Annotated in this window: 92 protein-coding genes, 3 tRNA genes, 2 other RNA genes and 2 pseudogenes (2 of these 99 cut by a window edge); 72 read left to right on the top strand and 27 right to left on the bottom strand. The window is 60.5% G+C overall.

Annotated elements, in window-relative coordinates:
• Positions 1-1,575 carry the 3' portion of a penicillin-binding protein 1C gene (pbpC, locus tag AC1RQI_RS06030; protein ID WP_481904046.1) on the top strand. It extends 765 nt beyond the left edge of the window, so 1,575 of the gene's 2,340 nt are visible here — the last part of the coding sequence; the start codon falls outside the window, past its left edge; it ends in the stop codon at positions 1,573-1,575.
• A gap of 13 nt (positions 1,576-1,588) precedes the next feature.
• Here pbpC and AC1RQI_RS06025 read toward each other — a convergent pair whose 3' ends face one another.
• Together AC1RQI_RS06025 and AC1RQI_RS06020 are read right to left on the bottom strand one after the other, a co-directional pair.
• Positions 1,589-2,047, bottom strand: coding sequence for an ATPase (locus AC1RQI_RS06025; RefSeq protein ID WP_481904045.1), 459 nt, complete (start codon positions 2,045-2,047; stop codon positions 1,589-1,591).
• Between the two features lie 160 nt (positions 2,048-2,207).
• Positions 2,208-3,740 (bottom strand): BCCT family transporter, encoded by a 1,533-nt coding sequence (locus tag AC1RQI_RS06020; RefSeq protein WP_416634698.1) that lies wholly within the window; start codon positions 3,738-3,740, stop codon positions 2,208-2,210.
• 237 nt (positions 3,741-3,977) lie between these two features.
• Between AC1RQI_RS06020 and queA the strand changes: the two genes are divergently transcribed.
• Genes queA through secF form a run of 5 tightly spaced genes read left to right on the top strand, consistent with a single transcriptional unit; the run spans position 3,978 to position 9,355 of the window.
• Entirely contained in the window at positions 3,978-5,033 is a 1,056-nt protein-coding gene (gene queA, locus AC1RQI_RS06015; RefSeq protein WP_481904044.1) for a tRNA preQ1(34) S-adenosylmethionine ribosyltransferase-isomerase QueA, read from the top strand.
• A 14-nt stretch (positions 5,034-5,047) separates the two neighbouring features.
• On the top strand, positions 5,048-6,151 hold the full coding sequence (tgt, locus tag AC1RQI_RS06010) for a tRNA guanosine(34) transglycosylase Tgt (protein ID WP_481904053.1): 1,104 nt from the start codon (positions 5,048-5,050) through the stop codon (positions 6,149-6,151).
• Positions 6,151-6,507: a preprotein translocase subunit YajC gene (yajC, locus tag AC1RQI_RS06005; RefSeq protein WP_416635604.1), complete on the top strand. Its 357-nt coding sequence runs from the start codon at positions 6,151-6,153 to the stop codon at positions 6,505-6,507. The genes tgt and yajC overlap by 1 nt, the downstream gene beginning before the upstream one ends.
• Positions 6,508-6,534: 27 nt before the next feature.
• On the top strand, positions 6,535-8,388 hold the full coding sequence (gene secD, locus AC1RQI_RS06000) for a protein translocase subunit SecD (protein WP_481904043.1): 1,854 nt from the start codon (positions 6,535-6,537) through the stop codon (positions 8,386-8,388).
• A 10-nt stretch (positions 8,389-8,398) separates the two neighbouring features.
• The gene (gene secF, locus AC1RQI_RS05995) at positions 8,399-9,355 is read left to right on the top strand and encodes a protein translocase subunit SecF (protein ID WP_481904042.1); all 957 of its coding nucleotides are present in this window, start codon (positions 8,399-8,401) and stop codon (positions 9,353-9,355) included.
• Between the two features lie 13 nt (positions 9,356-9,368).
• Here secF and AC1RQI_RS05990 read toward each other — a convergent pair whose 3' ends face one another.
• On the bottom strand, positions 9,369-10,172 hold the full coding sequence (locus AC1RQI_RS05990) for an inositol monophosphatase family protein (RefSeq protein ID WP_481904041.1): 804 nt from the start codon (positions 10,170-10,172) through the stop codon (positions 9,369-9,371).
• Positions 10,173-10,355: 183 nt separating this feature from the next.
• Between AC1RQI_RS05990 and trmJ the strand changes: the two genes are divergently transcribed.
• From trmJ to der, 13 genes are all read left to right on the top strand, one after another.
• Positions 10,356-11,150 carry a tRNA (cytosine(32)/uridine(32)-2'-O)-methyltransferase TrmJ gene (gene trmJ, locus AC1RQI_RS05985; protein WP_481904040.1) on the top strand — a complete coding sequence of 265 codons (795 nt, stop codon included), beginning with the start codon at positions 10,356-10,358 and terminating at the stop codon, positions 11,148-11,150.
• The gene (cysE, locus tag AC1RQI_RS05980) at positions 11,143-11,949 is read left to right on the top strand and encodes a serine O-acetyltransferase (RefSeq protein ID WP_416634692.1); all 807 of its coding nucleotides are present in this window, start codon (positions 11,143-11,145) and stop codon (positions 11,947-11,949) included. Before trmJ ends, cysE begins: the two co-directional genes overlap by 8 nt.
• Positions 11,950-12,009: 60 nt before the next feature.
• Positions 12,010-12,495 (top strand): Rrf2 family transcriptional regulator, encoded by a 486-nt coding sequence (locus tag AC1RQI_RS05975; protein WP_481904039.1) that lies wholly within the window; start codon positions 12,010-12,012, stop codon positions 12,493-12,495.
• Between the two features lie 41 nt (positions 12,496-12,536).
• On the top strand, positions 12,537-13,712 hold the full coding sequence (locus AC1RQI_RS05970) for an aminotransferase class V-fold PLP-dependent enzyme (RefSeq protein ID WP_481904038.1): 1,176 nt from the start codon (positions 12,537-12,539) through the stop codon (positions 13,710-13,712).
• A 68-nt stretch (positions 13,713-13,780) separates the two neighbouring features.
• Positions 13,781-14,212, top strand: coding sequence for a nucleoside-diphosphate kinase (ndk, locus tag AC1RQI_RS05965; RefSeq protein WP_481904037.1), 432 nt, complete (start codon positions 13,781-13,783; stop codon positions 14,210-14,212).
• Between the two features lie 32 nt (positions 14,213-14,244).
• Positions 14,245-15,372, top strand: coding sequence for a dual-specificity RNA methyltransferase RlmN (gene rlmN, locus AC1RQI_RS05960; RefSeq protein WP_416634688.1), 1,128 nt, complete (start codon positions 14,245-14,247; stop codon positions 15,370-15,372).
• Between the two features lie 56 nt (positions 15,373-15,428).
• Positions 15,429-16,202, top strand: coding sequence for a type IV pilus biogenesis/stability protein PilW (pilW, locus tag AC1RQI_RS05955; RefSeq protein WP_481904036.1), 774 nt, complete (start codon positions 15,429-15,431; stop codon positions 16,200-16,202).
• Positions 16,195-17,160, top strand: coding sequence for a RodZ domain-containing protein (locus AC1RQI_RS05950; protein WP_481904035.1), 966 nt, complete (start codon positions 16,195-16,197; stop codon positions 17,158-17,160). Before pilW ends, AC1RQI_RS05950 begins: the two co-directional genes overlap by 8 nt.
• 41 nt (positions 17,161-17,201) lie before the next feature.
• Positions 17,202-18,320: a flavodoxin-dependent (E)-4-hydroxy-3-methylbut-2-enyl-diphosphate synthase gene (gene ispG / locus AC1RQI_RS05945; RefSeq protein WP_481904034.1), complete on the top strand. Its 1,119-nt coding sequence runs from the start codon at positions 17,202-17,204 to the stop codon at positions 18,318-18,320.
• Positions 18,321-18,359: 39 nt separating this feature from the next.
• Positions 18,360-19,658 carry a histidine--tRNA ligase gene (hisS, locus tag AC1RQI_RS05940; protein ID WP_481904033.1) on the top strand — a complete coding sequence of 433 codons (1,299 nt, stop codon included), beginning with the start codon at positions 18,360-18,362 and terminating at the stop codon, positions 19,656-19,658.
• Positions 19,659-19,661: 3 nt separating this feature from the next.
• Positions 19,662-20,309, top strand: coding sequence for a YfgM family protein (locus tag AC1RQI_RS05935; RefSeq protein WP_416634683.1), 648 nt, complete (start codon positions 19,662-19,664; stop codon positions 20,307-20,309).
• Positions 20,309-21,472: an outer membrane protein assembly factor BamB gene (bamB, locus tag AC1RQI_RS05930; protein ID WP_481904032.1), complete on the top strand. Its 1,164-nt coding sequence runs from the start codon at positions 20,309-20,311 to the stop codon at positions 21,470-21,472. Before AC1RQI_RS05935 ends, bamB begins: the two co-directional genes overlap by 1 nt.
• A gap of 5 nt (positions 21,473-21,477) precedes the next feature.
• Positions 21,478-22,905, top strand: a complete 1,428-nt coding sequence (der, locus tag AC1RQI_RS05925) for a ribosome biogenesis GTPase Der (protein WP_481904031.1) — start codon at positions 21,478-21,480, stop codon at positions 22,903-22,905.
• Positions 22,906-22,911: 6 nt separating this feature from the next.
• Here the strand turns inward: der and pta are convergent, their stop codons facing one another.
• The 6 genes from pta to AC1RQI_RS05895 form a co-directional block, all read right to left on the bottom strand.
• A complete protein-coding gene (gene pta, locus AC1RQI_RS05920; RefSeq protein WP_481904030.1) occupies positions 22,912-25,047 on the bottom strand; it encodes a phosphate acetyltransferase in 2,136 nt (711 codons plus the stop codon).
• Complete coding sequence (locus AC1RQI_RS05915) at positions 25,047-26,249, bottom strand: acetate/propionate family kinase (RefSeq protein WP_481904029.1); 1,203 nt, start codon at positions 26,247-26,249, stop codon at positions 25,047-25,049. Before AC1RQI_RS05915 ends, pta begins: the two co-directional genes overlap by 1 nt.
• Positions 26,250-26,258: 9 nt before the next feature.
• Positions 26,259-28,661: a bifunctional diguanylate cyclase/phosphodiesterase gene (locus AC1RQI_RS05910; protein ID WP_481904028.1), complete on the bottom strand. Its 2,403-nt coding sequence runs from the start codon at positions 28,659-28,661 to the stop codon at positions 26,259-26,261.
• A gap of 153 nt (positions 28,662-28,814) precedes the next feature.
• Positions 28,815-28,890, bottom strand: a tRNA-Glu gene (locus AC1RQI_RS05905).
• Between the two features lie 51 nt (positions 28,891-28,941).
• A complete protein-coding gene (locus AC1RQI_RS05900) occupies positions 28,942-29,544 on the bottom strand; it encodes a hypothetical protein (protein ID WP_416634677.1) in 603 nt (200 codons plus the stop codon).
• Entirely contained in the window at positions 29,541-30,440 is a 900-nt protein-coding gene (locus AC1RQI_RS05895; protein WP_481904027.1) for a TIGR01777 family oxidoreductase, read from the bottom strand. The genes AC1RQI_RS05900 and AC1RQI_RS05895 overlap by 4 nt, the downstream gene beginning before the upstream one ends.
• Before the next feature lie 129 nt (positions 30,441-30,569).
• Between AC1RQI_RS05895 and AC1RQI_RS05890 the strand changes: the two genes are divergently transcribed.
• From AC1RQI_RS05890 to AC1RQI_RS05865, 6 genes and pseudogenes are all read left to right on the top strand, one after another.
• The gene (locus AC1RQI_RS05890) at positions 30,570-31,175 is read left to right on the top strand and encodes a DUF924 family protein (RefSeq protein ID WP_481904026.1); all 606 of its coding nucleotides are present in this window, start codon (positions 30,570-30,572) and stop codon (positions 31,173-31,175) included.
• A gap of 137 nt (positions 31,176-31,312) precedes the next feature.
• A tRNA-Gly gene (locus tag AC1RQI_RS05885) sits at positions 31,313-31,388 on the top strand.
• Between the two features lie 108 nt (positions 31,389-31,496).
• The gene (locus tag AC1RQI_RS05880) at positions 31,497-32,429 is read left to right on the top strand and encodes a chemotaxis protein CheV (RefSeq protein ID WP_481904025.1); all 933 of its coding nucleotides are present in this window, start codon (positions 31,497-31,499) and stop codon (positions 32,427-32,429) included.
• A pseudogene (locus AC1RQI_RS05875) lies at positions 32,426-33,304 on the top strand (ATP-binding cassette domain-containing protein); the annotation flags it as partial. The gene AC1RQI_RS05880 and the pseudogene AC1RQI_RS05875, both read left to right, overlap by 4 nt.
• A pseudogene (locus tag AC1RQI_RS05870) lies at positions 33,290-33,817 on the top strand (ATP-binding cassette domain-containing protein); the annotation flags it as partial. The pseudogenes AC1RQI_RS05875 and AC1RQI_RS05870, both read left to right, overlap by 15 nt.
• Positions 33,809-34,363, top strand: coding sequence for a hypothetical protein (locus tag AC1RQI_RS05865; RefSeq protein ID WP_481904052.1), 555 nt, complete (start codon positions 33,809-33,811; stop codon positions 34,361-34,363). The pseudogene AC1RQI_RS05870 and the gene AC1RQI_RS05865, both read left to right, overlap by 9 nt.
• Here AC1RQI_RS05865 and AC1RQI_RS05860 read toward each other — a convergent pair whose 3' ends face one another.
• Both AC1RQI_RS05860 and AC1RQI_RS05855 read right to left on the bottom strand, forming a co-directional pair.
• Complete coding sequence (locus tag AC1RQI_RS05860) at positions 34,364-34,798, bottom strand: universal stress protein (protein ID WP_481904024.1); 435 nt, start codon at positions 34,796-34,798, stop codon at positions 34,364-34,366.
• Between the two features lie 20 nt (positions 34,799-34,818).
• Positions 34,819-35,745 (bottom strand): hypothetical protein, encoded by a 927-nt coding sequence (locus tag AC1RQI_RS05855; protein WP_481904023.1) that lies wholly within the window; start codon positions 35,743-35,745, stop codon positions 34,819-34,821.
• A gap of 268 nt (positions 35,746-36,013) precedes the next feature.
• Here AC1RQI_RS05855 and fadB point away from each other — a divergent pair, with 268 nt between their 5' ends.
• The 3 genes from fadB to topA all read left to right on the top strand — a co-directional run bounded on the left by fadB (position 36,014) and on the right by topA (position 42,213).
• Complete coding sequence (gene fadB, locus AC1RQI_RS05850) at positions 36,014-38,161, top strand: fatty acid oxidation complex subunit alpha FadB (protein WP_481904022.1); 2,148 nt, start codon at positions 36,014-36,016, stop codon at positions 38,159-38,161.
• 33 nt (positions 38,162-38,194) lie between these two features.
• A complete protein-coding gene (gene fadA, locus AC1RQI_RS05845) occupies positions 38,195-39,370 on the top strand; it encodes an acetyl-CoA C-acyltransferase FadA (RefSeq protein ID WP_416634670.1) in 1,176 nt (391 codons plus the stop codon).
• A gap of 149 nt (positions 39,371-39,519) precedes the next feature.
• A complete protein-coding gene (gene topA / locus AC1RQI_RS05840) occupies positions 39,520-42,213 on the top strand; it encodes a type I DNA topoisomerase (protein WP_481904021.1) in 2,694 nt (897 codons plus the stop codon).
• 78 nt (positions 42,214-42,291) lie between these two features.
• Here the strand turns inward: topA and AC1RQI_RS05835 are convergent, their stop codons facing one another.
• Both AC1RQI_RS05835 and gltA read right to left on the bottom strand, forming a co-directional pair.
• On the bottom strand, positions 42,292-43,164 hold the full coding sequence (locus AC1RQI_RS05835) for an NAD(P)-dependent oxidoreductase (RefSeq protein WP_481904020.1): 873 nt from the start codon (positions 43,162-43,164) through the stop codon (positions 42,292-42,294).
• Positions 43,165-43,230: 66 nt separating this feature from the next.
• Positions 43,231-44,505, bottom strand: a complete 1,275-nt coding sequence (gltA, locus tag AC1RQI_RS05830; protein WP_416634667.1) for a citrate synthase — start codon at positions 44,503-44,505, stop codon at positions 43,231-43,233.
• Positions 44,506-44,889: 384 nt separating this feature from the next.
• Here gltA and sdhC point away from each other — a divergent pair, with 384 nt between their 5' ends.
• From sdhC to rluB, 13 genes are all read left to right on the top strand, one after another.
• A complete protein-coding gene (sdhC, locus tag AC1RQI_RS05825) occupies positions 44,890-45,264 on the top strand; it encodes a succinate dehydrogenase, cytochrome b556 subunit (protein WP_416634666.1) in 375 nt (124 codons plus the stop codon).
• Entirely contained in the window at positions 45,258-45,605 is a 348-nt protein-coding gene (sdhD, locus tag AC1RQI_RS05820; protein ID WP_416634665.1) for a succinate dehydrogenase, hydrophobic membrane anchor protein, read from the top strand. The genes sdhC and sdhD overlap by 7 nt, the downstream gene beginning before the upstream one ends.
• Positions 45,606-45,608: 3 nt before the next feature.
• Positions 45,609-47,381 carry a succinate dehydrogenase flavoprotein subunit gene (gene sdhA, locus AC1RQI_RS05815; RefSeq protein ID WP_416634664.1) on the top strand — a complete coding sequence of 591 codons (1,773 nt, stop codon included), beginning with the start codon at positions 45,609-45,611 and terminating at the stop codon, positions 47,379-47,381.
• A gap of 15 nt (positions 47,382-47,396) precedes the next feature.
• A complete protein-coding gene (locus AC1RQI_RS05810) occupies positions 47,397-48,101 on the top strand; it encodes a succinate dehydrogenase iron-sulfur subunit (protein ID WP_416634663.1) in 705 nt (234 codons plus the stop codon).
• A 157-nt stretch (positions 48,102-48,258) separates the two neighbouring features.
• Complete coding sequence (locus AC1RQI_RS05805) at positions 48,259-51,096, top strand: 2-oxoglutarate dehydrogenase E1 component (RefSeq protein WP_481904019.1); 2,838 nt, start codon at positions 48,259-48,261, stop codon at positions 51,094-51,096.
• A 44-nt stretch (positions 51,097-51,140) separates the two neighbouring features.
• Positions 51,141-52,430 carry a 2-oxoglutarate dehydrogenase complex dihydrolipoyllysine-residue succinyltransferase gene (gene odhB / locus AC1RQI_RS05800; RefSeq protein ID WP_416634661.1) on the top strand — a complete coding sequence of 430 codons (1,290 nt, stop codon included), beginning with the start codon at positions 51,141-51,143 and terminating at the stop codon, positions 52,428-52,430.
• A gap of 29 nt (positions 52,431-52,459) precedes the next feature.
• A complete protein-coding gene (gene lpdA, locus AC1RQI_RS05795) occupies positions 52,460-53,902 on the top strand; it encodes a dihydrolipoyl dehydrogenase (RefSeq protein ID WP_481904018.1) in 1,443 nt (480 codons plus the stop codon).
• A gap of 34 nt (positions 53,903-53,936) precedes the next feature.
• Positions 53,937-55,106: an ADP-forming succinate--CoA ligase subunit beta gene (gene sucC, locus AC1RQI_RS05790; protein ID WP_416634659.1), complete on the top strand. Its 1,170-nt coding sequence runs from the start codon at positions 53,937-53,939 to the stop codon at positions 55,104-55,106.
• Positions 55,103-55,975 (top strand): succinate--CoA ligase subunit alpha, encoded by an 873-nt coding sequence (gene sucD / locus AC1RQI_RS05785; protein ID WP_416634658.1) that lies wholly within the window; start codon positions 55,103-55,105, stop codon positions 55,973-55,975. Before sucC ends, sucD begins: the two co-directional genes overlap by 4 nt.
• A 119-nt stretch (positions 55,976-56,094) precedes the next feature.
• Complete coding sequence (locus AC1RQI_RS05780) at positions 56,095-57,312, top strand: tryptophan--tRNA ligase (RefSeq protein WP_416634657.1); 1,218 nt, start codon at positions 56,095-56,097, stop codon at positions 57,310-57,312.
• On the top strand, positions 57,309-58,136 hold the full coding sequence (locus AC1RQI_RS05775) for a segregation and condensation protein A (RefSeq protein ID WP_481904017.1): 828 nt from the start codon (positions 57,309-57,311) through the stop codon (positions 58,134-58,136). The genes AC1RQI_RS05780 and AC1RQI_RS05775 overlap by 4 nt, the downstream gene beginning before the upstream one ends.
• On the top strand, positions 58,133-58,768 hold the full coding sequence (scpB, locus tag AC1RQI_RS05770) for an SMC-Scp complex subunit ScpB (RefSeq protein ID WP_481904016.1): 636 nt from the start codon (positions 58,133-58,135) through the stop codon (positions 58,766-58,768). Before AC1RQI_RS05775 ends, scpB begins: the two co-directional genes overlap by 4 nt.
• On the top strand, positions 58,765-59,694 hold the full coding sequence (gene rluB, locus AC1RQI_RS05765; protein ID WP_481904015.1) for a 23S rRNA pseudouridine(2605) synthase RluB: 930 nt from the start codon (positions 58,765-58,767) through the stop codon (positions 59,692-59,694). Before scpB ends, rluB begins: the two co-directional genes overlap by 4 nt.
• On the opposite strand, the gene AC1RQI_RS05760 is transcribed toward rluB, so the two are convergent.
• Positions 59,684-60,646, bottom strand: coding sequence for a GGDEF domain-containing protein (locus AC1RQI_RS05760; RefSeq protein WP_481904014.1), 963 nt, complete (start codon positions 60,644-60,646; stop codon positions 59,684-59,686). The two genes, rluB and AC1RQI_RS05760, sit on opposite strands and share 11 nt — an antisense overlap.
• A gap of 222 nt (positions 60,647-60,868) precedes the next feature.
• On the opposite strand from AC1RQI_RS05760, the gene AC1RQI_RS05755 reads away from it, so the two are divergent.
• From AC1RQI_RS05755 to AC1RQI_RS05735, 5 genes are all read left to right on the top strand, one after another.
• Positions 60,869-61,558: a GntR family transcriptional regulator gene (locus tag AC1RQI_RS05755; RefSeq protein ID WP_416634652.1), complete on the top strand. Its 690-nt coding sequence runs from the start codon at positions 60,869-60,871 to the stop codon at positions 61,556-61,558.
• Positions 61,559-61,569: 11 nt separating this feature from the next.
• Positions 61,570-65,067: a chromosome segregation protein SMC gene (gene smc / locus AC1RQI_RS05750; protein ID WP_481904013.1), complete on the top strand. Its 3,498-nt coding sequence runs from the start codon at positions 61,570-61,572 to the stop codon at positions 65,065-65,067.
• Between the two features lie 114 nt (positions 65,068-65,181).
• Positions 65,182-66,276, top strand: a complete 1,095-nt coding sequence (gene zipA / locus AC1RQI_RS05745) for a cell division protein ZipA (RefSeq protein ID WP_481904012.1) — start codon at positions 65,182-65,184, stop codon at positions 66,274-66,276.
• A 15-nt stretch (positions 66,277-66,291) separates the two neighbouring features.
• Positions 66,292-68,313: an NAD-dependent DNA ligase LigA gene (ligA, locus tag AC1RQI_RS05740; protein ID WP_481904011.1), complete on the top strand. Its 2,022-nt coding sequence runs from the start codon at positions 66,292-66,294 to the stop codon at positions 68,311-68,313.
• Positions 68,314-68,470: 157 nt separating this feature from the next.
• A complete protein-coding gene (locus tag AC1RQI_RS05735; RefSeq protein WP_481904010.1) occupies positions 68,471-71,161 on the top strand; it encodes a hypothetical protein in 2,691 nt (896 codons plus the stop codon).
• Between the two features lie 12 nt (positions 71,162-71,173).
• Here the strand turns inward: AC1RQI_RS05735 and AC1RQI_RS05730 are convergent, their stop codons facing one another.
• Positions 71,174-71,800 carry a CBS domain-containing protein gene (locus AC1RQI_RS05730; RefSeq protein ID WP_481904009.1) on the bottom strand — a complete coding sequence of 209 codons (627 nt, stop codon included), beginning with the start codon at positions 71,798-71,800 and terminating at the stop codon, positions 71,174-71,176.
• Positions 71,801-71,867: 67 nt separating this feature from the next.
• Entirely contained in the window at positions 71,868-72,983 is a 1,116-nt protein-coding gene (gene mnmC1 / locus AC1RQI_RS05725) for an FAD-dependent 5-carboxymethylaminomethyl-2-thiouridine(34) oxidoreductase MnmC1 (protein WP_481904008.1), read from the bottom strand.
• A 104-nt stretch (positions 72,984-73,087) separates the two neighbouring features.
• Between mnmC1 and AC1RQI_RS05720 the strand changes: the two genes are divergently transcribed.
• Positions 73,088-73,828, top strand: coding sequence for a cyclic di-GMP-binding domain-containing protein, MshE-related (locus AC1RQI_RS05720; RefSeq protein ID WP_481904007.1), 741 nt, complete (start codon positions 73,088-73,090; stop codon positions 73,826-73,828).
• Positions 73,829-73,833: 5 nt separating this feature from the next.
• Here the strand turns inward: AC1RQI_RS05720 and AC1RQI_RS05715 are convergent, their stop codons facing one another.
• From AC1RQI_RS05715 to flgA, 3 genes are all read right to left on the bottom strand, one after another.
• Positions 73,834-74,325, bottom strand: a complete 492-nt coding sequence (locus AC1RQI_RS05715) for a flagella synthesis protein FlgN (RefSeq protein ID WP_481904006.1) — start codon at positions 74,323-74,325, stop codon at positions 73,834-73,836.
• Between the two features lie 6 nt (positions 74,326-74,331).
• Entirely contained in the window at positions 74,332-74,655 is a 324-nt protein-coding gene (gene flgM / locus AC1RQI_RS05710; protein ID WP_416634643.1) for a flagellar biosynthesis anti-sigma factor FlgM, read from the bottom strand.
• Between the two features lie 134 nt (positions 74,656-74,789).
• A complete protein-coding gene (gene flgA, locus AC1RQI_RS05705) occupies positions 74,790-75,464 on the bottom strand; it encodes a flagellar basal body P-ring formation chaperone FlgA (RefSeq protein ID WP_481904051.1) in 675 nt (224 codons plus the stop codon).
• A gap of 208 nt (positions 75,465-75,672) precedes the next feature.
• Between flgA and AC1RQI_RS05700 the strand changes: the two genes are divergently transcribed.
• The 4 genes from AC1RQI_RS05700 to AC1RQI_RS05685 all read left to right on the top strand — a co-directional run bounded on the left by AC1RQI_RS05700 (position 75,673) and on the right by AC1RQI_RS05685 (position 77,805).
• Positions 75,673-76,614: a chemotaxis protein CheV gene (locus AC1RQI_RS05700; RefSeq protein WP_481904005.1), complete on the top strand. Its 942-nt coding sequence runs from the start codon at positions 75,673-75,675 to the stop codon at positions 76,612-76,614.
• An 18-nt stretch (positions 76,615-76,632) separates the two neighbouring features.
• Positions 76,633-77,463, top strand: coding sequence for a CheR family methyltransferase (locus AC1RQI_RS05695; RefSeq protein WP_416634641.1), 831 nt, complete (start codon positions 76,633-76,635; stop codon positions 77,461-77,463).
• An 80-nt stretch (positions 77,464-77,543) separates the two neighbouring features.
• Positions 77,544-77,632: transfer RNA gene (locus AC1RQI_RS05690), tRNA-Ser, on the top strand.
• Positions 77,633-77,661: 29 nt separating this feature from the next.
• Positions 77,662-77,805, top strand: a non-coding RNA gene (locus AC1RQI_RS05685) — RtT sRNA.
• Between the two features lie 54 nt (positions 77,806-77,859).
• On the opposite strand, the gene AC1RQI_RS05680 is transcribed toward AC1RQI_RS05685, so the two are convergent.
• From AC1RQI_RS05680 to AC1RQI_RS05670, 3 genes are read right to left on the bottom strand one after another with little or no spacing between them, the layout of a single operon-like run.
• A complete protein-coding gene (locus tag AC1RQI_RS05680) occupies positions 77,860-78,804 on the bottom strand; it encodes an alpha-L-glutamate ligase-like protein (protein WP_416634640.1) in 945 nt (314 codons plus the stop codon).
• A complete protein-coding gene (locus AC1RQI_RS05675) occupies positions 78,804-80,327 on the bottom strand; it encodes an inactive transglutaminase family protein (protein ID WP_481904004.1) in 1,524 nt (507 codons plus the stop codon). The genes AC1RQI_RS05680 and AC1RQI_RS05675 overlap by 1 nt, the downstream gene beginning before the upstream one ends.
• Positions 80,324-81,139: an ATP-dependent zinc protease family protein gene (locus AC1RQI_RS05670; RefSeq protein ID WP_481904003.1), complete on the bottom strand. Its 816-nt coding sequence runs from the start codon at positions 81,137-81,139 to the stop codon at positions 80,324-80,326. Before AC1RQI_RS05670 ends, AC1RQI_RS05675 begins: the two co-directional genes overlap by 4 nt.
• Before the next feature lie 164 nt (positions 81,140-81,303).
• Between AC1RQI_RS05670 and ffs the strand changes: the two genes are divergently transcribed.
• The 13 genes from ffs to AC1RQI_RS05605 all read left to right on the top strand — a co-directional run bounded on the left by ffs (position 81,304) and on the right by AC1RQI_RS05605 (position 97,854).
• An RNA gene (gene ffs, locus AC1RQI_RS05665) (signal recognition particle sRNA small type) lies at positions 81,304-81,400 on the top strand.
• A 109-nt stretch (positions 81,401-81,509) separates the two neighbouring features.
• Positions 81,510-83,315 carry a DNA polymerase III subunit gamma/tau gene (dnaX, locus tag AC1RQI_RS05660; RefSeq protein WP_481904002.1) on the top strand — a complete coding sequence of 602 codons (1,806 nt, stop codon included), beginning with the start codon at positions 81,510-81,512 and terminating at the stop codon, positions 83,313-83,315.
• Positions 83,312-83,635 (top strand): YbaB/EbfC family nucleoid-associated protein, encoded by a 324-nt coding sequence (locus AC1RQI_RS05655; RefSeq protein WP_416634636.1) that lies wholly within the window; start codon positions 83,312-83,314, stop codon positions 83,633-83,635. Before dnaX ends, AC1RQI_RS05655 begins: the two co-directional genes overlap by 4 nt.
• 13 nt (positions 83,636-83,648) lie before the next feature.
• The gene (gene recR, locus AC1RQI_RS05650) at positions 83,649-84,263 is read left to right on the top strand and encodes a recombination mediator RecR (protein WP_416634635.1); all 615 of its coding nucleotides are present in this window, start codon (positions 83,649-83,651) and stop codon (positions 84,261-84,263) included.
• Positions 84,263-85,399 carry a ribonuclease D gene (locus AC1RQI_RS05645; RefSeq protein WP_481904001.1) on the top strand — a complete coding sequence of 379 codons (1,137 nt, stop codon included), beginning with the start codon at positions 84,263-84,265 and terminating at the stop codon, positions 85,397-85,399. Before recR ends, AC1RQI_RS05645 begins: the two co-directional genes overlap by 1 nt.
• On the top strand, positions 85,392-85,652 hold the full coding sequence (locus AC1RQI_RS05640) for a YcgL domain-containing protein (protein WP_416634633.1): 261 nt from the start codon (positions 85,392-85,394) through the stop codon (positions 85,650-85,652). Before AC1RQI_RS05645 ends, AC1RQI_RS05640 begins: the two co-directional genes overlap by 8 nt.
• Before the next feature lie 4 nt (positions 85,653-85,656).
• A complete protein-coding gene (locus AC1RQI_RS05635) occupies positions 85,657-86,001 on the top strand; it encodes a hypothetical protein (RefSeq protein WP_416634632.1) in 345 nt (114 codons plus the stop codon).
• A 97-nt stretch (positions 86,002-86,098) separates the two neighbouring features.
• The gene (locus AC1RQI_RS05630; protein WP_481904000.1) at positions 86,099-88,648 is read left to right on the top strand and encodes a VWA domain-containing protein; all 2,550 of its coding nucleotides are present in this window, start codon (positions 86,099-86,101) and stop codon (positions 88,646-88,648) included.
• Positions 88,649-88,786: 138 nt separating this feature from the next.
• Complete coding sequence (locus AC1RQI_RS05625) at positions 88,787-89,629, top strand: AAA family ATPase (protein ID WP_481903999.1); 843 nt, start codon at positions 88,787-88,789, stop codon at positions 89,627-89,629.
• A gap of 41 nt (positions 89,630-89,670) precedes the next feature.
• Positions 89,671-90,849 (top strand): vWA domain-containing protein, encoded by a 1,179-nt coding sequence (locus AC1RQI_RS05620; RefSeq protein WP_416634629.1) that lies wholly within the window; start codon positions 89,671-89,673, stop codon positions 90,847-90,849.
• Positions 90,850-90,952: 103 nt separating this feature from the next.
• Positions 90,953-92,611 carry an AMP-binding protein gene (locus tag AC1RQI_RS05615; RefSeq protein ID WP_481904050.1) on the top strand — a complete coding sequence of 553 codons (1,659 nt, stop codon included), beginning with the start codon at positions 90,953-90,955 and terminating at the stop codon, positions 92,609-92,611.
• A 126-nt stretch (positions 92,612-92,737) separates the two neighbouring features.
• The gene (gene hrpA, locus AC1RQI_RS05610; RefSeq protein ID WP_481903998.1) at positions 92,738-96,637 is read left to right on the top strand and encodes an ATP-dependent RNA helicase HrpA; all 3,900 of its coding nucleotides are present in this window, start codon (positions 92,738-92,740) and stop codon (positions 96,635-96,637) included.
• 95 nt (positions 96,638-96,732) lie between these two features.
• Positions 96,733-97,854, top strand: coding sequence for a beta-ketoacyl-ACP synthase III (locus AC1RQI_RS05605; RefSeq protein WP_481903997.1), 1,122 nt, complete (start codon positions 96,733-96,735; stop codon positions 97,852-97,854).
• Positions 97,855-97,860: 6 nt separating this feature from the next.
• Here AC1RQI_RS05605 and AC1RQI_RS05600 read toward each other — a convergent pair whose 3' ends face one another.
• Positions 97,861-98,286, bottom strand: coding sequence for an acyl-CoA thioesterase (locus tag AC1RQI_RS05600; RefSeq protein ID WP_481903996.1), 426 nt, complete (start codon positions 98,284-98,286; stop codon positions 97,861-97,863).
• A gap of 84 nt (positions 98,287-98,370) precedes the next feature.
• Between AC1RQI_RS05600 and AC1RQI_RS05595 the strand changes: the two genes are divergently transcribed.
• The 3 genes from AC1RQI_RS05595 to dinG all read left to right on the top strand — a co-directional run bounded on the left by AC1RQI_RS05595 (position 98,371) and on the right by dinG (position 102,901).
• On the top strand, positions 98,371-99,159 hold the full coding sequence (locus AC1RQI_RS05595) for an MlaA family lipoprotein (RefSeq protein ID WP_481903995.1): 789 nt from the start codon (positions 98,371-98,373) through the stop codon (positions 99,157-99,159).
• 54 nt (positions 99,160-99,213) lie between these two features.
• The gene (locus AC1RQI_RS05590) at positions 99,214-100,677 is read left to right on the top strand and encodes a DUF3336 domain-containing protein (RefSeq protein WP_416634624.1); all 1,464 of its coding nucleotides are present in this window, start codon (positions 99,214-99,216) and stop codon (positions 100,675-100,677) included.
• A 67-nt stretch (positions 100,678-100,744) separates the two neighbouring features.
• The gene (gene dinG, locus AC1RQI_RS05585; protein WP_481903994.1) at positions 100,745-102,901 is read left to right on the top strand and encodes an ATP-dependent DNA helicase DinG; all 2,157 of its coding nucleotides are present in this window, start codon (positions 100,745-100,747) and stop codon (positions 102,899-102,901) included.
• A gap of 7 nt (positions 102,902-102,908) precedes the next feature.
• Here dinG and AC1RQI_RS05580 read toward each other — a convergent pair whose 3' ends face one another.
• Both AC1RQI_RS05580 and AC1RQI_RS05575 read right to left on the bottom strand, forming a co-directional pair.
• Positions 102,909-104,501, bottom strand: coding sequence for a BCCT family transporter (locus AC1RQI_RS05580; RefSeq protein ID WP_416634622.1), 1,593 nt, complete (start codon positions 104,499-104,501; stop codon positions 102,909-102,911).
• 298 nt (positions 104,502-104,799) lie between these two features.
• Positions 104,800-107,496 (bottom strand): winged helix-turn-helix domain-containing protein, encoded by a 2,697-nt coding sequence (locus tag AC1RQI_RS05575; RefSeq protein ID WP_481903993.1) that lies wholly within the window; start codon positions 107,494-107,496, stop codon positions 104,800-104,802.
• 180 nt (positions 107,497-107,676) lie between these two features.
• Here AC1RQI_RS05575 and cysB point away from each other — a divergent pair, with 180 nt between their 5' ends.
• On the top strand, positions 107,677-108,651 hold the full coding sequence (cysB, locus tag AC1RQI_RS05570; RefSeq protein WP_416634620.1) for an HTH-type transcriptional regulator CysB: 975 nt from the start codon (positions 107,677-107,679) through the stop codon (positions 108,649-108,651).
• Here the strand turns inward: cysB and AC1RQI_RS05565 are convergent.
• Positions 108,645-109,385: a phosphoadenylyl-sulfate reductase gene (locus AC1RQI_RS05565; RefSeq protein ID WP_481903992.1), complete on the bottom strand. Its 741-nt coding sequence runs from the start codon at positions 109,383-109,385 to the stop codon at positions 108,645-108,647. The two genes, cysB and AC1RQI_RS05565, sit on opposite strands and share 7 nt — an antisense overlap.
• Positions 109,386-109,535: 150 nt before the next feature.
• On the opposite strand from AC1RQI_RS05565, the gene thrH reads away from it, so the two are divergent.
• Positions 109,536-110,150 carry a bifunctional phosphoserine phosphatase/homoserine phosphotransferase ThrH gene (thrH, locus tag AC1RQI_RS05560; RefSeq protein ID WP_416634618.1) on the top strand — a complete coding sequence of 205 codons (615 nt, stop codon included), beginning with the start codon at positions 109,536-109,538 and terminating at the stop codon, positions 110,148-110,150.
• 54 nt (positions 110,151-110,204) lie between these two features.
• Here thrH and pabB read toward each other — a convergent pair whose 3' ends face one another.
• Positions 110,205-111,509 carry an aminodeoxychorismate synthase component I gene (gene pabB, locus AC1RQI_RS05555; protein ID WP_481903991.1) on the bottom strand — a complete coding sequence of 435 codons (1,305 nt, stop codon included), beginning with the start codon at positions 111,507-111,509 and terminating at the stop codon, positions 110,205-110,207.
• Positions 111,510-111,639: 130 nt separating this feature from the next.
• Between pabB and AC1RQI_RS05550 the strand changes: the two genes are divergently transcribed.
• The 3 genes from AC1RQI_RS05550 to AC1RQI_RS05540 form a co-directional block, all read left to right on the top strand.
• A complete protein-coding gene (locus AC1RQI_RS05550) occupies positions 111,640-112,299 on the top strand; it encodes a hypothetical protein (protein ID WP_416634616.1) in 660 nt (219 codons plus the stop codon).
• 246 nt (positions 112,300-112,545) lie between these two features.
• Positions 112,546-113,538, top strand: coding sequence for a DUF6160 family protein (locus AC1RQI_RS05545; RefSeq protein WP_481903990.1), 993 nt, complete (start codon positions 112,546-112,548; stop codon positions 113,536-113,538).
• A 248-nt stretch (positions 113,539-113,786) separates the two neighbouring features.
• Positions 113,787-115,343: the 5' portion of an acylphosphatase gene (locus tag AC1RQI_RS05540; protein ID WP_481903989.1), read on the top strand. Its footprint extends 324 nt past the window's final position; the window shows 1,557 of its 1,881 coding nt (coding positions 1-1,557); its start codon is at positions 113,787-113,789; its stop codon lies off the right edge, out of view.

Genomic DNA, 115,343 nt, shown 5'->3' with positions numbered 1-115,343 from the left:
CCACACTTCGTGGATCGTTTGCTGGAACAAGGGCAATCGGAAGGGCGCCTGCATACCACCCTGGACCCGGCGCTTCAGAAGCGCGCGAGCAATGCCGTCGACGACCATCTGGCCGCGAACCGGGACGAAGGGCTCAACAATGCCGCCGTCATGGTGGTGGACTCCCGGAACGTCTCGGTGCGCGCCCTGGTGGGCTCGGCGGACTGGTTCAACGACGCCATTGCCGGCCAGGTGAACGGCACGGCGGCGCGGCGGTCACCGGGATCGGCGCTGAAGCCCTTCATCTACGCGCTGGCGCTGGATCAGGGGCTGATTCACCCCATGACCCTGATGGAGGATGCACCGGTCCGCTATGGGGCCTATACACCGGAAAATTTTGACCGTGGTTTCACCGGTCCGGTGCTCGCCCGGGACGCCCTGATCTACAGCCGCAATGTGCCCGCCCTGCATCTGGCGTCGAAGCTGCAAGAGCCGGATTTCTACCGCTTTCTTAAACAGGCGGGCATCGGCAACATGAAGCCCCGCGGCTTCTATGGTCTGGCCATTGCGCTTGGCGGCATTGAAGTCACGATGGAGGAGGTTGTTCGCCTTTATGCGGCCCTGGCCAATCGGGGCCGCCAGCACGAGCTGGCCTTTCTCCAGGACAACGCCAAACTCCGGCCCGGACAGCGGCTGTTCAGTGGGGAAGCGGCCTTTATCACACGGGCCATGCTCGCCGACAACCCGCGTCCCGGCCGCCGTGAATGGTCCGGTCGCGACAACCGTATTGGCATTCCCTGGAAAACCGGCACCTCCTACGCCTTCCGCGATGCCTGGTCCGTGGGGCTGGTGGGCCCCTATGTGGTGGCCGTCTGGGTGGGGCATTTCGACGGCGCGAGCAATCCATCCCTGGTGGGGCGTAAGGCGGCGGCGCCGCTGTTTTTCCGTCTCGTGGATGCGTTGCGAGCACGGGGTGTAGACGCCACGCCGCCGTCGCCTGAGGGATTGAATGTCCGTCGTGTACCGGTATGCGAACCCACCGGGGATCTGCCCGGACAACACTGCCCGCAAACCACCCGGGCCTGGTTTATTCCGGGCGTATCGCCGATCCGGGTTTCCAATGTCTACCGTGAAGTCCGCATTGATCCGGATACCGGTCGCCGGGCCTGTCCGGGCCAGCGCGGCGATGATCTGGAGAAGCGCGTTTATGAGTTCTGGCCCTCCAACCTGCTGGCGCTTTTTCGCCAGGCGGGCCTGCCCCGGCGCACACCGCCCCCGTTCCAGGAGGAATGCTCGCTTGCTGACACGGCCGCAACCGGCGACAAGCCCAGCATCCTGACGCCTCAATCAACGGTCACCTACGCGCTGCGCCCTGACCGCCTGGGCCAGGAAAAGATTCCGCTGCAAGCCAGCGCGGATGCGGATGCGCGCGCCTTATTCTGGTTTGTCGGCGACCAGTTCCTGGGACGGTCGGAACCGGACGAGCCGCTGTTCTGGCGACCGCGACCGGGGCGGTTCGAGTTGCGCGTTGTGGATGATCTGGGCCGTAGTGACCGCATCCCGCTGCGCGTGGAGCTGATTACGGCGGGACCCTGAGCCCGCCCTGTTGCTAAACGTCCTGCATGCGTCCTACCTCACGGGCAATCCGCATGGCTTCGTGGCGCTCCAGGTTCAGCAGGTTGTTCACCAGTTCCCGTGTTTCCGGGATTTCGGCTTTCTCTTCCAGGTACTGGTAGAGGCTGATCACCTGGTCGTGAAAATCGAAGATTTCACGACTGATGCCATCAAAATCCAGCTTCGTATAGGGGCGATCGCAAGTTCGGTGGGTCTGGATAGGGTGATTGCCCAACAGGTCATAGACGTAGGTTTGGAGTGCCTTACGGTCGCCGTTCGACTCGAAACCTTCCACGATTTTTTCCAGTTCCGCCTCATGGGTGGCGAGGTAGTCCAGCAGGGAGCGGGCGCGTGTCTCTTCATGTTCGGTGGCGCTTTCGGCGAGGCAGCGCGCCAGGTGGCCATGGAGGTTACGGGTCCAGTCTATGAGGTCCTCAAAGGTTTTGATTTCCATTGTCCGGTTCTCCTGTAGTGACACTTATCGGCAACGTAACACGACAGTGTGCCTTCTTATGCCCGGTCGCTGTATTGATCATGCTCATCAGTTTTGAGGTTTGGGGCCGAGAAACGGGAGGCGCGGGCATCGTAGAGGCGCCTCCCGTGTCTGCGCTGTTTCAGGACTGGTCAGGGCCCGCTTGGTCCCGGGGAATGCGGACGTGGGTCCGCTGGTCCACATAGGGTTTTCTCAGGGCAATGAGAAGCGCTGGAATGAACGTCAGCAGGAGGAGCCCGAACGGCAGGCCGCTGGCAATTGTGGCGGATTGCAGGGCATTCAGGCCGCCTGCTCGCAGCAGTACTGCTGTTACCAGCCCAATGGTCGTCATCCAGAAAAGCCGTTGTTGCCAGCTTGGGTCGCGACCGTTGGACGTCAGCGTTGCCACCACCAGGGACCCGGAATCGGCGGAGGTGACAAAGAATACCAGGACCACCAGGATCGCGATGCCGGTAGTTGCGGTGCTTAACGGCATAAAGTCCAGGAAGTTATACAGGCTGGCATTAGGGGCGTTTGTCACCGTATTGACAAAGTCGGCGTTCTGGAAAAGCTCCAGATGCAGCGCATTGGCGCCGAAAACGGTCATCCATACAAAGTTGAAGAACGAGGGCACCAGCAGGACACCCAGAAGGTATTCACGGATGGTGCGCCCCCGCGATACACGGGCAATGAACATGCCCACAAAGGGCGACCAGGAGATCCACCAGCTCCAGTAGAAAACCGTCCATGACGACTGCCAGTCGGTGCCTTCGTAGGTTTCATTCCAGGTGGATAGTGTCAGCAGGTCGTTGAAATAGCCTCCGATATGCTGCCCCAGTGCCTTGAGAACGAACACCGTTTCACCGGCAATAAGCACGAACAGCATCAGGCCGCCGGCCAGCAGGAGGTTGAGTTTACTCAGTCGGCGGACCCCGCTGCTGAGCCCGGTGAGTACCGACACCAGGGCCACGCCACAGACAATCGCAATGAGCAGCATCTGCAGCCAGAGGCCGGATTCATAGCCGGTGATGTGAGCAATACCGGCGGAGGCCTGGCTGGTACCCAGCCCCAGCGAGGTACAGACACCGAAAACCGTGCCGGTAACGGCTGCGAAGTTTGCCACGGCTCCAATGCGCTGGGCCCGCTTGCGGCTGAACAGCTCCTTGAGTGGGGCGTCAAAGCTCAGGGCGTGATTGGCGTTAAAGTGGAAATAAGCCAGAGTCAGCCCAACCAGGGCATAGATGGCCCAGGGATGCAGCCCCCAGTGCAGGAACGTGGTTTCCATGGCGAGCTGGGCGGTGTCGGCGTTGTTGCCAACAAAGGGCCTGAAGGTTTCATAGTGCTGGAGGGGTTCGGAAACGCTGTAGAACAGCAGGCCAATGCCCATGCCCGCGGCGAAGAGCATGCCGAACCAGTCCAGGCGGCTGAACTCGGGCCTGGCATCCTTGCCACCGAGACGGATGTGCGCCAGGGGGCTGAACACCAGATAGATGGCGAACAGGAGCGCGGCGTTCATGATGAAGATCAGCAGCCAGCCGGTGTTGTGGGAGAACCAGTCCTGTAAGCCTTTGAACACCGTGCGCGCGAGCTCCTGCTGCAGGGTCGCGAATGCAAGCAGTGCGATGATCGCGGTTGCGGAGACGATGAAAAGGGCCATCCGGCGCAGTTGATGCAAAGTGAGGTAGCCTCCATTGACGGTTGGCTGAACGCTGCATGGTAGCATTCCAGGGAAGCGGGTGCGTGCGGGAATGCGCGTACGTTTCCCCAGGGCAAGCACTGGCCAGGAAAGGCCATGCGGGGATCCGCTGCCGGCGCGCGCGGGTTGCCGGTGCAACCCCGTCAATGCTTCCCCGGCGCTATCGCCTCCGGTACCATTTCGCGCTCAGACATCGCCTGATGGATAGCCCGTTTGATGAAGCGCTCCGATTTCCACTTTGACCTTCCTGATGAACTGATTGCGCGCTACCCGTTGCCCGAACGGGAAGCCAGCCGTCTGCTGCGGCTTGATGGGTCGCAGGAGGCGGTATCCCACCATGGGTTCCGGGAGTTGCCCGAGCTACTGGCGCCCGGCGATCTGTTGGTTTTCAATGACACACGGGTGATTCCGGCACGGGTTTACGGCCAGAAAGCCTCGGGTGGCAAGGTGGAGATGCTGGTTGAAAGGGTGCTGGCGTCCCATGAGGCACTGGTGCACCTGAAAGTCTCGCGGACGCCGGGGCCCGGAACCGGGATCACCCTTGAAGGGGGCTATTGCCTGGTGGTGGACGAGCACACACCAGAGGGGCTGTTCCGGGTGCGCTTTGTGGACGAGGCCGTGATGACGGTGCTGGAGGCGGTTGGCCATATGCCCCTGCCCCCCTACATTGACCGGCCTGATGAGATGACGGATGAGGCGCGTTACCAGACGGTCTTCGGCGAGAAACCTGGCGCGGTAGCGGCGCCGACAGCGGGCCTGCACTTCACCGACGGGATCATGGAAGCGCTGGCCAGGCGGGGGATCGAGCGCACCTTCGTAACCCTCCACGTGGGCGCGGGCACTTTCCAGCCGGTGCGCAGTGAGGATATCCGTGACCATTCGATGCACCAGGAATGGCTGGCCGTGGACCAGGACACAGTGGATGCCGTGAGGCGCACGCGCGAGCGCGGTGGTCGCGTGGTGGCCGTGGGCACAACGGCCGTCCGGGCACTGGAATCCGCGTCCCATGAAGGCCACATTGAGCCGTTTGCAGGCGAAACCCGGATATTCATCTACCCGGGATACCGGTTCCAGAGCGTTGATGCCATGGTGACCAATTTCCACCTTCCCGAATCCACGCTCATTATGCTGGTGAGCGCCTTTGCCGGGCGCAAGCAGGTCCTGAATGCCTATCAGGCGGCGATCAGGGAACGCTACCGCTTCTTCAGCTATGGCGATGCCATGCTGGTATTTCCTCATCCCGATGCGGTTACGGCGGAGGCGTGCGAATGACTGGCCGTTCTTTCATGGATTTTGAGCACCTGGCCAATGACGGGGCAGCACGGCGTGGCCGGCTGAGCTTTCCCCGCGGCACCGTCGAAACCCCGGCCTTTATGCCCGTGGGGACCTACGGTACCGTCAAGGGCATGCTGCCGCGGGACCTGGAGGCGACCGGCGCGGAGATCATACTGGGCAACACCTTTCACCTGATGCTGCGCCCGGGCACGGAGGTGATCGAAGCGCATGGCGACCTGCACGATTTTGCCGGCTGGCAGCGTCCGATGCTCACCGATTCCGGCGGCTTTCAGGTATTCAGTCTCTCCGAAATGACGAAGACCACCGAAGCCGGTGTCACCTTCAAATCCCCGATTGATGGCTCGAAGGTGGAGCTTACCCCCGAGAAGTCCATGCAGGTCCAGCGAGCGTTGGGCTCGGACATCGTCATGATCTTCGACGAATGCACGCCTTACCCTGCCACGGAAGAGGAGGCCCGGCGCTCCATGAACCTGTCCCTGCGGTGGGCCCAGCGCAGCCGGGAAGCCCATGGGGATAGCCGCTCCGCACTTTTCGGTATTGTTCAGGGGGGCATGTACGAAACCCTGAGGCGGGAGTCGCTGGCAGGGCTCAAGGCCATTGGTTTTGAAGGCTATGCCATTGGCGGGCTCTCCGTGGGCGAGCCACGCGAGGAGATGCACCGGATTCTTGAGGCTCTGGAACCGGAGATGCCGGCGGATGCCCCGCGCTACCTGATGGGGGTGGGGCGCCCGGAGGACATTGTGGAGGCGGTCAGCCGCGGCGTGGATATGTTCGATTGCGTGATGCCGACCCGCAATGCGCGCAATGGCCACCTGTTTACCCATGAGGGGGTGGTCCGCATCCGCAACGCGCGTCACCGGCATGATACCGGCCCGCTTGATCCGATGTGCGACTGCACCACCTGCCGCCATTTTTCCCGCGGCTACCTGCACCATCTTGACCGCTGCGGCGAGATGCTGGGGGCGCAGCTCGCCTCCATTCACAACCTGCATTACTACCAGGCGCTGATGGCTGGATTGCGTGAGGCTATCCAAGCAGGTACATTGGCGACCTTCATTGACAGGTTCTATCAGTTACGCGGAGTAGCCCGATGATGTTCAGCGTTCGTTCGCTCATGGTTCTTCTGCTGGCTTTGATGCCGGCGGTTGCCGTTGCCGCGCCCCAGGGTGGGCCAGGCGTGATTTCCCAGGTCGTGCTTTTCGGCGGCTTCATCCTGATTTTCTATTTCCTGATCTGGCGTCCGCAATCCAAGCGTGCCAAGGAACACAAAGCGCTGGTTGAAGGTCTCGACAAGGGCGACGAAGTCGTGGCGGGCGGCGGTATTGCCGGTCGTATTGCACGAATGACCGACGATTACCTTGTTCTGGAGGTTGCCGATGGTGTTGAGCTCAAAGTACAGCGCCAGGCCGTGACCCAGGCCCTGCCCAAGGGAACGCTCAAGGACATCTGATCTCCCGGTTCCGCACAAGGATCACCGATGCTTAATAGATACCCCCTCTGGAAGAACCTCCTGGTCTCGGTGGTGGTTCTTCTTGGAATCATTTACGCGCTCCCCAATCTGTTTCCCGACGATTACGCTGTTCAGATCAGTGGTTCCAGCGCCTCCGTTAGTGTTGATGACGCATTGATGGATAAGGCTGAGCAGGCCCTGAAGGAGGCGGAAGTCGAATACCGGGATCCGGTTGTGGATGATGGCTCGGCCATGCTGCGCTTTGACTCCAGTGACGCTCAGCTGCGTGGACGCTCGGTACTCCAGGAGACGCTGGGCTCCGATTATGTGGCTGCGTTGAGTCTCGCCGCGACGACGCCTGACTGGCTGCGGGCCATTGGGGCGACGCCCATGAACCTGGGGCTGGACCTGCGTGGTGGTGTCCACTTCCTGATGGAAGTGGACATGGAAGCGGCGGTGGATCGCCGTCTGGATGTCTTTGCCAGCGAGATCAAGCGTAAGCTTCGGGAGAAGGGCGTGCGGTATCGTGGCGGTGAGGCCAAGGAGGGGCAGCTTCGGCTCGTTTTTCCGCGTGAATCAGCGCGGGAGGAGGCGGCGTCCCTGGTCAGCTCCGAGTACGAGCAGTTCCGCGAGAGTTACCGGACTGAGGGTGACGATTTTCTGCTGGAACTGACGCTGAATCAGCAGTCGGCCAGCGAAATCCGCAAACATGCGCTTGATCAGAACCTGACCACTCTGCGCAACCGGGTGAATGAGCTGGGTGTTGCGGAGCCGCTGATACAGCAGCAGGGAAGCGACCGGATTGTGGTTCAGCTTCCCGGTGTGCAGGACACCGCCGAAGCCAAACGGGTTCTGGGCTCCACCGCGAACCTGGAGTTCCGTCTTGAAGCTCGTTCCGACGCTTCGACCGCGCGTACCAAAACCTTTTCCTTCCGGAATAACCCGAACCGCACGGCGGAACTGGAGCGCGAGGTCATCATCACGGGTGACAACGTTGCGGAGGCAAATCAGTCCTTTGACCAGAACGGTCAGCCCCAGGTCAACATCACCCTGGATGGACCCGGTGGCGCCAGGATGCAGGATGTGACCCGGGATGCGGTCGGGCGTCAGCTCGGGGTCCTGTTCATCGAGCACAGCAGTGAGGAGGTCGAGCGCCAGGTGGACGGAAAGACCGTTACCGAACGTGTGCGTGAGACCGATCGCAGTATCATCAGCCTGGCCACGATCCGCAGCACGCTGGGGAGTAACTTCCGGGTCACCGGCCTGGAGAGTGTGGCGGAAGCGTCCGAGTTGGCGTTGCTGCTGCGCGCGGGGTCGCTGGCCGCGCCGATGTACTTTGTGGAGGAACGCACGATCGGGCCGAGCCTCGGCCAGCAGAATATTGAATCGGGCATCAATTCGGTGATTCTCGGCTTCGTGCTGGTGGCGCTGATGATTCTGGCGATCTATAAGGCCTTTGGTCTGCTCGCCAACATCGCGCTGGTCGTCAACCTGACGTTGCTGGTGGCTGCTATGTCAATGTTGGGTGCAACTCTCACACTGCCCGGAATCGCGGGGATTGTGCTGACGGTTGGCATGGCGGTGGACGCCAATGTGCTGATCTTCGAGCGCATCAAGGAAGAGTTGCGTGAAGGGCTCCCGATCCAGTCCGCGATCAATGCGGGCTTTAACAGGGCCTTCGTATCCATCTTTGATGCGAACGTCACCACATTTCTCGTCGCCGGCATTCTCTTTGCCGTGGGAACCGGTCCGGTCAAAGGTTTCGCCGTCACGTTGCTGATCGGCATACTGACATCCATGTTCACGGCCCTCATGGTCAGCCGCGCCATCGTCAATGCGAGCATTGGCGGACGCAGCGACCTCAAGGCTCTATCCATCTGAGGGTGATCGAATGAGTGAAGATAAAAAGATCCGTATCGATTTCATGGGCTTCCGGCGGGTTGCCGCCGCGCTCTCGATCATTCTTGTTCTTGGCGCTGTGGTAAGCCTTGGTGTGAAGGGGCTGGCTCTGGGGCTGGACTTTACCGGCGGCAGCCTGGTGGAGCTGGAATACGCTGAGGCGCCGGCGTTGCCAGAGGTGCGCGGCCAGCTGGCGTCTGCAGGCTATGAAAACGCCATGGTTCAGAACTTTGGCTCGGACACCTCGGTGCTGATCCGGCTGCCTGCGGCCTTTGATGAATCGGTGGGCGAAGAGGTGGTTTCCGCGCTTAACGGCAATGCCGGGATCACGCTTGAGCGTTCCGAGTATGTGGGTGGTCAAGTGGGCAAGGAACTCCGCGAGAAGGGCGGTATTGCGTTGCTTCTGGCGTTTTTCGTAGTGCTCATCTATGTGGCGATGCGGTTCCAGTTGAAGTTCGGTCTCGCTTCCGTGGTTCCGCTTGTACATGATGTGGTGGTCGTTCTCGGGATCTTCTCGGTCTTCCAGCTCACCTTTGATCTGACGGTCCTGGCAGCCCTCCTGGCTGTGATTGGCTACTCGCTTAACGATACCATCATCGTATCGGACCGGATCCGCGAGAATTTCCGCCGGATCCTCAAGGGGGAGTCGGAAGAGATCATCAATGTGTCACTGAATCAGGTGCTTCTGCGCACGCTGGTGACATCCGGGACCACCCTGGTGGTGCTGGTATCACTGTTGATCTTTGGCGGGGAGATGATCCGCAACTTCGCGCTGGCGCTGTTCATAGGCGTTCTGGTGGGGACCTATTCCTCGATCTATGTGGCCGCAAACCTGCTGGTGGCCCTGAAGGTCAACCGGGATGATCTTTATGTGCCGAAGAAAGAGGGAGCGGAGGGCAGTCAGCCGGAAGAAGAAGAGCCGCCCGAGTGGCTCAAGCGCATGGAGTGAGGATGGGGCGCCTTCAGGCGCTCCCCATGCGTTGCCGGTAAGCCTTGCTCTGCTGCAGGATTTCGCGGAACAGCATGTTATTGGCCACCACCAGTTCCCCGGCTTTACGTCCGAGGGGGTTGCCTTTGAGGTCGCCCCCCACGGCTCCGGCTTCCTGGCTGATCAGACTCGCCATCACCTGCTCATGCCGCTGGTCGGTCGCCAGAACGGTTGCGTCCAGGTAACCACCCGCAACTCTTGCTATATCCAGTACACTGCAGCCGTTGTACTGCAGGTCCGCACCTTCACTCACCAATGAGCCGGCCACATCCATCCACACTCCGCTGTCCTCGCCTTTGTTCCGACGATTGAACAGGTTGCAACTGATCAAGGTATCGGTCAGGTGCTGGCTGCTCCGGGCTCGGATGCGCTGGCTGTTCAGAACCGCCCCGTAGCCACGGCTGAAAGCGTATTCTTCGCCCGTGAGGGGGCAGAGGACAACCAGGTTTTCCGGCCGGTCATTGATCTTCTGCAACAGAGCCGTCGCGAACTCCGGGAGACCGCGGGCAAAGTTGCGCTCTCCCAGGATGGGGAAAACGTGCCAGCTCTGGGACCATTCACCCGCCTCCACCTCGCCGGCGGGGGCGATCCAGTGGTCCTTGTAGGAGCGTTTCAGCAGGTCATCGGTGCGTTCATGAACGCGGTGTTCGATGGCATGCACCGTGCGAACCACTGCCTCTGGAGCCTTGCTATCGGCATCCAGGCGGGCTTGTTGATCCTTGAGAAAATCGCTGTTTTGCCTTGCCGCACGCAAGGCCATTTTGATTGCTGGCTGCATCAGGTTACCAGTCGGGTCCGATTTGAGATGGGCGGTGGACTATACCAGAAAACGCCATTTAAGACGATTGATCGGCATCGGTGAACGTCAGGGAAACCCGTGAGCCATCTGCCGCCGAGGGAGTGCTCATGCTAGGATGCGTCCCTTATTTGGCAATGCATACCCGGGCGGGTGGAAGGTGACATGTCGGAGTATCCGGTTATTGAAGGCCTCAAGGTTGTGCTCGTTGAGCCCTCACACCCCGGTAATATCGGTGCTGTAGCCCGGGCCATGAAAAACATGGGGGTGGCGGAGCTGGTGTTGGTGTCACCAGCTTCCTTTCCTGATGAAGAGGCTCGGGTTCGTGCTTCCGGCGCTGACGACGTCCTTGAGCGTGCACGGGTCGTTGAAGGGCTGGGGGAAGCCATCGCTGACTGTGTGGAGGTGATCGGCACCAGTGCCCGCTCGCGCAGCCTGACCTGGCCCATTCTTAATCCCAGGGACTGCGGTGCCCGGGTCCTGTCGCAAGGGCGTGCGGGGCCGGTCGCTCTGGTGTTTGGGCGTGAAGATAACGGGCTGTCGAACGAGGAGTTGTGGCGCTGCCATTACCACGTTCAGATTCCAGCGGATCCGCAATTCAGCTCCCTGAACCTGGCGATGGCGGTGCAGGTTATGCTTTACGAAGTGCGGATGCAGAGCCTGTTCGATGCACCCGGCGCTACCGACCCCCACTGGCAGAGCACCGAATCACCAGCGGATGCCGGCTGGGATGAGCTGCCCGCGACAGCCGAGGACATGGAGCGGCTGATGGGGCATCTGGAGCAGACGCTGACGACCACCGGTTTTCATGATCCGGAGCGTCCGCGACAATTGATGGTAAGAATGCGTCGGTTGTTTCAGAGAGCTCACCCGGACCGCATGGAAATGAACATACTCAGGGGAATCCTGACCAGCGTTGATAAGCTGGCCCGGTCCCAAGATAGGGGCAATCATGTTTGATCGTCTGCGCGAGGATATCCAGAGCGTCTTTCACCGCGATCCGGCGGCGCGTAACGCGTTTGAGGTTCTGACCAACTATCCGGGGTTGCACGCGCTGCTTTTCCATCGAATGAATCACCGGCTGTGGCAGTGGGGCTTCAAGTGGCTCGCACGCACCCTCTCCACCTTTGCTCGCTGGCTGACAGGGGTGGAAATCCATCCCGGTGCGACCATTGGGCGACGGTTTTTCATTGACCATGGCATGGGCGTGGTCATTGGTGAAACAACCGTGATCGGCGACGACGTGACGCTGTACCAGGGGGTCACGCTGGGCGGTACCAGCTGGAACCATGGCAAGCGCCATCCAACACTGGGCGACGGCGTTGTGGTCGGGGCAGGCGCCAAGATTCTGGGCCCCTTCATGATTGGCGATGAGGCCAAGGTCGGCTCCAATGCCGTGGTGACCAAGGAGGTGCCGGACGGTGCTACTGTCGTTGGCATTCCGGGCCGCATCGTCACGCGCAAGGAAGAGCCCGAAGACGGGCGGCGCAAGGCCATGGAACAGAAGATTGGGTTCGATGCCTACGGCCTGAGCGAGGACATGCCGGATCCCATCGCACGCTCCATTCGCAGCATGCTGGATCATATGCATGTGGTGGATGAGCGCATTGAATCCATGTGCCAGGCTCTGAAGCAGATGGACAGTTATCGTGGCTCTACCGAGATGCCACCATTGCCGCTGGATTTCGATTGTGGCGATGTGCCCTCGGAAGGGCGTGACCAGGCGGCGGACGGGGAGAGCTCCCGGTCAAATACTTGACTGTTTTACTTGGGTAATTGATAATCAAGACCAAACAGTCAGCGCAACCGGACTCCGATCATGAAGCTGACCACCAAGGGACGCTACGCTGTTACCGCGATGCTGGATCTGGCGCTCCATGCTGGGAGTGGGCCTGTGTCCCTTGCGGACATCTCTCAGCGCCAGGGCATATCGCTGTCCTATCTGGAACAGCTTTTCTCCCGGTTGCGCAGGAGCAACCTCGTCACGAGCGTGCGGGGCCCGGGCGGCGGCTACCGTCTGATGGCCCCGGAAGACGCGATATTCGTGGCGGATGTTGTGGATGCGGTAAACGAGTCGCTGGATACCACACGATGCAATCGGGCTGCTGACTGCCAGAATGGCGAGATGTGCCTGACGCATTACCTGTGGGCGGATCTCGGGGATGAGATCCATCGTTTTCTCAGCAGCATCAGTCTTGCCGAGCTCCGTGACAAACCGGAAATCCAGGCGGTGGCCCAGCGTCAGGACGAACGCCAGCGCGAAACCGCCGTGATCGCGGGCGATGCCCGTCCAGCCGGGGTCTGAGCGGTTTCCGCTCGGACGGTCCTCAACAGCGAAACGATCCCATGACACAGACCATCTATCTTGACTACGCTGCCACCACGCCCGTTGATCCGCGTGTGGCGGAAACCCTTCAGCAATACCTGACACCGGACGGCATTTTCGGCAATCCAGCGTCCCGGTCCCATGCCATAGGGTGGCAGGCCGAGGCGGCGGTGGAGCAGGCCCGAGCCAGGGTGGCCGAGCTCATCGGCGCGGACAGTCGGGAGCTGGTCTGGACCTCAGGGGCTACGGAATCCGACAACCTGGCCATCAAGGGTGCGGCCATGGCCAACCAGGCTTTGGGCAAGCATGTCATAACCTCGTCTATTGAGCATAAGGCGGTGGTGGATTGCTTTCAGTGGCTGGAAGAGCGTGGGTTCGAGGTTACATGGCTGGAGCCGGACGTTACCGGCTGTATTGCCGCGGAACAGGTCGAGGCGGCGCTTCGGGAAGACACGGTTCTCGTCTCGCTGATGGCGGTGAACAATGAGCTGGGCAGCATCAACCCTATTGCCAGTATTGGTTCCCTGCTGCGCGAGCGTGGGGTGTTGTTCCATGTGGATGCAGCTCAGGCAGCGGGCAAGATGGTGCTGGATGTAAGCCGGATGCCGGTGGACCTGATGGCGCTTTCGGCCCATAAGGTCTATGGACCCAAAGGGGTTGGTGCCCTGTATGTGCGCCGCTCTCCTGAGGTGGTGATCGAGGCCCAGATGCATGGTGGCGGCCATGAGCGCGGCTTGCGCTCCGGCACCCTGCCAACGCACCAGATTGCGGCCATGGGGCATGCCTTTGGGCTGGCGTTGGAGGAGGGCGAAAGCGAAGCGGAGTGGTTGGAGGGGCTGCGTAGCCGTTTTGTGAGCGCGCTTGACGGGCTGGAGGGTGTCCATGTTCACGGTCCGGATCAGGCGCGTGTTCCCGGTATCATCAACATTGCCTTTGAGGGCGTGGATGGCGAGTCCCTGTTGTTGGCGTTGCGGGGCATTGCCGTGTCATCCGGCTCTGCCTGTGCATCCGCAACCACCGAGCCCTCCTATGTGCTTCAGGGCATAGGGCTTTCTCCAGAGATGGCTCAGGCGTCCCTGCGGTTTTCCCTGGGCCGGTTCAGCACTGAGTCCCAGATTGATACAGCTGCCGAGCGTATTACGGAGGCCGTGGTTCGGCTTCGCGAGCGGGGCGCCGCGCGTCGCACGACGGTGTGACTTTGCGCGTGAGGTGCGTATAATTCCGCCCGGATTCCACCGATTACCCATAACAGGAGTTTCATTACATGGCTACTGAGCGCACCCTGTCGATCATCAAGCCGGATGCTGTATCCCGCAATCTGATCGGCGAGATTGAAAGCCGCTTTGAGAATGCGGGACTGCGGATCGTGGCTGCCCGGATGATCCATATGACCCAGGAGCAGGCGGAAGGGTTCTACGCGGAACACCGTGAGCGCTCCTTCTTTCCGGACCTGGTCGGCTTCATGACCTCCGGTCCGGTGATCGTCCAGGTTCTGGAAGGTGAGAATGCGATTGATCGCAACCGGGAACTGATGGGCGCGACCAACCCCAAGGAAGCTGAATCAGGCACCATTCGCGCCGACTATGCGGATTCCATCGACGCCAACGCGGTGCACGGATCCGACTCCCAGGCATCCGCCGAGCGCGAGATTGCCTATTTCTTTAACGACAGCGAGATCTGTCCGCGCACCCTTTAAGACCGGCGCGGGGGCAAAGAAGGTACCCGACCATGAGCAACACAGGCGATCCCAGCTCAGCCGAGAAGGTCAATCTACTTGGCCTGCCACGGCACAAAATGGAACAGTTCTTCGTCGATATCGGCGAAAAGAAATTCCGTGCCGGCCAGGTGATGAAGTGGATCCACCATTATGGGGTGGACGACTTTGAGTCCATGACCAACGTCAGTAAGACACTGCGTGCCCGGCTTGCCGAGATCGCCGAGATCCGGGGGCCAGAGGTGCTGCTGGATGAAACCTCCAGTGATGGCACGCGCAAGTGGGTCATGCGCATGGCCGAGGGTAACAGCATCGAGGCGGTGCTTATCCCGGACGGCGAGCGTGGCACCCTGTGCGTGTCCTCCCAGGTTGGATGCAGCCTGGACTGCAGCTTCTGCTCCACCGGCAAGCGCGGGTTCAACCGCAACCTGTCGTCGGCCGAGATTATCGGCCAAGTGTGGGCGGCGCTGCGCACCTTCATGCCGTTTGATCGAACCAAGGAACGGCCCATTACCAATGTGGTGATGATGGGTATGGGCGAACCGTTGCTGAATTTTGACAACGTTGTTGATGCCATGGACCTGATGATGGATGACTGGGCCTATGGCATCTCCAAGCGCAGGGTCACCGTGAGTACCTCCGGGGTGATTCCGGCTCTGGAGAAACTGGGCGAGGTTTCTGACGTGTCACTTGCCATTTCACTCCATGCCCCCAATGATGAGCTGCGGAACGAGCTTGTGCCGCTGAACCGCAAGTACCCGATTGAACGGCTTCTGTCGGCGACCAAACAGTACCTGTCCGGGCTTGGGGACAGGCGTCGGGCAACGATTGAGTACACCCTCATAGAAGGAGTCAATGATCAGCCTGAGCACGCCCAGCAGCTGGCTGAGCTTCTGGTGGATGTGCCCTGCAAGATCAACCTGATCCCGTTCAATCCGTTTCCCGAAAGTGATTACCGGCGCCCCAGCGGCAATGCGGTTAAACGGTTTCAGGACATCATGAACCAGGCAGGCTATATTACAACCGTGCGGACGACGCGTGGCGATGATATCGACGCCGCCTGTGGTCAGCTTGTTGGCCAGTTTGAGGATCGTACACGCCGCAGCGAGCGCTATATTCCGGTTCACCAGGAGGTGAGCTGAACAGGAACAACCGGAGGATGACTGACTCCATGCCAGGGCGATTCATAGCAGACGCGATGCGAGTTTCCGCAGTGCTGATTCTGTGCATGGTCATAGCGGGCTGTGTCTCGCAGCGCCAGGGCGCGTTTGCCTCCGGGGATCCGGAGGAGGCGGAGCGGGACTATGTCCGGCTGGGCCTCGCCTACATCCAGAATGAGGACTTTGGCCGTGCCCGCCACCACCTGGATCGCGCGCTTGAGATCAACAGTGAGAGTGCTCCCGCCATTGCCGCCAAGGGCCTGATCAGCCAGGAGCAGGGCGAACTGGAGCTGGCGGAGGAACGCTTCCAGCGGGCACTTGAGCTGGACCCTGATTACACTCGAGGCCGGAGCCACTACGGCGTTTTTCTGTATAACCAGAACCGATATCAAGAAGCGCTGAAGCAGTTTCGGAAAGCATCCAAGGATACCGAGTTCGATGGTCGGGCCGGGATTTTCACCAATCTTGCGCGTACCGCGAGCCAACTCGATCGGCATGAGGAAGCGGCCAACGCCTACCAACGGGCCATGCAGCTGCAGCGTGGCAATGTCACAGCCCACATTGGCGCGGTGACATCCCTGATTGAAGCCGGGCACTATTCGCAAGCCCGTTCGCTGTACCGCCGGCTGACCATGCGTATTGAACGCTCCAATGGGGTCTCGCATACTCCGGAATCGTTGCTTGCCGGGATTCGACTGGCGCGCGAGGCTGGAGATGACGACAAAGCATCCGAGTTTGCGCGCCAGCTGCGTGAGCGTTTCCCGGATTCCGAGGCACACCAGCAATACAGGACCATGGTCACAGATGACTGAAGAGGGCAGTGCGCACAACGGTGAAACGACCCCCCAGCCAGTGGGCGAACAGCTGCGGGCCGCCCGTGAACGGCATGGAATGGAGCGGCAGGATGTGGCGGATCAGCTGCATCTGAGGCCATCAATCATTCAGGCCATTGAGGAAAGCGACTACGAAGACATGCCCGTGGACCTTTTCCTCAAAGGGTATGTTCGTTCCTATGCGCGGCTGACGGATCAGGATGGTGACGACCTGGTCGCACGGCTGGACAGGGAGCTTGAGCCCTATCGTCAGCGCGAGGAGCATAAGGAGCTCAGTCCCACGGAAATCATACATCAGCGGAAAGTGCGCAGGCGTCGTATAGGTGTTGCGCTCATTACGACGATCACGGTGCTCGTCCTGGGATGGCTGGTCTATCAGTATGGGCCCTGGGTTTTTGATTCAGCCGGCGACGTTGTGGATACGACCTCGGAAGCGGGAGAGACATCAACGGCAACGGAAAGCAGTGATGAACTGGGGGCCGAGTCGACTTCCGAACCCGATACGGCGTCAGCTGAGCAGGCTGGAACAGATGGGGTGGCCGCTGACCAGGAAGCAACTGCCGGGACCGCTACGGAGGCGCAGCCAGGGCTTTCCGGGCCGATTGAAACGGTGGACACGCCGGCCACAGAGGCAGGCGTGACTGAGAGCCGATCGGATACAACGCCTGCCCCCAATAACGGTGAGGCATCACTGCTCATTACCTTCGATGGCGCTTGCTGGGTTGAGGTGGTCGATGGTAACGGCGAACGGGTCGTGGTCACGCTTGCCCAGAAAGGCGACAGAGTGGATTATGAGGGCCCTGAGCCGTTCGAGGTACTGCTGGGGAACGTGGATGCGGTTGCCGGGGTCCGTTTCAGGGGGGATCCGGTGGATCTTGACCAGTACCCCGTCAGCGGGGGGCGTACCCAGTTTGTACTTGAAACAGCCAATGGCTGAGCCCTGCCGGGGCAGCCGCAGAGAGTGGCAGGATCACAACGATGCTTAAGAACGAAGAGTCTCCCATCAAGCGCAGGCCATCCCGCCAGATCCATGTGGGGTCGGTTCCGGTAGGAGGGGATGCGCCCATTGCCGTTCAGAGCATGACGAATACGGATACGCTCGACGTCGAGGGTACAGTGGCGCAGATCCAGGGCCTGGAGGAAGTCGGTGCTGATATTGTACGGGTCTCGGTCCCGGACATGGAGTCGGCGGAAGCCTTTGCCAAGATCCGCGCTGCAGTGAATGTGCCGCTGGTGGCGGATATTCATTTTGACTACAAGATCGCGCTGCGGGTGGCAGAGCTGGGAGTTGACTGTTTGCGGATCAATCCCGGCAATATCGGCAAGGAAGAACGCGTGAGTGCCGTGATCAATGCGGCCAAGGACCACGGTATCCCGATCCGTATTGGTGTCAATGCCGGCTCGCTGGAGAAGGATCTGCAGCGCAAATACGGCGAGCCCACCTCTGAGGCGATGGTGGAGTCGGCCATGCGCCATATCGAGATTCTGGAACGGTATGACTTCAAGGACTTTAAGGTCAGTCTGAAGGCCTCCGATGTCATCATGGCCGTTCAGGCCTACCGGTTGATCGCGGATAAGATTGAACAGCCCCTGCACCTGGGCATCACCGAAGCCGGTGGCCTGCGTTCCGGGGCGGTGAAGTCTTCCGTTGGGCTTGGGATGCTGCTGGCGGAAGGGATTGGTGATACCATCCGCATTTCGCTGGCTGCGGACCCGGTTGAGGAGATCAAGGTTGGCTTTGACATCCTCAAGAGTCTGCGGCTGCGCACGCGCGGGATCAACTTCATCGCCTGCCCGAGTTGCTCGCGCCAGAACTTTGATGTGATCGGCACTATGAACGAGCTGGAATCCCGGCTGGAGGACGTGAATACCTCCATGGATGTGGCCGTGATCGGCTGCGTCGTGAATGGGCCTGGTGAGGCGAAAGAAGCGGATATCGGCATCACCGGCGGTACCCCCCAGCACCTGATGTATCAGGACGGGGACAAGGATCGCAAGATCGACAAAGAGAATCTGGTCGATGACCTGGAGCGTGAAATCCGGGAACGGGTGGAACGCAAGAAAGCGCAAGAAGACGCCATCATCGCCAAGGGCTGATCGCGGGCGGGCAACCACGCGACCGAACAGGGGAGAACCTTGGCCAGAATACAGGCAATTCGTGGAATGAACGACATACTGCCGGATCAATCGCCGATCTGGCAGTACGTGGAGCGCATCCTGGAGAATGTGCTCAATGGTTACGGGTATCGCGAGATCCGGATGCCCATTGTGGAGAAAACCGAGCTGTTCAGTCGGTCCATCGGTGAGGTCACCGACATCGTCGAAAAGGAGATGTACACCTTTGAGGACCGAAACGGCGACAGTCTGACTCTCAGGCCGGAAGGCACTGCTGGCTGCGTACGTGCCGCGGAGCAACACGGGTTGTTGTTCAACCAACAGCAACGCCTCTGGTACATCGGCCCCATGTTCCGCCATGAACGCCCCCAGAAAGGGCGCTATCGCCAGTTTCACCAGATTGGCGTGGAAGCGTTTGGTATGGAGGGCCCCGACATTGATGCCGAGCTGCTGTTGATGACAGCGCGGTTCTGGCGGACCCTCGGGCTTGCCGACCGGGTCCACCTGGAGATCAATTCGCTGGGCACGGCCGAGGATCGCCAGCGCTATCGCGAAGCGCTCACAGCCTATCTCGAGAATTATCGGGAGCAGCTGGACGAGGACAGCCAGCGTCGCATTACCACCAATCCCTTGCGGATCCTGGATTCGAAGGTCCCCGAGACCCAGCGTATTCTGGAGCAAGCGCCGGCCCTGGCCGATTACATCGGGACGGAAAGCCGCGATCATTTCCAGGGACTGTGCGAGCGTCTGGATGCGGCCGGTATTACCTACAGCATCAACACGGGGCTGGTTCGAGGGCTGGACTATTACGGGAAAACCGTGTTCGAGTGGACCACCGATGCGCTCGGCGCCCAGGGCACGGTCTGTGCCGGTGGCCGGTACGATGGCCTCGTTGAACAGCTGGGCGGACGCGCCACCCCCGCTATCGGTTTCGCCATGGGCCTGGAACGATTGATCCTGCTCCTTGAGACCCAGGAGCTGATCCCGGACTGGGTTAATGGGGAGGCCGACATCTATGTATTGGGCATGGACGACAGTCTGTCCGGTCAGGCGTTCAGCCTGGCAGAGCGCCTGAGGGATGCGTTGCCATCCCGCCGGGTGGTCACCCACTGCGGTGGTGGCGGCTTCAAGAGCCGCATGAAGAAGGCGGATGCCTCCGGTGCCAGGTTGGCGGTGATCCTGGGGGCGGAAGAAGCAGCGGCGGGTGAGGTCAGTGTCAAGGACCTTGCGAACACGGAACAGCAGCGATTCATGCAATCCGAACTGGTGGCGGCCTGCGAGGCGCGCCTCGGTCAGAGAACGGACGAACAGGGAGCATAGACAGTGGCCGAAGAAGACGAACAGTGGGAAGCGTTCAAGCGTTGGTGGAAGCAGAATGGGTCCAGCGTTGTGATGGGCATCGCCATCGTCGTTCTGGGTTTCGCCGGCTGGAAGTACTGGGAAGCCCGCGAGGCGGCGGCCCGTGCGGAAGCTCGCCAGGGATTTGACAGCGTGATCAGTGCGCTTCAGTCCGAGAAAGAAACCGACAAGCGGCTTTCCTCCATGGAGTACGCACTGGACAACCTCAAGGACAGTCAGCCGGACAGTCCTTACGCGGTGTTTTCCGCGATGGTGGCGGCCAGTATCTATATGCAGGAGTCTCGTCCCGGGGAAGCGGTGGACGAGCTGTCCTGGGCCCTGGAGCAGGCACAAGGCGACCCCCTGCCACGCGTGATCCGTCTGCGTCTGGCTCGCGCCCAGCTGGCCAGCGACGATCGTGAAGGCGCACTGTCGACGCTTGAAGGCATTGAAGAGGCGGGGGAGTTTGCACCGCTGGTTCACGAGCTCAAGGGCGATGCGCATCACGCGTTGGGTAATGACAAGGCTGCCGTTCAAGCCTATCAGGCAGCGCGTGAGGCTCAGGGGGATGACGTGAATGACCGCTTGCTCGAATTCAAGCTGAACGACCTTGCCGTAGTGGAGGAGGGTTGATGCGGACACCTACCGCGGCCTGGCGCTGCGTCGTTTTCTGTGTGCTGGCTGGGTTCCTGGTTGCCGGATGCAGCAGTTCAGACACGCGTGAGCAGCCAGCACCGGAGCCGGAGGCGTCGGGTGATGTGGCGGTTCAGGAAATCTGGAGCCGGCGTGTTGCCGATGGCATGGATGGCGAGTATCTCTTTCTGTCGCCTGGAGTCCATGACGGCACCGTCTACGCGGCTACCGAGAACGGTTATCTCACCGCTTATAATGCACGCAACGGGCGTCGGGATTGGTGGGAAAAACTGGATAAAAACCTTGTCGCCGGTGTCGGTGTGGACAAGGACCACCTCTATGTGGTGAGCCGCAATGGTGAGCTGATTGCTCTATCCCGTGAAGGGGAGGAACAGTGGCGCACCTCGTTGCCCAACGAATCCCTGGTGCCGCCCCAGAGCAATGGGCGCTATGTGGTCGTGCAGACCATTGACGGAGAGCTTCTGGCGTTTGATCAGGCCAGTGGTGCTCGGCGCTGGCAGTACGACAGCAACATGCCGGTGCTGAGCTTCCGCGGTAATGCCACGCCCTGGCTGGATGGCAGTCGTGTGATTGCTGGTTTTGACAATGGTCGTGTTGTGGCACTGGATGCAAGCAGCGGCGCTGTCCAGTGGGAGCAACGACTGGCGAAGCCGGCGGGGAGAACGGAGTTGGAGCGACTCGTGGACGTGGATGCCTCACCTCATGTTGTGGACGACACCGTTTACGTGGGGGCTTACCAAGGGACGCTTTCAGCCTTGTCGTTGCGTTCCGGGGAAGAGCTCTGGAGCCGGGAACTGTCCAGTCTCAAGGCACCCGCTGTCTTTGGCGGGCAAGTGATTGCCGCTGGCGCGGACGGGACGCTGGTGGGTTTTGACCGTGGCTCGCGCAGTGAGCTGTGGCGCCACCGTAAGCTGGCCTGGCGTCAGCCAACGGCCCCGGTGGCATTGGGTCATTACGCAATGGTGGGCGATTTCGAAGGGTATCTGTACGCCGTAAATACCGGGGACGGGAGCATTGACGGGCGTGTGCGGGTCGATGACGAAGGCTTGCGCTCGAATCCTGTCCGTTTCCGTGATCGTGTGATTGTCTTTGGTAACGGAGGCTGGCTGGCTTCCTACCACATACGGGAAAGTGAGCACTGAACGCCATGATACCCGTTATCGCCGTTGTCGGCCGCCCCAATGTGGGCAAGTCCACCCTGTTCAATCAGCTTACACGCAGCCGGGATGCCCTGGTTGCTGACTTTTCGGGGCTAACCCGTGATCGCCAGTATGGTGAGGGTCGACACCATGGTCGTCGCTTCATCGCCATTGATACCGGTGGTCTTGCCAGTAACGAGGACGGCGTTGACCAGTTAATGGCAGACCAGGCTGAGGCTGCCATTGAGGAGGCCGATGCGGTGCTCTTTGTGGTCGATGGCCGTGCCGGCCTTACACCTGGTGATCAGGATATTATGGACCAACTCCGCCACCAGGGTGTTGCCGCCCATCTGGTGGTGAACAAAACGGACGGCCAGGACGAGGACCAGGCTGCTGCCGAGTTCTATGGCCTCGGCTTTGATCCCCTTCATTGTGTCTCCGCTGCTCATAACCGGGGGCTCCGGCAGTTGCTGGATGCCGTGCTCGGCGACGAGGATTTGCCGGAGGAAGAACCGGAGGAGGAAGAGCAAGGGCGCATTCAGGTGGGCATTATAGGCCGGCCGAATGTGGGCAAATCAACGCTGGTTAACCGTATCCTCGGCGAGGAGCGGGTAGTGGTCTATGATGAGCCCGGAACCACCCGTGACAGCATACGGATCCCCTTCAGTCGCCGGGATCGCGACTATACCCTGATTGATACCGCTGGTGTGCGCCGGCGGCGCCAGGTGAAGGAGAAGGTCGAGAAGTTCTCGGTGGTCAAGACGCTCCAGTCCATTGAACACGCCCATGTGGTGCTGGTCATGATTGACGCCCGTGAGGGGCTTGTCGACCAGGATATGCATCTGATCGGCTTCGCCCTGGACGCAGGGCGTGCCGTGGTGGTGGCGGTCAACAAATGGGACGGTATGGACCCTGAAGATCGCCGGTGGCTGAAGGAACACCTGAAGTGGCGGCTGGGGTTTCTTGATTACGCCCGTATGTACTTTATTTCGGCCCTTCATGGCACTGGTGTGGGCGATCTTTATGAGGCCATTGATGCGGGTTACGACTCGGCCATGGCCAAGTGGTCAACCAATCACCTGACCCGCATCCTGCAGGACGCGGTGACCCAGCACCCGCCGCCCATTGTGCGGGGGCACCGCATCAAGCTGCGTTATGCGCACCAGGGCGGGTCCTGCCCCCCGCGAATCGTGGTCCATGGTACCCAGGCGGATGCCGTGCCCAAGGATTACCAGCGTTATCTGGAGAACACCTACCGTCGGGTCCTTAAGGTTGAAGCAACGCCGATTCGGTTCGAGTTCCGTTCCCCGGAGAATCCTTTTGAGGGGCGCAAGAACACCCTCAACAAGCGCCAGAAACAGAAAAAGGCGCGCCTGATGGAGCACGTCAAGAAAAAGGAAAAGCAGACCAAGCGCCGCCGCAAGAAGCGCGCCTGAGGCGTTTCAGGCCAGCCCCTGATCCGCCACCTGCTTCGCCTGGATGGCCGTCAGCCCAATGGTGAAGATGATATCTTCCACCAGGGCGCCCCTTGAAAGATCGTTCACCGGCTTGCGCAGGCCCTGCAGCATGGGGCCGATGCTGACCACGTTGGCGCTGCGCTGGACGGCCTTGTAAGTGGTGTTGCCGGTGTTGAGGTCCGGGAACACAAAGACGGTGGCCCGTCCGGCAATGGGGCTGTCCGGTGCCTTGCTTTGGGCCACGCTTTCAATGGCGGCGGCATCGTACTGGAGTGGCCCGTCGATCAACAGGTCGGGGCGACGCTCGCAGGCGATGGCGGTGGCTCTGCGCACCTTTTCCACTTCTTCGCCGCTGCCGGAACTCCCCGTGCTGTAGCTGATCATGGCCACCCTTGGGGTGATTCCAAAGGTTTCGGCTGAGTCCGCACTCTGGATGGCAATATCCGCCAGTTCCTCGGCATCCGGGTCCGGGTTTACGGCGCAGTCACCGTAGACGCGCACCTGGTCCGGAAGGCACATGAAGAAGATCGAGGAGACAATCCGCGCGGCCTGATGGGTCTTGATCAGCTGCAGCGCGGGCCGAATGGTGTTGGCGGTTGTGTGGACGGCACCGGAGACCAGACCATCCATTTCATCCAGGGCAACCATGAGTGTCGCCAGCATGACGTTGTCTTCCAGCAGCGCGCGGGCCATATCCGGCTTCATGCCCTTGTGCCGGCGCAGTTCAACCATGCTGTCCACGTAGCTGTCCCGTACGGTCTCTGGGTCAATGATCTGGAGGTTCTCAGGCAGGAAGATGTCCCGCGAATGGGCGACTGAGTGGATTTGCTCGGGCTGGCCCACCAGTACGCAGTCGGCGATGCCTTTTTCCTGGCAGCGGGCGGCTGCCTGCAGCGTTCTCGGCTCATCGCCCTCCGGCAGGATGATGCGTTTGCCGGCCTCGCGCGCACGGCGCGTGAGAAGGTACCGGAAAGCCGGCGGCGAGAGCCTGGGCTCGCGGTCCACGGCCAGCTGGTCGCGCAGCCATTCAGCGTCGATGGCTTCGGCGGTGGTTTCCATGACTTTCTCGATGCGCTCCGTGTCGTCAACCGGCACGGCAATGGCCATGGAGGCCAGGCAGTGGGTGGTGTGGTAGGTGTCCATGGTGGAGGTCATGATCGGCAACCCGGTCTCCAGCGCTGAACGGCAGAAGTTGAGGGTCTGCTCGCTGGGTCTGAGCCCGCCAGTGAGTACGAGCCCGGCCAGGGGAATGCCTGAAAGCACTGCCAGCGCGGAGGCGACGATGATGTCTTCACGGTCCCCGGGCGTAACGACCAGCGTGCCCGGCCTGAGGGTTGCCACCATGTTGGGTATGGTGCGGGAAGCGATGCTGAAGCGCCGCACGCGGCGGCTGTCCATGTCGCCGCTGTGGAGGCGTTCCGCGTCCAGCTCCCGGGCGATGTCACTGACCCTTGGCTCAACCAGCTCCGGGCGCCATGGAATGGCGCCTATCAGCTTCAGGGTGTCGTCCTGCAACGGCGGGCATTCGCTGGTCCAGTCGGGCGTCGGGTCCGGTTCGGTATCATCGGCCGCCAGCGGCAGGGTGTGCCCTGTTGGTTCGCCAAGGCGGTTGAGTATGGCGCCAATCACGGGGGTTTCGCCGGATTCGGAGAAAATCCGGCTGGTGAAGGTCAGGCGCTCGCCCAGTTCGGCGGGGGTACGCTCGCCGGGAGCGCTCACGAGGATGACCTGAGCGTCCAGATTCCGGGCCATCTCCACATTCAGTCTCTGGGTGTAGCTTTCCTGGCTGTCCGGCACCAAGCCTTCGACGATGACAACGTCACAGTCCTCACAGGTCTCGTGGTAACGGCTTACAATCTCTTCCATAAGGTCGCCGGAACGCCCTTCGTTGACCCGTTGCTGGGCCTCGCGCAGGGCCAATGGCGCAGCGGGTTCCAGGTTTGTGCGGGCGCGTATGAAGTGGATGGAAGCGTCGGATTCGTCGTCCATGGCACTCTGAGCCACCGGCTTGAAGAAGCCCACACGCAGTCCGAGGCGATCGAGCGCCCGAACCAGGCCCAGACAGACAGAGGTGAGCCCGGAATGGAGGTCAGTCGGGGCAATGAACAGGTTCTGGGCCATCAGGTGGTGCTCCCGGCGTTGGTCAGGCGTTGTGTATCCAGCGCAATCATCTGTTCCTCATCCGTGGGGATGACCAGTACGGGCGGCGTTCCTTGCTTCTGGAGGGCGGTCGTTGCCTCCGTTCCCGCCTTGCTGTTGGCCGTTTCATCCAGCGCCAGGCCGAAAATTCCCAGATGGGCCAGAGTCCGCTGCCGGACCAGGGGACTGTTCTCGCCAATTCCACCGGTGAATACGAGTGCGTCCAGCTGGTCAAGCGATGCCATCATGGCCCCAATGTAGCGTGCGAGCCGGAAGCAGAACACGTTTATGGCAAGATCCGCCTGCTGATGGCCGTCTTCGGCGGCTTCAGTGAGGGTCCGCATGTCATGGCTGATGCCCGAGAGCCCCAGAAGCCCACTTTCGCGGTTGAGCATGGTATGGATGGTTTCGGCGCTGTAGCCGCGGCGCAGCAGGAAATCGAACAGCCCTGGGTCAACGTCGCCGCTGCGGGTTCCCATGACCAGCCCCTCCAGGGGGGTCAGGCCCATGCTGGTGTCCACGCTGCGTCCGTCGCGCACGGCCGTGACGCTGCAGCCGTTGCCCAGGTGCGCGGAGATGATACTGGTTTGCGCGGGTTCGCGATCCAGCCAATGGGCAGCCTGTTGCAGGATCCAGCGGTGACTCGTGCCATGGAAACCGTAGCGGCGCACGCCGTGTTCCTCGTAAAGGCTGTGAGGAATGGCGTAATGATAGGCTGCTTCAGGCAGTGACTGGTGGAAAGCTGTGTCAAATACCGCCACCTGGGGACATTCCGGGTAGAGGCTCTGTATGGCCCGGATGCCTGCAAGGTTGGCCGGGTTATGCAGGGGCGCCAGTGGGCTGCAGGCGTCGATGGCGGCTGTAACCCGTTCGTCGATCCGGGCCGAGTCCGCAAACGCTTCGCCGCCATGGACGACTCGGTGACCCACGGCGTCCGGTTCGCGTGTGAGCAGCCCCTGCTCGTTCAAGCGGGCCAGACAGGCCTCAAGAGCCTGTTGATGCGTGCTTGCGCTTGTCAGCGATGTGCTGGTGCTCTGTGGTGCCTTCTGGTGCAGTTTCGGGGTATCGGTTTCCAGCTGCTCGGCCAGAAAGGCGGCAAGAACCTGGTAATCGGGCAGTGCCGCCAGCGTGAGCTTGAGCGAGGAACTGCCGGCGTTGATGATGAGTACGTGCTGTTGATCCATAACGGCATCCTAACCGTGCGTGTGGTCACTGCACCAGAGCAGGAATTCGTGTTCATTGAGTGGGTGGGTGAAAAGGAACCCCTGCGCTTGGTCGCAGCGCTCTGCATTGAGAAACTCAATCTGGTCCTGGTGTTCCACTCCTTCTGCCACGACCTGAAGCCCCAGGCTGTGCGCCATGTGGATGATGGCGCGCACCAGGGCAGTGTCGTCAGAGTCGCGATTCAGATCGCCCACGAAGGACTTGTCGATCTTGAGCGTGTCGAAGGGATAGTTCTTGAGATAGCCCAGCGCGGAGTAGCCGGTGCCAAAGTCGTCCACGGACAGGCGCACGCCAATGGCGTCAAGTTCGCGTAGAACCCGGTCCGTTTCGACATTATTGTCCAGAATCAGGCTTTCGGTAATCTCCAGTTCCAGGTATTGGCCTTCCAGCCCGGTTTCGTCGAGCGCTGCGCTGACGGTTTCAACAAAATGTGGATCCCTGAACTGTCGGGGGGAGACATTGACCGCCATGACCACGGGTTCACCCGTTTGCTTCTGCCAGCGGCTGACCGTCTGGCAGGCCTCGCGAATCACCCAGCGACCGATAGGGATGATGAGGCCGGTTTCCTCCGCCAGTGGAATGAATCGTTCCGGAGGCACCATGCCCAGGGTCGGGTTGTGCCAGCGAAGAAGCGCTTCTGCTCCCATGACGCGACTGTCGCCCAGCCGCAGTATGGGCTGGAAGCGCAGCTCGAACTCCTGCATCTCAAGGGCGCGCCGGAGCAGGCTTTCCGTCTGGAGTCGCTCCCGGGAAACCTGCTTCATCTCTGGTGAGAAGCGCTGGAAGGCGCTCTTGCCCCGGTTCTTGGCTTCGTACATAGCGGCATCGGAGTTCTGCAGCAGGTTGGTGCTGTTCTCGCCGTCGCCGGGATAGATGGCGATACCAATACTGGTGCTCACGAACACTTCCTGCCCAGCCAGGTGAAACGGTGGTATGAATGTCTGGAGGATGCGGTCGGCGACCTGTTCTGTTGCCTCTGGGGAGGTCAGCGAAGGCAGGATAACGAGAAACTCATCGCCACCAAGGCGGGCGACGGTGCTGGTGCCCCGCAGGCAGGCGGAGACCCGGCGCGAGGCCTCGATCAGCATGTTGTCGCCAGCGTCGTGACCCATGGTGTCGTTCACATGCTTGAAGTTGTCCAGGTCCAGAAACATGACCCCGACCATGGTCTGATCCCGGCGGGCCTGTGCAAGAGCGAGCTTGAGCCGGTCGAGGGCCAGCATTCGGTTGGGCAGGCCGGTCAGGATGTCGTAGTTGGCCTGGCGCAAAAGCTGTTGCTCGTAGCGTTTGCGGATGCTGATGTCCTCTCCCAAGATCAAGTAATGGGAGGGGTGTTCGTTCTCGTTGCGGATGGGGGTGACGACCACCTGCTCCCAGAACCGTTCGCCGTTGTCCCGTGTGCGCTGCATCTCCCCTTGCCAGACGCCGACACGCTGAACCTGGAGCCGGACGTTGTTCCACAGCTCACGGTTCTCCTCCTCGCTTAAGGTGTCGGCGGTAAGGAAGGCAGGGTGATGACCCACCACGTCCTCGCGGTGGTAACCGGTGAGCTGCAGGAACTTGTTGTTGGCGTATTCGATGCGCCAGCTGGGGTCACAGATGAGCACTGACGAGGGGCTCTGCTCCAGTGCGAGGGACAGCTTACGGATTTCCGCTTCATCCGCTTTCTGGCGTTCCAGATCCTGTCGCAGGCGTTGGCGCATGTTATTGATGGCATCGGACACCTGGTCCAGTTCGTCCTGGCGTCGGAGTGGATGGGAGCGGCGATCGAGCGTCAGGGGCTCATCCAGGTTGCGCAATGAGAAGCGGCGCGCGTAGTTGGCCATGGACGTGAGGTGGCGGGCCACGAAATAGTGGAAAATCCACAACAAGAGAAGCGACAGGAAGAAAGTGCGTAGGGCCTGGGTGGTCAGGATAACGCGGATGTTGCGCTTGAGGTTGTCCCAGGCTCCTCTCAGGCTTGCTGTCACGGTTACATGGCCCAGCGTTTCGCCGTCGTGGTTGAGGTTGAAATCATGAGTGGCAGTGCGGGCGTCCTGAGGCAGGGCGCCGGCGCGGATGCCGCCTGTGGGCTCGATTTCGAGCTGGGCATGGGCGATGTCGGGAAGGCTGGTGATGCCTTCCAGCTGTGCTTGGATAAGGTCACGGTCGATGGCCCAGGCGCTGTTGGTCAGGCTCTGGCGGTAGCCGGCTTCGATGACGGTGAGCCGTTTCTCGATGCTGGCAACATCCGAGCGGTAGGTTACCCAGACCTGGGTTGCCGCGGTGACGAGGGTAAAGATCGAACTGCACAGCACGATCAAGCCCAGTAACCGCAGAGACAAAGGCGAACGGATGATGGAACTGCGTGACCAGAACAGCGGGTTACCCATTAGGCGGCGACTCAAGTCCAGTGTCGTCGGGGTTGGATTACAGATCCGTCACACTATAGCAGCAAGGACCTGGCTCGTCGCATGAGTCTGTCGTTCACATGACAGCTTAATGGGCGGCTGAGATCACAGAAGGAGAACTTCGGGAAGGAAAAATGGCGTCCCGTAGGGGATTCGAACCCCTGTTACCGCCGTGAAAGGGCGGTGTCCTAAACCACTAGACGAACGGGACGCGACGCCTTGCGTTAGAGATTGCGCACTTTAGGGGAGCGCCCGCCGGATGTCAACCATTTTCTTTGCCTGAGGGCTCCGCCGGTTCCCTGAGGCAGGCTTTAAAGGTTGTGCCGATCTCACGTAATACCGTGGCCGCGCCTGTTTTCTGGTAGCGCTGGAACAGGGCTTCCGCAATCGGTTTGTGTCGGGGTGACAGCTGTCCTTGCACCTCATCAAGCTCACCGCCGGCAAACGCGGCGAGAGCAATCTCGTAACGAATCTTGTTCTCGCCAGCGCAGCGGTAGAACAGGTACTCCCGTGTTCCAGGGTCGGGCTCACCGTTCTGGTCATGGACGCTTTGCGCGCAACGGGCAAAGCGGGCGTGGATATGGGAGTAGGTCGCGGTCGCGCCGCTTTCCTCGAGTGCTCTGTGGAGCTGGTCGATACGTTGCGCGCCGGCTTCGCTCAACCCAGGGAGTGTATCCTGCAGTATGGCCGGGGAAAGGCCCTGCTGCATCAGCTGGACGGACGTCAGGTACTGACTGGCGATCAGTCCGCAGGCCTGATAGCTGGCTCCCTTGAAAGCCTTGTCGTTGCTTGTGGCGTGCGTGGCCGCCGCCATTGCCAGCAAGGGGATTGCTCCCAGCACTGCAAGCGTACGGCAGCGGGTCATCCCACGGCCTCGTCCAGTGCCTGTTCTACTCTCGGATACTGGAAGCTGAAGCCGGAGGCCAGCAGCCGCTCTGGGCGTGCCTTCTGGCCCGTAAGAAGGAGTCGAGCCATTTCGCCAAGTGTCAGCTTCAGGGCCAATGGCGGCACCGGCAGCCAGGCGGGGCGGCCGAGGGCCTGGGCCAGTGCCTTGGTGAATTCCGCATTGGTCACCGGTTCAGGAGCCGTGAGGTTGAACGGACCACTGAGTTCGGGGGAGTCCAGAAGATGGATCAGTCCCTGGACCATGTCGTGGCGATGAATCCACGGCATGTATTGTTCGCCATTGCCCAGGCGCCCGCCCAGCCCAAGCCTGAAGAGTGGCAGCATTTGCTGCAGGAATCCGCCGTCCCGACCGATAACAAGCCCGGTACGTGAGAGGCAGACACGGGTTTGATCAGCAAGACGGTTGGCCGAGGCTTCCCAGGCGGCACACAGGCGGTGGGTAAACTCATCATGCGGTTCCGTGGTTTCGGTCACGTCCCGCTTGCCCTGATCCCCGTAGTAGCCCACGGCGGATCCAGAGACCATTACGTCGGGGAGGGTCTCGCGGCTTTTGAGCTGGCTGACCAGTTCCTCCGTAAAGGTTATACGGCTGTCCCACAGCTCTTGCTTCCGGCGTTGTGTCCAGCGTTTCTCGGCGATGCCTTCCCCGGCAAGATTGATGACCGCGTCGATGGCGGGAAGCCCGGGCACCTCTTTCAAATCGTGGATGACACGTACGCGGCCACAAAGGCTATGGACCTTGGCTTCACTGCGGCGACTCAGCACGGTCAGGCTGCGGCCTTCGCTCTGGAACTGGTGACACAGGAGTTGGCCAATAAAACCGGTGCCGCCTGTGATCAAGATATGCTGGCTCATAAAGGCTCCCGTAGCGGTTCAATCCGGACCGGATCATGGCCCATAGTGGCATGAGGCGGGGAGGCCGGCCAGGAAACCGTTCACGGATCCCGGATGGCTGCGCCTGCAGTGCCCTGATATTCTACCCTTATGTTCGAATGGCCCTACATTCTGGATTTCTGGTTTGGCCCCCTGGATGACGACGGGGTCCCCGGAAAATCGTATCGTGAGCAGTGGTTCACCGAGAGTCGCCGTTTTGATCGCGCCATGCGTCGACGCTTTTCCTCCATGGTCCTGCTGGCCTCGGAAGAGGGGCTGGAAGACTGGCGCCGCAAACCCGGAGGGGCTCTGGCCGAGATCCTGCTGCTGGATCAGTTTTCCCGCAACATCTACCGGCGTACCGCCATGGCGTTCCGTAATGATCCGTTGGCCCAGCGTCTGGCACGTGAAGGCGTGGACCAAGGGCGTGACGTGACACTGCCCGCGATCCAGAGAGCATTTTTCTACATGCCCTTTCAGCATGCCGAGAATCGCCAGCTCCAACGTGAGGGCGTGGCACTCTACGAGCAGCTTGAACGGACCGCGGAAGGGCGCCTTCGGGATGTGCTGAGTCAGTTTCATCGCAGTGCGCGCGATCATGCCGCGATCATCGAACGTTTCGGTCGCTTTCCTCACCGGAACCGGACTTTGGGCCGCCACACGACGAGTGCGGAGGCCGTCTTTCTGGAAGAAGAGGGACTCACTTTTGGTCAGTAGAGGGTGGTGCAGTTCCCTGTGGTGACCTGACTCATAAGACGGTAAGGCTAGAGTGCAATCTGATGGTTGACGACGCTCAGCTGATCAGTAAAATACGCACCTGTCGATGAGGGCAAAGCCAGTCCCATCACAAAAAAGCGGGAATAGCTCAGCTGGTAGAGCACCACCTTGCCAAGGTGGATGTCGCGAGTTCGAATCTCGTTTCCCGCTCCAGATTTCAAACAAAAGCCCGGCCTCGAGCCGGGCTTTTGTTTTCCTGCCCCTTAACGGTGTTACTCAGCTACACTGTGCTAACAACCATGCCTTTCTGGAGGCCACCCCATGGCGGGACTGCTTGATAACGTGGATCAGCGCACACGTCTGGTCGGGCGTAACCGGCTGGAGCTTCTCCTGTTCCGGCTGCATGGCCGGCAACTGTTTGCGATCAACGTGTTCAAGGTGCGTGAGGTTATGCCCATGCCGAAACTCACGGCCATTCCCAAGCGCCACCCGGTGGTGGTGGGTGTGACCCATATCCGGGGCATGACAGTGCCGGTGATCAACCTGAGTCAGGCCATTGGTATGAAGCCCCAGGAGGTGACGGAGGATGCCAGCCTGATCATTACCGAGTACAACCGGACCATGCAGGCGTTCTTGATTGGGGGAGTTGAGCGCATCCTCAATATGAACTGGGAAGAGATTGAGTCGCCGCCGAAGACCACTGGCAGAGGGCATTACCTGACCGCAATCACCCGTCATGAGCAACAGCTGGTTGAAATCATTGATGTGGAGAAGGTGCTGGCTGAAATCGTCCCCTATACCACCTCTCTTCCAGAAGGGCTGATTGATGAGAACGTTGTGGCTGCGGTTCAGGGCAAGCGGATTCTGGTGGTGGATGATTCTCCGGTGGCGCTGAACCAGGCCCGTGATACCATCGAGCAACTGGGTCTCGAAGTGATCACCGCCAATAATGGCGCGGCGGGGCTTGAAAAGCTCAAAAGCATGGCGGCGAACGGTGAGCTGGATGAGTTGCTGATGGTCATCACCGATGCCGAAATGCCCGAAATGGACGGTTATCGCCTGACCACCGAGATCCGTGAGAATCCACAGCTGAAGCACTTGTACGTGGCACTGCACACCTCCTTGAGCGGGGAGTTCAATCAGGCCATGGTGGAGCGCGTCGGCTGTGACGACTTTCTATCCAAGTTCCGTCCGGACGAATTGGCGGAGCTTGTCCAGAACTATCTGCGCAGGGTGTCTGACAGCGATTCATGAGTACGGTTCTGACTCTGGACTCGATCCAGCTTGCTTTTGGTATGCATCCCCTTCTAGACGGCGCCAGCCTGCGCATTGAGCGCGGCGAACGCGTGGCGTTGCTTGGCCGTAATGGCGAAGGGAAATCCACATTGTTGCGTCTGGTTACCGGTGCTATTGAGCCGGATGCCGGGGAAGTCGCCGTTCCGGACGGTATGCGGGTAGCTGAGCTACCCCAGGAACTCCCCGAGAGGCGGGATCTGACGGCCTATCAGGTGGTGGCGCAGGCGTTTCCGGAAACGGGGCGCCTGCTGGAGCGGTTCAATGAACTCTCCATGACGGCCAGTGACGAGGACGATCTCCGGCAGATGCAGCAGGTTCAGGAGCGTCTGGAGGCGCTGGATGGCTGGCTTTACGACCAGCGTATCAGGACGGTTCTTGAGCAGTATCGAATCAATCCGGACGCGCGCCTGGATACCCTTTCAGGTGGCTGGCAGCGACGGGTGCTGTTGGCGAAGGCGATGGTGACTGACCCCGACCTCCTGTTACTGGACGAGCCCACGAACCATCTGGATGTGCCCGCGATCCGGTGGCTCGAGGAGGCGTTGGCGCAATTTTCCGGGGCAGTGCTGTTCGTGAGTCACGACCGGGCCTTTATCCGGGCCATGGCCACACGGATCATTGAACTCGATCGCGGTGCTCTGACGTCCTGGCCCGGCAATTACGAACAGTACCTGGAGGCCAAGGAGAAGGCACTGGCGGATGAGGAACGCCAGCGGGCAGAGTTTGATCGCAAGTTGGCCCAGGAGGAGCGCTGGGTCCGGCAGGGAGTGAAAGCGCGGCGAACCCGTAACCAGGGACGCGTGAAAAACCTGGAGGCCATGCGCGCCGAACGCCGGCAGCGTCGTGAACGCTCCGGCAAGGCGAAGATTGAAGTGGAGGACGCCGGACGGTCCGGCAAGCTGATTGCGGAGGCGCAGGAAGCAGGTTTTGCCTGGGAACCCAGTCAGCCGCTGATTCAGGACCTTGATTTCATGCTGCTGCGTGGCGACAAGATCGGGGTGGTGGGTGAGAATGGTTCGGGGAAGACAACCCTGCTGAAACTCCTTCTGGGGGACCTGGAACCCACACAGGGGCAGATAAGGCGCGGCACCCGGCAGGAAGTGGCTTATTTTGATCAGCTGCGGGGCAAGCTGGACCCGGAAAGGACGGCATTCGAAAACCTCAGTGAAGGACGGGAAACCATCGAGGTGAACGGCCGCAGCCGGCATGTGATGGGGTATCTTCAGGACTTTCTGTTTACCCCTGAAAGGGCGCGCACCCAGGTGCGAATGCTGTCCGGCGGCGAGCGGGCGCGCCTACTCCTGGCCAAGCTGTTCAGCCAGCCCGCCAATATCCTCGTGCTCGACGAGCCGACCAATGATCTGGATGTGGATACGCTGGAACTTCTGGAGGCGCAGCTTGTCGAGTTCACGGGAACCGTGATCGTGATCAGCCACGACCGGGAGTTCCTGGATCATGTGGCCGGCAGCGTGCTGTTTCTGGATGGTGAGGGGGGTGTCCACGAGACCATCGGTGGTTTCAGTGACTGGCGTCGTGAAGGGGGCCAGTTTCCTGCGGAGAAAGCGGCTTCCGGCGGCGGTAGTGGTCGGCGGAGCGGTTCGGAGACGGGAAGGGCCCGCTCATCCGGCAACCAGAGCGCTCCGTCTTCCGGCAATGGCTCGGGCAACAAGCTGAGCTACAAGTACAAGCTGGAACTTGAGCAATTGCCCCAGCGTATCCGGGATTTGGAGGCCGAAATCGCCGGGTTGCACGAGCAGGTATCGGACCCCGCCTTCTATCAGCAGGCCAATGAGACCGTAGAGAAAACGCTGGGCGAACTCTCAGCCCGGGAATCCGAGCTTGAGTCCGCCATGGAGCGTTGGATGGAGCTCGAGGAAATGGCCAGCGGCTGATCAGCCGCCAATCCGAACCGCCAGCACATCGCAGGGCGCGCCATGCAGGACGGCATTGGCGGTGGAACCCAGCAACAACTGGATGCCGTGGCGACCGTGGCTGCCGATCACGATGAGGTCGGCACCGCGCTCTTCTGCCTGCTTGCGGATCTCTGATCCGGGCCGGCCTACGATCAGGTACTGGTTGTTGGAATCGATGCCGTGCTGGTTGCCATAGTCGGCCAGCTTGTTGCGCGCATTATCCTCCAGCTGTTGCTGAAGGTCACTGAGATCCAGTGGCAGATCACCACCGTAGGCGTAGCCCACGGGCTCCACCACATGCAGCAGCTCCAGTGTTGCGCCGTTGCTTTCCGCCAGATGTCTGGCCTTGAGCAGTACCTCTGGCGCCTCCTCGGTGAGGTCAATGGCAACCAGGATGCGTTGATAGTCACTCATGGGGGTTCCTCCGTGGCCCTTCAAGCTGATTTGAGGCGCTCAATGGTCTTTTCCAGGCCCTGAATGATGCTGTTGGAATAACGGTTGATCACGAACGCCACATTCTCCTCATCATAGTTGATGTAGGAGCCGCGAATGAAGCGCCATTTGTTGTTCACGTCCGACAGCGTGGCGGCAATCTGCTGATCGTTGGCGAGCCGGGCACGGAGCTTTTCAAGATTGTTCTCGAAGTCCTTCGAAAGCTCGTCCAGCGACTTTTCCATGTCAGCACCCTGGAACACCTGGGCTACGGAAGAGGAGGAGCGTGCGGAATAGCGGGTGACCATCACGGCCATGGTGATGGCGGCCTCACGGGCCAGCTCCAGGTTGGTCTGGGTTGGGGTGCTTTCCTGCCCGGCCACCTTTCTGTAGATCTTGCCGGAGAGCTTGCTCAGGGTCTGGGCCTGGTTGGCCATGTCCGACAGCAGTCGCAGGTCTGGATAGCCGGAGCTGCGCACGTCCTCGATGTTGGTATCCATCTGCTTGGCGAAGTTCTCGTAGGTTTTCTTCAGCTCGTTGAGCTGGGAATCACTCAACGACTCGCCGGACTGGCTCTCGATCTTGCCGAGCAGTTGACGGGATTGATCCATGTTGTCGGTGATTCGGGAGACCAGTTCTTCGTCCGGATCCGTCGTGTAGTTGTAATAGTCGTTCAGGGCCATGAAGTTGCGCAGCCGGAACCGGTGAACGCTGTCCAGCAGCTTTTCGGCCATGGGGTCCAGCTGGGTCTCCGTTGCAGCCTGGTCGCCAGCGGGGGTCTCCTGTTCAGCGCTTTCGGGGCCAAAGCCCGTGCCAGGAGCCCCCTTTCCCTTGGAGCTTTCCTGCGCGGTCGCCGGAGTAAGCAGGGAAAGGGCGAGCAGTAGGGCCGCTCCAATGCTGAAAGGGGTGCGGAAATTCTGTCGCGTCATGGGGAATCGTCTCCACCGGTTGTCGGATTTACTGTGTGCTGGCCAGTTCTGGCACTGATACGGTCATCCTGTACAGTGTAGCAAGCTTGGGCATTCCTTCGAATGCCGACGGAGCAGGGATGTTAGCCTTTCACACCGGGTCTTGGCGAATAAACAAATTGACAAACGCTCGGTTTTTTTTCATCGTTAGCGTCGCATTCAAACGACTGTATGAATTTGGATCGCGTTACGGCCAGCGACGTACCAATCACAACCTGGAGAACAGTTGATGATTTACGAAGGTAAAGCCATCACGGTTAAAGAGATCGAAGGCAGTTTTGCACAGCTCGACTTCGATCTGAAGGGTGAGTCTGTCAATAAATTCAACCAGCTCACCATCGGAGAACTCGGCGAAGCGGCCGAGGCCCTTGAAAAACAGACGCAGCTCAAGGGGCTGGTGGTTACCAGCTCCAAGGATACCTTCATTGTGGGTGCCGACATTACAGAGTTTACGGACCTGTTTGCCGGCCCCGAAGAGGAACTCGTCAACAACAACCTGAAGGCGAACCGGATCTTCAACAGCATTGAAGACCTCCCGTTCCCGACGGTCACAGCCATCAATGGCCAGGCTCTGGGTGGTGGTTTCGAGATGTGCCTGTCCACTGACTTCCGGGTCATGGACGACAAGGCCAAGGTAGGGTTGCCGGAAGTCAAGCTGGGCATCTTCCCCGGCTTTGGTGGCACCGTGCGCCTGAGCCGCCTGATCGGCGCTGACAACGCCATTGAATGGATCTGCATGGGCAGCGAGCACAAGGCTGACAAGGCGCTGAAGGCCCATGCGGTGGACGCAGTGGTCAAGTCCGACCAGCTGGTTGACGCCGCCATCGACATGCTCAAGGAAGCCAACAACGGCAAGCTTGACTTCAAGGCGCGTCGTGAGGAGAAGACCGGTAAGCTCAAGCTCAACTCCATGGAAAGCATGATGGTGTTCGAGACGTCCAAGGGCTATGTTGCCGGTCAATCCGGCCCGAATTACCCGTCGCCGGTGGAAGCGGTCAAGGTCATGCAGAAGCATGCCGGGATGACCCGCGACAAGGCGATCGAGGTGGAAGCCAACGGTTTCGCCAAGATGGCCAAGACCGGCACTGCTTCTTCGCTGGTCCAGATCTTCCTGAACGACCAGGACCTCAAGAAGAAGGGGAAAGATTACGAGAAGCAGGCTAACCAGGTGCAGATGGCCGCTGTACTGGGCGCCGGCATCATGGGCGGTGGTATCGCCTATCAGAGCGCGCTCAAGGGCACGCCCATCATGATGAAGGACATCAACCGCGATGGCATTCAGCTGGGCCTGGACGAGGCCAAGAAGCAGCTGAGCAAGCGCGTCGACAAGGGCAAGATGAGCGCGGACCAGATGGGCGACGTGCTCAACAACATCCATCCGACCCTGAACTACGGCGACTTCGGCGACGTGGACCTGGTGGTTGAGGCGGTTGTCGAGAATCCGAAGGTGAAAGACTCGGTTCTTCGGGAAACCGAGGACGTGATTGGCGAGGACAAGATCCTCACCACCAACACCTCCACCATTTCCATCAATCGCCTGGCGGAGAACCTCAAGCGTCCGGAGAATTTCTGCGGCATGCACTTTTTCAACCCGGTACACATGATGCCGCTGGTTGAGGTGATCCGCGGTGAGAAGACCAGTGACAAGGCCGTTGCGACGACCGTGGCCTACGCCCGCGCCATGGGCAAGAGCCCGATCGTGGTCAACGACTGCCCCGGTTTCCTGGTCAACCGGATCCTGTTCCCGTACTTCGGTGGCTTTGCGCGACTGGTTCGTGACGGTGCCGACTTCCAGAAAGTCGACAAGGTCATGGAGAAGTTCGGCTGGCCCATGGGCCCGGCCTACCTGCTGGACGTTGTGGGCATGGACACCGCGAAGCACGCCAACGAAGTCATGGCCGAAGGCTTCCCGGACCGCATGAAGGACGAGCACAAGAGTGCCATTGATGTGATGTTCGAGAAGGATCGGCTGGGTCAGAAGTCCGACATCGGCTTCTACCAGTATGAACTGGACAAGAAGGGCAAGCAGAAGAAGGTGGTGGACGAGACCACTTACGATCTGCTCAAGCCGGTTGTCCATAACAACCAGGAGTTCACCGACGACGAGATCATCGAGCGCATGATGATCCCGCTGTGCATCGAGACCGTGCGGTGCCTGGAAGACAATATCGTGGGTACGGCCGCCGAGGCGGACATGGGGCTGGTATACGGCATCGGCTTCCCGCCCTTCCGCGGTGGCGCGCTGCGCTATATCGACGACATTGGCCTGGATGAGTTCTGCAAGATGGCAGACAAGTACAAGGACCTGGGGCCGCTCTATCACCCGACCGAGGGCATGCGTGAGATGGCCAAGGCCGGCAAGAAGTTCCATGGCTAATCGTTGAACGAGATTTCCGAACGGAGAAGATCTATGAGCCTTAATCCGAGAGACGTTGTCATAGTCGATTGCGTGCGGACGCCGATGGGCCGTGCCAAAAATGGCTGTTTCCGCAATGTGCGCGCCGAGGATCTGTCCGCGGCGCTGGTTGAAGCGCTGTTTGATCGCAATCCCAAGATCGATCCCAAAGAGGTTGAGGATGTGATATGGGGCTGTGTGAACCAGTTTGGCGAGCAGGGCCTGAACGTGGCCCGCCAGATGTCGTTGATGACCCGTATTCCGCACGAGTCGGGCGGGCAGACGGTGAACCGCCTGTGCGGTTCCTCCATGAGTGCCCTGCAGACGGCGGCCCAGGGGATCCAGACCGGCAACGGTGATGTTTTTGTGATCGGTGGCGTTGAGCACATGGGCCACATCCCCATGGAATCCGGCTTCGACCACAACCCGGCCTCATCCAAGTACTCCGCCAAAGCCTCCAACATGATGGGGATGACGGCGGAAATGCTGGCGAAGATGCACGGCATCACACGGCAGCAGCAGGATGAGTTTGGTGCGCGTTCCCACCATCGTGCTGCACAGGCGCGGGACAACGGCCACTTTGACAATGAGATCGTGCCGGTCGAAGGGCATGACGAGAACGGCTTCCGGAAGCTGATTGAGCAGGATGAAACCATCCGCCCGGATACGACTGTGGAAGGCCTGTCCCAGCTCAAGCCGGCTTTTGATCCGAAGGATGGCACGGTCACTGCTGGTACCTCCTCCCAGCTGACCGACGGTGCCTCCAGTATGCTTGTGATGTCCGCCGAGAAGGCCGAATCACTGGGCCTCAAGCCGGTGGCGAAAGTCCGTGCGACCGCCGTTGCGGGCGTGGATCCCGCCATCATGGGCTATGGTCCGGTTCCGGCCACCAAGAAGGCCCTCAAGCGTGCCGGCCTCAAGGTTGAGGACATCGATTACTGGGAGCTGAATGAAGCCTTTGCCGGGCAGTCCCTACCGGTACTGAAGGATCTGAAGCTTTTGGATGAGATGGACAGCAAGGTCAACATCCACGGGGGCGCAATTGCCCTGGGGCATCCACTGGGCTGCTCCGGCTCCCGGATCGCCACCACGTTGCTGAACGTCATGCAGCAGAATCAGGGAACCCTGGGTGTAGCCACCATGTGTGTTGGCCTGGGGCAGGGGACGGCCACCGTCTTCGAGCGGCTCTGAGCCGTTTTCAAGTCCCGATCAGCCCGGCCTCGTGCCGGGCTTTTTGTTTGCTGTGACTTGACCCGCCATGACCGAATCCCTATATATTGTCGCCACGTCCATGGTCGGCCCCATGGTCACTACACTGTTCTGAGGATGTTTTCGCCGTTATGGGTAAAAGTCTGGTAATCGTGGAGTCTCCCGCCAAGGCCAAAACCATCAACAAGTACCTTGGTGATGACTACATCGTGAAGTCCAGCGTGGGCCACATCCGGGACCTTCCGGTGAGCGGCTCCGGTGGCACCAAAGTGGACCCCAAGGAGCGGGCCCGCCAAGCCGCCCAGACCCGCAAGATGGATCCGGAAACCAAGGCCCGCTATCAGAAGCAGAAGGCCCATGATCAACTGATACGGCGTATGGGCGTGGACCCGGAAAATGACTGGGAAGCCCAGTATGAGATCCTTCCCGGTAAGGAAAAGGTGGTCAGTGAGCTGCAGCGCCTGGCCAATAACGCGGACGCGGTCTATCTGGCAACGGACCTTGACCGGGAGGGGGAGGCGATTGCTTGGCATCTGAAGGAAGCCATTGGCGGCGAGGACGACAAATACCGTCGTGTGGTGTTCAACGAAATCACCAAGCGTGCCATTCAGGAGGCATTTTCAGAGCCCACGGAAGTGGATACCAATCGCGTCAAGGCGCAGCAGGCGCGCCGGTTCCTGGATCGGGTGGTGGGTTACATGGTATCGCCACTGTTGTGGAGCAAGATCGCCCGTGGACTTTCAGCAGGCCGGGTGCAGTCAGTTGCGGTTCGTCTTATTGTTGAGCGCGAGCGCGAGATCCGCGCCTTTGTGCCCGAGGAATACTGGGAGCTGGATGCGTTACTCACGCCTCCCCAGCATAAGAACGTTGGCATTCCGTTCTGGGTGGCGAAATACGGTGACAAGCCCTATAGGCCCACCAATGAGCAACAAAGTAGCGAGCACGTTGAACGCCTGAGGGCGCTGGCGGACGACGACCAGGCGTTTCGCGTCACCAAGCGCGAGGACAAGCCCACCAAGTCCCGGCCCTCAGCGCCGTTTATCACCTCCACGCTGCAGCAGGCGGCAAGCAATCGTCTCGGGTTCAGCGTCAAGAAAACCATGACTTTGGCCCAGCGTCTGTATGAGGCGGGTTACATTACCTATATGCGGACGGATTCGACCAACCTCAGCCAGGATGCCATCCAGTCCGCGCGCGGCTATATCCAGGCCAGCTTTGGGGAAGACTACCTGCCTGAGAAGCCACGCTATTACACGTCCCGTGAGGGCGCACAGGAAGCGCACGAGGCGATCCGACCCTCGGACGTGAAAAAGCGCGCCCAGGACATCAGTGGCCTCGAGAAGGATGCGGAGCGCCTCTACGATCTGATCTGGCGCCAGTTCGTGGCCTGCCAGATGACAGACGCGGAATTCCTGAGTACATCGGTGATCGTTACAGCGGGGGATTACCAGCTCAAGACGCGTGGCCGCATCATCCGGTTTGATGGTTTCCAGAAAGTGCTGCCGCCCTCCGGCAATAAGGATCAGGACGTGGAACTGCCGGATATATCGGAAGGCGACCGCATGAGCCTGAGCGAGCTGACGCCGAGCCAGCACTTCACCAAGCCGACGCCCCGTTACACGGAAGCCTCTCTGGTCAAGGAGCTTGAAAAGCGCGGTATCGGTCGCCCGTCAACCTATGCCTCCATTATCTCGACCATCCAGGAACGCGGTTATGTGCGCCTTGAGAACCGGCGCTTCTACGCCGAAAAACTGGGTGACATTGTCACGGACCGGTTGCATGAGTCGTTTACCAACCTTCTGGATTACGACTTCACGGCGCGCATGGAGGAAGAACTCGACGAAATCGCGGAGGGTAATGAAGACTGGAAGCAGGTGCTCAATGAGTTCTATGAGCGGTTCTCGGAGCAGTTGCGGCAAGCGGAATCTCCAGAGAACGGGATGCGTTCGAACACACCGATTGATACCGACATTGAATGCCCGGACTGCGGGCGGGCGATGCAGATCCGGATTGCGAGTACAGGGGTCTTCCTGGGGTGTTCGGGCTATTCCCTGCCGCCGAAGGAGCGCTGCAAGAAGACCATCAACCTGATACCCGGAGACGAGGCGGTCAGCTCGGACGAGGACGATGACGGCGAGGGTGAATCGCGCCTGCTGCGGGAGAAGCACCGGTGCCCGAAATGCGGCACCGCTATGGATAGCTACCTGATTGATGAGACCCGCAAGCTGCATGTCTGTGGCAACAGTCCGGACTGCGACGGACAGGAGCTTGAATACGGCAGCTTCCGCATCAAGGGCTATGAAGGGCCCACACTGGAGTGCGACAAGTGCGGCAGCGAGATGCAGCTCAAGAGCGGGCGCTTTGGCAAATACTTCGACTGCACCAACTCGGAGTGCAAGAACACCCGGAAACTGCTGCGTAACGGCGAGCCGGCACCCCCCAAGATGGACCCGATTCCGATGCCCGAACTCCAGTGCCAGAAGGTGGATGACACCTATGTGCTGCGTGATGGTGCCTCAGGCCTGTTTCTTGCAGCCAGCCAGTTTCCCAAGAACCGGGAGACACGGCCGCCCCTGGTGAGCGAGATCAAGCCTCATGCTGCCGAGCTGGATCCCAAGTACGCCTATATACTGGATGCGCCCGAGCGTGACCCCGAGGGGAACCCGACCACGGTGCGCTACAGCCGCAAGACAAAAGAGCAGTATGTCGCGTCGGAAAAGGACGGTAAGGCAACCGGCTGGCAGGCTTACTACCGCAATGGACGGTGGGAGCCCCATGAGAAGAAGAAATCCGGGGGCCAGGGCGGTAAACGCAAGGCCAGTTGACCATCCTGCAGGAGCCTGCCTCGCAGGCGATCAGGCGTATCGCGAGCGGGGCTCGCTCCTGCAGGGGGTGATCGGGACTCAGGAATTCGCCCGCAAACGCTCCAGTAGCGCTGAGGTGTCCCACCGCCCGCCGCCCAGGTTCTGCACATCGGAGTAGAACTGGTCCACCAATGCGGTGACGGGCAGGCTGGCGCCGTTGTTCCGTGCTTCCGCCATGCAGATGCCGAGATCCTTGCGCATCCAATCCACTGCGAAGCCATGATTGTATTCACCCTCGATCATGGTCTGCCCCCGGTTATCCATCTGCCAGGACTGTGCTGCTCCACCACTGATGGCCTGCACAACCGAAGCGGGATCCAGCCCAGCAGTTTCCGCAAAGTGGAGCCCCTCGGAGAGCCCTTGCAGTAGCCCGGCGACGGTGATCTGGTTGACCATCTTGGTCAGCTGGCCGTGACCTGCTTCCCCCATGTAGTGCACCGCCTTGCCATAGCAATTCAGCAGGGGCAGGGCGCGGTCAAAGGCGCTGCGCTCCCCACCGCACATGATCGTCAGCTGGCCGTTTTCCGCGCCTTGCTGGCCACCGGAGACCGGCGCGTCGACCCAGCTCTGGCCCGAGTCCGCGGCCTGTTGGGCCAGTTCCCGGGTGACGCTGGCGGACGCCGTGGTGTGGTCGATCAGAAGCGCGCCCTTGGGGGCGTTAGCGATAATGCCGCTGTCGCTGGTGTAAAGCTCTCTTAGGTCCGGGTCCGCCCCAACGCAGGTTATGACGGCATCCGCTCCCGTTACGGCGTCTGCAATACGCTCCCTGGATTCTCCCGGATACGCTCGGGTCCAGGCCTGTGCCTTGTCGGGGGAACGGTTGTAGACCTTTACGGACAAACCATCATCCTCGGCCAGATGACCGGCCATGGGAAAGCCCATGACCCCGAGACCAATGAACGCAATCTGCATGTTTGCCTCCCTAGCTGTCCCAGAAATGAGAAAACCCGCCTTAAAGCGGGTTTTCTCTGGTGGCGGTCACTTGCTCGGATAGTCGCGCTGGGTATAGCCACTATAGAGCTGGCGCGGCCGACCGATACGGTAATTGCCGCTGGCCATCTCATTCCAGTGGGAAAACCAGCCGATGGTGCGCGAGAGTGCGAAGATCACGGTGAACATGGAGGTCGGGATGCCGATCGCCTTGAGAATGATCCCGGAGTAGAAATCGACGTTGGGATAGAGCTTGCGCTCAATGAAGTACTCGTCTTCCAGGGCAATCTGCTCAAGACGCTGGGCAATCCGCAGCAGCGGGTCGTTCTCCAGACCGAGCTCCTGCAGGACCTCATGGGCCGTGTCGCGCATTACCCGCGCCCGCGGGTCAAAGTTCTTGTACACCCGGTGGCCGAAGCCCATGAGACGGAAGGGGTCGTCCTTGTCCTTGGCACGCTCGACGCATTCTTCAACGCGTGACTCGTCACCAATCTCATTGAGCATGTTGAGTACGGCCTCGTTAGCGCCCCCGTGCGCGGGGCCCCAGAGCGCAGCTATGCCGGAGGCGATTACGGCGAAGGGGTTGGCGCCAGTGGAGCCGGCAAGGCGGACCGTGGACGTAGAGGCATTCTGCTCATGGTCGGCGTGGAGGATGAAGATCTTATCCATGGCCTTAGCCAATACCGGATTGACCTTATATTCCTCACAAGGAACACCGAACATCATATACAGGAAGTTCTCGGCGTATCCCAGGTCGTTGCGCGGGTACATGAAGGGCTGGCCGATTGAGTACTTATAGCACATAGCGGCGATGGTCGGCATCTTGGCAATGAGCCGATGGGCTGCCACCTCGCGCTCGTGCTCTTCCGTCAGATCCATTGTGTCGTGATAGAACGCCGAAAGGGCGCCCACGACGCCGACCATGATCGCCATCGGGTGCGCGTCACGACGGAACCCGTTGAAAAGGTGGCTCATCTGGTCGTGGATCATGGTGTGGTTGTTGACGGTGCGGCGGAAGCGTTCATTCTCTTCCGGGGTGGGCAGTTCCCCGTGAAGCAGCAGATAGCAGACTTCAAGGTAGTCGGCGTTCTGCGCAAGCTGCTCGATGGGGTAGCCGCGATGCAGGAGAACCCCGTTCGCCCCGTCGATGAAGGTGATCTTCGACTCGCACGCGGCCGTGGAAACAAATCCCGGGTCAAAAGTGAACCAGCCTTCCTGGACCAGGTTCCTCACATCAATGACATCAGGGCCCTGTGTACCGGAATAGACCGGTAGTTCCAGGGTTCGGCCTCCGACCGAAAGCGTTGCTTTCTCGTTGGACATGGTGTTCTCCTGTCAGTTCAGCAAACCAGTGCTGGAGATGACGCACAGCGGACCCAAGTATCGCAGAAGATTGACCCGGACGTCACGAATCTACAGTCGGGTGGGCCAGTCGGCGGGTCGCCAGGTAACGCCTTCGCGGTCCGCGAAAATATAGGGCGGTGTTACCAATTGTCAATCGAGTGTTGGTCATTGAAAGGGTTGAGCTTCTTGCCGGTTTGTAATCAATAGGGGCAGCCTCTATAATTCGAAGCCCGTAGACGGGAGCCCGCCAGAGTCGGCGGTTTATACCCGCCCGCTGATCAAAGCTAGGATCCACCAACACACTGTGTCCGGCTGTCGGAGCCAACCGACTCTGCCCGGCGCACCAGACAGGGGTCAGGAGCCGTGACGACCAAACGACCGGTTAATCTTGAAATCAGCACCATCCATTTTCCCATTCCCGCTATTGCGTCGATTCTGCACCGCATCAGCGGCATCGTGGCGTTCGTGGGAATCGCTTTTCTTCTTTATGGTCTCGATCGATCACTGGCCAGCGAGGCCGGGTTCGCGTCCGTGGCAGCGCTGATGGCACACCCACTGAGTAAACTCGTGGTGTGGGGAACGCTGTCAGCGCTTGCCTATCACCTGGTGGCCGGGATCCGGCACCTGATCATGGATATGGGAGTGGGCGAAACGCTGGAAGGCGGTCGCCTCAGCACCAAGATCACCTTCGTGGTTGCTGCTGTATTGATTGTTCTGCTGGGAGTCTGGATATGGTAAAGAGTGTCACCAACCTCGGGCGCACCGGTGCCTATGACTGGCTGATGCAGCGCGTGTCAGCCGTTGTTCTGGCGCTGTATACCCTGTTTCTGGTGGGGTTTGTGCTGGGCTCGTCCAATCTCGATTACGCGCAATGGGCCGGCCTGTTTGATCAGATGTGGATGCGCATCTTCAGCCTTCTGGCGCTGATCTCACTTGGTATCCATTCGTGGGTCGGCCTGTGGACGGTTACCACTGATTACATCAAGCCCACGGCGCTGCGATTTCTCATCCAGGCCGCCTGCGGGCTGATCATGTTTGTCTACCTCGTATGGGGTGTCGAGATTCTCTGGGGGCTCTGAATCATGTCCAATCTTAGAACCATGTCGTTTGATGCACTCGTGATCGGCGGAGGCGGTTCCGGTTTGCGGGCCGCGCAGCAGCTGACCCAGTCCGGCATCGACACGGCGTGTATCTCCAAGGTCTTTCCCACCCGGTCGCATACCGTATCCGCCCAGGGTGGTATAACCTGCGCCATTGCCAGCGCGGATCCGAATGATGACTGGCGATGGCACATGTATGACACCGTTAAGGGGTCGGATTACATTGGTGACCAGGAAGCCATTGAATACATGTGTTCCGTAGGCCCACGAGCCGTTTATGAGCTGGAGCACATGGGGCTGCCTTTCTCCCGTTTTGAAAACGGCCGGATCTATCAGCGGCCGTTTGGTGGCCAGTCCAAGGAGTACGGCAAGGGTGGCCAGGCGGCGCGCACCTGTGCGGCTGCGGACCGTACCGGCCATGCGTTGCTCCACACGCTCTATCAAGCCAACCTTCAGGGCGGCACTACGTTTCTGAATGAGTGGTATGCGGTTGATCTGGTCAAGAATCAGGACGGCCAGGTGGTTGGTGTTATCGCCATTGAGATCGAGAGTGGCGAAGTGGTCTACATCAAATCCAAGGCCACTGTCCTGGCAACCGGTGGGGCGGGGCGCATCTATGCCTCCACCACGAACGCCCTGATCAATACCGGTGACGGCGTTGGCATGGCCCTGCGGGCCGGTATTCCGGTGCAGGACATGGAAATGTGGCAGTTCCATCCCACCGGCATCCATGGCGCCGGCACCCTTGTGACCGAGGGCTGCCGGGGTGAGGGCGGCTATCTGGTGAACTCCGAGGGTGAACGCTTCATGGAGCGCTATGCCCCGAACGCGAAAGACCTGGCTGGCCGCGACGTAGTCGCGCGGGCCATGGTGCTGGAGATTCTGGAAGGCCGTGGCTGTGGCCCCAACAAGGACCATGTTTACCTCAAGCTGGACCATCTTGGTGAGGAAACGCTGAATCTGCGTCTGCCTGGCATCCTGGAGCTCTCCCGGACCTTCGCGCACGCGGATCCGGTGAAAGAGCCAATCCCCGTGGTACCAACCTGTCACTACATGATGGGCGGCCTTCCCACCGACATTGGTGGTCAGGTCATGACTCAGGACGCGAATGGTGATGACCAGCCCATTGAAGGGTTGTTCGCCTGTGGCGAAGCGGCTTCGGTGTCGGTGCACGGGGCGAACCGGCTTGGGGGTAACTCCCTTCTGGATCTGGTGGTTTTCGGTCGGGCGGCTGGTCTTCAGATCGAGAAACAGCTGCGGGAAGGCGGCGACAGCATGGAAGCCAGCGAGAGTGACATCCAACAGGCCATGGCGCGCCTTGACCGGCTCAATAGCGGCGAGGGGACCGAGCGCGTTTATGATGTCAAGAAGGAACTCCAGGATACTATGCAGCTTTACTTCGGGGTTTTCCGTGATGGCGAACCCATGGAGAAAGGTCTTAAGATCCTGGATGAGCTCGGTGAAAAGATCCGCAATACCAAGCTTGAGGACACCAGCAACGCTTTCAATACCGCCCGTGTTGAAGCGCTGGAACTGGAAAACCTCTACGAAGTGGCGTACGCAACGGCGGTTTCAGCCATTGAGCGTCGCGAAAGCCGTGGGGCTCATGCCCGCAACGACTATACCGATCGCGATGACGAACACTGGCTGAAGCATTCCATCTATTTCCCGCTTGAGAAGCGGTTGGGTCAGCGCGAGGTCAACTTCGCGCCGCGCTCGATGGATGCGTTTCCGCCGACAGTCCGGAAGTACTAAATAAGAGGTGGTCTAATGCTGGTGAGTCTCTATCGGTACAACCCTGAAACGGACAATGTTCCGTACATGCAGGATGTCGAGGTTGAGCTTCCGGAAGGTAAGGACCTGATGGTTCTTGACGTTCTGCACATGATCAAAGAACAGGATGCGAGCGTTGCGTTCCGGCGCTCGTGCCGTGAGGGGGTCTGCGGTTCCGACGGCATGAACATTAATGGGACCAACCGGCTGGCGTGCGTGACGCCGGTGTCGGAAGTGGTCAAGAAGAACAAGCTGGTACTGCGTCCACTGCCGGGGCTGCCCGTTATCCGGGACCTGGTAGTCGATATGTCGATCTTCTATCAGCAATACGAGAAGATCCAGCCGTACCTGATCAATGACAATCCGGAGCCCGCCATTGAGCGCCTGCAGTCCCCCGAGGACCGGGAAAAGCTCGACGGGCTCTACGAGTGCATTCTATGCGCCTGTTGCTCCTCGTCGTGCCCCTCGTTCTGGTGGAATCCGGACAAATTCGTGGGGCCGGCGGGGCTGCTCCAGGCGTACCGTTTTCTGGCGGATAGCCGTGACACGGCGACCGCGGAACGTCTTGATAATCTGGATGACCCGTTCAGCGTTTTCCGCTGCCGCGGGATCATGAACTGCGTGAGTGTCTGTCCCAAGGGACTGAATCCGACACGTGCAATCGGCCATATCCGTACTATGCTGATGCAGCGCACAACCTGATTATTGCGACACAGTTCACGCCAGAAGACGCTCAGGGCGGCCTACAGGCCGCCCTTGCTTGATGCGCGTTACGGCAAATCCATGTCGCGCAGAGGAGCGTGGCCGGTGCCCAAAAGGCTAAGGCCGCGTGAAGTCCAGTCAGAGGCGAGCGAGTGCCATGCATGAAAGCGTAATGGAGCAGCTGTGGCGGACCTCCCACCTACAGGGTGGGAATCTGGCTTACGTTGAGGATCTGTTTGAAACCTACCTGAAAGATCCCAACGGCGTTCCGGAGGAATGGCGGCGTTATTTCGACCAGATTCCGGGAACACCAGGCGACCACAGACCCGATGTCCCACATCGAGATATCCGAGAGCAGTTTCGATATATTTCCCAGAACCAGCGCCGTCACTCTCCCGCCCAGGGCGCTCCCTCTTCCATCTCCAAGGCTGAAGAAAAGCAGGTTCGCGTTCTCCAGCTGATCAATGCCTATCGGTTCCGTGGCCATCAGAATGCGGACCTGGATCCACTTGGGCTGTTGAACAGGCCGAAGATCAAGGATCTCGATTACCGGTACCATGAGCTGGACGATGATGACCTGGATGTTGAATACCAGACCGGGTCCCTGTTCTTCGGCTCCGAGCGCATGAAGTTGCGTGACATCATCGATGGGCTTGAGCGGACCTATTGCAGCACCGTGGGCGCTGAGTACATGCACATCGTGGATACCACGGTGAAGCGCTGGTTCCAGCAACGGCTGGAAAGCGTCAAGTCCCATCCCAACTACGAGGCCAAGACGCGCCTGAACCTGTTGGAGCGGCTCAACGCCTCTGAAGGACTGGAAAAGTATCTGGGTTCCAAGTATCCGGGGACCAAGCGTTTTGGTCTTGAAGGGGCGGAATCGCTGACCCCTTGTGTCAGTGAGTTGATCCAGCGCGCCGGTTCCTACGGCGCCCGCGAGATTGTGATTGGGATGGCCCACCGGGGTCGGCTCAATATTCTGGTCAACACTCTGGGCAAGAACCCCAAGGAATTGTTCGATGAGTTCGATGGTAAGGTGACCATGGAGCAGGGCTCCGGTGACGTGAAATACCATCAGGGCTTCTCTTCCAACGTCATGACGCCAGGCGGCGAGGTGCATCTGGCGCTGGCGTTCAATCCCTCACACCTGGAGATCGTGACGCCTGTTGTGGGCGGTTCCGTACGGGCGCGTCAGGCGCGGCGTGAGGATGACAACGGTAACCAGGTGGTGCCGATTGCGATCCATGGGGACGCGGCCTTTGCCGGCCAGGGCGTGGTCATGGAAAGCCTTCAGATGTCGCTGACCCGGGGTTATGGCATCGGCGGGACGGTGCATATCGTGGTGAACAACCAGATTGGCTTTACCACCAGTCACCGCTATGACGCCCGATCAACGGAATACTGCACGGATGTGGCCAAGATGGTGCAGGCGCCTATACTGCACGTGAACGGGGACGATCCCGAGGCCGTTCTGTATGTTACCCAGCTGGCGATGGATTATCGCAATGAGTTCGGTCAGGACGTGGTGATCGATCTGGTGTGCTACCGGCGGCGCGGTCACAACGAAGCGGATGAGCCTTCCGCGACCCAGCCGCGGATGTACGAAAAGATCCGCAACCATCCCACCACCCGTGACCTCTACGTGAAGCAGCTTGTCAGCGAAGGCTTTATTCAGGATCAGGATGCCAAAAAGCTGTTTGAGGAATACCGCGACAAGCTCGATAACGGTGACCACGTGGTGGATGCTCTGGTGAAGGAGCCCAACACGGATCTGTACGTGGACTGGACGCCTTACATCGGTCATGAGTGGACCGCGCGCTGTAAGACAAGCGTGCCCATGAAGACGCTGCAGGAACTTGGGCGCAAGATTTCGACGATCCCGGAAGGTTTTACCATCCAGCGTCAGGTCAAGAAGATCATGGAGGATCGGGGCAAGATGACCCAGGGGGCATTGCCGCTCAATTGGGGTTATGCGGAAACCATGGCCTACGCATCGCTGATCCATGAAGGGCATCCCATCCGTTTTACGGGCCAGGATTCGCGTCGGGGCACCTTCTCGCACCGTCACGCGGTTCTGCACAACCAGAAGGATGGCTCGGAGTACGTGCCCCTGGAGCATATCCGGGAGGATCAGCCGCGTTTCGAGATTTACGATTCGCTCCTTTCGGAAGAGGCAGCAGTGGCGTTCGAGTACGGCTATGCCACGACCACCCCGACGACTCTCACCATCTGGGAAGCGCAGTTTGGCGACTTCGTCAACGGCGCGCAGGTGGTGATCGACCAGTTCATTACCAGTGGTGAGCACAAGTGGGCGCGCCTGTGTGGGCTGACAATGCTGCTGCCACACGGTTACGAGGGGCAGGGTCCGGAGCACTCATCGGCTCGACTGGAACGTTTCCTGCAGCTGTGTGCCGAGCACAACATTCAGGTCTGTGTGCCCACCACGCCGTCCCAGGTTTTCCATATGCTGCGCCGCCAGGTGAAGCGGCCGTTGCGCAAGCCCTTGATCGCGTTGACGCCCAAGAGCCTGCTGCGCCACAAGGAAGCGGTCTCCTCACTGGATGATCTTTGCGAAGGCACCTTCCGGACGGTGTTGCCGCCCAAGGAAATGCCGGATCCCCGCAAGGTCAAGCGGCTCATACTGTGCAGCGGCAAGGTCTATTACGACCTGCTCGATAAACAGAAGACGGATGGACGGGATGACACGCTGATCGTGAGGATTGAACAGCTCTATCCCTTCCCGCACGAAGATCTTGCTGCGGTGTTGGCACCTTACACTCACATCGAGAAGGCGATCTGGTGTCAGGAAGAGCCCATGAACCAGGGCGCGTGGTACTGCAGTCAGCATCATATGCGCCAGGCCCTGGAGCGTGTTCCCAAAAGGCCCCGGCTTGAATACGCGGGCCGTAAGGCCTCGGCGGCGCCGGCTTCCGGCTATCCCAGTGTTCACGCTCAGGAACAGAAACAGCTCGTGGAAGACGCGTTCACCGTCTGACGAGTCCCGACAAGAAAGCGAGTCCCGACAAGAAAGGAAGGGTAATGACAACAGATATCCAAGCTCCGGTATTCCCCGAATCCGTTGCGGAAGGCACGATCGCAACCTGGCACAAGAAACCCGGCGACCAGTGTGAGCGGGATGAGCTGATCGTCGATATCGAGACCGACAAAGTGGTGCTCGAGGTCGTGGCGCCGGGTGACGGCGTCATCAAGGAAGTCATCAAGGATGAGGGTGACACCGTTGAAAGCGGCGAAGTCATCGGTCGATTTGCTGAAGGCGAAGCCGGAGCCGCGGGCGGTGGTGAAGCGAAGGAAGAGGCCCAGGCAGACAGTGGGGGCTCGGAAGGCGGTGCGGACGCCAAGGCCTCGGAGCCCGCGCCCTCCGAAGAGGGTGGCGCCAGTGGCGAGGAGCCGTTGGTGAGCCCGGCAGCGCGCAAGCTGGCCGAGGAGCAAGGGATCGACCTGGCGAAGGTTGAGGCCACCGGCAAGGGCGGTCGTGTCCTGAAGGAAGACGTTCAGCGCGCCGCCGAACAGAAAGGAGCGGAGCAGCCCGCCTCAAGCCCAGCCAGCGGTGGTTCCGAAAGCCGTTCCGCAGCGCCCCAGGCCCCGGCCGGCAGCATGCCGGAAGGCGAGCGTCCGCAGAAGCGGGTGCCGATGACGCGCATGCGTTCCAGCATCGCCAAGCGGCTGGTGGAGGTCCAGCAGACGACCGCCATGCTCACCACCTTCAATGAGGTGAACATGCAGCCGATCATGGACATTCGCCAGCAGTACAAGGATACCTTTGAGAAGCGTCATGGCGTGAAGCTCGGCTTCATGGGCTTCTTCGTGAAAGCGGCGGTGGAAGCGCTCAAGCGTTTCCCGGCCGTGAATGCCTCGATTGATGGCAACGAGATCGTCTATCACGGCTTCCAGGACGTTGGTATCGCCGTTTCCACTGAAAGGGGGCTGGTGGTGCCGGTGCTGCGTGATGCGGATGCACTGTCCGTGGCCGACGTGGAGCAGGGCATTAACGAATTCGGCCAGAAAGCGCGGGATGGCAAGCTCACCATGGAGGAGATGACCGGTGGTACCTTCTCCATCACCAATGGCGGGATTTTCGGCTCCCTGCTCTCCACGCCGATCCTGAACCCGCCGCAGACAGCGATCCTTGGCATGCACAAGATCCAGGAACGCCCCATGGCCGTCAATGGCGAGGTCAAGGTGTTGCCGATGATGTATCTGGCGCTGTCCTACGACCATCGTATGATTGACGGCAAAGAAGCTGTGCAGTTTCTTGTGACGATCAAGGAACTGCTCGAGGATCCGGCGCGGATTCTTCTGGACGTCTGACAACGAATCACTGACAAGCAGGAAACATTATGTCCCAAGACTATGACGTCATCGTTATCGGCTCCGGCCCCGGCGGCTATGTCGCCGCCATTCGCGCCGGGCAACAGGGAATGAGCGTCGCCTGTGTCGAAAGCTGGAAGGACGACAAGGGCGATCAGGTGCTGGGCGGCACCTGCCTTAACGTGGGCTGTATTCCGTCCAAGTCACTGCTCGAGACCTCCCATAAGTTTGAGGAGGCCAAACACGACTTCGAGAAACAGGGCCTCAAGGTCAAGGACATCGATGTCGATATCGAGCAGATGATGAAGAACAAGAACGAGATCGTCGGTAATCTAACCGGCGGTATCGCGGGACTGTTCAAGTCCAATGGGGTTACGTCCATCCACGGCTGGGGCCGGGTGCTCAACAGCAAACAGGTGGAGGTAACCGATCCCGAGGGCAACAAGAGCACTTACGGGGCCAAGAACATCATCATCGCCACCGGTTCCCGCCCGATCGAGATCCCGCCGGCTCCGATGAAGGAAGACAGGATTGTCGATAGCGAAGGGGCTCTGGAGTTTGACGAGGTGCCCAAGCGCGTTGGCGTGATCGGTGCGGGCGTGATTGGCCTTGAGCTGGGCAGCGTGTGGAATCGGCTCGGGTCCGAGGTCACCATGCTGGAAGCTCAGGATACCTTCCTGGCTGGCGTGGACCAGGCCATTGCCAAGGATGCCCAGAAGAGCTTCAAGAAACAGGGTCTGGATATCCGTCTCAAGTGCCGCGTGACCAAGACCGAGGTGAAGGACGACCTGGTTCACGTGACCTATGAGGACGGTGAAGGCAATCAGGACCAGATCCAGTGCGACAAGCTCATCGTTGCCGTGGGCCGGACACCGAACACGGAAAAGCTGTTTTCCTCCGATTCGGGCGTGGATCTGGACGAGCGTGGTTTCGTGGCCGTGGACGACGAGTGCCAGACCAATGTGCCCGGTATCTACGCCATTGGTGATGTTGTGCGCGGTCCGATGCTCGCGCATAAGGCCTCGGAGGAGGGCATCATGGTGGTGGACCGCATCGCCGGCTATGCCACCGAGGTCAATTATGACTGCATTCCCAACGTGATCTACACCCACCCTGAGCTCGCCTGGGTCGGCAAGACCGAGGAAGAGCTCAAGGCCGAGGGTGAGCCCTACAAGGTCGGCGCCTTCCCGTTTGCGGCGAATGGCCGGGCCATGGCCGCGAATGCAACCGAAGGCCAGGTTCGCATCCTCGCTCATGAGGAGACCGACCGGATACTGGGTATGCACGTTGTGGGGCCGCAGGCCTCGGAGATCATCGCCCAGGGCGTGATCGCAATGGAGTTCGGCTCCAGTGCCGAGGACCTGGCCCTGACCTGCTTTGCGCATCCGACGCTGTCCGAATCCGTCCATGAGGCGGCACTGGGTGTGGACGGCATGGCGATTCACAAGGCGAACCGGCGCCGGAAGAAGTAACCGGCGCAACCTCCAACACAACAGGTTATGATCTATGAATCTGCACGAGTATCAGAGCAAACAGCTCTTTGGGGAGTACGGCCTGCCCGTCTCCGAGGGCGTGGCCTGTGCCACCGCGGATGAAGCGGTGGCTGCTGCCGACAAGATCGGTGGCGAGGGCTGGGTCGTTAAGGCCCAGGTGCACGCTGGTGGCCGGGGTAAGGCTGGCGGCGTGAAGCTGGCCAAATCGAAGGATGAGATCCGGGCCTTTGCCGATCAGTGGCTGGGTGAGCGTCTGGTCACCTTCCAGACGGATGACAAGGGGCAGCCGGTTAACCGGATCCTTGTTGAGTCCCTGACCGACATCAATCAGGAACTCTATCTGGGCGCGGTCGTGGATCGCGGTTCCCGTCGGGTGGTTTTCATGGCCTCCACCGAAGGCGGTGTCGAGATTGAGAAGGTGGCCGAGGAAACGCCGGAAAAGATCCTCAAGGCCACCGTGGATCCGCTGGTTGGGGCACAGCCCTATCAGGCGCGTGAACTGGCGTTCGGCCTGGGCCTTCAGGGCGACCAGATCAAGCAGTTCACCAAGATTTTCCTGGGGCTGGCTAAGCTTTTTGAGGACAAGGACCTGGCACTGATTGAGATCAACCCGTTGGTGATCACCGACCAGGGGAATCTTCACTGCCTGGATGCCAAGGTGGGCGCGGACGATAACGCGCTGTACCGCCAGAAGCAGCTGGCGGAGATGCGTGACCTCTCCCAGGAAGATGAGCGTGAGGCGCACGCGGCCGAGTGGGACCTGAACTACGTCGCGCTGGACGGCAACATCGGCTGTATGGTCAATGGCGCCGGTCTGGCCATGGGTACGATGGACATCATCAAGCACCATGGCGGCCAGCCGGCCAACTTCCTGGATGTTGGCGGTGGCGCGACCAAGGAGCGCGTTGCCGAGGCGTTCAAGATCATCCTCTCCGATGACACCGTCAAGGCCGTTCTGGTCAACATCTTTGGTGGCATCGTGCGGTGCGACATGATTGCTGAAGGCATCATGGGCGCCGTCGAAGAAGTGGGTGTGACCGTTCCCGTTGTCGTCCGTCTTGAAGGCAATAATGCCGAGAATGGCCGCCAGAAGCTGGCGGACAGCGGCCTGAACATCATTGCGGCCAGCAGCCTCAGTCAGGCCGCTGAAAAAGTTGTCGCCGCAGCCGGAGGTGAAGCATGAGTGTACTGGTGAACAAGGAAACACGCGTCATTTGCCAGGGCTTCACCGGGGCCCAGGGGACCTTCCACAGTGAGCAGGCGCTGGAATACGGTACCAACCTTGTTGGCGGCGTCAGCCCGGGCAAGGGCGGTACTGAGCACATGGGGCTTCCCGTGTTCAACACTGTGCGAGAGGCGGTCCAGGAGACCGGCGCGACCGCGTCCGTGATCTACGTGCCCGCACCCTTCTGCAAGGACGCGGTGGTTGAGGCGGCGGATGCTGGCATTGAGCTGGTGGTCTGCATCACCGAGGGCATCCCGACGCTGGATATGCTCTATGTGAAGGAATACGTGGACCGCAAGGGCGTTCGCATGATCGGCCCGAACTGCCCTGGCGTGATCACACCCGAGCAGTCCAAGATCGGCATCATGCCCGGCTACATTCACAAGCCCGGCAAGGTCGGTATCATTTCCCGCTCCGGTACGTTGACGTACGAAGCCGTTAAGCAGACCACGGACTATGGGTTCGGCCAGTCCACCTGTGTGGGCATTGGTGGCGACCCCATTCCGGGCTCGAATTTCATCGATATGCTTGAGCTGTTCGAGAAGGATCCGGAAACCGAGGCCATTGTCATGATCGGCGAGATCGGTGGTACGGCCGAGGAAGAGGCTGCTGCTTACATCAAGGAGAACGTGAGTAAGCCGGTGGTTTCCTACATCGCGGGTGTGACGGCACCGCCCGGCAAGCGGATGGGTCATGCCGGCGCCATCATCGCCGGTGGCAAGGGCACGGCGGACGAGAAGTTCGGCGCGCTCCAGGATGCGGGCGTGCAGACGGTGCGCAGCCTGGCCGACATCGGCAAGGCCATCAAAGAGGCCACAGGCTGGTAACAGCGCCGGATTATGCCTCAACGGAAAGCCGACCCTCGGGTCGGCTTTTTTCGTTGATTAACCCATGCTTGTTTCGTGCGTATAATCAGGCCAGACCCTGAACCAATGAGGAGACCGGATTGACTTCCGTTGAACCCCAGCAACGCATCCTTTCAGGGATGCGGCCCACAGGCCGGCTTCATCTGGGCCACTATCACGGTGTACTGGCCAATTGGGCCCAGCTCCAGCACGAGTACGAATGTTTCTTCTTCGTGGCGGACTGGCACGCGCTGACCACCATGTACGAAGACCCTTTCTCTATTGAGGAGAGCATCTGGGACATGGTGATCGACTGGCTGGCGGCGGGGGTCAATCCCGGCTCTTCGACCCTGTTCATCCAGTCCCATGTACCCGAGCACGCGGAGCTGCACCTGCTGCTGTCCATGATCACCCCGCTGGGGTGGCTGGAACGCGTGCCCAGCTTCAAGGACCAACAGGAAAAGCTGAAAGAAAAGGATCTGGCCACTTACGGCTTCCTTGGGTATCCGTTGCTCCAGAGCGCGGATATCCTGATGTATCGCGCCGGTCTGGTGCCAGTCGGGGCCGACCAGGTCTCGCACGTCGAGATTACCCGCGAGGTGGCAAGGCGCTTCAACCATCTTTACGGTCGCGACCCCGGCTTTGAGGAACAGGCGGAAGCGGCCATCGCCAAGATGGGCAAGAAGAACGCCAAGCTGTATCGCAGCCTGCGCCGGCGTTTCCTTGAGCAGGGGGATGAAGAGGCGCTGGAAACGGCGCGGGCCCTTCTCAAGGAGCAGCAGAACATTTCCATCGGCGACCGCGAGCGCCTTTACGGCTACATTGAGGGCGGCGGCAAGGTGATCCTCCCTGAGCCCCAGGAACTGCTGACGCCCGAGGCGCGCCTGCCGGGAACCGACGGGCAGAAGATGTCCAAGTCGTATGGCAATACCATCTTCATGCGGGAAGAGCCGGACTCGGTCAGCCAGAAGATCCGTACCATGCAGACGGACCCGGCGCGGGTACGGCGCAGCGACGCCGGGGATCCCGAGAAATGCCCGGTTTGGGACCTGCACCGGATCTACTCGGATAACAGTACCCAGGAATGGGTCTGGAACGGTTGCCGTAATGCCGGTATTGGCTGCCTGGACTGCAAGAAGCCGCTGGAAGAGAAGGTGATCGAAGAACAGAAAGCGTTCCGGGAACGGGGGCGTGAATACGAGAACAATCCGGACCTGGTGCGTTCGATTCTGGATGAAGGCCGTGAGCAGGCACGTGATGCCGCCCGGGATACGCTTCATGAGGTTCGGCGTGTCATGGGGCTGGAATACCGCCGATGACCACGGAAGCGGCAACCGGCTCCTCCGTAGCTGCGGCCGATCCCGAGCGTGAAGCGCTGGCCCTGGTTGCTGGAGAGCCGGTTCGCGATCTGCCCCAGGATCTGTACATCCCTCCGGATGCCCTGGAGGTGTTCCTCGATGCGTTCGAGGGGCCCCTGGATCTGCTGCTTTACCTGATCCGGAGGCAGAATATGGACATCCTGGATGTGGATGTCAGCGCCATTACCGACCAGTACATTGACTACATTGCCCTCATGGAGGCGATGCGTTTTGAGCTGGCGGCGGAGTACCTGGTCATGGCGGCAACCCTGGCCGAGATCAAGTCCCGCATGCTGCTGCCGCGCCAGGCCGAGGAAGCGGAAGAAGAGCCTGACCCCAGGGCCGAACTCATTCAGCGCCTTCAGGAATACGAACGCTACAAGATGGCGGCTGAGGAAATTGATGCGCTGCCACGGCGTGACAGGGACTTCCATCTTGCCGGGGCTGAGCCGCCTGCCATGCCCGAACGCCAGCAGCATCCGGACGTCAGCCTGCGTGAGATGCTGCTGGCCCTGAGGGAAGTGCTGGAGCGCGCGGATCTGTACGAACACCATCAGGTCGAGCGTGAACAGCTTTCCACGCGGGAGCGGATGTCCGGCGTTCTGGAGCAGTTATCCGGGGAGAATTTCGTGCGCTTCGAGACGCTGTTTTCGCCTCAGGAAGGACGGTTGGGTGTCGTCGTGACCTTTATTGCCACCCTTGAGCTGATCCGTGAGCAGCTCGTGGAGGTGGTTCAGGCCGAGCCCCTGGCGCCGCTTCATATCCGGGCAAGAGGGAGCGCATGATGGACGGGGAGAGCATCGACCAGGTTCAGCGCATTGTGGAAGGTGCCCTCATGGCAGCCAATAAACCACTGACTCTGGACCAGTTGCAGTCGCTGTTCGATGAGCAGGAGCGGCCGACGCGCACGGTGATGGAGCATGTGATTTCGCGCATTGAGGAGGCATGCGAGGGCCGTGGCTTTGAGCTGAAGAAGGTGGCTTCCGGCTGGCGCTTTCAGGTGTGTGAATCGCTCTCTCCCTGGGTGAGTCGGCTGTGGGACGAGAAACCCCAGCGTTATTCTCGCGCCCTGCTGGAAACGCTGGCGCTGATTGCGTACCGTCAGCCCGTTACCCGGGGCGAAATCGAGGAGGTGCGGGGCGTATCGGTCAACACCAATATCATCCGGACGCTTCTGGACCGGGAATGGATCCGGGTCGTGGGCCAGCGGGATGTGCCGGGGCGCCCCTCAATGTACGCTACAACCAGGCAGTTCCTGGACTATTTCAACCTGCGGTCGCTGGAGGAGCTGCCCAGCCTGGCGGAGGTTCGCGACCTTGAAACCATCAGCCGCGAGGTTGAGGATCGGCTGCAGGAAGAACTGGCACTGGATGAATCCACGAGCAATACGCATGACGATACGGAGACGAATGAATGAGTGAATCCGGTCAAAACCCGAGCGAGGCCGGCGAGCGTCTCCAGAAACTGTTGGCGCGCGCCGGCCTTGGATCAAGGCGCGCCATTGAGGGCTGGATCAGTGACGGCCGTATACAGATTAATGGGGAGGTAGCGCAGCTGGGTGCCCGTGCTACGACCCAGGATGATATCCGGATTGATGGACGCAGCGTGGATCTGGGCGCAGCGGCGAGTCCTACCCGGCGCGTCATCATCTATAACAAGCCTGAGGGCGAGGTCACAACGCGGGATGACCCGGAAGGACGCCCAACGGTTTTTGAACGGTTGCCGCAGCTGACCGGCGAGCGCTGGATTGCTGTGGGACGGCTTGATATTTCCACCAGCGGTCTCCTGCTGTTCACGACAGACGGTGAGCTGGCCAATCGCCTGATGCACCCCTCCTGGCAGGTCGATCGGGAATACGCGGTGCGTATTTTCGGTGAAGTGGACGATGCCATGGCGGAGCGTTTGACCAACGGCGTTGCCCTTGAGGATGGTGAGGCCCGGTTTACGGATCTGATCTATTGGGGAGGGTCAGGTCATAACCATTGGTACTACGTGGCCATCATGGAAGGGCGCAACCGTGAGGTGCGGCGCCTTTGGGAGTCTCAGGGCGTTCAGGTGTCACGTCTCAAGCGTGTACGTCATGGCCCTATTTTTCTGCCCAGTCGCCTGAGTACGGGCCGGTGGGAAGAGCTGGGGCAGGCCGACGTGGATACGCTCAGCGAATCCGTGGGCCTGGAGTCGGTTCCCGTGAAGCCGCCGACCCCGCCGGAGAAGCATCGGCTGCGCCGACTCAAGCGCAAGAGACCGTCCAAGGCAGCGGACAGTAAGCCCTCCAAACCCGCTGAAAAGGGCCGCGGAGGGACAAAGGGCCGGCGTGACAAGAGGCGCAACGCTAAACGCTGACCGCGTTGCTAACCCCCTCGGTTGCACCATCCGCAATACGGACCCTGTCGCGGCCACTGTTCTTGGCGGCGTACAGGGCGGTGTCGGCTGCCTGCAACAGCTCATCCATGCTTTCCTCACCTTCGCGGATGGCGGCAATCCCGATGGAGACCGTGAGCGACAGGGTCCGTTCGTCGTACTGCAGTGGTGTTTCCCGGAAGGCGAGCCGCAACCGTTCCGCAACCCGCTGGGCTGCCTCCTGGCCTGTGTGGGGAAGAACAACCGCAAACTCTTCACCCCCGTAACGGAAGCCGTGGTCACAGGATCGGATCTGGGTCTGGATCCGTTCGCCGACCACTTTCAGGATGGCGTCGCCGGCCGCGTGGCCCAGGGAATCGTTGATCTGCTTGAAATGGTCGAGGTCCATCAACAGGACACTCAGCGGCTGGCCATAGCGGCGGGCCTGCTCTATATGATTGGCCAGCGTCTCATCCAGGGCCCGGCGATTCCCCATACCCGTTAACCCGTCGGTCATGGCCGATTCCAGAGCTTCCTGATAGCGCCATGCGTTACGCAGGGGCTGGATGAGCACACCAATCGCCTGCTCAACGATCATCAGCTCATCTTCCCGGAAGCGTTCACGGCGGTCCAGGCGGAGAGAGCCCAGTTCCTGGCCGCGCAAGGTCAGGTTATAGCAGCAGTGATGGGGGCCACCAGAGCCCAGAAGGTAGCCAAAGTCACCGCCACTGCGTGAACGCCGGTAAGCCAGTGCCGAAAAGGGGACAACCTGGTTCAATTCCTCGGCAAAGATATCCAGCATTGCATTAAGGTCCAGCGTCTGGTGCAGGCGACTGCAGAGAACGGCAAGCCGGTTGTTGTTATCCTTCCATTCATCAATGATCCGCACGTTCTCGGCGGCATCCCTGGCCTGTTTCAGGTCGATGGGGTTGGCATTGCCGGTTACCTTTTTCATGCCTTACTCCGGTTTCGGAATTGCTGTTAGGCATCGCCAAGCGAAAACCGTGCCGGTTCTCAAGAAGCCTTTAATGCCAGTAAGATAGGCGTGGATGGCAAAAAAAGTGCCTTCTGCAAGAAACTGGGCGGCAAAAAAATGACAGGGCGGGAACCGCGTGTCCTATTGTCAGGCTGTTGTGGTATGATCCGGCGCTTCAGGCAGGGAACGATAGGGCCCACTATGCAATTCCAGGCGCCGGAAAGTCTCTCCGAACAGATCGCCCAGCATCTGGGGCGCCAGATCATCACGGGTGAACTGCGCCCCGGTGAGCGCATCCAGGAGCTCAAGGTGGCCGGCAGTCTGGATGTCAGCCGCGGCTCGGTGCGCGAAGCGCTGTTGATTCTGGAGCGGCGTCACCTGATCCGCATCTACCCGCGCAAGGGGGCAGTGGTCTCCGGCATGACGCCTGAGCTCGTGAACAGCCTGTACGACATCTATCTGAACCTGCTGGAAATGCTGGCGGACCGGTTTATGGCCCGGCGTACCGAGGCGGATGAGCAACCACTGTTGCAAGCGATCCGCCAGCTGTGCCGGAGTCTCGGAGGTGATCAGGCGAGTGTGGCGGAAGTGATCGACGGGGGAATGGAGGCCATGCGCCAGTGCTATCCCGTGGTGGCCAATCCCTATCTGGAGGAGACCCTGGAAAATTTCCGTCCCGCCATCAGTCGTACCTATTATCTGGTCCTGGCCAACGATCCTGGGGAGATGCAGATCTCGAAGACCTTTTTTGAGCGCATCGTGGCGCGTATTGAGGCGAATGATCATCAGGGTGTGACCGATAGCATCCGGCGTTTCGGGGAACATCAGCGAGAGGTCGCGCTTCAGGCGCTGGCCCGGGATGAATCGCTTACCGTCGAACCCGCCACCTGAGCCGGTCGCCCATGCGTCTGAAGTCCATCAAGCTCGCCGGTTTCAAGTCCTTTGTTGAACCCACCACGGTGCCTTTCCCTTCCAACATGACGGCTGTGGTGGGGCCCAACGGCTGCGGTAAGTCAAACATCATCGATGCCGTGCGCTGGGTCATGGGGGAGAGCTCCGCCAAGTACCTGCGGGGCGAGGCCATGAGCGATGTCATCTTCAATGGCTCCACCAGTCGCAAGCCTGTGGGGCAGGCATCGATTGAGCTGGTGTTCGACAACAGCGACGGCACTGCGCCGGGCGAATACGGCCGCTTCAACGAGATATCCGTCAAGCGCCGCGTCACCCGGGAAGGCCAATCCGACTATTTCATGAATGGCGCCAAGTGCCGCCGGCGCGACATCACGGACCTGTTCCTCGGTACCGGATTGGGGCCGCGCAGCTACGCAATCATTGAACAGGGGATGATCTCACGCCTGATTGAGGCCAAACCTGAGGAATTACGGCATTACATCGAGGAAGCGGCCGGGATCTCGCGCTACAAGGAGCGCCGTCGCGAGACCGAGAACCGGATGCGCCGCACGCAGGAGAACATCGACCGGCTGACTGATCTCAGGGACGAGCTCGACCGCCAGCTCCAGCACCTGGAGAAGCAGGCAGAAGCTGCGGAGAAATACCGTGCCCTGAAACAGGAGGAGCGCCAGAAGCAGGCCGAGCTGGCGGCCCTGCGCTGGCAGGAACTGGACCAGTCATTGCAGGGGCACCGCCAGGCAATCAGTGAGGCGGAAACCGAACTGGAGAAGTTCGTCACGGAACGCACCTCACTGGAAACCGAACTGGAATCCCTGCGACAGGACCATAGTGACCGCAGTGAACGTTTCAATCAGGCCCAGGGCCGCTACTACGAGGCCGGAGCCGAGATTGCCCGCGTTGAGCAGAACCTTGAGAACCAGAAGCGCAATGCGCGCCAGGCTGGCGAGGACCTGGAGCAGGCCCTGGCCAGTCGCAAGGAAGTGTCCCGGGAGCTGGAACAGGATCAGGAGCGTCTGGACAAGGTCTCCGAGGAATTGGCCAGTGTTGAGCCCGAGCTGGAAACCGCCAGTGCCCAGGCAGAGGAATACGGGGAACGCCTTGCCGAGGCGGAGAGCCGGATGCAGGACTGGCAGCAGCGATGGGAGGACTTCAGCCAGCGTTCGGCCGACGACCGCCAGCAGGCGGAAGTAGGGCAGCAACGGATCAAGGCCAGCGAGGACGCGCTGCTCAAGCTCCGTGAGCGCCGCCAGCGCCTGGAGGAAGAGCGGGCCAGTCTGGATCACGATGATCGCTCCGGCGAGGAAGCCACCCTGGCGAGCGAGCGGGAGGAACAGCATGCCCGTGTGGAAGAGGCCCGGGAACGGGTGGAGACCCTGAGCGAACAGCTGGAGCGTGACCGGGAGGCGATCGAGCATCTGGAGCCGGAACTCAACGAGAAGCGTGGCCGTCTTCAGACGTTGAACGGCCGGTTGGCGTCTGAACAGGCCCTGCTGGAAGGCCAGCTCGGCGACAGTGATGAACGCCGCCGGGAATGGATTGGTCAGCAGGGGTGGGACAAGGTCCAGCGGCTGGCTCAGGATCTGGATGTGGCGCAAGGCTGGGAAAAGGCGGTAGAAGCCGTGCTCGGCCCGCTCGCCCAGGCCCTGGTCCTGGCACCAGGCGACTATGACGGCGCTACCCTGGCAGAGGCCCCGTCAGGGCTGAGCATCGTGCATCGAGGCGACACGGGTGAGGATGCCGAGCCGGGAACGCTGTTGTCGAAGGTCGGGCAGGGCGGCAGTGTGGCTGGCTGGCTGGCCCAGGCCTGGTGTGCGGGGGATCGGGCGGAGGCCCTTGAGCGGCGTGGTGCCTTGGCGGATGGCGAATCACTGGTCACTCCTGAAGGGGTGTGGGTTGGCCGCGAGTGGTTGCGCCTGCCCGATGAAGGCGATGATGAGACGGGGGTGATCGAGCGCCAGAAGCGCATCCAGGCTTTGGAGGAGGAATCCGGGGCCCTGCAGGATGAGGTGACGGAGGGGGAAGAGCGGCTTCAGGAGCTGCGTGGCTCGCGCGACGAAACCGAGAGTGCGCTGGAAGAGGCGCGAGCCGGGCTCAACGAGGCAAGGGAATCGCTTGCCAGTACAGAGTCCCGGCTTGAGGCGTTTCGTGCCCGCATGGAGCAGGTCCGCGAACGGGCCCGCCGGATCAGCGACGATCTTGCGGATCTGGATGCCCAGGAAGCGGACGAGAACGAGCGCCTGGAAGAGGCCCGGGCCAGCTGGCAGGAAGCCATGGACCGGATGAACGAGAATGCGGACTGGAAGGAATCGCTGCTCAGCGAACGTGACGATCTGAGGGCAAAGCTCGACGATGAGCGCCAGCAGGCCCGCCAGGCCCGCGACCACCATCATCAGCTTCAACTCCAGGTGCAGGACCTGAAAAACCGCCAGGAGGCTCTTGAACAGACCCTGGAGCGCATGAAGAGCCAGCAGGGCCGGCTGGACGAACGCATCGAGATCCAGCGCGAGACCCGGGAAAACGCGGAGGCACCCATCCAGGACCTGGAAATGGAGTTGGAAGGGCTCCTGGAGCGCCGCGTGGCAGAGGAAGAGACACTCAACGAGGCCCGGGAAGCGCTGGACGCCATTGACGAAAAGGTCCGCGAGCGTGAACAGCGCCGCAGCCAGGTGGAGCAGGATGTCCAGCAGGCGCGTGAAAAACTTGAGAAGTTGCGCATGGACACCCAGGCCATTGAGCTTCAGGCTCGCCAGTATCTGGAGCAGCTGGAGGAATTGGAAGTCAGCCTGGAGTCTGTTCAGGCCGAGCTCCCGGAAACGGCCACGGCCGAGGCCTGGCAGCAGGAGCTGACCCGCATTGGCAATCGCATTCAGCGCCTGGGAGCCATTAACCTGGCGGCGATTGATGAGTACCGGGTGGCGAATGAACGCAAGACCTATCTGGACGAACAGGATCGGGATCTGCAGGAGGCGCTGGAATCACTGGAGTCCGCCATCCGCAAGATTGATCGCGAAACCCGCACCCGTTTCCGTGAGACGTTCGATGCCATCAACCAGGGGCTCCAGAATCTGTTTCCCCGGGTTTTTGGTGGTGGCAGCGCGCATCTGGAAATGACAGGGGATGACCTTCTGGAAACCGGGGTTGCCATCATGGCCCGGCCTCCAGGCAAGAAGAACACCACCATTCACCTGCTGTCCGGCGGTGAGAAGGCGCTGACCGCCATTGCACTGGTGTTTTCCATCTTCCAGCTCAATCCGGCCCCCTTCTGTATGCTGGATGAAGTGGACGCGCCGCTGGATGACGCCAATGTCGGGCGCTATGCAAGGATGGTGAAAGAGATGAGCGAACAGGTGCAGTTCATCTACATCACGCATAACAAGGTCACCATGGAGCTTTCCAATCAGCTCATGGGAGTGACCATGCACGAACCCGGGGTATCGCGCCTGGTATCCGTGGACGTTGAAGAGGCTGCCGTACTGGCGGACAGCTGATGAATAAGCCGCAATGCGCCGGCATTGTCTTGACCGGGGTCATTGCCTAAAGTGGCAGGCAAGCGGGCGCACCGGGATGCGTCCGGGGCAACCCTTGAGGACAGATAGAGGATCATGAGTCTCAGAGAATGGCTGATCATTGTCGGGGCGCTGCTGATTATCGGCATCGTTGTTGACGGATTGCGCCGGATGCGCAGGGCCCGCCGTGAGTCGCTGGAAATGCAGCGCGCCATGGGTGGCGACGGCATTGGCCAGAGTCCCGTTGACGAGCCCTATAATCCGGAGTTGCCCACTGGTGGTGCCCGTCCCGTTGGTGGTGCTGGCGGGGGCGACGCGAACCAGGGGGCGGCTGCCGGGCGGAATACGGTGGCTGAAGCGGGGCCGACTCCGGAGCCGGGACCAAGCGCTGACGCAGCGCCCCCGAATGGCGAAAGCGAGGAGGTACCGACCGTCACGGCTTCGGCACCGGAAGTCGATGATGAACCGCTTTCAGCCGGGGATGACGATGGGATCGTGGGGCCGGCGCGCGCCCGCGATGAAAGCACGGGGGCGGGCGAGAAGGCCGCTGAGGCCGGCGCGGTAGCGGGCGAAGCGGCCAGCCGGATCAGTGCGGGGGCCCGTGAGATATGGAATCGCATCCGCGATAGCGCTGGTGGCGAGGACGGTGAGGCCAGCACCGGTGCCCAAACGGGGGGTAGCGGTGAGGTGGAGAATCCGGACCCAGCCCAGGCAGCGCCGGAGCAACCACCGATGGCCGGGGCGAACCGGCCGGAAGCCGAGGAAGTGATCGTGATCCATGCCCACTGCCGTGATGGCGAGCATTATACCGGCAGCACCATTCGCCGCATCCTGGAAGCCTGCGGCATGGAATACGGGGACCTCGGCATCTATCATCGCCATGAAGAGTCGGATACCCGCACACCGGTCCAGTTCAGTGTCGCCAGCGCCGTATCACCCGGCACGCTTAAGCCGGAGGAAATTGAAAGCCTGGAGACGCCGGGGCTGAGCTTTTTTATGAGCCTGCCCGGGCCCAGCCAGCCGGTACAGGCCTTTGATTTCATGCTGGAGACGGCCAATACCGTCGTGCGCAACCTGGGTGGGGAGCTGCGCGACGAGCACCGCAGTGTGATGACCAGCCAGACGATTGAGCACTGTCGCCAGAGGATCCGTGAGTTCGAGCGCAAGCGCCGTTCCCCGGCCAGAACCTGAGAGGATTGCCCCCCTGTGAGTCGGGAAAAGACCCCTGAACAGCGTATTGAGACCCTGCGTCGGGAAATTGACCACCACAATTACCGTTATTATGCCCTGGATGATCCCGAGGTCTCGGATGAGCATTACGACCGGCTTCTGAGGGAACTGCAGGAGCTTGAGGCACAGTACCCGGAACTGATAACCCCGGAATCGCCGACCCAGCGTGTTGGGGTGGCCCCCGACTCCCTGTTCGAGGAGGCGCCCCACGAAACCCCCATGCTGTCGCTGGACAACGCCTTCGACGAGGCTGAGCTCCGGGATTTTGACCGCCGGGTCCGGGAGCGCCTGGGGCAGGAAGCGCCAGTGGACTATGCCTGTGAACCCAAGCTTGATGGGCTGGCGGTGAGCCTTCTGTACCGCAATGGGGTGCTTCACCGCGCCGCTACCCGGGGTGACGGCTACACCGGAGAAGATATCACGGCCAACATCCGTACCATCCGGGCCATTCCATTACAGCTCTATGGTGATGACTATCCGGCGGCCTTTGAGGTTCGCGGGGAGGCGTATATGCCGCTGGACGGGTTTGAGCGCTTGAACCAGGGATTGGCGGAGGAAGGCGAGAAACCCTTTGTGAACCCGCGTAACGCCGCTGCCGGCAGCCTTCGGAATAAGGATCCGCGGGTGCCGGCGCGCCGGCCGCTGTCCTTCTGCGCCTACAGCGTTGCCGTTCCCGACGAGGCCGGCCTCCCGGCCCGCCACTACGAACAGTTGCTTAAGCTACGGGACTGGGGGTTCCGGATTGATCCGGAAGTCCGGCTTGTGACCGGGATCGAGGACTGCATTGCCTATTACCGCAGGATGCTGGAGAAGCGCGAGTCGCTGAACTACGAGATCGACGGTGTGGTCTACAAAGTCAATGATCTGGCGCTGCAGGCACGCCTCGGCTACGTTTCGCGGGCCCCACGCTGGGCGGTGGCAACCAAGTTTCCCGCTCATGAGGTCATGACCCGGGTGCACGAGGTGGGCTTCCAGGTGGGGCGTACCGGGGCCATCACGCCCGTAGCCCGGCTGGATCCTGTGTTTGTTGGGGGGGTTACTGTCAGTAATACCACCCTTCACAACATGGATGAGATCGAGCGTCTGGGGCTGCGCGAAGGGGACTGGGTGATGGTCCGCCGGGCTGGCGATGTGATTCCGCAGGTTGTCCGGGTTCTCACTGAGAGGCGCCCCGAGGACACGCGGTCGATCCAACTCCCGGAGGCTTGCCCTGAGTGCGGGTCCGCCATCGAGCAGCCTGAGGACGAAGCCGTGGCCCGCTGCACGGGCGGCTTGTTCTGTCCGGCTCAGCGCAAGGAAGCCATTCGCCACTATGCCTCGCGTCGCGCGCTGGACATTGAGGGACTGGGTGAGCAGTGGGTGAACGTGCTGGTGGACGAGGGGCTGATCGAGACAGTCGCCGACCTCTATCATCTGAGGGTGAAAGACCTGACCCGGCTCGAACGCATGGGCGACAAGTCAGCCTCCAACCTGGTGAACGCCATTGCCGCGAGCCGTGAACCGGATCTTGACAGGCTGATCTACGCCCTGGGAATCCGTGAGGTGGGGGAGGCCACGGCACGGGCGCTTGCCCGGCACTTCGGCGACCTGGATGCGCTGATGGAAGCGGATGAGGAGCAGCTTCAGGAAATCGAGGATGTGGGACCGGTGGTGGCAGGTCATATCCGCAGTTTCTTCGCGGAGCCCCACAACCGTGACATCATACAGCGCCTTAGGGACGCTGGCGTAACCTACCGCGCCCCGGAGCGGGCAACCGATTCGAGTTCCCCGTTCGCTGGCACCACTGTGGTGGTGACCGGAGCCCTGGATCACTATTCCCGGGATCAGGCCCGCGCGGCGCTGGAAGCGCGCGGTGCCAAGGTGGCAGGCAGTGTCTCCAGCAATACCGACTACGTTGTGGCGGGCGAGGGCGGCGGCTCCAAGCTCAGCAAAGCCCGCCAGCAAGGGATCTCCATTCTGGATGAAGCGGCCTTCCTGGAGTGGCTCGGCGAAGCGTGACTGTGTCACAGAATCGTCTGCCGCCCCGTGATTCTGAGAACCAGTACGGATCCGCCCCATGGCGGATCCCCTACCATGGGTGACGTTTGCAAACCCTGGCCTTGACGCTGAACCAGCAGAGGATCGGGAGCGGTCCCGACCCGGGAGAATGTCATCCGTGAGTGTTAGCGCTATCGCTGTTCCAGCACGTTGTGCCGTTGAGGCGCTCTGTATCGTCTTGCCACTGCTTCTGATCGGTTGCGGTGATACGAGTCAATCCCCAGAGAATCCAGACATTATCGGGGTTCCGCCTAATGTTGCCTATCTCGGAGTGGATTACAGTTACAACTTTGGCGCTTTAGGTGGCGATAACCTTCTCAACTACTCATTGGTCAACAACCCCTCCTGGATGGCTCTGGAGGCCACGACCAACAATGCCCGCAAGGGCATTGTTTTACGGGGGGTCCCCGGCATCACCGGTGGCCGCAGAGGGGAGGATGACCTGGGGGAAAACGCCAATATCCGCATCACCACCAATGACGGAAAACTCATCGGTGACAGCGAGTTCAGCGTTGAGGTACGCCACAACCCACTGGAAATCTCGGACGCCACCATTACGGAAGGTGAAGCGTACGAGCCCGATGTTGAAAAGGACTCAGAGCAAGTGTGCGATATCCCGGCTATGGATGTGGCGCCAGAGGCTGCAGTGGAACACCGGAAACTGGTGGTGGGCCGTGATGCGACCTATGAGTCAGCGAGTCGAACCTATACCAGTCGCCGTGCCCTCATCCGGGTGGATCTGGGAGAGCCATCGGTAGAACCGGTCTCGGTCCGCTTCCGGATCCAGGGTCAGGAGGAGTGTGAGCAGGGTGAGGAATTGCCCTGTGAGTATGAAGAGGGTAACCAGGGCCGGGCCCTCTATGGCGAGGACCTTGTCCTTGATGGTAACGCTCACCAGGGGTCGGGGTTCCCGGAGCCTCCAGACTATGTTGAGTACATCAGCGAAGACGAAAACGGGGCCACTGGCCTGCTCAATTTTGAAGCGGGTCAGACCACCTGTTTTATTCCGGTCTGGGTTCATGACGATAATCTGGCCGAGGACTCCGAGTTCTTCGACGTGGAGCTGGAGCGGGTTACAGAGGGCATTGCGAGTGTTGAGAACAACGGCGCGGTATCCAGCCGAAGCGTGACGATTGAGGATGACACACCCACGGCCAGTTTCGAACACGAGCAGGTGGTGCTCAGTGAGGGGAGTCGTCGGGAAGTGACCGCCACACTGAGCCGGCCCAACGATACAGGCAAGCCTCTTTATACGGCGGTTGAAGTTGCAGAGGTTGACGATGAGACCGCCTGGCAGGCGGAACTGTGTTCCGATGACAGTGGCAGCGACTGCGTGACCGTCGATGAGAATAACAATAACGCCTCATTGACGCTGACGTTTGACAAGGGTGCCGAAGCAACGGATTTCTATGTGAAAGCCCAGACGGAATCGGATGCGCCCCTCAGGGAAGAGCTGGTGCGGAAACTGCAGTTTGTCTCTGACTTCCAGTACGGTCGGGAATTTGCAGCTGTCACTACTGACAGTACCGTGGACGCCACGATCAATGAATGGACAAGCGATACCGATCTGAGTGCGCTTGGCTTTACGGTTCAGAGCCTGGTGCCCGGTGAGCTTGGCGAAGTGTATGTGGCTGGCGCCGATGGAGCGAGCGCCATCGGTCTCCATAGCATCAACCGGCTTGGATCCATGGATACAGCTGATGATGATGCGGTGGCGCTTGGAGCGGTCAATGGCAATGCAGATTGGCCTTCATTAGCCAGCGAAGGGCGTGTGAGGCTGGCGTTCGCAGGCGAGAACCCAGGGACGGCGAGTGCGCCACAGGTGACCCGTTACCTGGGCCTTGCCTATCCGGTGACTTCTGAGAAAGGCAGAGCGCAACTTCTGGGGTCGACTGTTGCCACTCAAGACGATGATAACGGTAACAGAGTTATTGTTCGTTCTGGATCGGGAGAGACGGGGGACGCTCTCTGGGGGATGGCCCTGGCAGATGGAAAATGGGCGCAGCGCGCCCTGGCGGTGGACCAGGAAGGGTCTCTTTACGCAGGGGGATTGGGTAATAGCTCAGTGCGCTTGACGAGCATCGATACCGGGGAGGACAGCGATGGCAACCCGGTCGCGGAGCAGGCCTGGTCCGAGAGTCTTGAAGCAACGACTCCCTCCCTCAAAGGCCTGTTCACCTCCGGCGTAGCGGGCGTTACCACCATCGGCGATGACGGGGGAGCCGTGGACCCGGGAACCAATGTGGGGGGGCAGGATTTCTATTTGTTCACCCGCAACACAGGTGACGGATCCGTGAACCAGCGAGTCCAGTTCGGTACTGAGGGCGACGACAGAGTTGCTTTAGCGGGAGCTGGCGGTAGTCGTTTCTGGTTGGCGGGGAATGAAAGTGGCCCCTACAGCATCAATGACTCCGATGGTTTTGACCCCTCTGAAGGGGCCAATGATGCCCCCTTTCTGATTGCCGTTGATAGTGCAGGTACCGCGCGGGCAACATTCCCGTCGGCTGAGGGGAATGAATCCATTAGCAGTATTCAGGCACTGAGTGTGTCTGGCGACGACGTCTTTATCGCGGGGAAGCAGGAAGATGCCACTGTGTACCTGATGGGCTTACGGTATGACAACGATGACCAGGACAGCGATGATGACACTAGGATCACCAAGCGCTGGCAGGTGTCCGTTGACGGAGCGAATTCGGTGCTCGATATGGCCCCTTTCAAGGACGATAAGCTGTTCGTTGTGTTTGAAGCTGATTCGGGAGCGCAGGTTCTGAGACCCTACGACCAGCGTGGCAAGCGGCTTACGCAATAACCAGTGCTGGGCTCATATGGTGGTGTCAAGATGATGGCCGTCTGCATACAGACGCAGGAAGTCGGTACTGGTGATGATTCCCGCCGGTCGGTTCTCATGGTTGATCACCAAGGCGGCACTGAGCTCGTGGCTGAGCATCTGCTGCGCCAGGTGATGGGCGTCGGTCTCTGGGGTTACCGTGATGAATGACGGCAACTCACATCCAGACAGTGGCGTGGTCGCCTCGGTGCCACTCCGGATGAGCCGGAGCAGCCAGGTTTCGTTGATCAATCCCGCCACTTCCCCAGCGTCTGTGAGCACAACCAGATGATGAACCAGGTGCTGGGTCATGGCATCAAGCGCCTGGTGAACGGCTGCCTGTGCACTGATGGAATGCAGCGCAGGGGATGCCAGCTTGCTGGATGGCAGATAGGGGGACTCGGCGTCGCCCTCACCACCGGATTCCTCCTGATATTCGCGTAACGCTCTCCGGACCTGGGTTCCTTCCTGGAATCGCGCAGGCTCCTCGGGCTGCTCTGTGTTGGAGGCCATTCGCCGTATGGCAGTGGTTTCGTCCGCTCGTTCCACGCGCCTGGCCCTCAGTGCCTCGGGCAGCCGGGTGCCAACAGGGCGACCGGGTTCCGCAATATGAATGGCCATGAGCATCTCTCCACTGATCCATTACCAAGGTTATCGGCAGCGTCCCGCGACTTTCAAGGAGATGGCGTTAACCTTTATGGAAGCGCTCAGGTGTGAGCCGTTGCGACAGCTCGGGCGCGAGTGGCGAGGGCTTGGCCTGGATCATCGTCGTCAGGTGTTCCGCGATCAGGGGCGCGTACATCAGTCCCTTGCCGCCCAGGCCAGCGACAATGTAATGGTCTTTGAGCGCACCGGCCACAGGCATGTGGTCTGGTGTGGTGCTCCTGAAACCGACCCAGTGTCCGGCGTTCTCCGCCCCCTCAAGCTGTTGCGCCAACGCGGGAAGCCAGCGGGCCAGGTTGTTGAGGTTGTCACGGTCGCTGTTGAAGTCAGGGCTGGCATTGTCGGAATCCCGGTCGAAGGTTGCGCCAACGCAAACGCGACCTTCATAAGGCGGCAAAGCGTAGCCGGCACCGCTGACCGCCACTGCTGGGCCAGGGCCGGTGCAGGGAAAGGTGGTGAGCTGGCCGCGGATACGTCCCAGGGGCAGCTCAGGGGCCCAAGCGGGCGCCCGGGCCCCGGCTGCGATGATCAGTGTTTGGGCTTCCAGGCGCTCGCCCTCCGGAAGGGGTAATTGCCAGCCCTGCGCGGAGGCCTGAATCCGGTCTGGCTCAACCTGCAGGTGGTGTGTCTCTATCAAGGGATGGGTGAGTGCGGCCTGGCGCAGGGCGTCCACCCGCATATGGCCCCCGCCCGGGAACCAAAGGCCTGAAGCGGTAACTTCAAGGCCGCAGATCTCGCACGCCTCGCGGGCCGTGACAGGCTCCAGGAAAGCCGGGTCCCAGTGGTTGCGGGCCAGAAGCTTGTCCTGTCGCTCTTGTTCACGTTCGCTCCAGGCCAGGGCCAGTGTCCCTGTTGGGAACCAGAAGTTGATGTCCGGGTGCTCACCCTGAAGGCGACTGTAGAACCTGGAAGCGGCCCCAAAAGCCTGGTGGGCAAAACGGGTCTCCGGGTTGTAGTCCACCGCTGGCTTCATATAGAGCGCCCCCCGTCGTTCCTGATTAAGCGGGGAAGGTAGGGTGGGGTCCATTATGGCTACTTTTATGCCCGCTTCTGCCAGCAGTCGTGCTGTCAGGCTGCCAGCGACCCCGGCACCGACGATGATCACACCCGGTGACGGAGGGATTGCATCAGAATGCGTCATTTGACGATCCGTTACCTTTCACAAAGTTTACTTTCTGTACAAATCCTTCAGTGCGAGCCACTATAATCCTGAGTACACGGATTGCAAAATGAAAGGTGATCTCCATGGCAACGCCCAGCTCCCAGCAACTTGAGAAAAGCCGCCTTGGTCGGCTTGTGGTCAACCGTGGCTACATCACCGATGCACAGCTCCAACAGGCGCTTGAGGAACAAAGGGTTTCCGGTGAGCGGTTGGGTGTGGTGCTGGTGCGAGCCGGCTGGATCACGGAGCGTGAGCTGGAGCGTACGCTCAAGCATCAGAAGCGGTACCGGTATGCGGCCGCACTGACGGCGATTGTTGTTACGCCATTGCAGCCAATGGCTGCGCTTGCCTCCCCCGCGCCGGCGCTGCCGAATGCCTCCGTGCAGACCAGCGGTCAGCAGCTGCGATCCGCTTCAAGCGGTATCCAGCCCTTGAACGAGGGTGAAATGGGGGGCGTCGTAGCTCAGGGTCGGGAGGCCTTTTCTGGCAACGCCATGGACCTCGGCCAGACACCCGCGACGGAGGAAGACGCGGAAGACCAGGCGCTTGAGGCACTGGAATTCACCGCTCGCACCTTCGTTCCGGCCATGAACTTCCTGGATGCGGATGTCACTGTCTCGGGCGTGGAATTCGGTCCGGAAGGCTCCGGGTTTAGCGTGAGTGGCGATGGCGATGTCAGTCTGCCCATGCCGGAGCGCATCCGGGAGATCCGGATGGAGCGTATTCGGGTGGATGGCGCCGCTGACGCGCGCTCCATGGGCAATCTTACCATGACAAACATCCGGTTTGCCCCGGACTCCAGCCTTACGATCCGGACCCGCTGATCCGCTCAAGCGCTGGCGAAGACGTGGCTGTGGGTAAGGCTTTGGGCTTCGCCAGTGCTGCCGTAAAGCGACTGTTGCTGATCGGCACCGCGGATGATGTCCGAGATGCGTGAGAGGCGCCGCTGCAGATGCCCGAGAATACGGCCGTTCACCTCATTGCGGTGCTGGCATTCGCCGAGCCGTTGCTGCGCCTCTTCCCAGCGTTTCATCAGGGTTGATTGCGCGCCGGCCTGGTTGCGGAGGAAGTCGCTTATTGCCTGACCGCTGTCGGGACGATACCCAAGCTGAGCGAGAACACGGATCTTCTGCTTTGCCCGGTCTCTAAGCGCATCAAGCAGTTCATTTTTCTCGCTGGTCGCCTGTTCCAGCTGCGCCATCTCGTTGCCCGCCAGGGCCTGGTGCTCCTGTTCCAGCACCTCTGCCAGCCGGTTGAGGTTGGCTTCATCTTTTCTCAGAAGCTGATCCAGCGTATCGAACGTTGTCTTGTGGTCCGTCATGGCGTTTTACCCGAAGATGCTGTCATCTACCTCTTGCATTTTCTGGGCCAGTTTTTCAGCGTCAATCGAGTAGGACCCATCCTCCAGTGCTTCGCGGATACGTGCCACCTTGGCGTCATCCACCTCCGGCTGTTCCTGGAGCGTCTGTTCGGCTGCCTTGATATTGCGCGCATCGGGGCTCAGGTCCACGCGCGTACTGTCGTGTGTCTGTGAGCCGCCTTCTGCCGGCTGCTGTGGCGCTGTCTTACCCTGGGCGTCATCCCGCTGACGCAGGGTTTGCTTCTGGGTGTTGAGGGCATTGTTGTTGGCCCCATTGAAGTCAATTGCCATGGCTCACCCCGTCCGGATCTGGTCTCTCTTTGAATTGTAACGGCAGCATTGCCGCTGACTTTAGCCTTGCGCGCAAATTTTTTCATCATCAGGCAGGTCCCTGCCGCCTTCCGGCAGCAAGCTGCCGCCCTTGCTCAGTCAATGGCCACATGACCGGGCTTCGTGATCCGGCCGCGTACGCGGCGCCCCGAGTTCTCGTTGGTTACGGGGATCTGTTCGCCCACATGGCCGCTGCGCTGTGCCTCGCCGCGCGTCGTTATTGAGAAGACCTCGGTGCCCGCTGAGATGACGACGCGATCCCCGCGTTCCACGGCCAGTGGTTGTTCCAGCATGCGGGGCGTAATGGTCGTTCCCGCGCGGATGGTGCGTTTGGCCTGCATACCGATCATATGTTCCGGGTCGCGGAAGCCGCCCCGTCGTTGTTCATTGATGACAACCGGGCTTGAGCGCAGCATGTCGGATGTCAGGCGTTCCCCCCGTCCAATGGGGCGGTCGGCGACCCACCCCTCCACCTGAATACGAACGGTGGCGTTCAGAAAAATACGCCAGGGCCGATTGCCTTCACAGCTCACAAGGAGGGTGGCACGCGTTGAGCGTTCCGGATTGCCAGCGAACTCAACGTCCAGCGGCTGCGGGCATTGGCTCAGGGAAAGGCGTTTGTCCACGCTGCCGATTTCGAATTCAACGCTACGCTCCTTGTCCGACTGTTTTTGTGAAAAGGACTCAAGGAAGTGTTTGGCTGCCTCGTTGATACGCTCCGCGGTGTTCCCCGCGGGTTGGGATGCAATGACGATGCCGGGGAACAGCATTACGCTGAGCAGAAGAATCCGGAAAGTCGACATTGGATTGGCATTGTCGGTGCGCATAGCCGTAAAAATGTCCTATCCTTTCGGGTACCAGTGCCGCGTACCAAGGGATCCGGTGCGGCGCAATCCAAACCGGCAGCTACCGGGAGTTTTTTGGCGCTCTGGGTAAAGAGTGCAACAACCATGCCGGTATATCAGGATGGGCAGGACTATGGCGGGACTTCTCGACAACGTGAATCAGCGTACCCAGATGGTGGGGCAGAACAGGCTGGAGTTGCTTCTTTTTCAGCTTAAGGGGAATCAGCTTTATGGCATCAATGTGTTCAAGGTTCGGGAAGTGCTTCCCTGTCCGCCCCTGTCCGCTATCCCGCACCGTCATCCCGTTGTAAGAGGGGTCTCCTATGTCCGTGGGGAAACGGTTCCCATCATTGACACCGGGATGGCGATTGGCAAGCAGCCAATGACCGAGGAAGAGCTGGCGGAATCGCTGGTGATTGTTTCCGAGTATAATCGCAAGACACAGGGGTTCCTGGTCCGACGCGTGGAGCGCATCGTAAATCTTAACTGGGAGGATGTGCACCCGCCGCCCAAACGGGCTATGGCCGAGTACCTGACGGCGGTGACCGAGCTGGAGGAGAAACTGGTGGAGGTTCTGGATGTTGAGAAAGTCCTGGCTGAGGTGTCGCCCATTGATGACACCGTAAGCGAGTCTTTCGAGTCTACCCTGGACACCAGTGGCGACGGCGCCATGCGGGTTCTGGTGGTGGATGATTCGTCGGTTGCCAGGGGCCAGATCAAGCGCTGTATGGAAGCCGTTGGGCTGGAAGTCGTGATCCGCAACGATGGTCGCCAGGCTCTGGATTACCTTGAATCACTGGTTGCGGATGGCAGCTCGATCCATGATCATCTTGCGCTGATGATTTCCGACGTGGAGATGCCGGAGATGGATGGGTACACGCTGGTGACGCGGTGTAAGAACAATCCGGCATTGGAACCCCTTTATATTATGCTTCATACCTCTCTCAGTGGCGTCTTCAACCAGTCAATGGTCGAAAAAGTGGGGGCTGATGCGTTCATGGCAAAATTCAACCCCAATGAGCTTGCCGAGCGGGTCATGGCGGTGATCGACCAGCAAGAGCATATATCGTCCTAGGTGGAGGGGTAGAATCTGATGAGTTCCGAAATCAGCCAGGAGGATTATCGCGCTTTCAAGGAGTTTCTGCAGGACGCTTCTGGCATCCTTCTGGGCGATAACAAGCAGTATCTGGTGAAGAGTCGTCTGCGTAAAATCATCGCGGACAAGCAGTTCAACAGTCTCGGTGAGCTCGTCCAGCGCTTACGCCAGAATCCCCGCAGTGAGCTGCGTGAAACTGTTATCGATGCCATGACCACCAACGAAACGCTCTGGTTCCGGGATACCCATCCGTTCCGGATCCTGGAAGAGCAGCTGCTACCGGAAATGGCCGCGGAGAACACCAGCCAGCCGTTGCGGATCTGGTCAGCCGCCTGTTCAACGGGCCAGGAACCTTATTCCATCGCCATGGTGATCAGTGAATACCGCCGTCGTAATCCCGGTCGGTTGAGGCGTCCCGTGGAGCTTCTGGCCACCGATGTGTCCAAACCGGTGGTGGATGCGGCCAGGGAGGGGACCTATGAGCTTCTGGCCCTGGGGAGGGGACTATCGGCAGACCGGCAGAAGCAGTATTTCACCCAGCTGGCATCCGGCAGCTGGCAGGTCAAGAAAGAAATCCGGGATATGGTGACCTTCCGGGAACACAACCTGCTGGAGCGGTTCAACTTCGGGAAGTTCGACATCATCTTTTGCCGCAATGTGCTGATCTACTTTTCGAGCGAGCTCAAGCAGGACATCCTGTTACGCACCCATGGGGCGCTCAGGAGTGGCGGCTACCTGATCCTGGGGGCTTCCGAGTCCCTTAATGGGCTCAATGAGTATTACGAAATGGTCCAGTGCCGCCCTGGCATTATCTATCGGGCAAAATGAGTGTTGCGTTCGCCCCATGTTTTGCGTACAGTCTGCGCCCATCAAACGAGGCGGCGTTCAACGCCCCCGTTCCGATCATAGGAGAGGTGTCCGAGTGGTCGAAGGAGCGCGCCTGGAAAGCGCGTGTACGTACTGCGTACCGAGGGTTCGAATCCCTCCCTCTCCGCCAATACAAAAACCCGGCCCTGTGCCGGGTTTTTTTATGGCCTGAGGGCAGGGTGAGAAGCCTCGCGGGTTCGACCGAGGCCTGCGTAAGCAGGCCGAGGAACGCCTGAGCGAAGCGAAGGCGGCCCCCGAAGGGGGTGAGGCGCGCAGCGCCGAATCATCCCTCCCTCTCCGCCAATACAAAAACCCGGCCCTGTGCCGGGTTTTTTTATGGCCTGAAGCCCGAGCGTCCTAGGCGTTGCCGAAAGCCGTCATGGCCATTGATGCCCGGGCCTCCGCTTGTTCCGGCACTTTCTCCATCTTCTCAACCCAGTTCAAGCGGGGCAGCAAGCCCTTACCATTGGCGATCTGTATGGCGAGCCCCGGGCGGGCATTGAGTTCGAGCATCAGGGGGCCCCGGTGACGGTCGACCACGATGTCCGCACCGAGATAACCCAGCCCTGTAAGGTCATGGCAGCGTGCTGAGAGGGTGAGCAGGTGCTGCCAGTCCGGAATCGCGATCTGGTTGAGATCAAAGCCGGTATCCGGGTGACTGTGCACGCGGCTGGAGTGCTGGACCGCATGAATGCAGCGGCCAGTGGCAAGATCCAGGCCTACGCCGATCGCTCCTTGGTGCAGGTTGGCTTTACCGTCACTGGCGTGTGTGGAGAGCCGTAGCATGGCCATCACCGGTATGCCGCGGAAGATGATGACACGGATGTCGGGAACGCCTTCCACCGACAGGGGTTCGAAGTAGGGGTCCGCCTCAATCAGATCTTCAATGATTGCGGTATCGGGGGCTCCGGCCAGCGAATGCAGACCTGCGAGTATGTTGGAGCAGTGACGCTGTAGATCCGTCAGTGACAGGGATTGACCAGAGGCTTTGAGGAACTGGTCGCCGTCCCGGCTGGGGACGACCAGGATGCCTTTGCCGCCAGCACCCCGCGAGGGTTTGATGGTGAACTGTTGCCGGGAATCAAGTCGCTCCTCAAGGTTGCGCACGCCATGCTGGGTATGGATGACATCCCTCAGCGTAGGGGTTGCCACGCCATGGGCCATGGCGCGCTCCTTGGTGAGCTTCTTGTCATCGACCAGAGGGTAGAGCCGGCGTTCATTGTAGCGCGCGATGTAGGCCAGGTTGCGACGGTTCATGCCCAGCATGCCGCGCTTGTGGAGGGCCGCGGGCGATACCAGCATCAGTCGTACTCCGCCATGGAACGGAATCGGTAGAGTTCAGACAGCTTGTAGCCCGTGTACTGCCCCACAAGCAGGATCAGGGCGAGAATGATGAGGTGGATTTCCGGGAAGTTGAAGGTGAGGTGCTGGATCACGGACCAGCGCATCAGGCTATAGGCCAGAATGGCCACAAGCAGGCTGCCTCCCCCTTGGATGAAGACTTCCCGGGGGCCCTGCTCCTCCCAGATGACCGACATCCGCTCAATGGTCCAGGCAATGATGATCATTGGGAAGAAGGTGATGGTCATGCCCAGGTCCAGGCCCATTTCATGCCCGAAAATACTCAGAAGTCCGGTGAGAAGGACGACGAGAACAATCATGGCGGCAATGCGGGCGACCAGAAGGAGGTTCAGGCGCGAAAGGTACCCCCGCAGGAGCAGTCCCAGGCCAACAATCGTCAGGAAGGCGGTCAGCCCGGGCAGCAGGGTGGTCTGGATAAAGGCCAGTGCGATCAGTACCGGCATGAAAGTGCCGGACGTCTGGATACCGATAACCACACGCATGAACGCCACAACCAGGGCGCCCACTGGAAGAAGCAGCAGTAGCTTCAGCATGCCCTGCTCTTCGATGGGCAGTTGATAGAGGCTGATGTAGCCCATGGGCTGGTCCGCGGAGCTCTGGTCCTGGGCCAGGTCAAGTGCCGGGATGCTCTGGCGCATCATGGAGAAACGTACCTGGGAGTTCTGGCCGCCCATGACATCAAGTACCGGCCCGCTGGTTCGGTGCCAGACCAGAGTGTTGTCACTGATGCCCTTCTGGCCGCCGCGCTCCAGATCGTATAGGTTCCAGGACTGGTCGAAGTAGACATCGACCAGCGGCTGCAGGCTCTGGTTGCGGCGTGCATCCTCGAGTTTCAGGCCCATGGCGAGACGGGCAGGAACGCCTGACTGGTTGAGCAGACGGACAACCAGCTGTTCAGGCGAATGCCGGTCCAGAAGCAGTGTCGCATTCTGGTCATTGGGGTTCTGGACGGCCTTGATCAGTTCACGGGTCAGGCTTGCGGGTGTGCTGGAGCGCCGCATAGCGGTTTCCAGAAGGTCCGAAGCTGCCGTTGCCTGGGGCTCCTCCCATATGATCGGCTGAGGGTCGGAAGGCGCCGCCCCTTCGCCGTTACGCCGGGCGGAACCATCCCCTGCCGGGGCGAACTGGACCTTGTAGTACAGGGTTTGCGGGCCGGTTGCTTCACGTTTCGACCATTCCCCGCGACGGCCGTTGGATTCGGAAACCCGGGAGAATCCGTATCCGGGTGAGGCGGCCTGTTCCGAAATGATGTGGTAGCCCGGCGGGTCGTCCGGCAGGCTCAGGCTTGCCAGCGTTTCCTCGCCCAGAGCCACGAAATCAATGCGCGCTTCCACAAGCCACACTGGCACATCATTTTCCGGTAACAGGGGGAGGTCCAGCCGGTCGTGGCGCAACCACATCAGAGAACTGCCGATCAGGATCAGGGCGGATACCGCAATGAAAAACAGCGAGCGTTGACTCATTCTTCACCCTCAACATCGCCGGCTGCCTGTTTCAGCGCTTTCCGGTCGCTGAGCACGTACTGGCGGGAGACATCGACCGCGAACAGGTCCTTGAGGATATTGCGTCCGATCAGGGCGGGGTAGGTCAGACGCTTGCGGTTGGCCAGGGTGAACTCGGCCACGCGCTCAATGGGGCCGATACGGAACTGCAACTCAATAACAGCGCGCCTTTCGTGATCCTCGTTCGAGGCCTGGATGATCCTGACAAAGCGGGATACCGGGCGCTCCAGTTCCACCGAACCACTGTTGGCGAAATGCTCCCCGGCAATGGTGAAGCGAACGTAATCATCGCCGTCGCGCTCAAAGAATTCGATGTCCCTTGCATCAAGCGAGGACGTGTTGGCGCCGGTATCAACGCGGGCTTCAAAAAGATGATCCGGCGGCAGCAGGCGCACGCCTTCCACCGAGCCGATGGTTGTAAGGCCGGAACACTGCTCGCTTCCGCCGCGAGGGGCGGAGGTCAGTATGGGGCAGGTGTCGCCATCCTCGGCGGTTTTGTTGGACGCCAGGTGGCGGTTTGTGGCACTGCGCAACCGTTCCATCTGGCTCTGGAGGTTAGCGAAACCGCGCTGTTGCTGCTCAGACACGCTGCGTTGTTCACCCAGCATGGTGTTGATAAGAATCTGTTGCGACGCGAGTTGGTCCTGTTGCTGCGCCATCTGTGTCTTGAGCACCTTCAGTTCCCGCTCTGTGGCGTTGGAGGCGGTAAAGTGGGTGCAGCCGGCACTTACCAGCGCCGCGAAAAGAATCAGGATGCGTAGCGCAGCTGGCATAGGGGTCCTCATCAATGAAGTGGCGTCCGTTCAGACACGGGGGAGTATAGAGGCTGCGCTTTTCTTTGACGATGGGGCTTGGTTGAAGCGGTGGTTACCAAAGTGATAGACTTCGCTTTCTCAGCGACGGCGGGTTGTCGTCGGCCTGAGCGCGATGGTGGTCCTGCTGGTGCCTTCGCAACGATAAACCGTGAACCCGGTCAGGCCCGGAAGGGAGCAGCCGTAGCGGTGGATTCGTGTGCCGGAGTGTCGCTGGCAGGCCACCCCCAGTTTTTCCTTTCCCGATCTTTGATCCCCGGCCAATCCCTCTGCTTGCCAGCGTAAGACAAGGCCGTGATAAGGTATCCCATCAGATAATGGATGGTCCGGCATGACGTATCAGGTACTGGCGCGTAAATGGCGTCCCTCCCGGTTTCAGGATCTAGTGGGCCAGGAGCATGTGCTCAAGGCGTTGGTCCATGGGCTGGATCAGGATCGGTTGCATCAGGCGTTTCTGTTTACAGGAACCCGGGGCGTGGGCAAGACCACGATCGGCCGGATCCTTGCCCGTTGCCTGAGCTGCGAACAGGGCATCAGTTCCAATCCCTGTGGCGAGTGCGACAGCTGCCGGGAGATCATGGAGGGGCGGTTCGTTGACCTGATCGAGATTGACGCCGCCTCCCAGACCCGGGTCGAGGACATGCGGGAGTTGCTGGACAATGTCCAGTACTCGCCAACCCGGGGGCGATTCCGGATTTACCTCATCGACGAGGTTCACATGCTGTCCAGCCACAGCTTCAATGCGCTGCTGAAAACGCTGGAAGAGCCCCCGGACCACGTCAAGTTCCTCCTGGCGACCACCGACCCCCAGAAGCTGCCGGTCACGATCCTCTCCCGGTGTCTGCAGTTCAACCTCAAGCGGCTGGGCCCGGAACTGATCGTTTCCCATCTTGAGCATATCCTGACCCGGGAAGGCATCGCGTATGAGAACAGTGCGCTCTGGCTGCTGGGGCGTGCGGCAGATGGCAGCATGCGTGACGCGCTGAGCCTGACCGACCAGGCGGTGGCCTTTAATGGGGGGCAGCTGGAGTCCGGGAGCGTCAGCCGGATGCTGGGCACGCTGGACCGGGCGGATATCTTCCGCATGCTGAATGCGTTGGTTGAGCGCGATGGCCGGATACTGCTTGAAGAGGTGAACCGGATCGCCGAGTTCGCGCCTGATTACAGCGCTGTTCTGGCGGACATGCTGGATGTGTTCCATCGCATTTCGCTGGAACAGGCAATTCCAGGAAGCAATGATAACAGCCAGGGCGACCAGGAGCGCATTCAGGGCCTGGCCCGACAGTTGAGCCCGGAGGATGCACAACTCTTCTATCAGACAGCATTGACGGCCCGGCGGGATCTGGCGATTACGCCGGATGCCCGTATGGGGTTTGAAATGGCGTTGCTGCGGATGTTGGCCTTCCGGCCGGAACCCGTTGAAACGCCTCCCAGGGCAGGACAGCCTGTATTGCAGTCCGGTACTGAGGAGGCGGACTCGGCGCCTGAGGCGCCTGCGCCGGCATCAGAGCCCCAGCCGGAGCCTGATCCCGTCTCTGAGCGCGAGCCTGAACCGGAGCCGGAACCAGAGCCGGAGCCGGAACCGCCGGCCGAGCCTCCCATACCGGAGGATGAGGCAGACCGCAATGCGGGCCAGGCAGCACCCCAAGCAGCGCCAGACGTTCCAGTGGGCACCGAAGCTGACACCGGCGAGTACGCCACGGCGCCTGAGCAGGGTACAGCTGACGGTTTTGAATGGTGCCGGGATTTTGAGGCACTTGCGCTGCAGGGCATGCCGGCATCGCTCGCCGCCAATGCGGCCTGTCACGAGGAAGAAGGGGCCTGGGTGCTGACCCTGGCGTCCGGCCATTACCAACTCCTGCATGAGCGCCATCAGCAGCGCATCCGCGAGGCTGTCGAGGCCGCAGTTGGTGGTCGCATTACACTTGTATTCCGCGAAGGCGACCCGGGCGAGGCGACCCCGGAGGCGTTTCGCCGGGCCAGGGTGGAAGAGGCTCGGGCCAAGGCGGTAAGTGCCATTCACGGTGATCCGGTGGTGCAGCAGATTATTGAGCGCTTCGGTGGTTACGTGGTGGAAGACAGTATACAGCCCCCGCAAGGCCAGGGGGCGACAGACGGCAGAGAGGTAGCACGATGAAGGGTGGTATGAACGACATCATGAAGCAGGCGCAGAAGATGCAGGAAGACCTGCAGCAGGCGCAGGAAGAGATCGCGAAAGCCGAGGTGACCGGAGAATCCGGTGCCGGCATGGTCAAGGTCACCATGAACGGGCGCCATGATGTGCGCAATGTGGATATTGATCCATCGCTGATGGATGAGGACCGGGAGGTGCTGGAGGATCTGATGGCCGCGGCGGTGAACGATGCGGTACGCCGGGTCGAAGAGTACCAGAAAGAAAAGATGGGCAATATGACCCAGGGTATGGGCATGCCGCCCGGTTTCAACATGCCATCCTGAGTGCGGAGGCGGCATGAATCTGAGTCCACGTCTTGAAGCGCTGATTGAGGCGTTGCAGTGCCTGCCAGGCGTAGGCCGCAAATCGGCCCAGCGCATGGCGTTCCAGCTGCTTGAGCGCAACCGGGACGGGGCTGCCACGCTGGCGCATCAGCTGGAGGATGCTCTCGCCAACATTGGCCGCTGTGAACGCTGCCAGACCTTTACGGAAGATCGGCTCTGTCCGGTCTGCGCTGACGAGCGCCGGGACAGTTCGCTGATGTGCGTGGTGGAATCGCCTGCCGATCTTGCCGCCATTGAGCAGTCAGGGGATTACCGGGGCTATTACTTTGTGCTGCTCGGACACCTCTCGCCCATTGACGGCATTGGTCCTGAGGACATTGGCGTGGATCGACTGTTGGCACAGATCCAGGAGCGGGGGGTTACCGAACTCATTATGGCCACCAATGCGACAGTGGAAGGTGATGCCACCGCCCATTACATCGCCGATCGTGTGGATCCGGCAACCGTGTCCATTACACGTCCTGCTCAGGGGCTACCCGTGGGCGGTGAGCTAGGCGGTGTGGATGGCGGCACCCTCAGCCATGCCCTGCGTGGTCGCCGCCCGCTGGCTGGGGAGCGGGGCGGCTGATGACGCATCCCGATCCCGATCAAGCGAGTTGGCTGGCAACGCCGGAACAGTTGGATCACTGGCTGGCCAACTGCCCAGACAACCAGCCCGTGGGCATTGACTCCGAATTTGAGCGGGTGAGCACATTCTACGCCATCCCCGGCCTGGTCCAGCTGGCTGTCGCGGGCCATATTGCATTGGTTGAACCTGTGGCCGTTGAGGGCTCGCGCGTGCTGCAACGCCTGCTCGAGGACCCGGAGCGAGTGAAGCACCTCTACGCCATGAGTGAAGACATCGAGCTGTTCCGGGACTGGCTCGGGATCCGGGTTCGAAGCGCGCTGGATCTTCAGCTCGCGGCCGCATTCGCGGGCCATGGCATGTCCGTGGGCTATGCGCGGCTTGTTGAGTCCTGTCTGGGCGTGTCGCTGGGCAAGGGCGAAACACGCTCCGATTGGCTGGCGCGCCCGCTCTCCCACGGTCAGCTCTATTACGCTGTCGCCGATGTTCATTATCTGGCGCCTCTCCATGAACAGTTGATGGCGCAGGTAGAAGAGAGAGGCTTCAGGCAGGCCCTGGCCGAGGAAAGTGAGGCCTGGTGTGAACGCCAGAGCGTAGCGGACCCGCCGGAGCGCTACTATCTGCGGTTGAGCGGCGCCTGGCGGCTGCGCCCCGGCAACCAGGCCGTCCTGCGGGCGCTGTGTGCCTGGCGTGAACGACGTTGCCGTGAGCTGGACCGGCCCCGAGGGCGGGTGGTGGAAGACCGCCTCCTGATCCAGCTGGCGCAGGCATTGCCGCGCAGCACTGGGGAACTGGCGGGCGTCGAGGGCATGCCCAAGAGCGTTGTCAGGCGCGAAGGTGAGGCTATTCTGGGGGTGATTTCGGAAGTGGTCGAAGGGCCTCAACAGGCGCTGGAACCGATACCATCGCCGCTGACCCGGGAGGAGAAACACTGTTACCGCCGTGTGAAGCGGGTACTTGCGGAGCAGGCAGAGGCCTGGGGGTTGCCGCCGGAACTCATTGCATCAAGGCGGTATCTCGAACCGGCTGTTCGTACGGGTCTCCGTGAAGGACGACTGCCCGGGCTGCTGGTGGAAGGGTGGCGCGGTACGATATTGTCATCCCGCAACGAGGAACTGGAAGCCTGTTTTAATGAGTGAAAAGCACCTAATCAGCATCTATCGCAGCAGCAAGCGTGAAGGCATGTATGTGTTCGTTCCCCGGGAAACCGACCCGGCCACGCTGCCCTCAACGCTGATCACGCACTTCGGGCAGCCGGTGCATGCCATGGACCTGGTGTTGACCCCCGAGCGTAAGCTGGCACGGGCCAGCGCGGCCGATGTAATCCAGGCGATCCGTGACCAGGGCTTCTATCTGCAGATGCCGCCCAAAGAGCCGGGAGTCACGGAGTAGGCCCATGGAAATGCTGCTGACTGAGTACAATATTGCCTGGACGGTGTATCTGGCGGGGTTTCTCGTGGTCTACCGCTTCTGGTGCCGCATTGTGTGGTGGCTGCCGGGGCGGATCCTGAGGCAGTTCATAAAGGGGGTGTTCGCGGTGGTGCTTCTGACGCCCGTGGCGTCCGAGCGCGCGGCGGACTGGCTGGTTCCCGCTTGGCTGAATCTCTTCTACGCCATCGTTCTCGACCAGCCGGAGGTGATGAGCCGGACGCTGTTCGTCTATTCCCTGGCCGCGACCGTGATGCTTGTCGCGCTGGCCCTGGATGCCTCATGGGCCAGGTACCGGCGCCGCAGAACCTGATTGCAGGGCCTTGCTTTCATTCTGCCGCATTCCTGCTATAGGTTGAATGAACATCAGGTTTTCGTGCTTTCCAGACATCCCATCAAATAGGGCCGCCATGGAACAGTCAGTACTCAGATCGGTTCGTGCCCTGCTGCTCATCATGATCCTTGCAGGCACTGTGTTGGTGACCGCGCAGGCGCAGCAGGAAGACACCCAGGCCCCGGAACTGCCCTCGAACATCGATGTACGGTTTGTGATGGATGTCTCCGGGAGCATGAAGCGAACGGATCCAGGCAACCTGCGCAGCGAAGCGGTGCCCATGCTGGCGGAGCTCATGCCTGAAGGGGCCCAAAGTGGCCTCTGGACCTTTGGCCGCTATGTGAACATGCTGGTGCCGCTGGAAGAGGTGGACGATCAGTGGCGCCAGCAGATGCGCGACGCCCGCTCTGAAATTGGTTCCCCTGGCCAGTACACCCATATCGGCCGGGCCCTTCAAACCGCAACCGAAGACTTCTGGCCTGGTGGGGATTACAGCAATACCCATGTCGTCCTCCTGACCGATGGCATGGTGGATGTCCCTCAGGGGGAGGCGGCCAGCCGCAAGGAACGCAAGCGGATTCTTGATGAAGTGGTTGCGCGTTTTGAAAAGCACGGCGCCCACCTGCATACACTGGCCCTGTCCGATGAAGCCGACCGGCCTCTGCTGGAACAGCTCGCGGCAGAGACGGGGGGGCATCATGCCATCGCCCGTAATGATTCGGAGTTGATCAGGGCATTCCTGTCGGCCTTTGGGGCCGCATCTCCCACGGAAGAAGTGCCCCTGGAGAACAATGGTTTCTCTGTGGATGACAGCGTGGATGAATTCACCGCGTTGATTTTCAGGGACGAAGGGAGCGAATCGGCAGAGCTTGTGGCCCCCTCCGGCGAGCGCGTTACCCGTGACAGCCTGCCACAGGAGGCCCGCTGGCACCGTGCGGCCACCTATGACCTGGTGACCATTCCGGAGCCGGAAACAGGGCGGTGGGAGGTGGATGCCATGGTGGGGCCGGACAGCCGCATCAAGGTGGTCAGCGAATTGCGCATGGCGATGGCCGACCTTCCGGCGCGATTTTTTGCATCGGATGTTCTGGATCTGGAGGTAGCCTTCTACGAGGACGGAGACAGGCTCACGGATAAGGACTTTCTGGGGGTAATGGATGTCCGGGCTGAAATCCGCAATGAGCAGGGCGATCGGCAGGGAACCGTCCAGCTTTCCGGGGGCCAGGTACCCGCCAATGGTGTTTTCAGCGGCGAGATCGCAACCCTGACCAAGCCTGGCCGGTACGAGGTTCGGCTTATTGGTGAGGGAGAGACCTTTCAGCGCAGTCAACGCCAGGAAGTCACGCTGGCGCCGCCCTTCGATACGGAAATCCAGGGGCTGGGCAGTGGAGGCGACAGCCGTTGGGTGTTCCGTGTTATGCCGCGGGATCCGGGGCTCGCCCCGGACAGCATCCAGGTTGAGGCCAGGGTCACTGACCCGCAGGGAAAAACCAGGAACCGGGTCCTGGAGCCGGGCTCCGGTGGGCAAAACCGGGTGATGACGCTCACAGGCGAGCACGGCGACGGGGTGTACCAGGTCCGCCTCAGTATGCAGGCGGAAACCCAGGACGGGCGTCCCGTGTCATTGAGTACACCTGCCTTCGAGGCGCAAATCCCGCGCACGGGCGACACGGCTGACTACCAGACGCTTGCCTCCCAGCCACAACAACCCGTGTCGGCACCGGCTCCCGACCCAGAGCCGGAAGCAGAGCCAGAGTCACAAGCGCCATTGTTTAACCCGCAACCCGTGGAGAAGCCGGATAAGAAGGCCCAAACGGAAGCCGGCATCAACTGGTTGCTATGGGGGGGAGCCACCGGTGGCCTTGTGGGTCTGGGAGCGGTAGCCGGTGGGCTGTGGTGGTGGCTGCGCCGTCGCCGCGCCTCTGGCGCCCCGAAGAAGCCCAAGGAGAAGGAGAGCGCACCGGCACCGGAAAGCGAAGTCAAGGAGGCCGAGACCGAGGAGCCGGCCATGGAAGCGGAACTGGAGCCGGAGGAAGAACAGGCCCAGGAGCCAGGACCGGATGACGGCACATCGCTCGCCGAAGCCGCCGCTGCCTATCAGGCACAACAGGGAGGCGCCGACGACGCGGAAGAAGCCAGTGCGGCAGAGTTGACAGAGGAATCCGCGGAACCTGGTTCTGAGGAGAACACCTCAGCGTCTGACGAGGCACTGGAGCCCGAGGGGCAGGATGAATCCGAGGTGGCGGAAGAGGCCGTCCCGACGGTTGAGGATAGCGGCGCCGAAGAGCCTGTTCAGGAACAGGAAGAAGACGAGCTCGTTACGCAAGCGGAGGGTGATGAAGCCCTTGGTGAGGAGGCGCCGGCTGGTGCCGACGAGGAGGCGGCTGAGGAAAGCGATGAAGCTGTCCCAACCGTCGGTGATGAAGACGCTCAGGAGGTTCCTGAAGATCCTGGAGCCCTGGCTGATCAGATTCTTGAGGAAAACCAGGCGAATGAGGATAACGCCGATGACGACGAGTTCTCGCTGGAGGACTTTGATATATCCGAATTCGATGATCTGCCCGACCAGGGAGAACAAGCGGACTCTGAAAAGCCGAACAGCGAGGAGGATGACGGCAATCGCTGATTGCCACTGACCGCCAGCTGTGCTCCGCTTACTTGTTGGCCCCGACCCCCTGCCTATATACTCCGACCCTTGCAGAAGGCCGGCCCCGCTCCCAAGGGGTATCGCGGCCGCCAGTTTCCTGATCGAGGTGTTGCTGACATGAAATTCGAGGGTACCGACAATTACGTTGCCACTGACGAGCTCCAGATGGCGGTCAATGCAGCCATCACACTGGAGCGCCCGCTGCTGATCAAGGGCGAGCCCGGTACCGGCAAGACCATGCTGGCCGAGGAGATGGCGCGCGGCGTTGGCGCCGAGCTGATCACCTGGCACATCAAGTCCACTACCAAGGCCCAGCAGGGGCTTTACGAGTACGATGCGGTTTCACGGCTGCGCGATTCGCAGCTCGGATCCGACAAGGTTCACGACATTGGCAACTACATCGTCAAGGGTAAGCTCTGGGAAGCCTTCGAGGCGGACCAGCGCGCCGTTTTGCTGATCGATGAGATCGACAAGGCCGACATTGAGTTTCCGAACGACCTGCTGCAGGAACTCGACCGCATGTCGTTCTATGTCTATGAAACCCAGCAGCAGGTGGAGGCCAAGCAGCGTCCCATCGTGGTCATCACCAGCAACAACGAGAAGGAACTGCCGGACGCTTTCCTGCGCCGCTGCTTCTTCCACTACATCGACTTCCCCGATCACGACACCATGAAGGACATCGTGGACGTGCACTTCCCGGGCATCCAGCAACAACTGGTTCAGGATGCACTGGAGATTTTCTTCGATGTGCGCCGGGTTCCGGGTCTCAAGAAAAAGCCGTCCACCTCGGAACTGATCGACTGGCTCAAGCTGCTGATGGCGGATGACCTGGCCCAGAAGGTGATTCAAGACAACGACACCTCCAATGCGTTGCCGCCGCTGTATGGGGCCCTGGTGAAGAATGAACAGGATGTGCACCTGCTGCAGAAACTGGCATTCATGGCCCGGCGGCGTCGCTGATAGGCTGACATGAATGCGGATCCACTGATAGCGGGGGCCCTATGCTCATCGACTTTTTCCTGGAAGTGCGCCGTGCCGGGGTGCCGGCCAGCCTGCGGGAATTTCTGGACCTGACGGAGGCGCTGCAGAAGCGCCTGGCGTTTGCGGACATGGAGGATTTCTATTTCCTGAGCCGGCTCTGTCTGGTCAAGGATGAACGCCATTACGACAAGTTTGACCGGGCTTTCGATGCCTACTTCAAGGGCATCGAGAATCTGGACGAACTGCTGGAGGCGCTGATACCGGATGACTGGCTGCGCTCGGAATTCGAGAAGCATCTCAGTGAGGAAGAGAAGCAGCAGATCGAATCCCTTGGGGGGCTTGAGGAGCTGATCGAGACGTTCAAGCAACGCATGGATGAGCAGACGGATCGCCATGAGGGTGGCAACAAATGGATCGGTACCGGTGGCACCTCGCCGTTCGGGGCCAATGGCTACAACCCGGAAGGCTATCGGATCGGGCAGGAAAAGGGCCGGCACGGGCGCGCCGTCAAGGTCTGGGAGAAGCGCGAATACCGTGACCTGGATGACAGCGTCACCATAAGCTCGCGCAACATCAAGGTTGCGCTCAAACGCCTGCGCAAGTTCGCCAGGGAAGGGGCGCCCGAGCACCTTGATATGGACGACACCATTCGTAACACGGCTCGCAATGGTGGATACCTGGATCTCAGGATGGTTCCGGAGCGCCACAACGCGGTGAAGGTCCTTTTGTTCTTTGACGTGGGCGGCTCCATGGACCCGCACGTGCAGGTCTGTGAGGAGCTGTTCTCAGCCTGTCGCGAGGAGTTCAAGCACCTCGAGTACTACTACTTCCACAACTTCATCTATGAAGGGGTCTGGAAAGACAGCAGTCGCCGCACCACGGAGATTACGCCTACTTGGGATGTGATTAACACCTATCCGTCGGATTACAAGGTAATCTTTGTGGGGGATGCCAGCATGGCCCCCTATGAGGTCAGTCACCCCGGTGGCTCCATTGAACACTGGAACGAAGAAGCAGGGTCCACCTGGTTCCAGCGCCTCACGGACCATTTCAGCAAAGTCGTCTGGTTGAATCCATTGCCCGAGGACTACTGGGGGCAGGGGGGATCACTGGGGATGATCCAGAAGCTGGTGGGCTATCAGATGTATCCCATGACGCTGGAAGGATTGGAGTCAGCCATGCGTTACCTGAGTCGCTGAATGCGTTACGCAATGATGACGAAGTCCTAAAAAGGCTTTAAGATCCGGATCCATAAAAAGACTAAGTAAACGACAGGTTACCCACAGGAGATCCGTCATGGAGATGGAGCAGTTTTTCAAAGAGAAATACCCGGCTGAGCTCCCCCGGGAAGTGGACACGCACCAGTACACCACCATGCTGGATGTGTTCGAGAAATCCGTGGCGCGGTTTGCAGACCGGCCGGCATTCAGTGGCGTGGGCGTCACCCTGACGTACCGCGATCTGGACCATTACAGCCGTGCCTTCGCCGCCTGGCTGCAGAATGAGACGGATCTCCAGCAGGGCGACCGCATCGCCATCCAGATGCCCAATATTCCGCAGTATCCGGTTGCCATCTACGGCGCCATGCGGGCGGGACTGGTGGTCGTGAACACCAATCCGCTCTACACCACCCGTGAGATGGAGCACCAGTTCAACGATTCCGGTGCCAGGGCGCTGATTGTGCTGGCCAACATGGCCAACAACGTGGAAAAAGTGCTTCCCAATACCGGGCTTGAGCACGTGATCGTTACCGAGCTTGCGGATCTGCACAAGCCGCTCAAGCGCACGATGATGAACGCGGTGGTCAAGCACGTTAAGAAGATGGTGCCTTCCTACAGTCTGCCGAAGGCCCATGCATTCCCGAAGGTGCTCAAGGCCGGCGCGGGTCTGACGTACCGCCCCGTCAGCGTCCAGCGCGAGGACATCGCGGTGCTGCAGTACACCGGGGGGACCACCGGTGTTGCCAAGGGCGCCATGCTGACCCACTCCAACCTTGTCTCCAACCTGCTCCAGGTCAAGCCGATGCTGGCCTCGAAGATGGAGGAAGGCCAGGAGGTGGTGATCGCGCCGTTGCCGCTTTATCACATCTACTCGTTCACCATGAACTGCGGTGTGATGCTTGAAAGTGGTAACCACAGTATCCTGATCCCGAACCCGCGGGATATCCAGGGCTTCGTGAAGGAGCTGAAGAAGTGGCGGTTTACCGCCTTCCTCGGGCTGAATACGCTCTTTGTGGCATTGGCGAACAACGAGGAATTCCGCAACCTTGATTTCAGTTCGCTCAAGATTACCGCAGCAGGCGGCATGGCACTGACCAAGCCGACGGCGGACCAGTGGAAGCAGGTAACCGGCTGTGAGATCACGGAGGGCTATGGCCTGACGGAAACCTCCCCGGTGGTCAGCCTGAACCCGCTGGGTGCCGCGCAGATCGGCACCATTGGTATCCCGGTACCGGGTACGCTGATCAAGACCATCGATGATGAGGGTAATGACCTGCCGATCGGCGAGGCAGGGGAACTCTGCGTCCATGGCCCACAGGTTATGAAGGGCTACTGGCAGCGTCCCGAGGAAACCAGCAAGTCCATTGATGATGAGGGCTGGTTCAGGACCGGCGATGTGGCCCGGATTCAGGACGATGGTTTTGTGAAGATCGTGGATCGCAAGAAGGACATGATCCTGGTGTCCGGGTTCAACGTCTACCCGAACGAGATCGAGGATGTTGTCATTGGCAGTCCCAAGGTGCTTGAGTGTGCCGCTGTGGGCGTTCAGGACGACAAGAGCGGTGAGGCGGTGAAAATCTTTGTGGTCGCTAAAGAGGACGATGTGACCCAGGATGAAATCATCAAGTACTGCCGTGATAACCTGACGGCGTACAAGGTGCCGAAGCATGTTGAATTCCGGGACGAGCTGCCTAAGAGTAACGTGGGCAAGATCCTGCGGAAGGAACTTCGGGACAGCTGAGGCTGCCTGAAGGCTGGCTGCTTGAAACCCCGTCTGGATCAGGCGGGGTTTTTTGCGTCCTGAGCCCTCCCCACCACACTCGTTTCAAACGCCCTGAACAATCCCGTTACTGGAGTAAACCTGACGTTGGGTCAGCAGGAAAGCAACTGGCGAGAACAGATCAAACAGTCTCTGGCTGAGTGCCGGCAGTGGGAGGCTGCGCGTATCCTGCGGCTGATGGGTCGTGGGCAACCGGATGGGAAAACGCGCGAACGTATTGAGGGCCTCCTGAAGGAGGGACAGGCGGCGCTGGAGCGGCGCCGGAGTCTCGCTCCGTCGATCTCGTACCCCGAGTCGCTGCCGGTTTCCGAGCGCGTGGACGATATCCGCGAGCTGCTGGAGCAGCACCAGGTGGTGATCGTTGCGGGTGAGACAGGGTCGGGCAAGACCACCCAGCTGCCCAAGATCGCGCTCGAGGCCGGGCGCGGCCGGAGGGGGCTGGTCGGCCATACCCAGCCGCGGCGTATCGCGGCGCGCACGGTGGCGCAGCGTTTGGCGGACGAAATGGCGTCCCGGGTTGGCGAGACCGTCGGTTATCAGGTGCGGTTCAGCGAGCAGACAAGTGAGGATTCCCTGGTCAAGGTGATGACCGACGGCATCCTTCTGAATGAGCTTACCCATGATCGGTTCCTGGACCGTTACGACACCATCATCGTGGATGAGGCCCACGAGCGCAGCCTTAACATTGATTTCCTGTTGGGAGCGCTCAAGCGGATCCTGCCCAAGCGCCCGGACCTGAAGGTGATCATCACCTCGGCCACCATCGAACTGGACCGCTTCAGTGCCTACTTTGATAATGCGCCGGTACTGGAGGTCTCAGGGAGAACCTATCCGGTGGAGGTGCGCTATCGGCCGCTGGCCGACTCCGAGGATCCGGAGTCGGGGTGGCCTGGTTCCATTGAGTCGATCGTTCACGAGATCGAGGCGTACGAGAAGGAGCAGCGCAAAGGGCCCGGCGATATACTGGTATTCCTACCGGGTGAGCGGGATATCCGGCAGGTGAGCAAGGCGCTGCGGCATGCGGATCTGAAACACACCGAGGTGCTGCCTCTGTACGCGAGGCTGTCGAACCGGGAGCAGAACCGGGTGTTCCAGCCGCATAAGGGGCGCCGGATCGTGTTGGCCACGAATGTGGCGGAAACATCACTGACCGTTCCGGGCATCCATTACGTGATTGATACCGGCGTGGCACGGCTCAGCCGCTACAGCGTACGGTCCAAGATGCAGCGGTTGCCGGTGGAGCCGATTGCCCAGGCCAGTGCTGAGCAGCGTAAAGGCCGTTGCGGGCGTGTGGCGCCCGGGATCTGCTTCCGGCTCTATGATGAGGCGGATTTCCTGAACCGGCCGGAATTCACGGATCCGGAAATCCGGCGCACCAACCTGGCCTCGGTGATCCTGCAGATGACCAACATGGGGCTGGGCGACGTTAAACGCTTCCCCTTCATTGATCCGCCGGATAAGCGCCTGGTTAATGATGGTTACAAGCTGCTGGAAGAGCTTGGCGCGGTGGATCGGCACCGGAAGGTGACCAAGGCGGGTCAGCGCATGGCGCGCCTGCCGGTGGATCCCAGGCTGGCGCGGATGCTGCTGGCGGCGGAGCGCGAGGGCAGCCTCGCCGAGGTGTCAGTGATCGCGGCCGGGTTGAGCATCCAGGACCCTCGGGAGCGCCCGGGGGACAAGCAGACCCAGGCGGACCAGGCCCATGCACTGTTCCGGGATAAGCACTCGGATTTCAACAGCCTGCTCAATCTATGGAACGCTTGGGAGGAACAGCGCCAGTCACTGTCCGGCAACCAGCTGCAGAAATGGTGCCGCAAGCATTTCGTCGCTTTCCTCAGGATGCGCGAATGGCGGGATATCCACCGTCAGATCCTGCTTCTGGCGCGCGAGCAGGGCATGCGGGTGAACCAGCGGCCAGCGGATTACGGGAGTGTTCATCGGGCGCTGTTGGCGGGACTGCTGGACAATGTCGCAGTGAAAGAGGAAAAGGGCTGGTTTCATGGTACCCGCAACCGCAAGTTCCGTATCTTTCCCGGATCCGCCCTGGCAAAGAAGCCGCCCAAGTGGATCGTGGCTGCCGAAATCGTGGAGACCAGCCAGGTATTCGCCCGCATGGTGGCTGGTATTGAAGTCGATTGGGTGGAGCCGCTGGCGGAACACGTGGTGAAACACCATCACGCGGAGCCGCATTGGGAGAAGAAGCGGGCCCAGGTCATGGCCATGGAGTCGGTCACGCTCTATGGCCTGACGCTGGTGGCCAATCGCCGGGTGGGCTACGCCAGCATTGACCCGGAACTGTCACGGGAGATTTTCATCAGGCGTGCCCTTGTTGAGGGCGAATACCGCACGAAAGCCCCTTTTGTGCTGGCCAACCAGGAATTGATCGAGGAGGTGACCTCGCTCGAGGACAAGGTGCGCCGGCGGGACCTGCTGGTCGACGAGGAAACCCTGTTCCAGTTCTACAACGAACGCTTGCCCGCGGATATTGTCAGTGGCAAACACTTTGAACGCTGGTGGAAGCAGCTGGACGAGGAGGCGCTGCAGCGCCTCTACCTGAGTGAATCCGACGTTTTCCAGCGCGACCCGGAAGAAGATACCGCCAGCCAATACCCGGACACGCTTGAGTGGCATGGCCTGGCGTTTGAGTTGCGGTATCACTTTGAGCCGGGCAGTGCGGAGGATGGCGTAAGCATCCGGGTACCGCTGATGGCCCTGAAACAGCTGCCGGTGGAACGGCTTGGCTGGATGGTGCCGGGGCTGTTGCGGGACCGTGCCATTGCGCTGGTCAAGAGCCTTCCCAAGTCGTTGCGCCGCAATTTCGTGCCGGTTCCGGACTTTGTGGACGCAGCGCTGGCGAACCTTACCGCCTGCAACGAGCCCTTGACCCGGAAGCTGGGCGAGCAGCTCCAGCGGATGACGGGCGTACGGGTGCCCGAAGAGGCCTGGGCGCCGGAGAGCCTTCCGGACCACCTCCGGATGAACGTTCAGGTGATCGATGAAAAGGGGAATGTCCTGGATCAGGGACGGGATGTTGAGGCCCTGATTGCGCGCCACGAGGACGAAGCGCATCAGGCACTTGAGAGTGCCATGCAGGAGGGGGCGGAGGAACCCGAGACGGAAGCGGACACTCTGGCCTCTGACTGGCCGGGGGGTGACCTGCCGGAAAGCGTGGAGACCGAGCAGGGTGGCATGCAGGTGCGCGTCTACCCGGTACTGGCGGACGAAGGCCATGGTGTGCGCCAGACCCAGGTGCTCGATCCGGTGCGGGCCTGGTACCTGAACCGCCAGGGCATTGCCCGGATTCTGGTGAACCGGCTGGGTAATGCGCTAAGGGATCTGGATCGCCGGCTTCCCGGCTTCCATGAGGCGTCATTGCTGTTCGCGCCCGTGGGGCGCAAGGCGGAGCTTCTGGATGACCTGCTCATCGCCACCGCCCAGTCCCATTTCCTGGCCGACCAGGACCTGCCCCGCAGTGAACAGGCGCTCGAACACTGCCTGGAAGCGGGGAGAGGCAATGTCATACCGGCGCTGGAAGCGAACAGCCAGCTCCTGTACCGGATCATGGAGCGCTATCACCGGGTAATGAAGGGGCTCAAGGGCAAGATTCCCTTGAACGTCGCCCAGAGTATGGCGGACCTTAAGTTCCAGATGAACCAGCTCATCTACCCTGGGTTCATGGCGGCCACCCCCCCGGAGTGGCTTGTGCATTTTCCACGCTACATGGAGGCGGCGCTGATCCGGCTGGATAAAATGCCGCGGGAGGCGGGCCGGGAGAGGGCCTTTCTCACGGAATTCCAGCCATTCTGGGATCGTTATGTAGAGCGCCGTGAGGCCTTGGCGGTCCAGGGTATTGAGGACGAGGCCCTGATCACTTACCGCTGGATGCTGGAGGAATACCGGGTGTCGTATTTCGCCCAGCAGCTGGGCACGGCCGTGACGGTCTCGCCTCAGCGGCTGGAGCGTCAGTGGCAGCAGGTGCGACGGTAAATCCTTACGTCTGACACACCAATTCCATGTGTTAATATCCGGTATCAGGAATGATTTAACAGGTCCTTGAGCCCACAACAACCGGAGTCATACCCGTGTCGACAGCAGTGATCAGTGCCACCGGTCTCTTCTCACCGCCCAGCGTCATCGACAATGACGAACTGGTTGAAGCTTTCAACACCTATGTGGCGCGTTACAATGAACGTAACGCGGCCGCCATTGAGCGTGGTGAGCTGGAAGCACTGGCACCTTCCTCCACGGACTTTATCGAGAAGGCATCAGGCATCAAGCGTCGGCACGTGATGGATAAGGAGGGCATCCTCGATCCCGAGCGCATGAAGCCCTCGATCCCGCAGCGGCCCAATTCCGAGTACGGCATCCAGTGCGAGATGTCGGTCAAGGCCACCCACCAGGCTCTGGAGCGGGCCGGGATCCATGCAGACGACCTGGATGCGGTGATCGTCGCCTGTTCCAACCTTGAGCGTCCCTATCCGGCGGTGGCCGTCGAGGTTCAGGACGCGCTGGGTGTTGATGGCTTTGCCTACGACATGAACGTTGCCTGCAGCTCCGCCACCTTTGGTATCCAGAACGCGGTGGATGCGATCAATAACGGTCACGCCCGCACGGTCCTGGTGGTGAATCCGGAAATCTGCAGTGCCCACCTCAACTTCCGTGACCGGGACAGCCATTTCATCTTCGGCGACGCCTGTACGGCGGTTATCGTCCAACACCCGGAGGACGTTCCAGCCGGTCTCGGTTTCGATGTCCTGGGGACGCGGCTCAAGACACGTTTTTCCAACAACATCCGTAACAATTTCGGTTTCCTCAATCGGGCGGATGAATCCGGTATCGACCAGCCAGACAAGCTGTTCGTCCAGGAAGGGCGCAAGGTGTTCAAGGAAGTATCACCGCTGGTCGCGGACCTCATCGGCAACCACCTGGACACGCTGGGGCTGGCGACCGATCAGCTGCGGCGGCTCTGGCTTCACCAGGCCAATCTCAATATGAATGAGCTGATCGCCAAGCGGGTCCTTGGTCATGACCCGGCGCCTGGCGAGGCTCCCGTGATTCTGGATGAATACGCCAACACCAGCTCCGCAGGCTCGATTATCGCATTCGATCAGTATCAATCCGACCTGAACAGCGGCGACCACGGGCTCATCTGTTCGTTTGGCGCTGGCTACTCCATTGGCAATGTGGTCGTCCGCAAACGCTGAGGCGGCCTAAAGGCCGCTGTCCGCGCTCAATGTCCGGAGGCGGTCGGGCAGGGGGGTGGGGCGGCCGGTGTCATGGTTGATCCATACCACTTTAGCGCTGCCTGAGGCATAAAGGGTTCCGGCTTCCGCGTCCAGAACCCGGTAAAGGGTTTCCAGGCTGCTGTTGCCGGCCCTGCCCGTGCGGACTTCAACCCGGATTGTCGCGGGATAGACCAGTTCCTGGTGAAAGGTGGCGCCGGTGGTTACGATAACCGGACCTTCGCCCTGACCGTCGGTGGTCAGCGTCTGGCTGTCGAACCACCGTATACGGGCCTCTTCAAAAAAGCGGAAATAAACCGTATTGTTCACGTGGCCGTAGGCGTCCTGGTCGCCCCAGCGCACAGGGAAGGTTTCCTCATGGACCAGGCGGCCCTCGGGCGTGTTCTCGGACATGATGACTCCTCTTCTATGGATGGCGTTGATTCTAGGGCCGAAGCAGATGATTTCAATCCCCTGACCGACAGCAAGGATGGTTTGATGAGGCAAAGTACGTTGATTGCGGTGCTGGCATTTGGCCTGACCGCTGGTGCCATTGCCCAAGCGGCGGAAAGTGAGGCAGGCAATGGTCTGCCCGGCGATGTTGACCCAGAGACAGTGGCGCGTAGTGGGGCCTACGATGACAGGGATCCGTGGGAGTCGTTCAATCGCAGCATCTTTACCTTCAATGAAGCGTTGGACAGTAACGTGGTACGCCCGGTAGCGCGCGGCTACAACCGGGTTACGCCGGAGCCGGTTAACGATGGGGTTACCAATTTCTTCAGCAACATTGCTGAACCGGGCAACATCCTGAACAGTTTACTTCAGGGTAAAGGTGAGGCCGCGCTCATCAGTACCGGCCGTTTCATCTTCAATACAACCTTCGGGCTGCTCGGCTTAGTGGACGTGGCCAGCCACATGGAGCTTCCGGAACAGGACGAGGATTTTGGGCAGACGTTTGGCTACTGGGGGATGGATACGGGCCCGTTTCTGATGCTGCCAATCCTGGGGCCGTCCACCGTCAGGGATACGGCGGGCATGGGCGTTGAGTATGGCGTGCCGGATCTCATGGACCCGATTGACGTCCGCCCGCGCTATGGCCTTTACGCACTCGACGGGCTGGATACCCGGGCGTCGCTGTTGCGTTATGAAAAGCAGATCACCGGTGATCGCTACAGGTTCATGCGCAACGCCTATTTGCAGCGGCGTGCGTACAAGGTTAATGATGGAAAGGTGAAGCACGATCCTTTTGCCCAGGAGGATGAAGACCTGATGCTCGAAGACTTCTGATCACGGGTTATACTCAGGTCAAGAATCACCAACCAGTGCTCAGGGGAGCCCCTTATGAGCCGCAGGATCTCGCATTACCGGAAGCTTCTCAAGCAGGCGCGCACCTATGAACAGTGGAAGGCGGCGGCGCTGGAGCTGGACTATCTGGAAGGCAATGTGGAGTGGAAAGAGGCATACGCCTCCGAGCTTTACAATTACAACCTGATCCATGATCGGCTGCGGGAATTGCGCCACTATCACCAGACCGGGGATTACGCCGGGCTCAAGCGCGCAATCCGTGAGGGGTTGCACCACGATCTTGGCAACATGGCCAACCCTGCCCTATACCACAACAGCTACGTGGGGACGAAACACCTGATCGAGGAATACGTGAACCAGGTGTGCGAATCCATCAACCTGCTGTGCGACACCCCGATGCCGGAACTTCCGGAGAGCGAAAAACTCGGGTTCTTCAAGGACACGTTGTTGAGTTACGGTCGCCCGGCGCTGCTGCTCAGCGGGGGTGCCACACTGGGGCTGTTCCATCTGGGGGTTATCCGTTCACTCTGGGAGCGCGACCTGCTGCCGCAGGTGATATCAGGCTCCAGTGCCGGCGCCGTAATGGCGGCCATGGTGGGCACCACGCCTGATGAAGAGCTGGAACAGTTATTGGAGCCTGAACGGCACAACCTCAAGGCCTGGCGCTGGAAAGGGGTGGTCAATGGGCTCCGGGGCGCTGGTTTCATGGACCAGGCTGTGCTTGAGCAGTGCCTGCGCGAGAACATTGGTGAGTTCACGTTCGAGGAGGCCTTCCAGCATACTGGGCGTTCGATCAATATCAGTGTGTCCTCGGATCAGGGTCAGCACGCAGCGCGCTTGCTCAGTGGCTATACCTCACCCTATATGCTGGTGTGGAGCGCCGCCCTGGCGTCCTCGGCCGTGCCTGGCGTGTTCCCGCCAGTACAGTTACAGAAAAAGGATCACCAGGGAGCGACCGTTCCCTACATGCCCCGACTTCGGTTTGTGGATGGCTCCGTGGTCAGTGATCTCCCACGGGAGCGCCTGATGCATCTTTACGACGTTAACTTTACCGTGGTGAGCCAGACGAACCCGCATGTTGTGCCCTTTCTGCGTCGGGATGACGGCTACCAGCGGGAAAGCCTGGCGCGCTTGCCGCTATCGATGTTGAGGGCTGAGCTCCAGTTCCACGGCAGGGGGTTGTTCGATGTGCTGAGACAGCGCATGCGCCCGGAATTCGCGCGTCAGGCTTGTGGTCAGATTTACACCATCATGGCTCAGCAGTATAAGGGCGATGTGACGCTGGCGCCACGCTACCGGTTGCGCCACTTCCGGCAGATGATGGCCAACCCCTCACCGGAATTCGTGCGGGAGATGATGCTGGAGGGCGAGCGGGCCACCTGGCCCCTGATCTCCCAGATCCGCACCCATGCCAAGATTTCGCGGACCCTTGAAAGCTGTATCCGGCGCCTGCGTCAACACAACCGCAAGGGCGCCGAGCTGCACGTGATCGCGAGCTGAGCCTGTACGCTTCCGGGTCCGCCCGCTATCATGGTCGGTTTCTTACCCCACCCGTGGATTGGAGCGCATGCTCAACGAGGATACCAAGGCTGAGATCCAGGCAGCCTATCGCGCCGTTCTGGCGGGCAAGGATATGCGGGCACGTTACGGCCAGCGGCTCATGATTGCTGAGATCGCCCGCTACCTTGGCGAGATCACGGAAAACGACGGTCAGCGGACCTCGGCCCACAAGGCCTGTGTTCTGGAAGCCGGAACAGGCACTGGCAAGACCCTCGCCTACCTGTTGGCGGCGATTCCGGTGGCGCGGCAGCAGGGCAAGCAGCTGGTGGTTTCCACCGCCACTGTTGCGCTTCAGGACCAGATCGTGAACAAGGATCTGCCGGATCTGAAAGCCCATTCGGGACTGGATGTCAGGTGGTCGCTGGCGAAGGGGCGTGGGCGTTACCTGTGTCTTTCCAAGGTAGAGCAGAGGCTGCACGGCCATGGCAATCAGGACAGCGACACCATTCCGCTTTTCATGCTCCAGGACGACACCGGGGAACCCGCGGAGACCCGCGCCTTTCACGAGAAACTGTTCTCGAGCTATGCGGCGCGCGAATGGGATGGGGATCGGGACCACTGGCCGGATCACATTCCGGACGAGGTCTGGCAGGGCGTAACCACGGATCATCGCCAGTGCACCAACCGCCGCTGCAGCTATTTCGACAGCTGCCCCTTCTTTGCGGCGCGTTCTGAGCTGGAGGATGCGGACGTTATTGTGGCCAACCATGACCTGGTGCTGGCGGATCTGGCGCTGGGCGGGGGTGCCATACTACCGAAGCCCGAGGACACCATCTATGTCATGGACGAGGCCCACCACCTTCCGGACAAGGCCCTGAACCATTTTGCCGCTTCGCTGGGGCTGGAGGGCACACGGCAGTGGTTGCGCTCCATGACCCAGGCACTGGCGCAGCTGTTGCCGCATCTGCCGGCTGATGCTGAGTCGGCGCGAACCGTGCAGAAGCTGACGGACCTGGCGCGGGAAATGGACCCCCTTCTGGCGGCCGTGCATGAATGGCTGGAGGAGAATACCCCCTGGGAAGGGGCGGAGGATGGTGGCAACAGTCAGTACCGCTTTCCCGGGGCGAGGCTGCCGGATGCCCTCATGGAGCAGGTGACGGCGTTGAACCAGTACCAGGTCCAGCTGACCCGGCGTCTGGACCAGCTTTCCGATGCCCTGGACGAAGGCATGGACGAGCGCAAGGAGGGGGATATTGACCGGGAAACCGCCGAGGCCTGGTATCCGGTGATTGGCCAGTTCCATGCAAGGGCGGAGGATCAGTTGCGCCTTTGGCAGGCCTGGTCCGAGCCCGTACCGGAGGCGGAAGAAGGCGAGGACAGTACGCGGGCCCCCGCACCGGCCCGGTGGCTGAATCGTCGAGGCGGGGATAACGCAGACATCGTCCTCTACAGCAGCCCGGTTCTGGCGGACAATGTTCTGTTTACGCGCCTGTGGAGCCGGTGCTTCGGGGCCGTGCTCACCTCCGCGACGCTGACAGCGCTGGGGCGCTTTGACCGGCTCAGCATGCGTGCGGGCTTACCGGCGGACAGCCGCTGTCTGGTGATTCCCTCGAACTTCCGCTACCAGGAAAACGCGACTGTCGAGGTGCCCGCCTCAAGCATGGAGCCAGGGGATCCAGCCAGCTATGCGGAACGCCTGGTGGACCGTCTGCCCGGGGTGCTGGCGGATGACACCGCAGCACTGGTGCTTTTTACCGCGCGCCGGGATATGCAGCGCGTGCGGGATATGCTGCCGGAGATCTGGCGGGACTGCGTGATCACCCAGGACGACCATACACGGGCGGAAGTGCTGGAACGTCACCGCCAGCGGGTGGATGCTGGACAGACGTCGATCCTGTTCGGTGTGGCCAGCTTAGCGGAGGGCATTGACCTGCCCGGAACCTACCTGGAACACGTGGTGATCACGCGCCTGCCGTTCTCGGTTCCGGATGACCCCATTGAAGCCAGCCTTGCCGAATGGATCGAGGCAAGGGGCGGCAACCCCTTCATGGAAATCAGTGTGCCGGACGCCTCGATAAAGCTCGTGCAGGCGGCGGGCCGGTTGCTGAGAAGTGAATCCGATACCGGGCGCGTTACCATTCTGGACCGTCGCATCATCACCCGGCGTTACGGCAGCATGCTCCTTGATGCCCTGCCGCCGTTCCGTCGGGTGATTGCCGCCTGAAGGGGTATTACTCCCCCCGTTTTGCCGGATGCGGTTCGGGGCTGATCAATCCCTGCTGCCGCGCCATGGCATAGGCGGCCTTGGGGCCGTTCCAGAGTGAGGGCAACAGGATGAGGGAGACCGGAATGGCGGTGATCACGATGAACTGTTGCAGGGCGCTGATCTGGCCCTCCCCCATGTAGAGGAGGATGGCCGCCATCATGGCCATGGCAATGCCCCAGAAGACACGGACCGCCCGGTTGGGCTCGTCATGGCCTGTTCCCACCACCGAGATGGCGTAGCTCATGGAATCGCCGGTGGTGGCCACGAAGATGGTGGTCAGCACCAGCACCGCCAGTGCCATCAGCGTACCGCCAGGAAGGGCCTGTGCAACGGTGAGCGTGGCCACGTCGAACTGGAAGTTCTGGAGCGGCTCCGCGAGGTCAATGACGCCTTCCATCTGGTAGAAGATGCCGGCGCCGCCCAGAAGCGTAAACCAGACCGTTGTAGCGACAGGCGCCATAACCGCAACAGCGAGGATCATTTCGCGGATGGTGCGGCCACGGGATATGCGGGCCACAAAGATCGCCATTAGCGGCCCATAGCCGATGAACCAGGCAAAGAAGAACACGGTCCACCACTTCATCCACCAGGCCGGGGCGGTTTCGGAGGTCATGGTCCCCATGCGGAAGAACGAGGAGATGTACTGCCCGAAGCCCTGAGTGTAGGCATTGGTGAGAAAGAGGGTGGGCCCGAAGAGCACGATCACCGCTGCAATGGCCAGCGCCAGGATCACATTGAAACGGCTCAGGAACTGGATGCCCCTGTGGATGCCGGTCACCGCCGAGGTGACGTAAATGGCGCCCAGTGCAATCACGATCAACAGTTGGGTCGAGTACTGGTCCTGGATCCCGAACAGCACTTCCAGCCCGTAGCTGACCTGGGTCGCGAGGAACCCGATGGGGCCGACGGTGCCGGCGACCACAGCGATCACGCAGCAGGCATCGACAACCCCTCCGATCCAGCCACCCATGATGCGCTGGCCAAATACCGGGTACAACAGCGTCCGGGGACGCAGCGGATGGCCCAGGTCATAGTGGTTGTGAGCCAGGATAATGGCGGTCAGTGAACCCAGGATGGCCCAGGCGAGGAAGCCCCAATGCATGAACGATTGGGCCAGGGCCCCGGCAATGGCCTCGGCCGTACCCGCCTCGGTTTCAAAGGCCGGCGGCGTGACCACGAAATGGTACACCGGTTCGCCGGCAGCAAAGAAAACGCCCCCACCCGCGAGGAGGGTGCACATGATCATCGACAGCCAGCGGAAGGTGCTGATTTCCGGGGTGGTACGGTTCCCAACGAAAGCGCCGGCAGCGGGGGAGACCGCAACCCCCAGGGCAATGAAGAAGGTTGCCATGAGCAGCAACTGGAAATACGAGCCCAACGCCGCAGCCGTGGCGGCAAAACCGGCCCCGATGCTGTCCGAGACCATCTTGATGTCGTAGAGCGACAGGAGGATGAAGACAATGATGAAGCCAGCGCTGAGTCCCAGAACGACGGGATCACCAAGGCGCTGATGCTGGTTGGGGGCAGCAGCTTCCGGACGTTGTTCGGATGGCGTCATGGGAGCCTCGGGGCCAGTTGAGTGAAGCGCGCGATGATGACAGCTGATGACAGGAAATCAATGGCTGTTGGGTAATAGAGCATAAAAAAGCCACCAGCGGAAACCGTTGGTGGCTGAGAGAGGGGCTTGATGAGGAGAAATCCGAAAGGCCTGAAATCGAATTCCTGTTGCCTCTTGTTACGGTGCCCAATTTAGGGGGATAGGGGGCGTAGAGGGATCGTCCAAAGGGCGTAAAAGAGGGAGTAAAAGAGGGTAATGGTTCTAAAATGTGAACTAAATCACACTTTGAGTCCTGCTACTAATCCACCAGACCCAGTTCGCGGGCTCTTGCAAGCGCACCGGTACGGCTGCTGGCTCCCAGCTTGCCGTAGAGGTTGCGGATATGCGCCTTCACCGTGGTCTGGGCCACCGACATACGCCGTGCGATTTCCTTGTTGGCGTGGCCGGCATGGATCAGCGCCAGAACCTCGATCTCGCGCTGGCTCAACGGTTCTACCAGTTCTTCGGTACCGTCATAGGAGGCTGAAGGTGGCGTTGTTGCGGATTCCGGCTCCACCGCCAAAAGGGAATCAAGCTCGCGCAGGAATGCCGTTGGCAGTCCATGGCGGGGAATGCGTTGGTAAAGGGCAGCCAGGGCGGGCCCTTCCTCAACAAACAGCCGCAGGAAACGCTCCCGGGAAGCCAGTTCAAGGGCTCGGTGGAGCATGATTCCAGCCTGTTCGCCTTGCTCCAGTTGGTCCAGGCATAGAGCGTACACCGCCAGTAATTCGATCAGGTGTTTGATGTGGCGCCCTTTCTCGGTGGACAAGCGGAGAGGGGCCAGGAGGTTGATGGCCGCTTCAGCCTGACCTTCCGCGAGCAGAAGCCGGGCCAGCCCAATCTGCGCCTGTTCCCGGTTGATGGGGTTGCGGTAGTTGTGGTTTTCCAGCCGCTCTCTCCAGGCCTGGGCACTTGGGTCATCCCCGAGTGCCAGGTGGCAACGGATATGAAGGGCTTCCAGGCAGGGCGGTTCGAACAGGATGGCGTCGCGTTTCTGGTCCTGAACGCGTTCCGCATCCTCCAGGTACTCCATGGCTGCCTGGTACTGTCCCCGGGAAAAGGCGAGGTGAGCACGGGTGTACTGGATGACGACGTGCTGTCCGGGTTCGCTGCCCGACCCCAGGTGGGGCAGCAGGGGCGTCATGTAAGCGTCCGCCAGCGTCAGGTCATTCTTCTCCCGGTGGATCTGGACCATGGCGCTGTTCTGCCAGCATGAGACCAGCCGGGGCTGTTGCGGATCGGTATGGTAGGAATTGACCCATTCCCGGACACTGGTGCCGACGTCCAGGGCCCGGTCCATCTCCCCCTGGTAGAACAGGATCCAGGCGAGCAGGCCGCCGCTGGAGAGGGTGGTGGCGTGCTTTTTCTCGCGGCGGCCGTAGGCCACTGCTGATTCCAGCGCATGGGTGGCGCTGGCCAGGTCCCCGTTGGCGTAGCAGTCCAGGCCGATGCCGTAGTAGGTTACGGATTTCAAAGGGATATTGGTGTGGTCAATATCGCGCAGGACCTGTTGGGTAAGGTGCTGGGCGCTGGAGTGGTCGCTACGGGTGCGCGCCATGTAGGAGCGGATCAGTGCGATCTCGTTATGGAGCGCCAGTGCCACATCGGCATTGTCGTCGGAGTTGGCGACACGGATGTCCAGGATGTCTTCCAGCTGCTCCAGTAATGGCTCAATATTGCTCAGACGGTTGAGAAAGAACAGGGCCCAGATCTGGAGCATCATCAGGCGCGGGTTGCGCGTTGTGCGTTCATCCGGCAGATACTGCAGCCATTTGTGGACCAGTTCGTGAAAGCCGGTGTGGATCAGGTTGTTCCCGTACTGCTCCAGCACCTGCTCCAGCCAGTCCCAGTCTTCCAGCTGCAGCAGCTGCACAATGGCTTCCTGGAGGTGATCCTCCTCCAGGAGCCAGCGGATCGCCCGGGCCTGCAGGGCCCTGTAAGCCTCGGGATCGGTCTGGCTCAGGCGTTGCGCCAATGCCTCGCGGAAAAGGTCGTGATAGCGGAACCACTGGTCCCGGGTGTCCAGGGGAATAATGAAGAGGTTGGCGTGAACCAGCTGCTCCAGAACTGCCTGGCTGTCGTCACGCTCGAGGACACTGTTGCACAGCTCGGCACTCAGGCGCCTGCAGACGCTGGTCCGCAGGAGAAAGTCACGGACTTCCGGTGTCTGTTGATCCAGAATCTCAGTCAGGATGTAGTCATTGATCTGGCGGCTGTGCTCGCCTTCATTGAGCACTGCCTGGGTAAGGTCGCTGGTGCTCGTGCTTTTTCCCGACAGGGCGGTCAGCTGCATGGCGGCCGCCCAGCCTTCGGTTCGCTGCCAGATGGCGCGAACCCTATCCGCATCCAGCGCCAGCCCCATGTAATGATTGAAAAAAGCGCTGCATTCCGTCTCGGAAAAGGCCAGGTCACTGGCATGAAGGCCTTCCATCCAGCCCTTCACCCGCCACCGGGACAGCGGTAGTGGCGGTTCCGTGCGCGAGAGCAAAACGAGGTGCAGCGCCGGTGGCGCATGGTCCACGAGGAAGGTCATCTGGCGCTGGATATCGGCGTCCTGGATCAGGTGATAGTCATCGAGTATCAGGTTGGTGTGTGGAATGGACAGCTCGGTCAGGGTGTTGATCAGCGCTGTCAGTGCGCCCTCGATGTGCTCCTGGCCAGGGCTGTCCAGATAACGGTGGATGCTTTCCTGATGTCCGATAATGGTATGTTCCAGAGCACCAAGGATGTACGACCAGAAGCGCCTTGGTTCGTCATCCTGTTCATCCAGGGAGAGCCAGCCCACGGCCTCGTCGTGGTTCGCGCACCACTGGTTCACCAGGGTGGTCTTGCCATAGCCGGCAGGCGCCGTGATGGTCGTTACCCGGCGTGCGGCATCAGGCTGCAGCCGTTCAAGGAGACGGGGGCGGGCGATGGCGCGTGGGTCCGCGGCCGGGCGCATGAATTTGGTGGCCAATAGCATCGGCAGTCCCTGGTCCCGTTCCTGTGCTCAGGTTCGCATTGTCGGGGCTGGCGGTGACAGGATCAAGGTGCTGTGACGCCTGCTTCCCTGGAGGAGGGCTGGGACAGGATGCGAAAAAAATGGAATAATACGCTATATTCTTATAGCGACGTTAAAGCCCCGGAGTCTCCAGGCATGAAGCTGCAACAGCTGCGTTACATCTGGGAAGTAGCCCACCATGATTTGAATGTATCCGCCACCGCCGCCGAGCTGTTCACCTCACAGCCGGGCATCTCCAAGCAGATCCGGATGCTGGAGGATGAGTTGGGGGTCGAGATCTTCGCGCGCTCGGGTAAGCACCTGACGCGCATTACGCCAGCGGGCGAGAGCATCATCCGTGAAGCGGGGGAGATCCTCAGGCGTTCGGATGGCATCAAGCGCATTGCCCAGGAATTCAGTGACCAGAGAAAGGGCGAGCTGCGTATTGCCACCACGCATACCCAGGCCCGCTATGCCCTGCCGCCGCTGATTCGGGCGTTTATGGAGGAATACCCGGAGGTGACGCTCCACATGCACCAGGGCACGCCCTGGCAGATCTCTGAAATGGCGGCCAATGGCGTGGTGGATTTCGCCATCTGCACCGAGGCGCTGGACCAGTTCCATGACCTGATCATGATGCCCGGCTATCGCTGGAACCGTTGTGCCGTGGTCCCGAAGGATCATCCGCTGGCCAGCAAGAAGAAACTGACCCTGGCGGAGCTGGCCCAATACCCCCTCGTGACCTATGTGCAGGGCTTTACGGGCCGTTCAAGGCTGGATCAGGCGTTTGAGAGCCAGGGGCTGACACCGCGGGTGGTGTTTACTGCATCGGATGCGGACGTGATCAAGACCTATGTCCGGCTCGGCCTGGGCGTGGGGATCGTGGCCCACATGGCCCATGATCCGGAAGCGGATCCGGATCTGGTGGCACTGGACGCCCAGCACCTTTTTGAGCCGAGTACGACCCGCATTGCCTTCCGCAAGGGGACCTTCCTGCGGGCCTATATGGTGGACTTCATCCAGCGGTTTGCGCCGCACCTCAGTCGCGATCTGATTGAGGCCGCGGCGCAGCGCAACTCCCAGGCTGAGCTGGATGAGCTGTTCGGGGACATGGTGCTGCCGAGCTACTGAGTCCCCCACTCCACGCTGGAGCTGGCGATCAGGTTATCAGCATGCAGGCCACATTCCTTCTTGGTGGCCTCTTCCCACCACCAGCGCCCTTCGCGCTCGTGCTGGCCGGGCAGGACGGGGCGTGTGCAGGGCTCGCAGCCGATGCTCACAAAGCCCCGGTCATGCAGTTCGTTATAGGGGACTTCCATGGTCCGGATGTAGTCCCACACGTCCCTGGATGACCAGTTGGCCAGGGGATTGAACTTGACCAGGGGGCCATTGCGCCCCTCGAATGCCGTGTCCTGCTGGACCACGGGCACATCATTGCGGGTATCCGGGCTCTGGTCCTTCCGCTGGCCGGTGATCCAGGCGTCAAGGCCGGACAGCTTGCGCCGCAACGGCGCCACCTTGCGAATGCCGCAGCACTCCTCGTGACCATCCTCGTAGAAGCTGAACAGGCCTTTCTGGTTGACCAGGTTCTGGACCGCTTCCGCGTCCGGAAAAAGGACTTCCAGATCCAGGTCGTAGTATTGGCGCACCCGTTCCACAAACCGGTAGGTTTCCGGATGGAGGCGGCCCGTGTCCAGCGTGAAAACGCTGAAGGGTTTCTTCAGGCTGTGCGCCATGGCAATAAGGGCTACGTCCTCGGCGCCGCTGAACGAAATCGCGATACGATCGACCTGCTCCAGAGCGGTCTTGAGGATCTTGCGGGGGGAGGCATCCGCCAGCTCGCTGTTCAGGCTTTCGATATCCATCAATGGGGTTCCATCAATCGAGGGTGGATTCAGTGCTAACAATTCTAACATCCAGTTTGCGTTATTACTCGTGCATTCAGTTCAGGGTTTATTTATGATGGCGACCCCGCAAAAACAACGCTGGCAAGGGTATTGGGTAAAGGAGGCGACGTGGAGCTGGCCTGTCTTGATCTTGAAGGGGTTCTGGTCCCTGAAATCTGGATTGCGTTTGCCGAGAAAACCGGTATTCCGGAACTCAAGGCAACAACCCGGGATGTTCCTGATTACGATGAGCTGATGCAGCAACGCCTGGCTCTGTTGGACCGCTACGGCTACGGCTTGCCCGAGATCCGGGAAGTGGTCAGTGAGCTGGCGCCTCTTGAGGGCGGACGGGATTTTCTGGATTGGCTGCGTCGCCACTTCCAGGTGGTGATCCTGTCAGATACCTTCTATGAATTCGCCATGCCGCTGATGGAAAAGCTCGGCTACCCGACGCTGCTGTGCCACCGCCTGAGTGTGGGGGAGGATGGCACCATCAAGGATTATCATCTGCGTCAGCCGGATCCCAAACGCCAGGCGGTGCGAGCCTTCCAGCTTCTGAACATGCGCTGCATTGCCACCGGTGACTCCTATAACGACACCAACATGCTGGCCCAGGCCGATGCCGGCATCCTGTTCCATGCGCCGGATAACGTGATCAGCGAATTCCCGCAATTCCCGGCCGTTCATGACTATGACAGCCTGAAACAGGCGTTTCTGAACGCCAGCACGGCTGGCCACCGCTGAATCCTGCCAATCAGGAGGCTGGCGCCGCTTTGGGGCGGACGCCTGCCCCTGTCGCTATAACCCCTCCAATACCTCCATCAGAAGCTTAACCTTGGTTACCGATTCCTGGTATTCCGCCTCGGGTTCCGAATCCGACACGATGCCGCCGCCACCAAAGCAGGTGATCTGGCCGTCATGGCATTCCAGGGTCCGGATCGCAATGGTGCTGTCGAAGCCATTACAGGGCGTCCAGTGGAAGAAGCTGCCGCAATAGACACCCCGGGGCGTCTCTTCCAGTTCGCGAATGATCTCCATGGCCCGGCGCTTGGGGGCACCGGTAATGGAGCCACCAGGGAAGGCGCTCAGCAACAGCTCCAGTGGTGATAGCCCGGGGTCCAGTTCGCCGGTCACGCAGGAAACCAGGTGATGCACATTGGCAAAAGTTTCCAGGGCAAAGAGGGGATCGGCGTTCACCGATCCGGTGCGGCAGCATTTGCCCAGGTCATTGCGCAGCAGGTCCACGATCATGAGGTTTTCGGCTCGGTCCTTGGGGCTGTCCAGCAGCTCCCGCGCCAATTGTTGATCCTCTTCCGGCGTGGTGCCGCGTCGCCGGGTGCCCTTGATGGGCCGGGTTTCGACCTGGTGTTTGTGGACCTTCAGAAAACGTTCCGGGGAAAGGCTGAGAATGCGGTTCGCGCCGGTGTCAAAGTAAGCGGAGCAGGGCGCGGGGTTGGCCCGGTGGAGCGCCTGGAAGGCGTGGATGGGGTGGCCCTCGTAGCGTGCCTTGAAGGGTTGGGCGTAATTGACCTGGTAGACGTCACCGGCGTGGATGTAGTCCTGGATTCGCCGGACTTGCTCCAGATAGGTTGCGCGCTCCTGGCAGGGCTGAAACCGGTCCATGAGCCGAAAGGGCACCGGGGCAGCGCTGTCATCCGGGCGGGCAAGGCGGCGCAGGCGTGCATGGATGTAACGCTGACGCTCTGGCGGGCAGTCCGGATGGATGTGCAGCTCAATTGTCCCGCCTTCAGGGTGATACAGGATCACCCAGTCGTATTCGTTGACCTGGATCAGTGGGGTAGGCGAGGGACCGCGCCCCGGCAGCTCCATCTCGCCATCGCCATAGCTCACGAACCCGAGCTTGAGCGGCAGCCAGCCATCTCCGTTCGTGGGGGCCTGCCTTGCCCGCCGGCTGAGGCCGGCGGTGTGGTCGGCGCACTGGTAACAGGTTTCCTTGAAGCGTGGCAGGGCCGTCATGGCGCGCATCGGCGCAGGCTCGTGCGTGGCGCCTGGCACATCAAACAGACAGAACCCGGGCTCATCTGCAAGGGCCAGCGCCAGATCCGACCAGCTCAGTTGGGGCAGTGTTTGCGTCAATTCCATGGCGATTCCGGTGAAAAGCGTCACAGTTTAACCTTTCAGTGGTCCGGATGTGACCCGGTGAACGACGCTGCAAAAGTGCTGTGATGCATAATTGGACCGCAAAGTATGGCGTATCCTTGGAGGTAATACGATGTTCCGCAAACTGGTTCTGACTGCCCTGATCCTGATGATGCTGGTGCCGGCCACGGGCGTTGCCCAGGAGGGGGCTGATGGCCTCGAGCAGCAGAGCACCAAGCAGATGGCTTTCGGGAAGCTGTCCGAAAAGCAGCAGAAACTGGTAGTGGCGATGCTCAAAAAGCTCTTCAAGGAAGGCAAGGTGAAGGCGGAGGAAAGCATTCGCAACAACGGCAGCTTTGTGCCCTACGCCTACGTTTCCAACCATAAAGGGGAGGGGCAGTTCCTGCACATTGATCCGGAACAGCAAATGCGGGCAGAAGTGGCCGCGCATGCGGTTCAGAAAACCATTGTGACCAATGCGCTCCGGGGCAACCTGGCGGCAAGTGGCCTGTTCATGACCTCGAAGATGCCGCAGGGGGTTAAGGAAAAGGCCAAGCAGGAGCTGGCGGATTCCATCAAGGGGGACAGGAGCATCGAGGATGTGCGCTTCCTGATGGTGGAGCTGCAGCACCTGGGTGGGCTCGGGCTCCTGATGTCCGTTCCGTACTGGCAAAACGACGACGGCAAGTGGGTATTCGGGAGTCCCATCTCCCAGCAGATCAATCCCGAGCTGCAGGCAACGGTGCAGCGGATCATGCGCAAGGCCGCCAAGCAGCAGAAGAGTAACGGGTAATCACCCAACCCGCCCTCCGCGGCGCTGGCATTACGGACTCGGCCACCCCATGGTGGCCGTTTTTGTCAAAAAATGGCCGTCTGTTAATAGAATCACAGTTCACCCCCTCCCCGCCTTCGGCCTCGTCACCTGTGAACCCGTTCACTCAATGATCCGATTGTCTTACCTAGAATGACAATCACCGGTCGGAGCCGGCCGGGAACAAAAATAAAGTACGCAAACAAAGCATCTCGAAGGAGAACAATTATGAAAGGCCTGAATAAAGTTGCACTGGCAACCGCCGTTGCCGCAGCACCGTTCGCCGCACAGGCGGAACTCACAGCAATGTCCGACCAGGCCATGGGTAATACCACTGGCCAGGCTGGTGTCACCATTGAGTTGGATACCCAGGTGAGCATGGACCAGATCCAGTACGATCAGGGCGCTGATACAGGCTCTGTTCTGATGAACAATCTGGACATTGCTGGTGTTGGCGGTCCGGGTTTTGGTGATGGCCTCGACGTAACCGTGGACGTTGATCTGGCGAAAGACGGTGAAAGCCTGAGTGACTACAACCAAAAAATTGCTGCGCCTGGTGTCGGCACTGGCAATGATCTGGACCTGAACGATGGCGATGCCCTCATCTCCGTGGGCAACCTCAAGGGTGATGGCGCCGTCGACATGAACGTCAATCTCGGCAGTGGCGATGCGACCGGTGAACTGGGCGACGCGTCCAATGACGGCAATGCTATGCAGCTGGCCGATTCGGACGGCGATGCCCAGGCAACGCTGATCTCCGACATCAACATGGACGTGTTCATGTCCCAGCTCGACATTGTTGCCCGTACTGACAACAAGGTCGGCGGTGACGCGGACTCCGGCTCTCTCGAGATTGAGACAGCCTTCGCCATTGACAATCTGGATGCGCAGTTCGACGTAGCGTCCGTGAATATCCAGGGCATGCGCATGGCAGGCGCTGACTCGCTGGGTGCGCTCAAGTCCACAGGTCCCGGCTCCACTGCTGATCCCACAGCAATCAACCACGCGGTCGTGAGCATGGATATTGGCCAGGGTGGCGCGGTTGCCTCTGATGTGGATCAGGCGCTGAACATCAACCTGGATAACTTCACGGCTGACATCTGGATGCCGGAGGTTAACGTTGGTACTGGCGACGGTAACAACGTTGCGAGCATTGGCCGGGTTGGTATCGACAACCTGAACATCTCTGAGACAGAGATTGCCGTCTACGGCCGCGAATAACGCACCGGCCTAGTCGCGGAAAGCCACCCTTCGGGGTGGCTTTTTTTATGTCTGGATGTCCGTTTTGGGAAACCTTCCGCATCAGTAGGGGCGGTCGGGACGTTATGGTAAGGGTTGAAGCCGGGACTGCGACCGGAACAGCTCCCTGTTGTTGATCTGCTGATAAGGCTGTAGTGGGGGAACCAATGGCAGGCAAGAAAAAGCAAACAAAACGTATCAGAAAGCGGGGATCCGGGGGGACCAGAGGGATGCCCGGCCATCGGGTTCCCGAGAACGAGGTTCCGCAGCTGGAACAGGCGAAGGCGAACCTGAAAGCAGCTGAAGGAGCAGAGGCCATTGCGACCGCGGCCCAACAGCTGCTGCGTATTGATCCGGCGGCCCCGGAAGGCTGGCATTCATTGGCCCAGGTGCAGTCAAGCAGCAACAAAAGCGAAGACGCGCTGCTCAGTTACTCAAGGGCGCTGCGGATTGACCCGGACAACGAGACCCTGTTGGGGCGTTACATTGACCAGGCGCTGAAGGCGGAAGCCCATCTTGATGCCCTGAGCGCGGCGCGCCACTGGGCGAGCCTTGACAAGGCGCGTTCTGTGACCGCCATGAGGCTTCTGTCAGGCCTCTACGGCATTCTGGGTAAAGAGGCTCTGAGCTGCCACTGGGCCCTGAACGCGGCGTATCAGGAGCCTACGGACAGCACCGAAGCCACCGATGAACAACAGCTCCGGATACTGGTTCTGGGAACACTGAACAATGTGCCCTACCAATACGATCCCTCATCCCGTCAGCTCAGCGTCAGCGAGGGGCACAATAACCTCATGCACATGACGGACCGGGGCGCGATTGCGCTCTATTCGTTGACCGTTGATGTGATTGACGACCAGCCAGAGGTTCTTGCCCAAATTCCGCGCGTTGACGTCATCTACAACAGCATTACGGATGTGGGGCGGTGCCACGAAGGCCTCAGGAAGGCGGAGCAAGTGTGCGCTGAGTTCAATGCGCCCGTTATCAATGCGCCCTCCGAGGTGTTGCGCACCACGCGCGCGGAAAACGCGGAACGTCTCGGGCAGAATGACTGTCTGCTGATGCCGCGCAGCATCTCCCTGGGCCGTGTCAAGGGCGACATCAGCGGCGAGGTCCAGCAAGCCGTTCGGGATAACGGCCTGAGGGCGCCCATCATCGTTCGGCCCTCCGGTTTCCAGAATGGCAAGCACATGTACCGGATTGATGATCCCGAATCCACCCCGGTACGGATCACCAGTGAAGCGGAGGTCTATGTCCTCCAGTACCACGATGTCACCTTCACCGATTCACGCGCCGAGGGCCACCGTTTCCATCCCAAGTACCGGGCCTTCATGGTTGATGGCAAACTCTATCCCGCCCACCTGCGGGTGGGCCATGATGGCGATTGGAACGTGCACTGGGAGGAAACCCGGAAAGCCTTCCGCAAATTCCCCTGGCTCTATGACATGGAGCAGGATTACATCGAGGATCCAGCGTCCCATTTTGAGGCTGGCATCTGGGAAGACCTTGAAGCAGCGCTACAGACGCTGAATGTGGATTATTTCGGGGTCGATTTCGCCGTCTGCACGGAAGCTGAGAATCACGGCAGGATCGTGGTTTTCGAAGCCAATGCCAGCATGCGCAGTTTCCTGCGCCAGACTTACCAGAACACGCCTGAGAACGAGGCGGCTCGCGAGATTATCCTCGCGGCGCACCGGATGTTCTGTGCCCGGGCCGGTGTGCCGGAGTGGGATTTCAACCCACCGAAAGGCCTGGAGGGGCCGGCCCAGAAGCACGGTTTTGAGGCC

The organism is Salicola sp. AFF1 (assembly GCF_056783195.1).
The sequence above is the reverse complement of the archived record's forward strand: the minus strand, read 5'-3'. Positions and strand labels throughout refer to the sequence as shown.

Excerpts from the sequence above, each read along its gene's own strand:
- AC1RQI_RS06025 (WP_481904045.1), bottom strand. The coding sequence starts at position 2,047 with ATGGAAATCAAAACCTTTGAGGACCTCATAGACTGGACCCGTAACCTC.
- queA (WP_481904044.1), top strand. The coding sequence starts at position 3,978 with ATGAAGCGCTCCGATTTCCACTTTGACCTTCCTGATGAACTGATTGCG.
- tgt (WP_481904053.1), top strand. The coding sequence starts at position 5,048 with ATGGATTTTGAGCACCTGGCCAATGACGGGGCAGCACGGCGTGGCCGG.
- yajC (WP_416635604.1), top strand. The coding sequence starts at position 6,151 with ATGTTCAGCGTTCGTTCGCTCATGGTTCTTCTGCTGGCTTTGATGCCG.
- secD (WP_481904043.1), top strand. The coding sequence starts at position 6,535 with ATGCTTAATAGATACCCCCTCTGGAAGAACCTCCTGGTCTCGGTGGTG.
- secF (WP_481904042.1), top strand. The coding sequence starts at position 8,399 with ATGAGTGAAGATAAAAAGATCCGTATCGATTTCATGGGCTTCCGGCGG.
- AC1RQI_RS05990 (WP_481904041.1), bottom strand. The coding sequence starts at position 10,172 with ATGCAGCCAGCAATCAAAATGGCCTTGCGTGCGGCAAGGCAAAACAGC.
- trmJ (WP_481904040.1), top strand. The coding sequence starts at position 10,356 with ATGTCGGAGTATCCGGTTATTGAAGGCCTCAAGGTTGTGCTCGTTGAG.
- cysE (WP_416634692.1), top strand. The coding sequence starts at position 11,143 with ATGTTTGATCGTCTGCGCGAGGATATCCAGAGCGTCTTTCACCGCGAT.
- AC1RQI_RS05975 (WP_481904039.1), top strand. The coding sequence starts at position 12,010 with ATGAAGCTGACCACCAAGGGACGCTACGCTGTTACCGCGATGCTGGAT.
- AC1RQI_RS05970 (WP_481904038.1), top strand. The coding sequence starts at position 12,537 with ATGACACAGACCATCTATCTTGACTACGCTGCCACCACGCCCGTTGAT.
- ndk (WP_481904037.1), top strand. The coding sequence starts at position 13,781 with ATGGCTACTGAGCGCACCCTGTCGATCATCAAGCCGGATGCTGTATCC.
- rlmN (WP_416634688.1), top strand. The coding sequence starts at position 14,245 with ATGAGCAACACAGGCGATCCCAGCTCAGCCGAGAAGGTCAATCTACTT.
- pilW (WP_481904036.1), top strand. The coding sequence starts at position 15,429 with ATGCGAGTTTCCGCAGTGCTGATTCTGTGCATGGTCATAGCGGGCTGT.
- AC1RQI_RS05950 (WP_481904035.1), top strand. The coding sequence starts at position 16,195 with ATGACTGAAGAGGGCAGTGCGCACAACGGTGAAACGACCCCCCAGCCA.
- ispG (WP_481904034.1), top strand. The coding sequence starts at position 17,202 with ATGCTTAAGAACGAAGAGTCTCCCATCAAGCGCAGGCCATCCCGCCAG.
- bamB (WP_481904032.1), top strand. The coding sequence starts at position 20,309 with ATGCGGACACCTACCGCGGCCTGGCGCTGCGTCGTTTTCTGTGTGCTG.
- der (WP_481904031.1), top strand. The coding sequence starts at position 21,478 with ATGATACCCGTTATCGCCGTTGTCGGCCGCCCCAATGTGGGCAAGTCC.
- pta (WP_481904030.1), bottom strand. The coding sequence starts at position 25,047 with ATGGCCCAGAACCTGTTCATTGCCCCGACTGACCTCCATTCCGGGCTC.
- AC1RQI_RS05915 (WP_481904029.1), bottom strand. The coding sequence starts at position 26,249 with ATGGATCAACAGCACGTACTCATCATCAACGCCGGCAGTTCCTCGCTC.
- AC1RQI_RS05910 (WP_481904028.1), bottom strand. The coding sequence starts at position 28,661 with ATGGGTAACCCGCTGTTCTGGTCACGCAGTTCCATCATCCGTTCGCCT.
- AC1RQI_RS05900 (WP_416634677.1), bottom strand. The coding sequence starts at position 29,544 with ATGACCCGCTGCCGTACGCTTGCAGTGCTGGGAGCAATCCCCTTGCTG.
- AC1RQI_RS05895 (WP_481904027.1), bottom strand. The coding sequence starts at position 30,440 with ATGAGCCAGCATATCTTGATCACAGGCGGCACCGGTTTTATTGGCCAA.
- AC1RQI_RS05890 (WP_481904026.1), top strand. The coding sequence starts at position 30,570 with ATGTTCGAATGGCCCTACATTCTGGATTTCTGGTTTGGCCCCCTGGAT.
- AC1RQI_RS05880 (WP_481904025.1), top strand. The coding sequence starts at position 31,497 with ATGGCGGGACTGCTTGATAACGTGGATCAGCGCACACGTCTGGTCGGG.
- AC1RQI_RS05860 (WP_481904024.1), bottom strand. The coding sequence starts at position 34,798 with ATGAGTGACTATCAACGCATCCTGGTTGCCATTGACCTCACCGAGGAG.
- AC1RQI_RS05855 (WP_481904023.1), bottom strand. The coding sequence starts at position 35,745 with ATGACGCGACAGAATTTCCGCACCCCTTTCAGCATTGGAGCGGCCCTA.
- fadB (WP_481904022.1), top strand. The coding sequence starts at position 36,014 with ATGATTTACGAAGGTAAAGCCATCACGGTTAAAGAGATCGAAGGCAGT.
- fadA (WP_416634670.1), top strand. The coding sequence starts at position 38,195 with ATGAGCCTTAATCCGAGAGACGTTGTCATAGTCGATTGCGTGCGGACG.
- topA (WP_481904021.1), top strand. The coding sequence starts at position 39,520 with ATGGGTAAAAGTCTGGTAATCGTGGAGTCTCCCGCCAAGGCCAAAACC.
- AC1RQI_RS05835 (WP_481904020.1), bottom strand. The coding sequence starts at position 43,164 with ATGCAGATTGCGTTCATTGGTCTCGGGGTCATGGGCTTTCCCATGGCC.
- gltA (WP_416634667.1), bottom strand. The coding sequence starts at position 44,505 with ATGTCCAACGAGAAAGCAACGCTTTCGGTCGGAGGCCGAACCCTGGAA.
- sdhD (WP_416634665.1), top strand. The coding sequence starts at position 45,258 with ATGGTAAAGAGTGTCACCAACCTCGGGCGCACCGGTGCCTATGACTGG.
- sdhA (WP_416634664.1), top strand. The coding sequence starts at position 45,609 with ATGTCCAATCTTAGAACCATGTCGTTTGATGCACTCGTGATCGGCGGA.
- AC1RQI_RS05810 (WP_416634663.1), top strand. The coding sequence starts at position 47,397 with ATGCTGGTGAGTCTCTATCGGTACAACCCTGAAACGGACAATGTTCCG.
- AC1RQI_RS05805 (WP_481904019.1), top strand. The coding sequence starts at position 48,259 with ATGCATGAAAGCGTAATGGAGCAGCTGTGGCGGACCTCCCACCTACAG.
- odhB (WP_416634661.1), top strand. The coding sequence starts at position 51,141 with ATGACAACAGATATCCAAGCTCCGGTATTCCCCGAATCCGTTGCGGAA.
- lpdA (WP_481904018.1), top strand. The coding sequence starts at position 52,460 with ATGTCCCAAGACTATGACGTCATCGTTATCGGCTCCGGCCCCGGCGGC.
- sucC (WP_416634659.1), top strand. The coding sequence starts at position 53,937 with ATGAATCTGCACGAGTATCAGAGCAAACAGCTCTTTGGGGAGTACGGC.
- sucD (WP_416634658.1), top strand. The coding sequence starts at position 55,103 with ATGAGTGTACTGGTGAACAAGGAAACACGCGTCATTTGCCAGGGCTTC.
- AC1RQI_RS05775 (WP_481904017.1), top strand. The coding sequence starts at position 57,309 with ATGACCACGGAAGCGGCAACCGGCTCCTCCGTAGCTGCGGCCGATCCC.
- scpB (WP_481904016.1), top strand. The coding sequence starts at position 58,133 with ATGATGGACGGGGAGAGCATCGACCAGGTTCAGCGCATTGTGGAAGGT.
- rluB (WP_481904015.1), top strand. The coding sequence starts at position 58,765 with ATGAGTGAATCCGGTCAAAACCCGAGCGAGGCCGGCGAGCGTCTCCAG.
- AC1RQI_RS05760 (WP_481904014.1), bottom strand. The coding sequence starts at position 60,646 with ATGAAAAAGGTAACCGGCAATGCCAACCCCATCGACCTGAAACAGGCC.
- AC1RQI_RS05755 (WP_416634652.1), top strand. The coding sequence starts at position 60,869 with ATGCAATTCCAGGCGCCGGAAAGTCTCTCCGAACAGATCGCCCAGCAT.
- smc (WP_481904013.1), top strand. The coding sequence starts at position 61,570 with ATGCGTCTGAAGTCCATCAAGCTCGCCGGTTTCAAGTCCTTTGTTGAA.
- zipA (WP_481904012.1), top strand. The coding sequence starts at position 65,182 with ATGAGTCTCAGAGAATGGCTGATCATTGTCGGGGCGCTGCTGATTATC.
- AC1RQI_RS05730 (WP_481904009.1), bottom strand. The coding sequence starts at position 71,800 with ATGGCCATTCATATTGCGGAACCCGGTCGCCCTGTTGGCACCCGGCTG.
- mnmC1 (WP_481904008.1), bottom strand. The coding sequence starts at position 72,983 with ATGACGCATTCTGATGCAATCCCTCCGTCACCGGGTGTGATCATCGTC.
- AC1RQI_RS05720 (WP_481904007.1), top strand. The coding sequence starts at position 73,088 with ATGGCAACGCCCAGCTCCCAGCAACTTGAGAAAAGCCGCCTTGGTCGG.
- AC1RQI_RS05715 (WP_481904006.1), bottom strand. The coding sequence starts at position 74,325 with ATGACGGACCACAAGACAACGTTCGATACGCTGGATCAGCTTCTGAGA.
- flgM (WP_416634643.1), bottom strand. The coding sequence starts at position 74,655 with ATGGCAATTGACTTCAATGGGGCCAACAACAATGCCCTCAACACCCAG.
- flgA (WP_481904051.1), bottom strand. The coding sequence starts at position 75,464 with ATGCTGTTCCCCGGCATCGTCATTGCATCCCAACCCGCGGGGAACACC.
- AC1RQI_RS05700 (WP_481904005.1), top strand. The coding sequence starts at position 75,673 with ATGGCGGGACTTCTCGACAACGTGAATCAGCGTACCCAGATGGTGGGG.
- AC1RQI_RS05695 (WP_416634641.1), top strand. The coding sequence starts at position 76,633 with ATGAGTTCCGAAATCAGCCAGGAGGATTATCGCGCTTTCAAGGAGTTT.
- AC1RQI_RS05680 (WP_416634640.1), bottom strand. The coding sequence starts at position 78,804 with ATGCTGGTATCGCCCGCGGCCCTCCACAAGCGCGGCATGCTGGGCATG.
- AC1RQI_RS05675 (WP_481904004.1), bottom strand. The coding sequence starts at position 80,327 with ATGAGTCAACGCTCGCTGTTTTTCATTGCGGTATCCGCCCTGATCCTG.
- AC1RQI_RS05670 (WP_481904003.1), bottom strand. The coding sequence starts at position 81,139 with ATGCCAGCTGCGCTACGCATCCTGATTCTTTTCGCGGCGCTGGTAAGT.
- dnaX (WP_481904002.1), top strand. The coding sequence starts at position 81,510 with ATGACGTATCAGGTACTGGCGCGTAAATGGCGTCCCTCCCGGTTTCAG.
- AC1RQI_RS05655 (WP_416634636.1), top strand. The coding sequence starts at position 83,312 with ATGAAGGGTGGTATGAACGACATCATGAAGCAGGCGCAGAAGATGCAG.
- recR (WP_416634635.1), top strand. The coding sequence starts at position 83,649 with ATGAATCTGAGTCCACGTCTTGAAGCGCTGATTGAGGCGTTGCAGTGC.
- AC1RQI_RS05645 (WP_481904001.1), top strand. The coding sequence starts at position 84,263 with ATGACGCATCCCGATCCCGATCAAGCGAGTTGGCTGGCAACGCCGGAA.
- AC1RQI_RS05640 (WP_416634633.1), top strand. The coding sequence starts at position 85,392 with ATGAGTGAAAAGCACCTAATCAGCATCTATCGCAGCAGCAAGCGTGAA.
- AC1RQI_RS05635 (WP_416634632.1), top strand. The coding sequence starts at position 85,657 with ATGGAAATGCTGCTGACTGAGTACAATATTGCCTGGACGGTGTATCTG.
- AC1RQI_RS05630 (WP_481904000.1), top strand. The coding sequence starts at position 86,099 with ATGGAACAGTCAGTACTCAGATCGGTTCGTGCCCTGCTGCTCATCATG.
- AC1RQI_RS05625 (WP_481903999.1), top strand. The coding sequence starts at position 88,787 with ATGAAATTCGAGGGTACCGACAATTACGTTGCCACTGACGAGCTCCAG.
- AC1RQI_RS05620 (WP_416634629.1), top strand. The coding sequence starts at position 89,671 with ATGCTCATCGACTTTTTCCTGGAAGTGCGCCGTGCCGGGGTGCCGGCC.
- AC1RQI_RS05615 (WP_481904050.1), top strand. The coding sequence starts at position 90,953 with ATGGAGCAGTTTTTCAAAGAGAAATACCCGGCTGAGCTCCCCCGGGAA.
- AC1RQI_RS05600 (WP_481903996.1), bottom strand. The coding sequence starts at position 98,286 with ATGTCCGAGAACACGCCCGAGGGCCGCCTGGTCCATGAGGAAACCTTC.
- AC1RQI_RS05595 (WP_481903995.1), top strand. The coding sequence starts at position 98,371 with ATGAGGCAAAGTACGTTGATTGCGGTGCTGGCATTTGGCCTGACCGCT.
- AC1RQI_RS05590 (WP_416634624.1), top strand. The coding sequence starts at position 99,214 with ATGAGCCGCAGGATCTCGCATTACCGGAAGCTTCTCAAGCAGGCGCGC.
- dinG (WP_481903994.1), top strand. The coding sequence starts at position 100,745 with ATGCTCAACGAGGATACCAAGGCTGAGATCCAGGCAGCCTATCGCGCC.
- AC1RQI_RS05580 (WP_416634622.1), bottom strand. The coding sequence starts at position 104,501 with ATGACGCCATCCGAACAACGTCCGGAAGCTGCTGCCCCCAACCAGCAT.
- cysB (WP_416634620.1), top strand. The coding sequence starts at position 107,677 with ATGAAGCTGCAACAGCTGCGTTACATCTGGGAAGTAGCCCACCATGAT.
- AC1RQI_RS05565 (WP_481903992.1), bottom strand. The coding sequence starts at position 109,385 with ATGGATATCGAAAGCCTGAACAGCGAGCTGGCGGATGCCTCCCCCCGC.
- pabB (WP_481903991.1), bottom strand. The coding sequence starts at position 111,509 with ATGGAATTGACGCAAACACTGCCCCAACTGAGCTGGTCGGATCTGGCG.
- AC1RQI_RS05550 (WP_416634616.1), top strand. The coding sequence starts at position 111,640 with ATGTTCCGCAAACTGGTTCTGACTGCCCTGATCCTGATGATGCTGGTG.
- AC1RQI_RS05545 (WP_481903990.1), top strand. The coding sequence starts at position 112,546 with ATGAAAGGCCTGAATAAAGTTGCACTGGCAACCGCCGTTGCCGCAGCA.